We start from the raw sequence: 115,343 nt of genomic DNA, 5'->3' as shown, positions 1-115,343 counted from the left end.
TGATATTTTTGGCATGCCTATGTCAACTTTTTCGCCAGGCGGAGCCCATCAAGGCCTGATACAAGTGGGTAAATGGAAAGCAGCCCCCTTTATTTGTTATGAGATCGTCTATACAGATCAAGTACGTGATCTAGCCGCCAAAAGTGACTTTTTGATTAACATCAGTAATGATGGCTGGTTTGGCGCGTCTATCGGCCCATGGCAACATTTGCAGATAGCCCAGTTTAGAGCAAAAGAAACAGGACGCTATTTAGTTCGTGCGACGAACACAGGGCTCACCGTGGTGGTAAATGAAAACGGAAAAATCACCGACGAAGCGCCGCAATTTAAGCGTACCACCATGACGACAACAGTAAAAACTTTTAGCGGATCAACACCCTATGTCAAATGGGGGGAATGGCCCGTTGTACTATTAATGATCCTCTGCTTGGTATTATCCTACGCTATAAATCGAAGCTCTAAGCCGTCGGATAAGCAATAAATAGCCATACGAAAAGAGCCACGTTATTTAACATCGCGTGGCTTTTTCATTATGCCTGCCCCCTGCTCTAGTCGTCTTTTTCTTGGTGAGTCGACATCAAACCGTAATGGCACACTTCACAGGGTTCCAGAGTGCCGTCTTCTGCTTTAATGTTATCGTGCCCACATGCCATACAGTGATAAACACCCGCTTTAGCTTCTTGGCCAGCCACATGACACTTTTCTAAAGGGACGGGATTATTATTGGCATGGTTAATCAGCCATAATAATGCAGCATCTTCTTTTGCATCTAACTCTTTGGTCAGTTCTTCCCCTTCTTCTAGAACCAAATGCCAATTGGCGTCAATCCAAGCTTCGGTGTATCCCATTTTATCGTGCCAGTAGGCTTTCATTAAAGATACGTCGTCTAGAAACCAATCCTTCGCCCCTTTCAAAATTTGGCGCGCCTCTTCGACAAGATCGGTGTTGTTTTGCTCATTTATCGGATCTTTTTTCATTGATTTCATAACTCCTCTTCTATGTGCCTTCTCATTAGAGCCTCATCTCTATAAAATAGCGAATATTCTTAGTTTCTGTTGGGCTCTACACAAGTTTCCTGTCGATTCAGCTATGTTTCCTCACTTGTGATGCTTTTGTGTAGTTCAATCCAACCTAACGCCTATTATGGGATCATTAAACATCATGCAAGAACAATACAATCCTCAGCAGATTGAACAAGCAGCTCAGTTATTTTGGGATGAAAACAAAGTATTTAAAGCCGTAGCAGACGCCAGCAAAGAAAAATTCTACTGCCTCTCTATGTTCCCTTACCCAAGTGGCCGTTTACACATGGGGCATGTGCGTAACTATACCATTGGTGATGTGATTTCTCGTTACCAGCGTATGCAAGGCAAAAACGTGATGCAACCCATGGGTTGGGATGCCTTTGGCTTACCAGCAGAGAATGCCGCCATCAAAAATAAAACGGCCCCCGCAAAATGGACCCAAGAAAACATTGCCTACATGAAAGGCCAACTAAAAGAATTGGGCTTTGCTTATGACTGGGATCGTGAAATAGCCACTTGCACACCCGAATACTACAAATGGGAACAGTGGTTCTTTACTCAATTAGTCGAAAAAGGCTTAGCCTACAAAAAAACCTCTGCGGTTAACTGGTGCCCTAATGACCAAACCGTGTTAGCGAACGAACAAGTAGAAGACGGCGGCTGCTGGCGCTGTGGCACGACCGTGGAGAAAAAAGAAATCCCTCAATGGTTCATCCGTATCACCGCTTACGCGGAAGAATTGCTTAACGACCTTGATAAACTTGATGGCTGGCCCGAAAAAGTGAAAGCCATGCAACGTAACTGGATTGGCCGCTCTGAAGGTTTAGAGTTCAACTTCTCGGTTGCAGGCAAAGACGAGCCTCTATCGGTCTATACCACGCGTCCAGACACGATTATGGGAGTCACTTATGTGGCGGTTGCCACACAACACCCTCTGTCTTTAGAGGCCGCTCAAAACAATGCCAAGCTTGCTGAGTTTATCGAAGAAAGCAAGAAGATGTCGACCACAGAGGCCGATATGGCCACGGTTGAGAAAAAAGGCATTGATACGGGCTTCAAAGCCATTCACCCCATTACAGGGGATGCTGTGCCTATTTACGCTGCCAACTTTGTGTTGATGGATTATGGCTCGGGCGCGGTTATGTCTGTTCCTGCTCACGATCAACGCGATTTTGAGTTCGCTAAAAAATACTCACTTCCCATCAAACAAGTGGTGAAACCTGCAGGTGATGAAAGCATCGACTTGGAAAAAGAGGCCTTTACCGAAAAGGGCATACTCTGCAACTCTGGTGCCTTTGATGGCTTATCCTTTAAAGAGGCCTTCGACACGATTTCTGCGTGGATGGTCGAACGCGGAGTCGGCGAAATAAAAGTCAATTACCGCCTGAGAGATTGGGGCGTCAGCCGTCAACGCTATTGGGGGGCTCCAATCCCAACGATCAATTTAAAAGATGGTTCTGTCGTACCCGTTCCAAAAGATCAACTGCCCGTTGAATTACCAACGGACGTTATTATGGATGGCGTCAACTCCCCCATCAAAAACAACCCTAGCTTCTCTGCGATTACTTATAATGGAGAAGCAGCGGAGCGTGAAACCGATACCTTCGATACTTTTATGGAATCTTCTTGGTACTTTGCCCGTTACTGCTGCCCAGATGCCACCGATGCCATGTTGACCGAAGAAGCAAACTACTGGCTGCCCGTTGACCAGTACGTGGGCGGAGTGGAGCACGCTATTCTTCATCTTTTGTACTCACGCTTTTTCCACAAACTATTGCGGGATGCAGGTCTTGTGAACTCCGACGAGCCATTCAAACGCCTATTAACGCAAGGAATGGTAAACAAAGACGGCACGAAAATGTCCAAATCCAAGGGCAACACAGTTGACCCTCAGGAAATGATTGAACGCTATGGCGCGGATACAGTTCGCTTATTCGTCATGTTTACTGCACCACCAGAGCAATCCCTTGAGTGGAATGATGCTGGTGTCGATGGCGCTTCTCGCTTTCTTCGTCGCCTTTGGTCTTTAGCATATCGTCATACAGAAGCGGGCACGCCTAGCAAGTTGCTGATAGATGAATTAAACGGTGAGCAAAAATCATTACGTCGTAAAACTCATGAAACCATTCAAAAAGTGACCGATGACATTGAGCGTCGCCAAACCTTCAATACCGCTATTGCGGCGGTAATGGAGTTGTGTAATGAAATCAGCAAATTTGAAGATCAATCTCCTCTTGGTTTGGCCGTTGAACATGAAGCATTAGAAGCGGCGATACTTCTTCTGTCGCCTATCGTGCCGCATATTGCCCATCAATTGTGGATTGAGCTTGGCCATACAGATAATGTTGTTAATACCCCTTGGCCCGTCCTTGATGAAGCGGCACTCGTGAAAGACGAATTAACCATCGTGGTTCAAGTGTTAGGCAAAAAACGTGCAGAAGTCATTGTTTCAGCCAATGCCGACAACAAGACTATCGAAGACGCGGCACTTGCTCATCCGAACGTGACGAAATTCCTTGAAGGAAAAACCGTCCGTAAAGTGATCGTCGTGCCAGGTCGTTTGGTCAATATCGTCGCGAACTAACGTGCCAAATTAGGGATGGTTTAGCGGCCTCCCTAATTTCCTTTTATCGCTTTAGAGATCATGGATATGATAATACCATTGAATAAAACAACCCGCTTTTTGTTACTCATTGTCTTGTCGTTTAGTGTCGTCGCTTGTGGTTTCCATTTGCGCGGACAAGTCGCCATTCCTGAAAGCTTAAAACGACTGGTATTAACTTCTGACTCTGGTTCTCCAGACTTTGATACCGCATTACGCATTGCGTTAACACGCGCGGGCGTCAAAGTTGTGGACGCAAAAAATGCGGGTGATGATGTACTTGAGTTAAAAGTGAACCATCTTAAAAAATCCGATACAGTACTTGCACGTAATAGTTCAAACGACGTGACTCAAATACAACGTGAACTAAGTGGTGTTTACTTTATTCGCCAAAAAGATGGTAAATCCATCTATGGTCCTCGCAACTTTAGTACGACCCAAATTCTGTCGAACCAAAATGCGGAAGAAAGCACAAAATCGGCGTATAACCAAACAGAAATGCAAACGATGGCAAATGATCTTGCCAATCAGCTGGTTTCTGACCTTGCTTATGCACCCGTTAAATAGCGGCCTTATAGCGCATTGATAATAAGATTGCTATGAAAGTTAGAGCAGATCAACTGCCACAACAGCTCAACAAAAACCTCGCCCCCATTTATATTATCTCTGGGGACGAGGTGTTATTGTGCCAAGAAGCCGCTGACAGTGTGCGCAAAGCGGTACTCAACAATGGCATTAACGAACGTTTACGCTATGTAGCAGATGCTCAATTTGATTGGCAAGATGTGATTAATGAAAACCAAAGTCTGTCGCTTTTCTCTAATCAGCGATTGTTTGATATTCAAATCGACAAAATGGGGGAAAAGCATACTAAGGCACTGGCACAATTATCCCAGTCATTAAGTGATGATAATGTTATCTTACTGACCTTACCTAAAATAGATGCTCGCTCACAAAAAGCGAAATGGTTTTCTCAGCTTGAGAGCAAAGGTGTCTTTGTTCAAATCTGGCCAATCGATGCTAATCGCTTACCGGCTTGGGTTCAACAACGGGCCCAAGCTCTTGACCTCTCACTAAGTCGAGATGCGGCCAGCATGATTTGTGAACGCGGCGAAGGTAACTTACTCGCTCTTTCACAAGAACTGGAAAAGCTGGCACTGCTACATGGCGCAGGCAGTAAAATTGATGCAGAAAAAGTCGCTGAATCGGTAGCAGACAGCAGTCGCTATTCCATTTACGATTTAAGTGATCGATTACTGATGGGCAAAACCAAAGAAGCCATGCATTGCTTAAACCAGTTAGTAGGAGAAGGGGTAGAATCCAGCATTATTCTCTGGCTGTTCAATCGTGAAATACAAACACTTAGTTCGCTTTTTAAAGCCATGCAATCGTCCGGTCTAAGACAAGCCTGTCAGTCCCAAAAAATTTGGGACAAGCGAATCCCCTTTTATGAAAGCGCTCTAAGCCGTCATAACCACATCACTCTTCCCTACTTGCAAAACTATCTGGCGTTGATGGACAAACGTATCAAAGGGTTAGAAGGACCCGACATAGACACTGGGTTTCGCAATCTCGTGATGATGTTTTGTGGCTTCAAACCCGTGGCCACAGAACTGGATCTGCCAGTCCACTAAAATAATGCCATAGCAAAAAGTCAGACCCACCCCACTCTCTTCTTATGCCTGCCCTCGCTGCTGACGACTGACACTAATGAAGATAGCCAATACAGCTGCGACAGCAGCAACCCAGAGACTTACCTGGATACCTTGGTCTTCTAATAAAGTATTACTTCCTGATTGTCCATAAAAGGATAAAACCACGCCAACCAGAGCGGCTCCCAAACACTGCCCAAACGTTCGCACAATCGCCAACACACCGGAGGCATAGCCACTTTTCTCTCGGGAAACGTTCGACAGCATTTCGCGATTATTAGGACTCTGAAAACAACCAAAACCAATACCACACAACAAACTGCGCAGACAAATATCCCATACAGAAGGCTGATCAGGCAGTAATGCGAGCAGTATGACTCCCAAAGCAAATAAACAGGAGCCTATAACAGAGATGACGGCAGCGGAATAACGATCTGACAGTTTGCCAGCATTTGATGCGGCTAAAATAATGCCTATAGGCCAAGGTGTAAAAAGCAGTGCCGAGTCAAACACACTGTATCCATAAACGGTTTGGAATAAAAATGGCAATGCAATAAACACGATCCCTTGACTAATAAAAGACGCTAAAGACGTTAAGGCCGCAAGCGAAAATCTCATAGACAAAAAGATTTCCAGAGGAAGCAACGGCTTGGGAGCAACACGCTGACGTTTAATAAATAGCCACCCAGCCACAATCGCTGCCACACCATAGGTTGTCGCGATAATCAGCGTTTCAGAATAAATAGCACCGTGACTGAGTTGAGAGAAGGTATTCGCCGTCATAATCAACGACCCTAACATCACAGCGGATAACAACCCACCAAGCACATCAAACGGTTCACGACGGATACTGTCAATACGGGGAACCGCCCGCAACGTAAACAGAACCGCCATGATACCCAATGGAATGTTGATGGCAAATAACCATTGCCATCCCAAAGTCGACAACAAGGTTCCACCAAAAATGGGGGCCACCGCCGTAATAGAGCCTATCAACAAAGCATTCAAGCCTAATATTCGCCCCAATAATCGATTAGGAAAAACGGAACGTAAAATCGCTGGTGAAATGCTCAACGTAGCGGCACCACCAATGCCTTGCAATAAACGCATTAAAATAAGCATTTCGAGCGACGATGACAAAGCACAACCTAAAGACGCCAAGGTAAAAACCACCAAGCCAATGGTGAACTGCAGACGAAAACCAATGCGTGTCGCCAGTGCTGAAAATATCGCCAACGTCATGGCAGCCGTTAACAAATAACCATTAGAAACCCATACTGCGTGACTCGCTGACACTCCCAGTGTTTGAGCGATTTTCGGCAACGCAATGTTCACCATGGAGCCATCAAAGACGGCCATGGTCGTTGCTGTCATCGTGGCCACCATTGCTAAACGACGTTCGGATCCTACCAATCCATCGTCACCTGGCTCATCGGAAAATAATATCATGTAATAAAGATACCTCTTATGTAATAAAGACTCTTTGACATAGAGAACTCGCAAAGTATAGGCTTGCTGTTAACATGGCGGAAGACGCATCAATGATACTTATAAACTGCACCTGACGCCTCATCTATTACCAATCAAATTATCAACTAGGTAATTACACTGTATGGCTGAACCAGACCTAAATCTATTAGTTGCACTTGATGCCCTACTGACGGAAGAGAGTGTTGCAGGTGCCGCAAGACGGCTTAAACTAAGCCCTTCAGCAATGAGCCGAACCCTGAACAGGCTTCGAGTTGCCACGAAAGACCCATTACTAGTAAGAGCCGGACGTCATATGGTATTAACCCCTTATGCGCAAGAGATACGAAATCGTACTCGCGATGCGGTCTTCGAAGCTCGTAATATACTCAATCCCCTTTCGTCCCCTCTCAATTTATCGACATTAAAGCGAACCTTTACCATTCGAGCGAATGATGGCTTTATTGAAGCGTTTGCCGCATCACTTATCTCGACAGTCGCCGTATCCGCACCACTCGTTCGCTTACGCTTTGCCTCCAAATCAGAGAAAAACGTCAAATATCTTAGAGAGGGGCAAGCGGATCTTGAAATAGGAGCACTAGACAACACAATGGGGCCAGAAATACGCTTACAAGCCCTGTTTAGAGACAGATTTAGTGGTGTGGTCAGAAAAAACCACCCACTCCACAAAACAGACAGCATAACACCTGAACAATATGTATCTTACAGCCATGTCATTGCTTCACGTCGTGGGCTAACAAAAGGCCCCGTGGACAACGCACTGACGGCATTAGGACTAGAACGACATATAGCAGCTATTGTTCCAAGCTTTCCCGCTGTCCTTACGGTCATACAGACTTCTGACCTAGTTGGACTAGTGCCCGACTCATTTTTAAACAATCACAAAAAGCTGAATGACCATGAAATAAGCCCTTTTCATACCTTTGAACTCCCTGTAAAAACGGACACCATCACCATATCGCAAATGTGGCACCCTCGGCTAGATAAAGATCTCGCTCATCGTTGGTTACGCACATTAGTACTGGATGTTTGTCAGCAGAAAATGCCAAATTAACCTTTCAAAATATCACGTCTGATAAAATGCCTATTGCCATCGCGTTCCTCTTTCATGCTTAGAAAGAAACCCATCAATGTTTTAACCTGAATCATGTTATTCGCATAAAGTGCCGTCAATATCACTCTACTAAACTACACTTTAATGATGAAAGAGATAAGTTAGGCTCATCCACAAGACAGACAACAATAGAGGTCACTTTATCTATGGCTTGGTTTAAAAAAAAACTCTCCACCGCTAATACGTTGCAAGAAAAGGAATCTGGCGTAAAAATTCTACAGTTACAGGCATCAAACCTATCCATTGAATCCTTGTCAGCTTTATCTTTTAGAAAGGAAAATACTCAACTTATTTTGGCCTTTGTATCGTCAAATTTGGACTTTGAAAAAATCGTCCAGTCCATTCAAACTTATACGCCTTTTTGTAGCAAGGTCGTCGCCGTCATGACCTCTGGCGAACTAAACAGTCAGAACAAGCATTTTTATCAAACTACTGAAGGTGCTTGGGATAGCATTGTTTTACAGAGTTTCAGTGAAAGCATTCTGGCATCAACCGAAATCAAAACTATTCCGTTGCATTGTGAAGACTTGAAACAAGGAAAAATCACACACTCTAAGCAAGAAAGGATCGACATGATCCAAAAAGAAATTAACCAAGTTTCTTTGAAAATACCGGTCAATTATCAAGATACCGTTGCCATTACCTTTTTTGATGGCTTATCCGCAAGCGAAAACTTCTTTATGCAAGCGCTCTACAACAGTGAACGTTTCCCTTGTCACTTTATTGGTGGGTCAGCGGGCGGTAAGTTAGACTTTAAACAGGCGTCGGTTTACGACGGCGCCAAAGTCGCTCACAACGCCAGCGTAGTCATTTTTGCTAAACTGGCCAAAAACATCCGCTATGGCATCCTGAAAACTCATAACTTTCATAAAACAAACAAAGCTTTTTATATCGCAGAGTCTGACCCACAACAACGTACCGTCACCAGTGTTATATCAAAAGAAGCGGGTAAAATCGTGAATGTGATCGATCACCTTTGTGAACATTTCAATTGTGCTCCAAAAGAGTTAGAGCAAAAACTGGTTAGCCACTCTTTTGCAGTCGAAATTGGCAACGAGCTATTCATCCGATCCATTGCCAGTATTGATACAGACAACAAGATTCTGCATTTTTTCTGTGATTTAGATTTCGGTGATGAACTCATTTTGGTAGAAGCAAAAAACTTTGCCAATAGCACAAAACAAGCCTTAGATGCGTTCCTACAGGGTAAACCAGCCCCCATTGCCATGCTTGCGAATGACTGTATTCTGCGCCGTTTGAACAACGCCAATCAGTTAAAAGAGCTAACGGCCTTTCAAACAATTAAGGCGGCTGGCTTTTCAACCTTTGGTGAGCTGTTAGGCGTACATATGAACCAAACCCTAACAGCTTTATTCTTTTTCCATGTTCCTGAAGGCGGTGCTTTCTCAGATCCGTTGGTAGATAACTTCCCAATATACTACAGCAACTATAAGCAGTTTTTTGTCTTATCTCGACTCAATAGCTTAATGCAAATTAATCGGTTACAAACCCATCTTATTGAGTGCTTGTCGGAATATCGCCCCTTACTAGATAATATTCTTTCAAGCTTTCACACCATTACAGATTATGCACAGCACACCGAAGTAATCATCAATGATGTTAGCGGCGCTTTCCAAAACCTGAAAGAAGACGTCGATACCCAAGAAGAAAAGTTAAGCGTATTAACACAGGATGTGCAACGATTAAAAGAAAGCTCAGACCAAGTGCTAGCCATCCTCAAAGTCATCTCGGGTATTGCAGAGCAAACTAACTTACTTGCGCTTAACGCTGCGATTGAAGCAGCACGAGCTGGCGAAGCTGGCCGGGGCTTTGCCGTAGTCGCAGACGAAGTGCGACAATTATCACAGAATACTCAAAAAAGCTTAGATCAAACAGGTGATACCATTGCCTCGGTAACAGAATCAACCACAACCATAGGCCAAACGGTAGAAGTTATGGAAGAGTTTATGGCTCGTATGAGCCAGAGTGCACAAACCCTAACGGAACAAATCGTCACACTAGGAAATGCGTCTAGCAATACTAGTAAAGACGTAACACAGAGCATTCAAGCCATTACCGAGATGACAAATCGAGTCTCTGAGATAGATAAAGAAGTCAGCGTGATTGAACGCCTTAAATTAGCCAATAATTTATAGTTCATCATCTAGCCCAGCCGCCTGACATCCATAGAAAAAAACACGACCTTTTGTTGATAAGCCTTTTTTTCTCTTGTCAGGCTGGTACTATCTCGGCGAACCTCTCTACCTTCCATTTTGCGCTAGGTTATATCTTGATGAATAACACCACCAGTATTGAAGAATTAAGCGTTTGGACAACACCTATATTTAGTGCCCAACTGCCTGACCATGAATATCTAAAGGACGCGCTTCTTGATATCGTCTATCAACAAAAAGCCGCCCAGTCCACAGCTATCGAAAGCCTGATCGCACCATCAGCAAAACATGCTATGCACGAAAGTACGTTAGACTTCTTAGACCTACAAGAAGCCACCATCATGGAGGTCAAACGCACCTTAGAAGAGCTAATATTAGAAGTGGCCAGTAGCTTAAACCAAGCTTATTGGCCCGAACACACTCAAGCAGAAGCCCATATTATTGAGTCTTGGTATCATGTAACACAAACGGGTGGTTATCATGACACACACTCCCATCCAAACTGCTCTTGGTGCGGAATTTATTATTTAGAGCCGGGGGATGCGGCCACAAAAGGCAAGGGAGGAGTCAACCGTTTTTATGATCCAAGAGTCAATGCCGAACACTATTCTGACCCAGGTACGGCCTACTTATCGAATCAAGGGGTATGGGATTTCTTACCAACAGAAGGCCAAGTAGTGGTTTTTCCGTCTTATTTAAAACACTCGGCCCTACCCTATTTTGGAGAGAAAGACCGAGTAGTCATCGCATTTAACAGTGCTATTGATCTGTATTAATTGCAATGGTTCTAGGTAGTCGCCTTCACCCTTGTGCTTCTATAATCACTCATCAGGAGCACAAGTGTAGGTTTGTACCAGACCATTTTTCCCCCAAGACTCCAAGCGCACATCAAACCCCCATAAACGCCTAAAGTGCTTAATCACCTCAACAGTATCATCATTGAGAGGTCGGTCACCATCCATGACATGACGCAACACTAAACTACGATCACCGTTAATGTTCACCTTCTGCACCTGAATATTGGGTTCACGATAACTAAGATTGTATTGCTGCGACAAGCGCTCCCTGAGTTTTTGAAAGCCTTCATCATTGTGGATCTCTTTAATTTCAACAAAAGGATCTAGCACATCGTTTTCCATGCCGAAAAACCGGAAATCACGCATCAACTTAGGCGATAAATATTGCAGAATAAAGCTTTCATCTTTGAAATTACGCATAGCGAAATCCAGCACTTCCAACCAAGGCTTACCAACAATATCCGGAAACCATTCTCTGTCTTCTTGGGTTGGGTTCTCACACATGCGTTTGATGTCAGAATACATAGCAAAACCCAAAGCATAGGGATTAATCCCCGAATAATAAGGCGAGTCAAAGCTTGGCTGATACACCACATTCGTGTGGGATTGCAAAAATTCTAAAATAAACCCATCGTTCACTTTGCCCTTATCGTACAAGGTGTTCATTAAAGTGTAGTGCCAAAATGATGCCCACCCTTCGTTCATCACTTGAGTTTGACGTTGTGGGTAAAAGTACTGTGCCATTTTACGCACAATACGAATCAGCTCTCGCTGCCAAGGACGCAATAATGGCGCATGTTTCTCTAAAAAATAGAGTAAATTCTCCTGCGGCTCCGAGGGAAAAACACGCTCTTTCTTGGCCGCTTCTTCATCCTTTTCGGTAACTGGAATGGTCCGCCATAAGTCATTTACCTGTTGCTGAAGAATTTGCTCGCGCTCATCTTGGCGAAATTGTTCTTCTTGAGCAGAAAGTGGCACAGGACGCTTATAACGATCCACCCCAAAGTTCATCAAAGCGTGACAGGAATCCAGTGTTAATTCGACTTCTTCCACGCCATATTTCTCTTCACACTCTTGTACGTATTTCTTCGCGAAGACCAAATAGTCAATAATCGCCGTCGCATCCGTCCACGTTTTGAATAAGTAATTGCCTTTAAAGAACGAGTTATGACCATAACAAGCATGGGCAATAACCAATGCCTGCATCATCATATTGTTCTCTTCCATCAAATAAGCAATACATGGTGAAGAGTTGATCACAATCTCATAAGCCAAGCCCATGCGGCCACGCTTGTAGTTTTGCTCTACTTCTAGAAATTGCTTTCCGTAGGACCAGTGATGATAACCTAACGGCATGCCAACAGAGGCATAGGCATCCATCATCTGTTCAGAGCTGATGATCTCAATTTGATTCGGGTAAGTATCTAGTCCATATTCTCTGGCAATTTTACCAATCTCTTCATCGTATTTTTGAATCAACTCGAACGACCATTCAGGCCCTTCGGACAAAAACTGACGCTTTTTTTTACTGGCCACTTGACTCATTTTGCCTCCTTTGGAACAAGTCCCGGAAAACAGGGTAAATATCGCCAACATCCGTGATATGCCGCATCGAAAAATACCTTGGATGGGCTGCTTGAACCTGCTCGTAGGAATACCACAAACTTTGGTGATCGCGAGGAGTGATCTCGATGTAGGTAAAGTATTGAACCTTATCGACAATGTCTTCTTCAAGAATCTTCCGACAAATCATTGAGTCATCATCCCAGTTATCGCCATCAGAAGCTTGTGCCGCGTAAATATTCCAAGAATCAGACGGGTAACGTTCCTCAATAATTTTATTCATTAATTTTAAGGCACTGGAAACAATGGTTCCTCCTGTCTCACGCGAATAAAAGAACTCTTCCTCTGACACTTCTTTAGCACTGGTATGGTGACGAATAAAAATGACGTCGATCTTTTCATAATTACGACGTAAAAATAAATACAGCAAAATAAAAAACCGCTTCGCGATATTTTTAGTCTCCTGTGTCATAGAACCCGATACATCCATCACGCAAAACATAACCGCCTGAGAACTGGGTTTGGGCTCTTTCACATGGTGGTTATAACGTAGATCGTATGTATCCAAAAAGGGTGTACTGCTAATCTTTTGCTCTAATAACGCCTTCTGTTCCTCCAATTCAGCAAGACGATGATCATCCCTAAGCACCGAATCTTGAGCTAATAAACGCGCGATTTCCGCTTCAACCTCCTTAAGCTGACGTCGCGGCCCACCACTCATCACCATGCGGCGCGCATAGGCATTACGCATAGAACGCACAATATTTAATTTAGAGGGCGTACCATCGCTTACCACACCAGCATGGCGTAAGCTAAACTCCTTAATTTCTTTCAGCTCTTTTTTGAGTAAATTAGGTAACGCAAGATCTTCAAAAACATAATCGAGAAACTCTTCTTGAGAAATTTGAAACACAAAATCGTCTTCCCCTTCTCCTGAGTCACTCGCATCCCCATTGCCAGAACCACCACCCGAACCACCTTTTGGTTTAGGTATGCGATCGCCGGTTATAAACTCCTTATTACCAGGGTGGACAATGGAACCTGTTCCACCCTGTCCATGGCCGAAACTGGGCTCATGGATATCTTTTTGAGGAATGGTAATTCGTTCACCACGATCTAAGTCTTTGATGCTCCTTTCATTGACCGCTTCTTCAACGGCTTTTCGAATATGTTCACGATAACGACGTAAAAATCGCTGGCGATTCACGCTGCTCTTATGTTTACCGTTTAGGCGGCGGTCAATTATGTATGACATACCCACCTCCTTTTACTGATCAGACAAAACAACCTAGTCTTACTCATAGACGCTTACTCCATACGCTACTGGGACTTACGTACTCGTAAATACCATTCAGACAGCAAGCGAACTTGTTTTTCGGTATAGCCACGCTCCACCATGCGTTTTACAAATTCATTATGCTTCTTCTTATCTTCACTGGACGATTTCGCACTGAAAGAGATAACAGGAAGCAGGTCTTCCGTGTTAGAGAACATTTTTCGCTCAATCACTACTCGAAGTTTTTCATAGCTTAACCAACTAGGATTTTTGCCATTATTATTGGCTTTCGCACGCAGAACGAAATTCACTACCTCATTACGGAAATCTTTAGGGTTACTGATCCCAGCTGGTTTTTCGATTTTTTCCAACTCATCATTGATAGAAGAGCGATCCAAAATATCACCGGTTTCAGGATCACGATATTCCTGATCTTGAATCCAAAAATCCGCATAGGTCACATAACGATCAAAGATATTCTGTCCATATTCAGAGTACGACTCTAAATATGCTGTCTGAATTTCTTTTCCGATAAATTCCACATAGCGAGGCGCTAAATACTCTTTTAAAATTCGTAGGTATCGATCATGACGATCCTGATCAAACTGTTCCTGCTCAATTTGTTGTTCAAGTACATACATAAGATGCACTGGGTTAGCTGCGACTTCTGTTGGATCAAAGTTAAACACGCGCGATAAGATCTTAAAAGCAAAACGCGTTGACAAACCGTCCATGCCCTCATTCACACCTGCGGCATCTTTATACTCTTGAAGCGACTTCGCTTTTGGATCTACATCTTTTAGCGATTCCCCATCATAAATACGCATTTTTGAGAACAAACTGGAGTTTTCTGGCTCTTTCAAGCGAGATAAGACAGAAAACTGGGCGAGCATTTTTAGTGTATCTGGCGCACAAGGCGCGTGATTCAATGAACTGTTCTCTAAAAGCTTCTGATAAATAGAAATTTCTTCTGTCACACGAGTACAATATGGCACTTTAACGGTATAAACACGGTCGATAAAGGCTTCATTGGTTTTGTTGTTTTTGAATGTTTGCCACTCGGACTCGTTTGAGTGGGCAAGAATCAGTCCATCAAATGGAATGCCGCCAAGCCCCTCTGTTCCATTGTAGTTACCTTCCTGAGTTGCGGTTAACAACGGATGTAATACTTTGATTGGGGCTTTGAACATTTCCACAAATTCCATGATGCCTCGGTTACCCCGACACAAACCGCCAGAATAACTGTAGGCATCGGCATCATTCTGTTCAAAGAATTCAAGCTTACGAATATCCACCTTACCAACTAGGGCAGAAATATCCTGGTTATTTTCATCGCCTGGTTCTGTTTTCGAAATCGCCACTTGATTGAGGGCTGACGGATAAACTTTCACCACACGGAATTCTTCAATATTCCCATTGAATTCCTTCAGACGTTTGGTGGCCCAAGGAGACATGGACGTTTTTAAATAACGTTTTGGAATGCCATATTCTTCTTCTAAGATGTCGCCATCTTCGGCAATATCAAACAAGGATAAAGGGGACTCAAATACAGGAGAGCCTTTAATCGCATAAAAAGGTACGGATTGCATCAGCTCTTTGAGTTTTTCCGCCAAGGACGATTTTCCCCCACCAACAGGACCTAGGAGATACAGAACTTGTTTCGACTCCTCCAAACCTTGGGAGGCATGGGTCAAAAAAGCTACAATTCTTTCAATCGCCTCTTCCATGCCATAAAAGTGCTCAAACGATGGATAACGTTTGATTAATTTATTCGAAAAAATACGACTCATCCGTGTGTCTTTAGAAGTATCTATAACCTCTGGATCACCAATGGCCATAAGTAAGCGCTCTGCTGGGGACGCATAAGCAGACTTATCTTGTTTACATAAAGTTAGATACTCATCGAGAGACATTTCTTCGTCTTTTTGAGCGTCATAGCGAGATTGGACATGATCAAAAATACTCATTACAGCATCCTCTCAAAATCAGTGTGGCTAGGCTTGTAGCAAAATGACCCTCAAATTTTTTAGCAAAATCACCAGAAAAATTTATCAGGTTCACTCTTTATATTTAGCATAGTCTGGCTGGTACTCAAGCCTATCAACGTAAAATTAAAAAGCTTAGAGCATATGCAATATGCTCAACAAAACAACAAATTAGAAGAATAAGTGACTGAAAAGTAAGCGCTTTAAGGAGTGCATCCACCCTCCTTATAAACAAGAAAAATTCACATTTAGATACAAAAATACTCTTTTTCTGTTCAAAAAACACTCACTCTTTATAGATATATTATTCTTTAAGAGGAAAAGTAAAGACTGGCCTCCCTTGCCTTGGGTTACCAATAATTACCACAAGATCTTCATAAGGCATTCACAATCTATTGATATATGTAGTAATTTAGGTGGTAAATTACTAACAAGGTACATAACTTAAGTACATTATCGAAGAAAGACACAGACAGCTTACTTGTCTCGACAATAGCGCCTGCATTGTTCTAGTTCTATGAGCCCATGCAGACTACGAGGCGTGGAAAACGTCTTCCACTCTTTCTTAAGCCTTTTCAACGTCATCAACAGGTAATCATATGATTTTTGATTTTCAGCAAACGAATCCATTAGACCGTTACCATCTCATGACACAGACCGTCACTCCCAGACCCATTGCGTGGATTCTGACCAAGAATGACAACACAACTTATAACTTGGCCCCCTTTTCTTTTTTCTCCGTTATTTCTCCTGATCCTGCTTTACTGGTTGTGTCCATCGGCAACAAATCCGATAGTGTACAGAAAGACACCAAGCGCAATCTCATCCGCGAACAGGAATGTGTCTTGCATATTCCAAGTCTGGAACAGATTCATGCAGTCAATGATAGCGCTGCCACTTTGGAATATGGTGTATCTGAACTGGAGAATGCAGCCTTGAGCCTAATGTCTTTCGCACCATCGTTACCACGTTTAAAAGAAGCCAAAGTAGCCATGTATTGTCGTTTATTCGAGTTGCATAACGTTGGAGACTCTCCCTTTAGTGCGTGCTACCTAGAGATACTCAAGTTGCACGTAGATGATGACATCATCAAGCAAGAAGGGGACCGAAACATTATTAATAACGCACAACTCAACCCAATTAGCCGACTGGGTGGAAGTGATTATGCCGTTCTTGGAAAAACACTGACGATCAAACGCCCCAATTAAGGGCATACAAAATCGAGGTAATAAAATGGATGTGATAAAACACGTAAATACCCTTCCATTTATGGAAGACGTGGACGACGAATTGCGTCAGTCATTAGTAGAATTAGTCAGCGTCAGAACACTCGATGCAGGTGAAATACTCGCGAAACAGTTTGAAATTGGTCAATATCTATACTTTTTACTGGACGGTGAAATCGCCATCTCTATTCCCCTACGGGAACAAGGAAAAGCCTATAATGTGGGGCTAATTAATAGTTTATTTGCCCCTATCGGTTGGTCAGCATTTCGTCAGCCTTCTCGTTATGCCACAACCTTTACTGCGACCAAGTCAACGAGCTTGCTTGCTTGGCCAATTGTTGAGTTGCAAAAACACCTAGACGCTAATACAGACTTTGCTAATCATTTTTTGCAGTTTGTTTATGAAGAGTCATTACCCGTTCTGACGACCATTCAAAACCAGACTCGCCCCTTCTTTTCCAACGAGTCTCTGGCATTTGAAACCACTCGGCCACTGTTGAACCCAGATACCCAAGTACAGTCATTAAAAGATTCCATCGAATTACTCAATTATGCTCAGTTCTGTCAAACCTTTACCCAAGCGGAAATACATGCCTTAGCAAAACACGCCTCCATCATTCTTGCCCATCAAGGTGATATTATCAGCCAACAGGATCAAGCCCCCGATGGGCTATATTTTCTGGTGAAAGGCAAAGCAATTATGAGCTACCAGACTGACAGTGGTGAACTCATTACTACACGCTCTCTTTCTCGCGCGGGTACTGTCTTATCTTGGTGCACACCAAATAGCCGATTACGTAATCGAGCCTCTATTATCTCATCACGGGATAGCAGTATTTTGTACATTCCAAAAGAGGCATTAGCAACCTTGTTTGAGGAATCACCAAAATTTGCCATCAAATATCGGTATCGGTTAATTTGGTTGGTTGGTACGCACTTGCTCTCTGCCCGTATGCGCTATTTATCACAAATATCGAATGATGAAGCGTTAGCGGTTAATAATGTCATAGAGCAAAATACAGCCACTCTTCCCGTCAGTTCACCTCTTTACAAAGTGGCCGAATTACTGAAAAGCGTGATCACCACAGACGAAGCGTTTGGTGTGCTGTATAAATGTCTTCACTTTGGCGCGCCCCTAGAACGCACTATTTCAGGCATGTGTTTAGACATACTAAAAGACTTACAACGGGAAAATGCCTTTTATCGTCATTTGCAAACAACCTACGACACCATTAATAGCCTCCCTAAAGAAACACCCGCACTTGATGCGAGACGATTCGGTACTGAGCAATTTAAGCAGGCTTTTAAACAAGTTCCCTACGTTATTAAAGGACTGGAGAACTTACCCAAAAAAGCAGGTAGCCTTTTTATCTACAATCACCTTTTAGGCTCGCAAACCAATCGTCTGCCTAATGGCTTTCGTTTCTCAGTCGATGCGCAATTCATCAGCGCCATGATCATCGATAAAGAGTATGGCATTTCCGGGCAACGAGTTGTTCGCCGCAGCGCTGAAAGTGAATATTGGCGTGATGACTACTACGAACGCTTTGGTAATATTTTTGTGAGTAGTTGGGAAAACCTAGGTAAGAACCCTGCTGAACACGATGCTTTTATCAAAGAGTCTCAAGAGACCCTGCGTCAAAATTTTCCACTGATGATTTCGCCAGAAGGTATGAGTTACTCGACGCAAGACTCGCCAGGTAAATTCCTGCCTTATGCATTCGAACTGGCCCGCTCGATGGAACAAGACGAACCCTGGATCGTTCCCATTGTCGCGGTCAACTTCGACCAAAGGGCGGATCATAATCTCTATACCGTTATCATCAAACCGGCCTTTAAACTGTCTGATCGAGTGGATTCAGACGACCCTAGCGCCTTGCAGACTTTCTTAGTCGACTATCAGGAAGAGTATCGTGGCTATGTGGCCGAAGCGGTTGAGCTGGCTCGTGAGATTCGACAGTACCCTATATTAAGTGGCCGAAATGGCTACCGCTCAAATGTCATGAGTTTAAATCAGCTGGACGTAGAGTTTGAATCCGATGTCCGTGAACTAGAATTCCGTCTCGCCAGCCGCCACAGCAAAGAACGTCCAGTTGCCTTTTATGGCTCTTCCACTATGCGTTTATGGGAAGACATTGATGACAAGTTAGCCCATAAAGATGCAATCAATCTTGGTTTTGGTGGCGCCACCCTCGAAGCTTGTGTGTATTACTTTGAGCGCATTGTACTACCCTATAATCCACGTTCTTTAGTCGTTTATGCTGGTGACAACGACATTGGCAATCATAAGGACAGCAATAAAGTCATTGAACTCTACATCGATCTTTTGCAGAAACTTGATCAGCACCTACCCGGTATTCCTGTGACCTTAATCAGCATAAAATGCAGTCCAGCACGATCAAGCATGCGAAAAACCATCGAAGCAGCTAATCTTCAAATTGAACGTTTAGCCCAAACCCGACCCAATACACAATATATCGATTTATTTTCCGGTCTAATAGATAAAAATGGCGCCATTAAGGACAACCTGTTTGAAGGAGACAAACTGCACTTAAACAAAAAAGGCTACGCTATTTGGTTAAAAAGCTTATTAGAGCTAGAAGAGTTTATCTTTCCTTAATGGCATTCGGATACCAACAATGATAGAGGCAGAATGCATTGTCATCTCTCTATCATTATTGGGTGGCACATTGGTAGACATTTCACACTCTGTGACTCGTCGTATGTATTGTATTTTGAATGGATGTAATGAAACATGACTGATAATAAATTTCGCCTAGTAACAAGAAGTGACTTCGATGGATTGGTCTGTGCTGTTTTACTGAAATATCTTGATATCATCGATGATATTTTGTTTGTGCATCCCAAAGATATGCAAGATGGCAAAATTGATATCGGCCCCAAAGACATCACAACCAACCTCCCATATGTCCCAGGCTGTCACATCGCCTTCGACCATCATTTGAGCGAAACCGTTCGCAATAAGGGCAACATCAAAAGCCATATTATCGACCCTGAGGCACCTTCTGCTGCCCGTGTTGTCTATGATTACTACGGTGGAAGCCGTAAATTTCTCAATATCTCCAATGAAATGATGGAAGCTGTCGATAAAAGTGACTCAGCTCAGTTTTCCAAGGAAGACATCCTCGATCCTAAACGTTGGGTTTTGTTAAACTTCATTATGGATGCCCGAACAGGCTTAGGACGTTTTCGGAACTTTCGCATTTCAAACTATCAACTGATGATGAAATTGATCGACTATTGTCGTAACCACTCGATCGATGAGATTCTTGCATTAGAAGATGTCCAAGAAAGAGTCACGATTTACCACGAACATAACGAACTGGCTAAAAAACAAATTCAGCGGTGCTCAACTGTCTACGAGAACCTTGTAGTGTTGGATCTGATAAATGAAGATTTAATATACGCCACTAATCGCTTTGTTATCTATGCCCTATTCCCTGAATGCAATATTTCAATCCATAAAATGTGGGGACTTAAAAAGCAAAATACGGTCTTTGCGGTCGGTAAATCGATTCTCGATCGATCTTCGCAAACCAATATTGGCGAATTATGTTTACGCTATGGTGGTGGCGGTCACTTAAACGCTGGTACTTGTCAGGTAACAAATGATCAAGCAGAACGAGTACTGGGCGAATTGATTGAATCCATTAATCAAGATGGTTAAGGAAAGAGGTGAATAACTCCTTATCATAAGGGCTCTTTCTAAAATGCTTAGCCTCTTACTCGCCCAAAAGCATGCTAAGGGGCTAGCGTAAAAAGACGCTTAACCCCAAGCCAATTAATAGACACCCCATCATACGGTCTACCCACACTCTATTGCGTTTTAGCCAACGCAATAGAGGGCCTCCTGCCAACAACAAGGCGACTAATAAATACCAAACCGTATCAATGGCGAACACCATCCCCCAAAGTTGCATTTTTAAAACCGCCCCCATATTGCTATTAATATATTGGCTGAACAAAGCGAGAAAAAATAACGCGGCTTTTGGATTCATCAAAGCAATGGCCAATCCATCACGCGCCGATTGCCAGTAGGATACACTTGATACATCATGCTGCTCTTGACTGCCTTGGCCGGCAAAGCGCAAAGCCTTAATGCCGAGCCAAGCAAGATATAAACCACCCAACATCGCCATCACATGAAAAGCAGAGGGGTAATGAATCATTAAAATGGCCAAACCTTGCATGGTGAATAACGCCCATAAACCTATGCCAAAACCATGGGCAAGTGCGGCAACCGCACCATGATAGGAGGATTGGGAAAGTGTCACTCTAAGAATAACCGCCAGACTTGGACCAGGAGAAATCGCTCCCATTACACAAATTGCCGCAAGGGAAAAAAAAGTAGCAGTATCCATATTGTTATTATTTATCCTTTATCAGATAACACAGTATATGAAGGAGAAAGGGGTCAACCCTATGATAGAACGTGAGATTCTTGCAATCGATGTTTCAAAATATGCGTCATGCAAGCGACCGTCAGTGGCCTGGAAAAATAAAACCCTTGTAAATACTGACAACCAAATTCACGCAATAAATCCCATTGTGCCTTGGTTTCAATGCCTTCCGCCACCACTTCCATTGACATGCTATTAGCCAAAGCGATGATGGCTTTGGCCACATCGCGATCATAGAAATCCGTGGTAATGCCATTGATAAAGCTGCGGTCTATTTTTAAGGTATTAGCATTCAATTTCTTTAAATAGCCAAGCGATGTGTAGCCAGAGCCAAAGTCATCTACCGAGGATTTTACCCCCATTTCCAATAAACTGTTTAAAGACAACGTTGCTTGATCTGGGTTCGCCATAATGGCGGTTTCGGTCAGTTCAATTTCAATATAATTCGCAAGGTATGGATACTTTGCTAATATGTCAGCAAACAGCGTAACCAATTCATGACGGCTCGCATGAGTGGCAGAGACATTAATCGAAACGGGTAACAATTCAAAACCTGCTGCTCGCCATTCGGCCTGTTGATGCGCGACTGCACGAATTACCCATCGATCCAACTCGATAATCAAATTGGTTTCTTCGGCAATGGAAATAAATTGATTAGGATAAAGCAGTCCCAATCTCGGATGCTGCCATCGTACCAGGGCCTCTAGTCCACAGTGCTGTCCTGTCTCCGCCTCTACTTTCGGCTGATAATGGAGCTCTAACTCTCCATTTTCAATTCCCTTGCGAAGCTCAGACTCCAAACGCATTCTTTCCGGTGTCACGTCCGTCAGATACTCACTTTGCCAGAAACGGTAGCACCCTTTACCGGCACTCTTCGCCTTATACAAAGAGATATCAGCATAACGCATGGCAGTCACCATATCAGAAGTATGCTTGGGCAACTCGACAACCCCCAAACTGGCACCGACATAGACAGGGTTATCGTCAATCATAAAAACGCTAGACAGAGCACTGACAATTGTTTCGCAACGTTGGGTAATTCCATTATGATTCAAATGACCCGACAGGATTAATACAAACTCATCGCCCCCCTGACGAGCAATCATCAACGCATCAGGAACACTTTCACGAAGCCGCTCACCAACCAAAGTTAATAAAGCATCTCCGGCGTGATGACCTAACGAATCATTCACATATTTGAAGCGATCTAAATCCAAGTAGATCAGCGCTAATGGCTCTTTCGTAAAAGCCATTGAACGCAATTTTTGGCTTAAAAAACGCTCAAACTGTAGTCGGTTAGGTAGCCTAGTTTGGGAATCAAAATACGCAATCTGATGAAGTTTTTCTTGCGTCTTTTTTGATTCTGTAATGTCGTTAACAATCGCGATAAAGTTAACAATTTTGCCATGGCTGTTTTTGTACGCTTCAAGCGACAACCATAATATTTTGTCTGATAGGTCTGAGCTTGAAAAATACACCTCTCCTGACCAACTACCGTGCTCTATAACATAACTCCACATGCCTGAAATAGACATACTGGCCGTCCAAGCACAGCTTAAGCGCGACATAATGCCTGAAGCAAACTCACTACGTTCTAAGTGGAAAATCTCACAGGCAACATCATTAAAATCAACGATATTACGCTGACGATCCAACAGAATATTGCCCTGCAAAGATGACTGAAAGAAGCGTGACGACAATTTTATCCGTTCAGAAGTATGGTAACTATCGGAGACATCCTGCAACACTCCCAATAAACAAGTGCAAGAGTCACTCTGCTTAAACCCCCCACGAATCAAAACATGGCGTTCTTCTTCATCCGTTAAATAAAAGGTTGTCTCGATTTTAAAAGACTGCTTATTGGATGCAGCATCACTAAAAAGCTGCATGATCTTAACTTTATCTTGAGGAGGTACTAAGCTGAAAAACGTATTAGCAGAGATTCGCGTCTTATCACATGATATGTCAAGCAAGGTCAATAATTCTGCAGACAATCGAAACTCTTGACGATCGATATCGTATGTCCACGCGCCCATTTTCGCTAACCGATGGGCTAATCTCAAATCGTGAGCAGAAGCTTCTAGCGCTTTTTTATCAAGCTTACGCTCGGTAATATCCGTCATCGTCCATAAACGGCCAATATGATTACCAAGCTGCTCGCTAATACGGCATTCATATTCTATATAACGGCCATCTTTTAGTTGGATTTCACCAACCGTGTCTTGGTCATGATGAATTATGGCATTAAAGATGTGTTGGAAAGTATCAAGATCATCAAACGCTGGCCGCATGAATTGTTGCAAGCTGGATGGTGTAATTTCATAACCGTAAGAAGCTGGCAAACGCCACATGCTGGCAAATAATTGATTATAGCGAATACAATTTTCATCGTTTTGCACAATAATAAGCATGGCGTCTTTTGCGGCGTGAAAGGTTGCATCAAACAGTTCTTGACTCATATGAAGGTAATCGCGACCTTGATACAACTCGTTGGAAGCAAGCTCTAAAGAACGTTCTAATAACTGTATATGCTGTTGTTGCTGCTGCATTGATTGAGAAATTTCTTCAATGAAAGAAGCTATATCAGAATCTAATTCGCGCCCTTTCAAATGTCGTTCCATCAGTGTTTGAAGCATATCCAGCATAGTTTTCTCACACAATTACCCACCGACCAGACACACTTTTTGAGTATTTGGCTCCATGGAAGTCGGAAGGTTTTTTATTTGGGAATAATAGTAACAAGGCCATACTATTTAATAGCTTGGACGAATATTAACCGATTGCCAATGGAATTACTAACAAGTTTAAGCGCTTTTTGACTATTGACCTTTATAAATAAAACAGTCAGCATAGAACGGCATTAATAGAGATAGATTCATAACATGATATTTTTGTTCTTAACTCCAGCAAAAAAACGCAACGGCGATAAACGTAAGGTGAAACCATCTTGTGTCGCTGGCGTGCGGATTTAAGAAAACTTTTCCCCGGCAGCTTCATCGCTGACGGGCCTATGCACTCCTCAGCGACAAGCCTCCGGTTACTTTAGTCAAAATACAAGTAACAATCATTGAGGTAATAGTATGTTTCACGGTGCCATCACCGCATTAATCACCCCTTTTCGTGACGGACAGCTTGATGAAGTCGCATTGCGAAATATTGTCCGCTGGCAAATAGACCAAGGTATCAATGGATTAGTTCCTGTCGGTACCACAGGAGAATCTCCCACCCTAAGCGAAGCAGAACATAAACGTGTCATAGAGATCACAGCCGAAGAAACCAATAAAGCGGTGCCCATCCTCGCGGGAGCAGGCTCTAATAATCCGGTGGAAGCGGTTATCTATTCAGACTATGCCTACCGAGCAGGCGCCGATGCCACGTTACATGTTGCAGGTTACTACAATCGTCCAAATCAAGCGGGCTTGTATCAACATTACAAACATGTCCATGACAACAGCCAACTCCCGATCATCATCTACAATATTCCACCTAGAAGCATTGTCGGCGTAGAGGTTAATACGCTTGCCCAGTTAGCAGAATTGCCTCGCATTATTGGTGTCAAAGACTCCACTGGCGACCTCACGCGCCCTATTCGTGAGCGCGCGCTCATCCATAAACCTTTTTGCTTCTTAAGTGGCGATGATGTTAACAGCGTCGCCTACAACGTTGGCGGAGGAAATGGCTGTATTTCGGTTTCGTCCAACGTTGCACCAAAACAAATTGTCGAGCTGCAGCAGCTCTGCGCGGAAGGTAAATTCACCGATGCGATGCATCTACAAGACAAGCTGTTTGCCCTTCACAGTGCATTATTTCTGGAACCCAATCCCGCAGGCGCTAAGTACGCTATGTCATTGCTTGGGTTATGTACCGAAGAGTGCCGTCTGCCGATTACCGCATTACAAGACAGCAGTAAATCGGCGATCCGCCAAGCTATGGAATCACTAGGTTTATTATAAGTTTTATTTATCTTTAAACCATCCGCCAAATAACTTGATGGAAAGACAAGCCAATCGTTTTAATAATTGGCTTGTCTTTTCAGATAAAAATAATTATTTGTCATGTTTTATTGCTACAGTAGAGGCTCTGAATCATCCTTTTTTCTTTTGTCTCTGCACTGGCACAAAAGAAAAAGACACAATCACTCAAAACACTTAAACCTCCAGTCATAGGGAGATATCAATGGCTAAAGTACATTTTGTTGGTGGTGAAAAAGGCGGTGTGGGTAAATCCATGACGGCTCGAGTATTAGCACAATTTTATATTGATAATGAGAAACCTTTTCTAGGTTTTGACTGTGATGCCTCTCATGCTACTTTTTCCCGTTTTTACAGTGATTTCGCTTCTCCCATTATTGTGGGTGAAGAGGACAGCCTAGATGGTATGCTCGCCTCTATCGAAGAATACCCAGAGCGTGATTTAATTGTCGACTTGGCGGCCCAAACAGCCGAGCCGCTAGGAAAGTGGATAGAAGAAACCGATGTTTTTGGTCTACTTGATGAAATGGGCTACCAAGTCTGTCTTTGGCATGTCATGGACGATGGCGTCGATACCATTACCTTACTTGATCAGCTCCTAGAGCGCTACCCACAAGAATCGGTAGACTTTGTCATCGTCCAAAACTATGGTCGAGGTAATGACTTCTCTCGTTTCCAAAAGTCTGACACCTATAAAAAGGCGGTAGAACGCGATGCCTTGATCATTGAGCTACCCAAGCTACAAACTAAGTTAACACAGAAGATCGACTTTAATAACAGCAGTTTCTGGGCTGTCGCCAATGACCGTAGCATCATGAATATTGCCGAACGCCAGCGCATGAAAGTCTGGTTGCGTAATACTTATGAACAACTAAATCAGCTCGGTTAAGCTTTTTATCGTTAAAGCAGAGTAAAGCAATATTCATCAAGCCAAGGCTAATTCCTCTTATGAGTCAGGGCTTTGGCTTTTTATGGGATTCATAAAAACGCCTCTCTAACACAGTATCTGTGTCAGAGAGGCGCTTGAACGCTAATAATAGCGAATACTTACACTATCATGTTAAGCCGTTTTTGCTTCGGCCTCTTCATGGTACTCAACCTGATGCTCATCATCTTCATCAGGAATAACGGGGGTTTCATAACTAGAGGCGATACCCCAGAAATAGGTGACCAGAGAAATTATCACGAGAATGATGATATCCACGGGCGAACTAATATAGTCTTTACCACCGAAACTACCGACATAGGATAAGATGAAAAGAGCAACATAATAAGCAAGCAACCAAACGGCACGCTTAACATCACCTTGACCTTGATCGTTCTTGGCAAATAAAGCATACCCCACCCACGCTATCATCAACACAGGCAATAGCAATTCATTGACTCCCCAGCTACTCCAGTAAATCAACAAAGTACTTGCGATGAAGGCCAGCGGACTGATAATTGCAAAGGCAGGTAACACAAACGGACGCTTCAAATTAGGAAGACGCTTACGGAAAACCGCCGCACTGACAGGACCAGGCATATAAGTTAATACGTTAGCCGATGTAACCGCTGCAATCAGACCGCCCCAGACTTGGAATTCAGAAGGTAGCGTCCAAGCAATGGCTAGAATCAAAGACAACCATAATGCGCCACGAGGCACACCAGACTTCTTATCCACCTTACCCAGTGACTTAAACAGACGACCATTTTTTGCCCAAGCAAACAAGATACGACTTGCACCCGCCAAATAAATATTCCCAGTGCCCGCAGGTGAAATAACCGCATCCACAAGAATTAAGTTAATCAACCAAGCAAGTCCTAGTGAGCGAGCCAAATCCGCGTAAGGCGAATTGAAGACATTAGCAAGACCATGCCAACCATGTGCTTTCAATAAATCTGATGGCACGGCTCCCATAAAAGAGAATTGCAACAGAATATAGATAACAAAACTGGCTCCTAACGCCAACATAATGGCAATCGGAATATTTCGCTGTGGGTTCTTCGCCTCACCAGCAAAGTCCACTGCTTGGCGAAAACCAAGGTAGGCGAAAACAATCCCAGCCCCTGTTAACGACGCAAACACACCGTGAATTCCACCTGGGTGGGTTGCAGGAACCTGCAAGTTCGCACTTTTGAAGTAACCAAAAAAGGTGACGATAGCCACTACAGGAACAATGAATTTAATCGCCGTAACAATCGTATTGATACGCCCGAAAACATTCACACTCCAATAGTTTAATGCGAAGAAAAATACCAATAAGAGGATTTGCATAATGAAGCCAAGATCCGTCGGACTGCCGTCAGACTGACCTAACGCAGGCCACCAATACATGGCATATTGACGAACCGCCTCCACTTCAACACCAGCTGTACTGGTATAAGCCAATAACGCACTGATACCAATAACAAAACCAACAAGATTACCATGCGTGAAATTTGGATAACGAACAAATCCACCAGCACGTGGCACACTTGCCCCTAATTCGGCAAACACCAAACCAATAAACAGTACCATAATGGCACCTAACGCCCAGGCGTAGCCAGACCATGCTCCAGCAAAACCGGAGCTTCTTAGTGCGGCATAAAGCCAACCGGAACCGATCATAGAACCGATCCCGAGTAGCGTTAAATCTAACAATCCTAATTTTTTCTTAAGCTTACCATCAGACATAGCTGTTCCCCTACGAAAGCAAAAGGTTGGAAAAGTGAACTATATTATTATTTTTACTTAAAGATGCTTCTTTCTTTAAATAATTAAGTACTGATTTATCACTATTTTCCTAAAATGTGTCAACTATTTGAAAAGGATAGCCTTATTGATTTAAGACAGTGAAACCATACTGAAGGCAAATTAGCAAAAAACCGCCAAGGTAAGCGATGACGAATAGAAAAATTGTTTAATGAAAACATAAGACATTGTTTTTATTGATTTTTTATTTAAAATAAAAATATCTTTATTAAATGGATAGGATTAAACGCACAATAAAATGCCAATTAACGACATTCAACCACCAACCAATCCGAAAAGAAAAAGCAAATACAGTGCAAAAACATAGAACACATTGAAATTTAAATGATTTTTTATGGGAAAGAAAATGATTTGTAAAAATAGTGAAATAAATACAACCGATAGAGAAATAACCAATCCTATACAGTATTGTTAGATATCATCTCTATTAACATTTCTTAACAGTAGCTAAAAATGAAAGCTAACGCTCAAGCAATGAACGCCAGCTTTGTATTGTTATGAAAAAGCGCATTTCATGATTCAGATTATTTAAACGCTGGAATGATATGCTGGCCGTAGTTGGCGATGATTTCTTCCTCATCCCCACTGTCTAAATAGATATTGAACTGAGTCGTACCCGCTTCTTCGAGCGCCTTCACCTTGGTGATGTGCTCCTCTACAGTTCCCAGCACACAAAAGCTTTTCACTATGTCTTCGGTAATAAAGTCTAAGTAGGGATTATCACTTTGACCGTGCTTTGAGTAATCATAACCACGGCGTTTTTCAATGTAGTCCGTCAAGCTTTTGGGCACCAAACCGGAGTCACTACCGTATTTTTCAACGATATCTGCCACATGGTTACCCACCATCGCTGGAAACCATTTGGTATGTTCAATACAGTAATCCATATCGCCAAAATAAGCGGGGGCTGCCGCTTGTATCTTAAAGTTAGACATATCACGCCCAGCTTCTTGACCCGCACTAATGGCTTGATCCTTAAACCAAGTCACCAAACTGGGATCACCAATTTGTAAAATCAAACCATCGCCTACTTGCCCTGCTGTAGCCAATGCCTTTGGTCCATACGCACCGATCCAAACAGGTAACTCATACCCCACTGACCACGGCAATTTAACTGGCTCTGGGCACTCCCCATATTCTACTTCTTCACCGCGCACCATGGCTTTCACTTTCGTGGTAAATTCAGCAAGGCGTGCCAAGGTGGCAGGTTTTTTACCCATCACTCGCATGGAGGAATCCCCACGGCCAAGGCCTATGTCAAAACGACCATTACTTTGCAATGCAAGGCTGGCGTATAAGCTTGCCGATAATGACCAATCACGGATATTAGGATTCGTCACACAAGGGCCAAAACGCATGGTTTTGGTATGCTCCATGCACATGGCCATGGCAACGAATGACTCGCGCCATAAAATGTGTGAGTCATAGAACCAGCAATAATCAAACCCAGCCTCTTCCGCTTGACGTACTAAACGACGTGCTCGATCTGGGCTCACAAAACCTTTAAACGTAATACCAAATTCCATAATATGTTCCTCTTGTGATTATGCTTTTTTAATATTTTTCAAAGTTTGAATCTGTTCTAAACAACTTTCCAAGATGTACTGAGCAAAACCAAGACGAGGCAAAAACAGACGAAAAAGCGGAGTCTATAAGTTATAAATGAGCATTTTGAGTCTGTTTTTAACAAAGTATTGGTGAGTTCAGTAATCGAAACCTAATGATCTGGTGGACAAATGCGAATCCCGGCATGACTAAAAGGCACGTCTTTTGAGATATTCAAACGGATCAAAATGGGCGTCAGCGCCTCAATACAGCGAGCACTTTCGGCTAATCCTGCGTTATAAGCCTTGGTCCCCATCCTTTCGATAAGCGACATCACGCTTTTTTTCGCAGCTAAATCATTACCACATACGAGAATATCGCAGTTGATGGAACGCGATAGATCATTCAACGTGACAGCTGACACATTATGCAACGCACCGACAACGGGAATACTTTCTCCCAGCAATGCCTGTGCAGATTCGGTAACCGAACCCGCTTCAGGCATGACAACGGCTTTAGGGTTACCCTGCGCAAGAGGCACTACAATGTCGATTAATATTTTGCCTTCCAATAAAGGCTTTAATGTCGCCAAGGTGGCATCGTGTCCGCTGTATGGCACGGACAATACCACCATTTGATCGGCAGCCTTGGTGGCTTCTTCCATGGACATGCCCGTAATATCAGCAACACCTTTCCATTCTGGTAAATCCCATTCAGACAAGGTCGTAATCAGCTGTTGGGCGGTTTCTTGTGCTTTGTCCGGATCACGAGACCCAAGCACAACGCTCACACCAGCCATGGCTAAACGCAACGCTAACCCTTTTCCTTGTGGCCCTGTGCCACCAATAATGGCGACTTTACTGATCTCTTCTTTCATCTCTGCGTTATTCATCGCTACTTTACTCATCGAAAAAGGTCCTCATTGTGGGAACGAATAAGATCTCGGCTGCTACTGTCGGTTTTCGGCCAATCAAGACCTCGAAAAACAATCACCGGGGCTTTGGCACTTTTTTCCATTAATAGACCAGACGCGGCCGCCAACTCATCGCCAAACGCTGGCGCGGTGACACTTAAAGGTCGACCAAAAGCGTCCACTTCCCCCGCCATATTCATAACGCCTGGCACATTGGCCAGGCCAATCGCCACATTGGTTTGCCCTAACCGCCAGGGTCGACCAAAGGTATCGCTAATAACTACCCCTAAGTTGCAGTTAAAATGAGACTCCAAAGTAAGACACAGTTGTCGAGCGCTTTTGTCTGGATCGTCCGGCAATAAAATAAGCTGCCCAGGGTGATCCGCATTGGATTCATCTACCGCCGCATTGGCACAGATGTAGCCGTTTTTATGCTCTGCAATCAGTACACCTTCTTGCTGCTCGGGACGCTTCACCGCGCGGACAATGCGTTTTGATTGAGAGAGAATCACTTCGACTTTTCGTGGATCCTTGTTGACTGTTTTGGCTAATGTAATGGCATCATCGCTGGGAGTGATTTGATCTAAAAAGGCACACGCCCCTTCGGTTTTCGATACCACTTTATGGGCAATCACTAAGATGTCGCCTTCAAGCAAGGTTTGTTGATTCAACGCGAGCGTATCGATAATGCTTTGCGCTAAATCATCTCCTTGCTGAAAGTCGGGTAAGCCACGTAAACGAAACATCGACATAGCATCCGAAGAGGCAAACACAGAAGAAGACGTCATAGGAAAAGAAGCAACAGCAAGTGAATCAGACATAAGACCGCTCCTTCGATTGCGGCGCTAATCGCCATGTTTTAAAACGATTTGGTTGTTGCTGTGTCGCCTGTTCTAAATCATCGCTTTGATCGATATCCAAGGACAAATGAGGTAACTGCAAGGAACAGCAACGTAACCCCCGTCGTGCCGCATGTTGGTGATGAGACAAGGCCGAATGAACCCCATAGAGAAATGCAATGGCACTCGGCGGCGTGGTTAATAACGCGTTGGTACCACCATCTTTCGCCTCCGCAATCACCACGTCTGATTCCCTTGCAGCCATTAATAGGGTGTGAATTTCTTGTTTATCCAACCAAGCAATATCACTGGGAATAATCAGCTGATGAGCGTAGCCCAAAGAAGTGACTTTTTGACAAGCACGATCTAGTGCGCTATTAAGCCCTAAGCCACCTTCATCAAATAGACACAAGGCACCATGCCGTTGTGCCAAGGCTAATATCTCCCTTGAATCACTCACCACCAACACATCCAGATTGGCAAATTCATATCGAAAAAACACCAAAGTGCTTTCAAACAAATTCAACGCCAGCTTTTCTCGAGATGCATCTGACAAACAACTCGCTAAACGCTGCTTAGCACGACGGGGCGATTTCATAGGAATCACCACACAGAGCTTTTTCAACAGAGGTTGTTCCATTATGCTGCCCTCAGATTACGTCGAGACTGAGCAAATTCAATCACCTTGGTCATGAGCCCTTGCTTGTCTTGAGTGCTTTTCATTAAAGTGTTCGTCACCAAGACATCCACCCCCTGATCATGCAACCAAGGCACATCGTTTCGGTCGGCATCATCTATTACCAAAGCGTGCAAAAAAGAGGAATAACACTGATAAATGCCTTTTGAATCGATGCTTTTCCCTGCACTTTCCAACATTTTGTCTGCTGGCCCTTTAATTGTTTTTCCGCTAATCAAAGGTGAAACAGCGATCACATAGGCCCCGCTTTTTGCAATGGCTTCTTGAATTCCGGACACCGCAAGAATGGCACCGATGCTGACAATAGGGTTACTCGGTGCAATTACGATTACATCGCTTTTGGTGAGCTGAGATAGGGCTTCCGGCGTTGCTTTGGCTATGTTGGCACCGCTGTATTCAATAGCAGACACTTCTGGCTGGCAGCGCTCACGTACAAAATATTCTTGAAACGACAACCAACCCTGTTTCGTTTGCACTCGTGTCTGCACTACATCGTCGGTAGGTAATAAAATCGGTAACGTAACCCCATGGCGCGTCGCTAAACGCTGAGCAATATAGGTTGGACGGACACCTTGTTTGCGTAATTCCGTCCGGTAAATATGGGTCGCAAGATCCAAATCCCCCAAGGTCATCCAAGTCTCTTTACCAAGGGTATTCAGCTCACTTAAAACTTGGTGTGTTTCATTTTTTCGCCCCCAACCTTGCTGGCGATCAATCTGATCACCAAGGGAATAAATCAAGGTATCAATATCGGGCGAGACCCAAAGTCCGTGAAACTCTTCGTCATCGGCCACATTACCAATGATTTGTGTCACGTTCGCATATTGGCTCGCGGCTAGGCCTTCGGCCGCTTTCGCACCGCCCACACCGCCTGCGAGTAAGGTAATGGTTAATTCTGACATTAGGCGACTCCTTGAATAGCAATGCGTTTTTCCATCGCGGGAGCGGATCCATAATCTTTTACCATGTCATAACTTGTATTGCGTTGAATTGCTTTAAGGCCCGCTGCATGAATATTGGCCACCATGTCTTCAGGCATGACCTCTTGCCCGTGAGTGCCACCCGCCGCCCGAGAAATGCTCTCGTTCATCAAGGTACCACCCAAATCATTCGCGCCAGAACGCAACATGGCCGCCGCCACATCAGGCCCCATTTTTACCCACGATGCTTGAATGTTATCAATGTGGCCTTGCAGCATTAAACGAGCAATAGCGTGCATTTTAAAGTGCTCATCACGGGTTGGCCCTGGACGAACCGTGTCAGGATTGTCTTTGTACAAGCGCGTTTCGTAATGAATAAAGCCCAGTGGCACAAACTCGGTAAAGCCACCCGTTTCTTTTTGAATATCACGCAACCGTTTTAAATGATTAGCCCAATGAACGGGCTGATCCACATGGCCATACATAATGGTCGAGGTGGTTTTTACACCAACGGAATGGGCGGCTTTGATAATGCGAATCCACTCTTCTGTGGTGAGCTTATTTTTAGTGAGTTTTTTGCGTACCTCGGTATCCAAGATTTCAGCGGCCGTACCTGGCATGGTGCCAAGCCCTAATGCCTTTAATTCGGCTAGAAAGACCTCTGGCGCTAATTTCGCTTTTTTGCAGCCATACCAAATTTCAAATGGTGAAAACGCATGGATATGGATATCTGGGACTCGCTTTTTCACAGCGATCACCAAATTTCGATAGTAATCCGCATTAATCTCAGGGTGTAACCCACCTTGAATACAAACTTCTGTGGCCCCTCGATGCCAAGCTTCTTCGGCACGGTCAGCCACTTGCTCCACAGTGAGAAACTCTGCCTCTTTATCACCTTTTTCTTTCGCAAAATTACAAAAGCGACACCCCATATAACAAACATTGGTAAAATTGATATTACGGGTGATCACAAAGCTGCCCGTATTGCCGACGCGCTTTTCGCGCACTTTATCGGCAGTGTCCAGTACCGCCTGGCTTTCGACTCCCTGCGTGTCGAATAACACACATGCTTCTTCGACACTGAGTTCGCCGCCTACCAAGGCTTTATTTAAAATATTACGTACCCTTGAGCCCACTTGATTTAGCTGTGGCGTAAATGAATCTGCAGCAGGTGCCAATAAATAGGATGATAATGAGTTCATGCGACCACCTCTTCTTTAAGAAAATAATTCGAATGAGTCGCTTGTCCCGATAAGTCAGCCACTCGATGGGTTAAGTTTGCGGTGAGATAACGGCTCTCTTGCTCTTGGAAGCGGGCGTAAATCGTCAAGCGCTCCTCTAGGGAATAACCCAGACCTTGACAGGCCTTCGCCACATTATCGATCTGTGGCCAAGCCCGCTCTGGATTAATAAAATCTTTCGTCAGCGGCGAGATTCCGCCCCAATCATTAATACCTGCGTGGATATAACTCCCGTATTCTTCTTGTAAATTCGGCGGAGCTTGTACACTGATTTCGGCGGGTAACAGCAAACGAGCTAGGGCGATGGTTCTCTTCATGTCATCAAGGCTAGGTTCCATACAAGCCGCCATAGCGGTTCCAGGTTTCGCGCGAAAATTTTGAATAATGACTTCTTGAATATGACCATAAGACAAATGACGGTCACGAATGGCAAGTAAACTATCAATACGATCTTGCCAACTTTCACCGATACCGATCAAAATCCCCGTCGTAAAGGCGATATCAAGGCGACCCGCTTGCTCTAAAGTATTAAGCCGACGCTTCGGCGTTTTATCTGGACACGCATGATGCGCTTGACCTTTTTTTAATAGCGTATTAGAGACCGTTTCTAACATCATCCCCATGCTCGCCGCGACGGGTTTAAGATGCTTTAATTCATCGTAAGATAGAGCGCCCGCATTAATATGCGGCAGCAAAGTGGTTTCAAGTAACACATTTTCACACTGGTCATGAAGGTAGTCTAAGGTATGGGTATAGCCAAGATGTCTCAGTAAATCCCGAGCTTTTTGATGGCGTTCTTCAGGACGCTCCCCCAAGCTAAACAAGGCTTCTTTGCAATCCAATACTTGCCCTTCTCGTGCCGTTTTCAACACTTGTTCAGGTGTCATGTAATTCGCATAAGGAGAATCAGGCCCTTGCACAAAGGTGCAATAGCCACAGGCATCACGACACATATTGGTCAGAGGAATAAATACTTTTTTCGAGTACGTTAGTCGCTTTCCCCAATGTTCATCACGTATTTTTGCTGCTTGTTGGCATAATGCGAACAGATCAGGGCCACTGGCAAATTCATAAGATTGAGCTTCTGAAATAGAAATCATATTCACTCCAACCAACAGGATTAAACTAATTTTTTACCATTTGGTATAAAAATTAATAACACGTTTTTTTTAACAGAGTAAATTGTTTTTTTTAGTGCAGAATGTGCACCATTTTAGAGATAGGGAATTTAACTAAAGATAAATAAATGGTTAACCAAAAGGTTAAGATTATGAAAAATTTGATTTTTTGGTTGACCTTATCTAACAAAAAATGAAGTCAACCAAGCAGAACCAATAAAGAAAATATTGTGAAAATAAAATTAATTATTTTTTTTAGCACCAAGAGCGCGCACAACAAACTCAGTGACGGCGTCTTCAGCTCGTTGAAAGTCTGCTTCTTCTAAAGTATTTTTGCCTAGCAACACTTCCATTTGTACCGAAAAATCGGCATAAGTTTGTGTCGCCGCCCAAATGGTGAAGAACAAATGCTCGGGGTCGACACAATCAATTAATCCCTTATTTATCCAAGACTTAACCAAAATAACATCACGATCAAATTGGGGTTTTAAGTGGCTAATAAGATACTCTTTAAGAACAGGGGCTCCGCTGATAATTTCGTGCGCAAACACTTTTGAACCATTGGGATACAATCGTGAAAGCGCCATTTTTTCACTGACATAGCGGCGAATGATGACCTCAGGAGTCTCCCCTTGAACTTCTAAAAAAGACAGCTTCTCAATCCAAATATCCAGCATCTCCTTTAATACTCTTCTATATAGTAAGTCTTTGTTTGGAAAGTAATAAATCAGATTTTGTTTGGAAATTTTTGCAATCTCAGCAATACGTTCCATAGAGGAACCACTAAACCCTTTTGACGCAAAAACAATCTCTGCGGCACGCAGGATACGCGATTCTAATACTTCCCTATTCACTGACTGCTTCGTCCGTTTTTCTTTTTTATCCAGCAAGTTTCACCTCAAACTATAACACACTGTTTTTACTTAATTTTTCGACATTATATTTTAAAAATAGCATAACAACTATAAGACTATGAGAAAACTATTTCTCATAATCGTTAAAAAGTTGGCCTATTTTTTGCTCCACAAAAGACAACATCGATTTATTTGAAAAAAGCAAACCATTCTTATCGCTAGGCATGAGCATCATGTTTGATAAGTTTTCTGCGCGATCATTTTTTACCTTTTGGTAAATTTTATTTTCATACTGGTTTATAGAGTCATAGGAGAACATCATGCAGGATCTTCGTATTAACAAACAACGCCTTTGGGACACACTAATGGAAATGGGAGACATTGGCGGAACAAAGAAAGGCGGTTGCAACCGTTTAGCAGGAACGGATCTAGACAAACAGGCTCGTGATCTTTTTGTCTCTTGGTGCAAAGACGCAGGCTGTGATATTTCCATCGACAAAATTGGCAACATCTTTGCTCGTAGGCCGGGTAAGAACAATGACCTCCCTGCCGTAGGAACAGGCAGCCATCTTGATACACAGCCAACTGGTGGTAAATTTGACGGCGTCTTCGGCGTTTTATCTGGGGTCGAGGTGCTGCGTACTCTCCACGAAAATAACATTGAAACCCCAACGGCAATGGAATTCTCCGTCTGGACTAACGAAGAAGGCTCCCGCTTCCAACCAGCAATGCAAGGCTCGGGAACCTATGTAGGTCGTTTTGATTTAGCAACCGAACTTAACAAAACCGATGTGAATGGCATTCGCCTTGGCGATGAGCTAGAGCGAATTGGTTACTTGGGGGATATGGAACTGGGCAGTCGACATATGGGGGCCTTCTTTGAAGTCCACATAGAACAAGGACCCATTCTCGAAGACGAAGAGAAAATGATTGGTATCGTTCGACTCGGTCAAGGGATTCGCTGGTATAACATTGAAGTCATTGGCCGCCCCTCTCACTCTGGCACCACCCCCATGCACTTGCGCAAAGATGCCATGCTTGCTGCCTCACTGATTGTGGCAGAAATGAAAGCCATTGCCGACCGCCATGAAAATGGTTTGGGGACCGTTGGTTTTATGCAAGTCTGGCCAAACTCTCGCAACACCATTCCTGGCAATGTGAAGTTCAGTGCCGATCTGCGTAATCCCAAACCCGATGTATTACTGGCAATGCACGAAGAACTGCTGGCCTTTTGCAAAAAAATCTCCATCGACCATGGTCTTGAAGTCAATGTGGACCCTTTCTGGTATTTCGCTCCCGTGGAATTTAATGCTTCCGATGATGTAAAAGCCGCCACAGAAAAGCTGGGGTACAGCCATATGGATATCTATGCCGGTGCGGGGCATGATGCCTGCTATATGGCCGACCTTGTGCCCACAGGAATGATTTTTACGCCTTGTCTGAATGGCATTAGTCATAACGAAGCCGAATACAGCTCCCCAGAAGAATGTGCAGCGGGTGCCAACGTACTACTACATACCATGCTAGAAGCCAGCGAACGCATTGCGAAGGAACATTAGTCCACTTAGGAAACGGACAAAATACCCCCAAACCACGCTTAAATAATCACATGACAGAGGTGAATCATGACCAGCAAATCGATAAAAAAGGGCGACTTCTACGAATTAGAAGTTGATAGCGACCTCCAATATAGCACGGCCTATAACGATGACCTTGCACCGACAAAATTGAGTGAACGCACCTGGAGCAAATGGAACATTGCTGCGTTATGGGTTGGGATGGCCATTTGTGTTCCCTCTTATACATTAGGGGGAGTGCTAACGGCTTATTTTGGTTTATCCGTCATGGAAGCCTTATTCACCATTTTGATCGCCAACTTAATCCTACTGATTCCTCTGACACTAAACGCTTACCCTGGTACCAAATTCGGCATTCCGTTCCCGGTGTTACTTCGTTCCTCTTTTGGCATGGTCGGCTCAAATATTCCCTGTTTAATCCGTGGTTTAGTTGCCTGTGGTTGGTTTGGTATTCAAACGATGTTTGGTGGTATGGCCGTCCATCTGTTCCTATCTGCGATTTCCAGCAGCTGGGCCAGCTTAGGAGGCACCGGTGAAGTGCTTGGCTTTTTCATATTCTGGGCATTGAACATGTATGTGGTGATTCGTGGCTCAGAATCCATTAAGTGGATGGAAACACTCGCGGCCCCCCTTTTACTCGCCGTTTCAATAGGCCTGCTTGTTTGGGCAAGTGGCAAAGTCTCTCTTGTTGAAGTGTTATCCACCCCTGCGACACGAGCCGCTGGGGCTAGTTTTTGGGGGTATTTCTTTGGTGGATTAACCGCCATGGTGGGATTCTGGGCAACGCTGTCGCTTAATATTCCCGACTTTAGCCGTTATGCAAAATCTCAAAAAGATCAAGTCATCGGACAAATTATTGGTTTGCCATTGACCATGTTCTTGTTTGCATCACTTGGGGTTATTCTAACCGCCGCGTCACCAACGCTTGTTGGGGCAACCATTTCCGATCCTATTTCGCTTATCGGAAAAATCCACAGCCCTTTCTGGGTGGCCATTGCTATGGTGCTGATCGTCATTGCGACTCTGTCCACTAACACAGCTGCCAATGTCGTGTCTCCCACCAACGATTTTCAAAATATCGCCCCTAAATACATTAATCAAACCCGTGGCGCTTTATTGACAGGTTTTATTGGTATTGCCCTAATGAGCTGGGAGCTATTGAAAAAACTCGGTTGGGTTCAATCCGATGTTAGTGTAGAAGGCATGTATTCGAACTGGCTTCTAGGCTACTCAAGCCTACTTGGCCCAATTGCAGGTATCATGATTGTCGATTATTTCTTAATCAAGCGCCAGCATTTAGACTTAGTTGCTCTGTACACCCCAAACAGCCTTTACCCTAACTTTAATAGTTCAGGCTTGATTGCTTTTGCGCTGCCAGTGCTCATTACGCTGATTGCCGTTAATACCCCAACCATTGGCTGGTTCTACCACTATGGCTGGTTTACCGGAGCGGCCACCGGTGCGATTGTGTATTTCTTCTTAGCCAATGCCAAACAAAGTCCCTCTCGCCAAGCTAAGGCGGTGCAATCTTAATCGCAGTTCAATCAGGGTCTTTTCGTTAACCACAAAGCAAACCATAAGCGCCAACATCCCCCTTGGTGTTTATGGTGACAATATACTTTTCACGGTACAACGTGCAGCGGTCCAACGTGACCTTATACGCAACATTCCGTGAGTGAACTTCTAATAATAGTGAACATCTAACAATAAGGACGTCATTATGAGTCTACTGATCAAAGGGGGGACGATTGTCACCCATGAAGAATCGTTTCAAGCTGACATTTTATGTAAAGACAATAAGATTATTGAAATTGGTGAGATCAACAGTATACCTGACTATACCAAGGTCATCGATGCCACAGGCAAGCTGATCATGCCTGGGGGCATTGACCCTCATACCCACATGCAATTGCCTTTTATGGGTACGGTCGCCAAAGACGACTTTGCCTCCGGTACCGTCGCTGCCCTTGCTGGCGGCACAACGAGTATTATCGATTTTGTCATTCCTAGCCCTCAACAATCGCTCTTAGAGGCTTATCAGCAGTGGCGTCAGTGGTCCCAAAAATCCTATGCGAATTACACCTTTCACGTGGCGATTACCTGGTGGGATGACAGCGTCGGAAAAGAGATGGCAACACTTGTCAACGAACACGGGGTAAACAGTTTCAAACACTTTATGGCTTATAAAAACGCCATCATGGCAACGGATGACATTCTTGTCTCCAGCTTCACGAAATGCCTTGAACTAGGTGCTATCCCCACCGTCCATGCTGAGAATGGTGAATTGGTGTATCACCTACAAAATAAGCTTATGGATCAAGGTTTAACCGGACCAGAAGCCCATCCATTATCACGGCCTTCTTCAGTGGAAGGCGAAGCGGCGAACCGTGCTATTAGTATTGCCAACACACTAGGTGCTCCCCTTTATTTGGTGCATGTGTCTACTGAAGAAGCTGTCGATGCCATTCGCTATGCCAAAGACCATGGTTATACGGTTTTCGGCGAAGTATTAGCTGGGCACTTAACCGTCGACGATAGCGTCTACCAAAACCCAGACTGGGCCACTGCTGCTGCCCACGTCATGAGCCCGCCATTTAGACCAAAACAGCATCAAGATGCCCTTTGGAAAGGGGTTCAGGGTGGAACCTTACAAACCACGGCCACCGATCACTGCGCTTTTTGTGCGGAACAAAAAGCCATGGGGAAAGACAACTTTACACAAATACCCAATGGCACCGCTGGAGTGGAAGAGCGCATGATGGTGTTATGGGAAAAAGGCGTCAATGCAGGCAAAATCACCGCCAATGAATTCGTCGCGCTCACCTCAACCAATACCGCGAAAATCTTTAATATCTACCCAAATAAAGGCTGCGTTCGTGTTGGCTCGGATGCTGATTTGGTGATTTGGAACCCTGCCACCACTCGAATACTGTCAGCGAAAACCCATCAATCCATGATTGAACACAGCATTTTCGAGGGTATGGAAATACACGGCGTACCTGAAACCACCATCTGCAATGGTAAAGTAGCATGGCATCAAGGTGAATTACTGTCTCGTTCAGGCGATGGCAAATACATTAAGCGTCCCGCCTATGCGCCTTATTACGAAGCACTTAAAAAGCGTCAAACATTAAATCAACCCAAAGCGGTTTCACGTTAATATTTTACGATCATAAAAGGCACACTTAGAAAATAAGGGCGCCAAGGCGTCCTTATTTTGGGATGATAAAAACGCATTTTAAACAGAAAATTCTTATTACATTAACGCGGTGCCAAAAACTGAATGGCTCGTTCAACACCTATTCTAGGGCTACTAATCACGGGGATTGAAAGCTCAACGCCATCAACTACTCCCGCCATAGAAGATTGAGCAAGCATAATTAAATCGTAGTCCTGTTCTTTTTCTCTCAAAACTTTGGCGATGTCTTCATAATAGCCTTTTTCATTGCCCGATAAAAAATGCTCCCAAGCATCATCAACATATTGAAGCGTCACTGTGGGTTTCACTCCAAAGTGATTCATGGAAGATTTCAACAGCTCACGAGTCGGCTTTAACGTACTTTGCAACGCAGTCAAGACCAATATATTATTCGCGCGCTCTACCGCAAAATCCGCCATCGCTCGATCAATGCTTTCAATATGACTACCATTCAGCATTCCAATATTTTCAGCCACCTGCCCAATATACGAACAAGTGACCACCACCACTTTTGATTTTTGGCTTAGCGCTTCGATGGCCGCCGTCACATCCCCTTCTAATACTCTGTCTATGCCATTGGCATGGGCTCGGCTCAAAAAGTGGGGCCTCACTTCATGTTTAACGGATAACTCCGGCGCAAGTTCCTTCATAATGGCATCAAAGTTTTTGACACATAAAGCAGAAGTATGCAAAAAAGCAATATCGTATTTTTTTGTAGTCACTCGACTATTAATGGGTGTATTTTCCGGTGTTATATTATCCGGCGCTATATTAAGTGCGAATGTTTCTGTCATCGCAGTCATAATCATCCCTCGAATACATAAAACGACTTATTTATATAAGCCATATATAAATATAATGAACTGATCGTTACTATCTTTAGTGGCTTTTTAAAAAAGCTTCTAAAATAATTTATAGTGGTTTTTGTTTTAATATTCTAGGATGCAATCGCTTCATCCTTATAGTTTTTTCATTCATAAAAAAACTGACATAGAACGTCTAATTGTATATAAAGAGACAATAAATTTTGTCCTTCTATTAAGTATAGTAAAGATATATAGAAAGCGTTATTTATCAGATGGGGCTTTGACGCTTGATTCTTTCAAATACTGACACTTCCCCGCAATAAAAGTCGACTGAACAGCCCTATCGTCCCCCAAAACCATCAAAGCAAAGAGCCTTTCTTCAATGCTCTGACACAAGGCTTGCCGACGCTTCATTAACGGTGTGCAAGCAAGGTTATAAATGACAAAGTCTGCCTCTTTGCCACTCTCGAAGTTGCCAACTCGGCTCTCTAAGCTCAAAACACCCGCATTGCCCAAGGTTGCCATATAAAAAGCACGTAAAGGCGAGAAACGGGTACCATTGATCTGACAAATTTTATAAGCCTCACTCAAAGTCGCTAACATCGAAAAACTGGTGCCCGCCCCAACATCCGTTGCAATTCCCGTTTGAACCATTTTGCTTGTTCTATCTAAATCAAATAAGCCGCTACCGAGAAACAGGTTGGATGTGGGGCAAAATGCAATGCGACTATCGCTTTCTTTAAGGCGCACCAATTCCGCTTCAGACAAGTGAATACCGTGACCAAACAGACTGCGAGGCCCCAATAATCCATGATGATCAAACACATCGACGTAATCACGACGCTCTGGAAACATTTCTTTTACTAGGGTCACTTCCGCGAGGTTTTCGGCTAAATGTGTTTGCATATAAAGATCTGGAAATTCTTCCATTAACGTGCTGATGTGTGCAAATTGCGCCGGTGTTGACGTCACCACAAAGCGCAATGTCGCAGCATACAATTGCCGTCCATTATGATGCCAACGCTCAATCAACTGGCGAGTCTGCTGATAGGAGGCTTCCGTGGTTTCACTTAGAGCATCTGGCGTATTTCGATCCATCATCGACTTACCCATGATCATACGTGTATTACGTTTTTCGCTCGCGCAAAAAAAGGCCTCCGCAGCGGAAGCATGGATGCTGCCAAATACTGCCGCCGTTGTCGTGCCATTTCTGAGTAATTCCTCTAAGAAAAACTCAGCCGTTTCTTGAGCATATTCAGAGTCCGAAAACCTAGCTTCCGTAGGGAAAGTATATTGATCAAGCCACGCCAGAAGTTGCTCTCCATGCGAGGCAATCACATCGACCTGTGGGTAGTGAACATGCGTGTCTATCAGGCCCGGCATAATCAGAGCATCTTGATAATAAAATACCGCAGCCTGCGGGTACTGCTTAAGTAATGCTTCACGATGTCCGACGTCGACAATGCGTCCTGAGCAGGTGTCTACCAACAAAAGGCCATCGGAAAAATACTCGTATTTATCTTGACCAAGAAAATGCAAAACAGAGCTACAATGGGCTTGCAACAACGTCGTTGGCATGGATTAGTTTTCCGTTTTTACGGCACTGTCATGCCAATTACGTAAGGCTAAATTCGATAACCAAACCATCAAAGCAAACAATAAAATCCCCGTTGCCGTAATCAAAAATAAGGCCGCAAACATTTTGGGAATTTGTAAGTTATAACTGGACTGCAAAATCATATACGCCAAACCTGCTTTTGCGCCGCCCGTGCCCGCCACAAACTCAGCGACCACAGCACCGATCAACGCCAACCCAGAACTGATGCGCAAGCCTCCAAAAAAATATGGCAGAGCCCCTGGAATACGCAACCGCACTAGCTCTTGCCATCGGCTAGCACGATACATGCGAAACATATTTAATAAATTAGGATCCACACTGCGCAGGCCCAAGGTGGTGTTAGAAATAACGGGGAATATCGCCATAATGACCGCACAAACAACCAAAGCCCACGTGGTGTCGTTAATCCAAATAATAATTAAAGGTGCGATCGCAACGATGGGGGTGACCTGCATCAAGATAGCGTAGGGAAAGAAACTGACTTCAATCCATTTACTCTGAATAAACAGAAGGGAACAAGCGACCCCCAATACCACGGATATCGCAAAAGCAAAAAACGTCACCGTTAAAGTGACCCAGAGTGCATGAAACAAAACACCCCAGTTATCCACTAGAGCCTCAAAGATAGCCACTGGATCCGGCAATATATAAGGTGCGATCCCTAAAGCGCGAACGATCAACTCCCACAAAAGCAGAAATATCACCCCTACGGCGATGGGTGCCGCAATTTGAACAAACCCTTGGTTTTTAATCAGTGGTGTTTTCATACCTTGCCCTCCTGACCCATGGCACTGGCTTTTTCTAAAGCGAAGGAAACCTGTTTGCAATATTGTGCAAAGCTCTGAGAGACCCGAAAATCAGAGTGACGAGGAAATGGCTCATCAATGATAATGTCTTCGACAATACGTCCAGGACGCGCCGCCATCACTACGACTCGACTGGACAAATACACGGCTTCATAGACACTGTGTGTGACGAAAACAATCGTCCAACCATTCTCCTGCCATAATCTCAGCACATCATCATTCAGCTTATTGCGTGTCATTTCATCCAAAGCACCAAAAGGCTCATCCATCAGCAATAGATTCGGCTGAGTCACCAGTGCCCGCGCAATGGACGCCCGCATCTGCATACCACCTGAAAGCTCTCTAGGGTAAGCATCAGCAAAACGGCTTAAACCAACCATATCAAGGGCTTGCTCGACTCTCTTGTCGACATCTCCCGCGACGTATTTTTCCAAATCCAAGGGCAAGCGCACATTGCCTCGCACTTTCGCCCAGGGCATTAATGTGGCGTTTTGAAAGACAAACGCTAACTTACGCCCTTTTTCTCCGACCACATCGTAATCTTGCTCCCACCACTTAATGGTGCCGCGTGATGCCTCACCAAGACCGGCCATAATCCGCAACAAGGTACTTTTGCCACAACCGGAAGGCCCCAGCAGACTAACAAACTCGCCTTGCTTAATGTCTATGGTGGCGTCTTTTAGAGCGGTGGTACCATTGCCGTAGACCTTATCGACATTACGCGCCTGAATAACCGGACGGCGGGAACGCTCATCCCCTGTTGGGGCCACCTTATTGCTAGCACCGACATCCTCCCTGTTCGAACCCCATTCCGTGGTGTCCATTGTCGTACCAGAAAACTCTCTTATCATTGTCATCATCATGCTCCAATGTACACGGGAGAAGTACCAATCGGTTACATCATTCCCCCGTGATGCGGTGTATTATTTGGACAGTAAAACAGGGGGATTAGGCAGATAATCAAGGGAGTAGACATCTTTAATATTGATGTCTTTAGTCAACAGTTTCTCTTTTTTCATTAAATCGTATAGCTGGGTCCAACGAGCATTAGTCATAACGCCAATGCCGCCTTTTTTGGCATCACCACCATCAAGCAAATGGTACTTTTTCATCATGGCAAAACTAAAGGCGAGCTGAGCATCCGTCATTTGAGGGTTGGCCTTTTTGATCAAGGCATTCCCCGGTGCTGGATCTTTCATATAACTTGCCCATCCTTCCATTGTCGCTTTGACAAATCGTCTTACCACATCAGGATGTTGCTTGAGCATTTTTTGAGTGGTTTCAATGGTTTCAGCATACGGAGGGTAGCCATAATCCGCCATCAAAAAGATGGATGGCTTCACGCCACCTTTCTCTATCGCAAAGGGCTCTGAGGTTATATAACCTTGTTGTGCAACCCCTTTGTTGGCTAAAAAGGGAGCAACACTGAACGTGTATGGCCGCGCCATGCTATCCGTAAACCCGTAATTAGCCTTTAACCAAGGGTAAAAACTGGTATAAGCCGATGTCGCGACATAAACAGGCAACTTTTTGTCGGCAATTTCTTTTAAAGACTTAATATTGGGATGAGCAATAATGGCTTGAGGGTCTTTTTGAAATACGGCTGCCACCGTGACAACAGGTAAGCCTTGAGACACAGCGTTCACACTGGACATGGGATAGCCCATTAACATATCAATACGTCCGGCCACCAAAAGTTGCATACCGTTAACTTGTGGACCACCCATTTTGATGTCGACATCTAGGCCGTATTTTTTATAAATCCCCATCGCTTTGGCTTGATAAAACCCACCATGCTCCGCTTCAGCAAACCAATTTGTCCCAAAGGTTACCTTGTATAACGCTTTCGCCATGGTTGCCGAACTAAAGACAGACATTCCAATGACAGCAATAAAATAAAGCAGTATTTGTTTCAATCTCATAATGGGCACTCCAAATCCGATATAAAAGTAATTGAACGCTTTGAACACGAGTTCTACTGGGTGTCATGACACCAAGCAGAAAGACACATCATTTATTGCGCTAAAGCCGCCGCCAGTTCCACAGAAGCAGGCTCTGCCTCAACTTGCCGCGCCAAACGAGCAACACGAGCTCCCAAGGTTGAGGCGATGGTTAACTCAATCTCATCCACACCCAGCGAACCATCAAAGCCCGTGACTGCAGAGGCACCATAAGGAGAGCCCCCTTTACGAGTTTGAATCAACGCAGGTTCGCTATGGGGCACCCCACAAAGAATCATGCCATGCTGCAAAAATGGCAGCATAAGCGACAGCAAAGTCATTTCATTACCTGAATGCATTCCGCCAGTAGAGGTAAATACGGCGCCAACTTTGCCGATGAGAGCCCCCTCTCTCCATAACGGCGCGATTTCATCGATAAAGGAACGTAGCGGTGTGCTCATAAGGCCATAGCGTGTTGGTGAGCCCCAGATAATGCCATCGGCCCAAACCAAGTCATCTGCACAAGCCTTTGGCAATTCTCGGTATTCCTGTTGTGCGGCAATAAAATCGGCTCGTTTTGTATCCACGCTAAACTCCGGTTCTTGGATCGCCACACGGCGTAAACGCACATGGGCACCTTCTGCTTGAGCCCCGTCAGCAATGGCTTTCGCTAACGCCAGCGTGGAGCCATAACGCGAATCCACAATGACCGTCACCTTAGCTGTTTTCATGACCTTTCTCCCAAAAACACTCAAATCAAATGGCGTACTTGCTTGACGTTTTGCGTTGTTCGCCGTCGCGAGTAAAAATCGCTACTTTTTACCTGTAAAGTTGGCGTTAATGCGCTGCAATAAGTAGTCTCGAGCGGTTATCGGGGCATATTTTCCCTCAGGGCCCTGGATCAGCTGATCTTTATTGGCTTGACAGAAAAACGCCATACTGTATCGAGAATGATTGGCCTCTGTGGCCGTTGGCATACGCACACGGTGTAACGTGGACAGAAGCTTGTCATCACTCCAGCGCATTAGCATGTCGCCAATATTGCAAGTGATGATCCCTTCCTCAGGTTCGACATTGCTCCACTCTTGGCGATTTGTCTCTTTGGCTTCTTTGCCAGGACACACCTGCAAACCGCCCTGCCCTGTTTTTTGAAAGACCATGGTTAAACAATCAAAATCCGTATGCGCGCCTGCTCGCCATAATCCAGATTGTTTTTCAACATTCTCTAAGGGCAAATAGTGCAGTAAGCGTAAGGTGCTTTGGTATTCTTGAGAGGTACGATCATGGGCCTGAGTAAAAAAGTCTTCGACAAAACCAAGCTTGTTGGCAAAGCAAGACAACACCTTCATCCCCAACCGCCACGCTTGATACTCAAAGGAGAGCATAATGCGCTGAAACTCTGGCACGGCTACTTGACTCGGCCATAAGTCAGTCATGTGAGGTAAGGTAATCTGATAGGATTCTTTTTGGTCTGGTGTTCCTGTCGAGGGACGCACTTGCGCTTTAAATTCCCAGCCGACATTCAGGCCGTCTTTTAATGCGTAGTGCGCTTTCTCCTCCTGAGACTGAGCGAAGAAGCGCTCAGAAGCCTCAAAGGCTGCTTGAATGTCCTCACGGGTAAGACCATGATTGACCAACTGAAAAAAGCCAACGTTCGTTGCGGCTTGCCAAAGCTGCTCGGTTATTTCTTCTCGGCGTTCGTCAAACGCCCTTAGATCGATTAATGGAATCTGGCGTTGATGATTTTCGACGCCCAGCCCCCCTATCGTCTTTTCAAAATTTAATTCATTCAAACCATAAGATGTGTTCATAGACTCTCCCAATAACCCATTACGTTATTGGAGCAATGCCCGACGGTATTAACCGTCCGCCGCTTCTACTCCCTTGCTTTTACTCACTGATATAAAGCAAGCTAAGGAGTGCGTGATTGAAAAGACGTCTAAGGTCAATCATCACGCGACCCGCTACCATACGCCTAAGACGAATGCTTGCCCGATCCCGCGAGCAATGACCCAGTTATGATCAACCTGTCAGCTTCTACTCATGGAAATACACCCAATTGATGTACAAATTCATCATCAGCAATGCTTATGCCAACTGAAAAAAAGAGTTAAAGATCAATCATTAAAAAAGATTCAATGCTATTTCGCACCATGCCATGCACTAGGAAGAGCCAATATCATTCTGAAAAAGCACCACAAGCGTACCTCTTAACAAGAATCTGATTTAGTAAGGCCATGATAGAAGCAGGCATTAGACGGCTTCTATTAGAAGGCTTGCCTACTTTGCTAGCATTCATCAAGTTGGAGAGTTTTTTGCTTGCTGCTTATAACCACATGGTTAGCAGGAAAGAGTAGAAGCAGGCAGATACATCATCGGGTCATTGCTCTTGCCACATCAGCAACCGTACAAAGCCATTCACACTACTTTGTGCAACTGACGATCAGGAGCTTGTCTATGTCTTACCTCATTCAAAATACACGCGCCATTTTCGATTCTCCCAACAACACGGATATTCGTATTCATGATGGCATCATTGCCGAGTTAGGCAACAACTTACAACCAGCGCCAGATGAGACGCTAATTAACGCCAAAGGCTGCGTTGCCTATCCTGGCATGGTCAATACCCATCACCATTTGGCGCAATCCGTGTTAAAGGGCATTCCTGAAGGGCTGAATCATTGCCTTGATGACTGGCTTGTCTCCGTCCCCTTTCGCTTTTGGCCAAGTATTTCCCCTGATTTAATGTACCACGCTGCCAAATTAGGCTTATATGAACTGCTTCGTTCTGGTGCAACCACCTGTGCAGATCATCATTATCTTTACCATGCTGGCTCAACAACGGAGATAGAAGACGCGGTATGGCAAGCAGCCGACGACTTAGGTATTCGTCTTGTTCTCTGTCGAGGCAGCACCACAAGTCGAGGTAGCCATCGTGGAATGCAATCTTCACCGATCCAGCCAGAAACGCTCGACCAAGTCATCGCACGCATGGACAAAACACGTGTTCGGTATCATCAAGACAGCCCTATGGCGATGCGCCGCTTGGTAGTGGCACCAACCAGTCTTATCCATTCTTCAGAGCCAACCGCCCTTCGTGCCTTAGCAGCCTACGCCAGACAACACCAACTTAAGCTGCATTCCCATTTATTAGAAGTGGAATACGACGAAATACAAGCACAGCAAAGATACGGTATGAGCGCCATTGATTACGCTGAACACTGTGATTTTCTTGGCAGTGATGTCTGGTTTGCCCACCTTGTCTGGTCTGATGAGTATGCCATTGCCAAACTCGCCCAAACCGGAACCGGTATTGCTCACTGCCCCACCTCCAACTGTCGTTTGGGCAGCGGCATTGCTCCAGCCATTGCCATGCAAAATGCAGGCATCAAGGTCACACTAGGCGTGGATGGGTCTGCTTCGGCAGAATCTGGCTCAATGATTCAAGAGGCTAACCTTGCTTGGTTACTCCACCGCGCGGCGAATAAAAACCCAGAAGTTACCACAGTCGACGAAACCCTCCGCTGGGCCAGCCGTAACGGCGCTAAGTTATTGGGATTAGATGGAGTGGGGGAAATAAAAGTGGGCATGGCCGCCGACATCGTTTTATACGATATCGATCAACCTCGCTTTGCTGGTGTGCATTCTACTCTATTCGCACCACTGCTCTGCGGTGAACCGGTTTCAGTCAAACACAGCTTTATCCAAGGCAAACCAGTCATCAGTAATTGCCAAGTGAAAAACCTCGATGAGAAAGAACTATTGGCCAAGGTAAAAGAAGGCGTGGCGGCATTGTTAAAAAAGGTAAGTTAAAAACAAGACAATTAAAAAGCAGAAAGCCTTAAAGCGCTTTCTGCTTCCTATTTTAGTCAATCAGCTTGTTATTCTCATCAAAAAAAGGAAACGGCCCGGCTGATTTTTCACCCGCTTCAATATAACTAATATGACTCACCACACTATCAGGCTCCAGCTTGAACAACTGGATAGCTGGTGGCTCGAGGGAGAATCTTGATGGCGCATTAGGGTTCAAATCCAGCGTCACCGCATGACTATGAGAGGGTCCAACCCACACAGGCAGACCGTTCCATGTAGCATATATAGCACGATGTAAGTGCCCTGCTATTAACCCCTTTACCTGTTTATGAGGCTCAAGTACTTGCCATAGCTCATCATCATTGAGGAGTTTTTGCACATCCATATGGTCAATCCCCACCTTCATTGGCGGATGATGAAGAAAAATCAAGGTTGACAAGTCACGCTTGTTAGCCAACTGAGTTGCCAACCACTCTAATGAATCGGGGGTTAAATGTCCGTATGGCTTACCCAATACAGAAGAGTCCAGTCCTATCAAATGGTAGCCATCCGCGACATGGGAAAAGTGGCAGTAATCTGCATGATCAAAACTTGAAAAACCCTCAAAGGCAGCACGAAGGTATGCTCTATGGTCGTGATTCCCTGGTATCACTTTAACGGGAGCATGCAGTTTTTGTAGCTCTGGTACCAACACATCGTATTCTTCTGGCGTTCCAAAATCCCCTAAGTCGCCTGTTACCACCACCCAATCTGGCTGGGGAGAGAGACCATTAATGTGCGTCACCGCCTGTTTGAGACACTGCAACGTATCCACTTTTTGATAGGCGATTTTGCCTTGTTTTTTAATATGAAGGTCCGTTAGTTGGGCAATTAACATGTCACTTACTCCGTACCACTAGTGGGTAACAACACAAGACGTGATGGCGGAATCATTAAGCCCACCCGATCCCCTCTTGTATAGCGCTTACGCTCAAAACAATCTGCATGCACTGGCTCTTGCAGCCCTTCGATATCAACTAAAACCCGTGTTCTGTCCCCTAAAAACACACTGTGAGACACAGCCCCTTTAACGGTGGCCTCGTCAAACGCCATTAAACGCACATCTTCAGGACGAGCCATACAGCGAAGACGCTTACCTTCGGAGCAGGATTGATAAAGCGTTGGAGACAGTGGTAAAAACTGCTTCCCAAAAGACAAAGCTTGGCCCTGTAACAAACCATCAAAATGGTTCATTTGACCAATAAAGTTAGCCACAAATTCATTGTTAGGTGACAAATAAATCTCTTCAGCGGTCCCTATTTGGGCAATCTCGCCATGATCCAAAATAGCAATGCGATCTCCCATCGCCATGGCTTCTTCTTGGTCGTGCGTCACGTACACGGCGGTAATGCCCAAACGTTTTAACAAAGCATTAATGTCGGTTCGTAAGCGTTTTTTCAACAAAGCATCCAAAGCGGATAATGGCTCGTCGAGTAAAAGCACTTCTGGCTCGGTAATGATGGCACGAGCCAAAGCCACTCGCTGACGCTGACCTCCAGATAGCTGATCGATCGCGCGTTGGGCATAGGGTTGTAAGTCAAACAGCTCTAGCATTTCGTTTACTTTTTCCCGTTGCGTGGTTTTGCTTTCTCCACGCACCCGTAAGCCGTAAGCAATATTTTCACTTACATCCATATTGGGAAACAGTGCATAGGATTGAAAGACCATACCAACACGACGCTGTTCGATGGCTATCTGAGTGACATCCCGCTCACCAAACAGAATTTGACCACCCTGATCACAAAACTCTAAGCCAGCAATAAGACGCAAAGTGGTGGTTTTGCCACAACCGGATGGCCCTAATAAAACTAAAATTTCACCCTGTTCAATATGAAGGTCTAAAGGCTTCAAGGCCAGTGTGCCATCAGAAAAGGTTTTCTGAACCTGCTTTAATGTAATCGCCACACTCGTTGATGCATTTTTCATTGTGTTACTCATCTTATTCATTCATAAAGGCTGTTTAATGCGAACTACGCGCTACGCTTGGGTCGACGGTTCAGAAATTGCGCGGCAATCAATAAAGGCAAAATCATGCCAAGGAAAATCAAGGTGTAAGCAGAACTGACTTCCAAGCGCATGGACGCATAAGAATCCGCCAAGCCAACGGGCAAGGTTTTCGTCAATGGCGTATGTAACATCCAGGTTAAATTAAACTCCCCTGCTGACAAGGTCAGGGTCATCAAGATGCCGCTCACGATACCCGTTTTGCAATTGGGCACGATGACATGAAAAAAACGCTGCCAAAAGCTCGCCCCTAAACTGGCAGCCCCTTCTTCCAATACGCGGAAATTAATGCTTTGCAAAACCGCTAAGACAGACTTCACCATAAAGGGCAAAGTAAAAATCACATGACCCACTAAAATAAACGACCAGCTCATGCGAAACTCAGTGATACCGCCATATACAGAAATCAGCCCCAGCGCAATTGCCATACCTGGGATGGCAATGGGTAAGGTTAAACACTCATCTAAAAAGGCCGATAATTTGCTTCGACTGCGCGCCAAATAGTAGGCACAAGGCACACCCACACAAAGATTCACCAGAGTCGTTACCAAGGCAATTTTCATGGTTAGCCAAATGGTATTGGAATACATTCCCCATACCTGCTCGACCCAGCGAAAGGTCAAGCCACTTTTAATACCAACAAAATAGTTATTGGTCAGCCCCGCCGTAATGGACATAAAAACGGGCACAATTAAGAAAGCACAAATCAATAGAGTGAAGGCCAATTGCAAATAAAAAAACACGCCCTTTTTCATATTAGCCTCCCATCCCTAACGACGAACCACCTTGACGCCGTGCAATGGTCAAACATACCCAGGTAATAAAACCAAGAATTAAACTCAACGCGGCCGCCATAGCAAAATTCGCATTTAAGGTAAATTCGGTATAGATCGTCATCGGCAAGACATTGAGATTGGTTGCCAAGGTAAAAGCGGTCCCAAACGCCCCCATGGAGGTAGCAAAACAAATAGAACCAGACGAAATTAAACCAGGAGTCAGTGCGGGTATTGTCACATCCCGGAGTAACTGCCAACGATTTGCCCCTAGGGAACGCCCCGCTTCGATCAAATTATTATCTAACTTCTCCGCCGCGCCCATTACCGTCAGCACTACGCGAGGAATAGAGAAATACAAATAACCAATAAAAAGACCTGAAATAGAATAAGCGAGCGTCCACCGTTCGCCTGTTAATGCAAGACCCAACTCAGCAAGCAAACCTTGTCGCCCTGCCAACATAATGACAAAAAAGCCAATGACGACACCAGGGAACACCAAAGGAAAGCTCAACATAGCAACCAATATCGATTTGCCTTTGAAGTCATGGCGAGTCAAAAATAAACCAACAATGGTGGCAATGATCAAACTGGCTAGGGTAACCACAGCAGACAGCCAAAAGGTCGACCATAAACTGCTTAAATACATTGGTTTAGTCAAAATGTACCAATAACTGATGCCATGCTGTTTCGCAAAAGACAGCCATACCAGCTTCGCCATTGGCAGCAAAAAAAACGCTAAGCTGACAATCAGCGCAGGAATCATCAATAAAATATATTGCCTATTTTTCTTCATAAAAACGCTTCGTTGCGAGATAGTTCAAGAAAATGAAATAAAAAGAGCGGGTAATACTAGATTTAACCACAAGAGACAAAACCCACTCTTTTCATGGTGGGCTTAATGCACTGCGTTTAAATACTGCTGAGCAAACCCAGTCTGAGCCGCAGCCATTTTCTCGAAGTTGACAGGTTTCGCACGTTTGTAATCTGACGCGGGTAAGAATTTTTTCTCGATTTCAGGTGTCATAGCTGAGGCAATGACAGGACGGAGATAGGCCTCAGCCCATAGACGCTGCCCTTTATTGGATAAAACAAAGTCTAAAATTTTATGGGCCAATTTAGGGTGTGGCGCATTCTTGACTTCACTCATCACATAAGGGACTTCAATAGTACCTTCCTTTGGAATCACAAATTGCACATTTGCCCCGTCTTTGTATTTCGCGCGGTAGGCATTGAAGTCATAATCCAGAAGAATCGGAATCTCACCAGAAATCACGCGAGCATAAGCTGTTTGTTTAGGAACAATCGGATCGTTCTTAGCCAATTTTTTAAAGTAATCAATGGCGGGGGCAAAATTACTCATATTGCCGCCAAACGCCTGATTGATCGCCACAGCGCTGGCATACCCCACAAACGCACTGGTCGGATCAAGATAACCAACCATACCTTTATATTCTGGCTTCAAAAGGTCTTTCCAAGATTGCGGAACAGGACGGCCATCTAAGGCATCTTTGTTAACAAAAAAGCCAATGGTTCCAGAGTGAATAGCAAACCAACGCCCTTTAGGGTCTTTCAATCCTTTGGGAATTTTATCCCAATTTTTTGGTTTATATGATGCAACAACCCCTTTTTCAGCGGCTTTAATACCAAACGACACACCGTAATAAACCACATCAGCAACTGGGCTGTTTTTTTCAGCCACCAATTGTGATAACGCCTGACCTGAGTTTTTATTATCCATTGGGATAGAAATCCCCAAATCTTTTTTGATCAACTGCAACTGACCACCCCAATTGGCCCATTCAGGGGGACAGTTATAACAAATCGCATCCGCTGCGTAAGACGCTCCTGCGGTCAACCCTAAGGATAGAACCGCCAGTTTAGTAAACTGCTTTAAGATACCCATCAACTTTCTCCTTCTCTTTAAAAGAACGTTTCTTATTGAACGCTTCGCATGTTGGATGACTGATGACGCTCAGCCACGGTTCCCACAAAGTGGGTTTGGTAATCTAACTGCCTTGCTAAAGGAAACGCCGTTTTGTGCTTGGCGTTAAACAGCAAATCCACTGCACACAATCCCATATCGTGGTGTGGCACTTGAATCGTTGCTAATGGAGGGTAAAGAATCTGCCCCAATGCCATGCCGTCAAACCCCACCACTGACACTGCTTCTGGTACAACCACGCCTTTTGACTTGAGATGATTGACGAGCTTTAGTGCCAACAAATCGTTACTGCAAAACCAGGCGGTTGGAGAACTTGGGGAGTCAAAAAAAGACGCTTGAGTTTGATCAAAAGGTGTCAGTGCATATTGATCCACTTCAATCAATTGCACGGAAATCGAGGTTGAGTGTTCTTGCAGAAAATCGGTAAACCCTAAATAACGCTGCTTAGCCCGATCAGAAGACAGAAAACGGCCAGCCACCATGCCAATCTTTGTATGCCCAAGACTTAGCAAGTGTTCAGCAACGTCCCGGCCTGCTTGGTAATTATCCACAAAGACGCAAGGCTCATTTGATGATTGATTATGAACAAGACAAAAAGGGAAGCGAAACTCCCTTAGTAAAGATAAGGCATCATTGTCATCCACCGATGTCGTCGTCAGAATCACGCCAGCGACGCGTTGGCGAATAAGATCGATAATGGCTTGTTTTTCAAGACGACGTTCATATTGCGTATCCACAACGATAACAGAATAGCCAAAATGTCGTGCTCGCTTTTGAATCCCCGCAGCAATTTCAGAAAACACAGGGTTTAGCAAACTAGGAATCATGACACCAATGGTCGGGTTTTGATTCCACTCAACCTGCTTCGATGTACGGCCCGTATCATACCCTGTCAATGCAACGACTTTTTCAATACGAGCGCGAGTTGTCTTACTCATCGGACCCGTATTGTTCAAACATCGCGATACACTTGCAGGAGACACCCCTGCTAACGCCGCCACATCTTTGATATTCATGGTAATGGACCTTCTTTCATCCTCCTAGATGCAGCGCAGTATAAAAACCCTCGATGACAAATTTGTGACAGAAAAACATCATTAATCCGAAGTTAAAAGATTTTGACTGCAAATTATTGAGTTTTTCGCGAACTTTATCGACAGAAACACATTTGTTTCATAGTAAAAACCAACACAAAACAGAACAAAAAATAATCAATCTATTTTTTAATACGCCATCCATTCACAGCAAAAACCGCTTTGTTCTAACATGCACGCAACGCTCAACCTCGCCTTTTCACAACAAACACGATGCAATCCTGACAATAACTTATTGCCTTTCTATGGCTGTTTTCCATTTTTGGTCTATGGTTAATGATAAAGTTGACTGACTGTATAAGGGATTATTAAGTTATGCGAACACAATCAATTCGAATCAAAATGATGCTCCCCATCGTTGTTCTATCTTTGATTCTCGCTGGTTTATTTGCGTTTAACGCAATCATAAGCAGTTATCAAAAAAGCGTATTAAAAAAACAAACCAGTCACTATTTTGAAGCCATGTCGGTGGTATTAAATGCTGATAGAGACATTTACCAAGCGCGCTTAGCGCAAGAACAGCTTTTTTTTAATGAGGGCAATCCCGAAAAAAATCGCAACACCTTTACAGAAAATGCCCAACAAGTATTTGATCGATTTCAAAAGTACCGTGAATACCTCGCTGATGAGCCCAAAGCAGTACTAGCACCCTTTGCGGATTTTGACCGCCTCTATAAAGAGTGGCTAGACGCCAGCCAACGACTGTTGAATACCCATCAATCTGCCACACCCTCCCCGACGATAGAGATAGACAAACAATTTATTAAGCTGCGTAATACGCTCGATAAAGCAGGCGAAAGTCTCCATGACTTCGCGAGTAAAGCAGAAAATGTGCAAAGCCTTAGCGCACTTAGCTTAGAACGTTACTTAGAAGCCATCACAGAAGTATTGAGTGCTGACCGAGATCTTTATCAGGCTCGCTTGGCCCAACAAAAAATCATCAACCGCATTGGCGATTTTCAAGAAAACAAAGTCGAGTTTCAAAACAATGCAAAGCAGGTGATTCAACGCTTTAACACCTATCGCACCTATCTTAAAAACGAGCCAAATCTCACAAAGCCTTTCGGTAATTTTGATGTGCAATTTAGTCAGTGGCTGGCTGACAGTACAGACTTAATCAATACTTACTCGGCAAGCAACAACACAGAGCCAAAGCAATTCAAACAAATGGAAGAAAAATTTTCTGCCATTCGTGATTTGTTAGACAAAGCAGGAGAATCCGTAAGAGAACGCTCTCACGACCTACAAGTCGATGTTGAGCAAAAAATTCAAGAATACCAAAGCATTGCGATGATCATTCTGTTGATTTCCTTCGCACTTGCTCTCGTTGTCGGTTATGTCATTCCATTAAGATTGACAAAAAGCGTTGAAAGCATCACCCAACGGATTAAAGAGATTGCTGAAGGCGATGGCGACCTGACCCAGCGCATTCACTCGTCCTCCAAAGATGAGCTGGGGGATCTTTCTAATGAGTTCGATAGTTTCCTAGAAAAATTGCGCACCATCATTAGTCACATTCAAAAAGAATCCTTTGCCTTGGGGGATACCACCAGCGAGCTGAATACCGTCTCCGATAAAACAGGGAGGATTACCGACGCATTAGTCGCAGCATCAGAGTCCATTGTTAGCGCAGGTCACGAAATGAATATGTCTAACCGATCGATGGAGGAGATTGCAAGTAACACAGCGGCAGAGGCGAAAACCTCAAACCAATTAACGAAAAATGGCCTCAAAGCGGTCAATGATTCTCAAAACGCCATGTCCAATTTAGTAAAAGACATTGCCGAAGACTTATCCCGCTCCAACGAGCTTGAAAAAAGCTCGGAAGCCATTGCCTCGGTTTTGGAAGTCATCCGCAGCATTGCAGAGCAAACCAACTTATTGGCCTTAAATGCTGCTATCGAAGCCGCTCGCGCAGGTGAGCAAGGCCGTGGATTTGCCGTCGTTGCCGACGAGGTTCGAACACTTGCGACACGCACACAAGACAGTACAAACGAAATCGAAACCATGATCGCTCAACTTCGAGAAAACGTACACAAATCCTCTCAATCTATTCAAAACAGTCAGTCTAATGCCAACCATACCGCTGATAATTTCAATGAGGTCACCAAGGTCTTCAATGCCTTGACGGAATCGTTCAACAAGGTTCAGGATATGGCTTCGCAAACGGCTCAAGCCACACAAGAGCAATCCGCCGTCGCCAACGAAATCAACCAAAACTTAGCCTCACTCCAAGAGCAGACCGACAGCATTCAAGAGATCTCTCAGCTCATTAGCAGCCAATCAACACGAATTTCGAGTCTCTACAATGGGTTGAAGGAACAAGTAGGCAGCTTTAAGGTTTAATTCTAAGAAGGAAGTTTGAGAAAAAGAAAACAGAAGAAGAGAAATGAATAAAAAGCGCTCATAAGCGCTTTTTATTCAGATTGTCTAAGAACATTGCCGATGACGTGTCTACAAAGATGACATACCAGCGATATTATTCTTGAACATCCATATACTTGCTTGCCCAGACTCGGTTTTCTTCTAGTGTCGAATAACGAGTAGACAATTCAGAGGCATTCAACTTACCTTCCGCTATACCACGCTGTTCACGCAAACAATCATATGTCGCCTTAATAGCAGCAAAATAAGCAGCGTGCCCATTTACCACAATACGAACACCCAGCTCTGCCAAACGCTCACGATCTTCTAACTCAGGGTTGCCATAGGCAATTAACATTAGTGGAATAGAAACATGCTGACTGATTTTCTCTAAATGATCGAAGTCACGAATCCCCACCATACAAATGCCATCAACCCCCTCGGCTTCATAAGCTTTCACACGCTCAATGGTTTGCTCATCAGTCAATTGACCCGCATTGGTGCGCGCGATAATGCACATTGCAGGATCAATACGGGCATCAAGTGCCGCACGAATCTTACCAACCGCTTCTTCCAAAGGGATTAAATCTGTCGATTTACGGCCATATTTGGCTGGTAGCAAAGTGTCTTCGATTGTCAAAGCAGCAACACCAGCACGCTCAAGTTCTGTAATGGTACGCATCACATTCAAAGCATTACCATAACCATGGTCCGCATCCGCAATAATCGGCAGGCGGGCAACACGGCCAATGCGTGTCGCTTGCTCAGTGAACTCACTTAAAGTAATCAAAGCAAAATCGGGAGCAGCAAGCACTTGAAGAGACGCAACGGAACCGCCCAATATCCCGACTTCAAAACCAAGGTCTGCCGCAATACGCGCTGACATAGGATCAAAGGTCGAAGCAGTGTAGTAACATTTTTTCGTTGCTAATAATGCGCGAAAGTCATTTCGCAAATCATGTTGGGAAGGTGTTGCCATCAATCTACTCCTAAAATCTATCGTCAGTTTACATGGTGCGATGGCAGGGAATTATACCTACCTAACATAGAGGCTTCATCAGAATTTAACTGATTGGTTAGTTTTGAAGCTAAAGAAAGCATAAGGATTATTATGACAAAAGGTCTCTTGTATACCGCCCCATCAAACCAAGTACCCTACCGAAAGAACCGGCTTGGCTCAGGGTTTGTTGTGTGGCAAGGGATTCTAACAAAAACCCCTAGATGAAATTCACAACATTTGTGTATGAATCATTAGCTCTGCTTATATCGACTATTCACAAAACAAGGGCATCGGTCAAAAGCCGAATACGATGTTAATGCTCAACCTTCACATCACCTTAATCAAAGCTGACTCAAACACCAATAAAAACGCCTTTTACTCTTATAAAAGTAAAAGGCGCTTAGGAAGCCGAATTAGGTGTTCATTACCTTACGAAGCAAGTTGCCTTAGAAAAATTACAATGGCTCACCATCAAACTTTTTGATGATGCAGTCTTTGCCTTTTTGTTTCAGCATATTACAGAAACCAACACTGTAGGCACGGTCCAAAAACGGGCCAACTTTTAACTGATACATAGTGCGGCCATTAACGACAGCTTTAGTAATATGAGGGGTAAGGTTTACAAAGACATCTGAGTTATTTTTACTCAACCTCTGCCATCCATTCACTGCTTCTTGACGACTTGTGTAAGCGGCAAGCTGCACACCGTATTGATCATTGCTACTTGATGCCTTAGTCGTTGTCATTGCTGCAGAAGAGTTATTATTGTAATTGGGCGTCACGGCTTTAGGCTCAGAAGACGCCATTGGCGCGGCTTGCACTGAAGACGACTGGGAGGAAGCGGTTTGTGCAGGGGGTTGTGTAGGAGAAGACTGAGCAGGTGCCATTTGCTGAGTTTGAGTATTCGCAACAGGGGTTACCTGTGGCGCGACACTGGGCGCCGCTTGTGTTTCACTCTCAGACAACCCTAAACCATCGTTATTGGATTGAGAGGTTGCATTATTAGATTGTGACGCAGTATTAGCAGCCATCGGTTTATTCGCACTATCAGCCTGTTTAAGTTGTGCAAGCTGATCTTGCACCGCTTTGATCTCGACATCGTGTTCTCTTACCTTTGTCTGCAAGTCCTGATAGGTCATAAAGGTATTCTTACCTTCAAACATTGAACAAGCACTTAACGATAACGCCGCTGCAACAACCAGCAGTTTTTGTGTGACACCCATTAAAATTCCTCCATGTACACCAAATAAGGCAAAACTAACCAAGAAAAAGCATAATCAAACATATCGCTGCTCTCTAACTGTTAAAGAGCCAGCTTTGCCCCCACAGTATGAACCCATATCTTGCCGCCTTCCCAACAAAAACGAAAGGTAAAAAATACCTTATTTGTGTATGAAATACACCTGCAATTAATGAAATCCCATCACCAATCACAGGAAGCCAAGTAAATAACAAACTCCAGTAGCCATATTTATTAAACACACGTTCAGCACGTTGACGTGATGTTGGGCTTACCGGGAACCATTTTTTTGTCTCGAAACGAGATATGAAACGCCCAAGATACCAGTTAGTCAACGCCCCTAAAGTATTACCTGTACTGGCTAAAAACCACAACAATACAATGGACGATATACCGTCTCTAGCATAGTAAAGCAAAAAGGCTTCAGAACCCAAGGGCAAAATAGTAGCGGACAAAAACGATGTACTAAAGACGATGAAATAGCTCAATTTTTATTCCTACTGGTCGTAATAAAGACTACGCCATGCATACATTATTTGTGAATATTATGATATACATCAAAGTGTAAGTTCGAGTTCTTACCATTACCACAGTAGAATGCGCCAGGGATTACATCGGGAGTAATGCATGCTAAAAAAAATTAATAATATAAAAATACGCTACAAACTGTGGGCAATTATTGGTTTGATGTCGTTAGGAACAACGGCATTAATCCTAGTGTCACTAACCACACTGTTTCACAGTGAAGTGAAAGACCGAGAAAACCAAACCCGAGATGTGCTAAGTATTGCTCACTCTATTATTGCCCCTCTTTACGAGAAACAAAAGCAAGGACAACTGACCGTTGACCAAGCCAAACAGCAAGCAATCCAAGCCCTTGCTCTCATTCATTACGGCAGTAATCAAAAAATCTGGTTATTGGATGGCAACCAACAGTTACTAAACGCTCCTAGTCTAAATACAGAAAACCAAACAGCACCTAACTCTCTCCTTACTGGACTCAATAACCATACTGAAAATCAAGCCTGGCGCTTTCAATATCAAGATAAAGAAGGTCAACAGCACAGTATGATTGCCAGTAGCACAACATTTTCTCCTTGGCAATTAACCTTAATAGCCACCTCTTCTATGGACAAAGTCATTGACCTGTTTTTAGACACATTAATTAACTATGCAATTCTCGTTGGGGTGTTAACCATCGTCATTGGTGGTTCAGCTTTGTTTATTATCCATTTAGTCACCACCCGTATCACCACCTTATGCAATACCATGACATCGGTGAAAAAGTCCGGCAATTTAACGCGCCGTGTCGAGTTTGATGGGGAAGATGAAATGGGTGAAATGGCCGATGCATTCAATAGTATGATGAGCGATTTTCAATCGATTGTGCGCAATGTCAGTCACTCTAGTGAAACCTTAGATAGTATTGTTGGTCATACGAACCAGTCTACCGAGAAAACGGTCAGTGGCGTGTCGATGCAGCTAAGGGACACAGAACAAGCCACACAACTTATGCAGGACATGATAGCATCAGTCGATGAAACACAGGCTATTGCCGAGCGCGCAAGCAGCACTGCCACAGAGTTAGGTCAGCATTCACAGCAGGGCTTAAGCGTCATGAACAAAGCCAACCAAGACATTCAGCGCCTTTCCCGAGAAGTGGGCGATGCAACGAAGAAAATCCACCAACTCCGAGAAGATGTAAGCAATATCAATGAGCGACTTGGTATTATTTCCGAAGTCGCCGATCAAACCAATCTGTTAGCCTTAAATGCGGCCATTGAAGCCGCCCGAGCAGGTGAACAAGGCCGAGGCTTTGCCGTGGTTGCGGATGAAGTTCGCCAGCTAGCTCAACGTTCACAAACAGCGGCCACAGATATTGGTGGTTTGATCAACGAACTGACGCAACAAACCCTTACCACGGTGGAAGTCATGGAAAATGCACAAACCACCGCTAACCAAGGCGCAGAGCAAACATCCGAAGCCGGAAAAACCTTTAAAGACATCGCCAGTGGTGTCTTGTCCATCTCCAAGCTTAATACACAAATTACAGAAGCGACCAATCGCCAACATGCGTCTTCGCAAACCGTCAGCGCGGCTTTGGACAATATTGCCAATGTGTGTGGCACTACCACAGTCAACTCCAATGAAATCCATGCATCGGTCGAGCAACTAACCCAGTGCGCCTCTCAATTACGTACTCTGGTGAACCAATTCAGCACCTAAAGAAAGTAGATCGTTTATCCTTCCTTTCAGCACTTACCCTACAGCCCGTTTCCATAAAAAGACGGGCTGTGCATCAATTCCTGTTTGTTTATCTGCTCCCTTCTATCCCCCTTCTCCTATCAACTTATTTTGACTTCTACTCTGCCAATAGAGTCATTAGGCATTCTTTTTGCTGATTATTTTTATATATACTCTAAGCAGTTAGGCACAACTCAAAAAAACGCCTATGATGGTAGATACACTAAATCGAATCGATAAGAAGTTCGCTTTACTGCTTTATCTTAGTAGCAACTCACCATATGCTTACGGTAGTACATTCATATAAGTGAACGAATCCATCATCCAGACAACTGATTTTATGTTTTACGTTCTGAGGGAAGGAATATGGCGTTTGATACCCAAGAAAAGCTAAACTCTCTATACAAACACATTCAGGCTGTGATCCTCTCTCGGCAACACCCTGTTACTGGACTTTTTCCGGCTAGTACTAGCATCAATAATCACGGCAACTACACCGATGCTTGGGTACGAGACAACGTTTATAGTATTCAAGCCGTTTGGGCACTCCATCTCGCCTACAAACGTGCCTCAAACCCAGATAAACGTTCCCACGAATTAGAGTATTCTTGCATTAAAATGATGCGAGGCTTGCTGTACGCCATGATGCGCCAATCCCATAAAGTCGAGGCATTTAAACACAGCCTTGATCCCAAAGACGCACTGCACGCAAAATACGACACAAAAACAGGGCTCGAAGCGGTTGCAGACGATGCTTGGGGACATTTGCAAATTGATGCCACCAGCTTCTACTTATTGACTCTGGCCCAAATGACCAAAGCGGGCAGCAAACTCATCTTTACTCACGACGAAGCCAATTTTATTCAGAACCTCGTCTATTATATTTCTCGTACCTATCGCACTCCTGATTACGGCATTTGGGAGCGAGGCAATAAAGTGAATAATGGCAAAGCCGAAATCAACGCCAGTTCAGTCGGCATGGCCAAAGCCGCGATGGAAGCTTTAGACGGCTTAAACTTGTTTGGTAATGATGGTCCCGAATGGGCTGTCATCCACTCCTTTGCTGACGCCGTGGCCAGAGCAGGCTCCGTATTACAATCTCTCCTGCCGAAAGAGTCTCGCTCAAAAGAGGTAGATAGCGCCCTATTAAGCATCATCAGCTTCCCCGCGTTTGCAGTAAATGACGAAAAGCTGACCCAAAGAACCCGTGATGAAATCCTCAGCAAACTCGGCGGTGAATATGGTTGTAAGCGTTTCTTATTAGATGGACATCAATCGGTTCTGGAAGATCAAAGTCGAATCTATTACGAATACAATGAGCTGATTAACTTTGAGCATATCGAGTCCGAATGGCCACTCTTTTTCACCTATTTATACATCGGTCGACTCTTTGCCCGCGACTGGGAAAGCGCTAACTTCTATCGCCATAAACTTGAAACACTGATGATAGAAAAAGACGGTGAGATGTTACTACCCGAACTGTACTATGTTCCTCAAGAAAGCATCTTGGCTGAAAAAGAAAACCCCGGTTCGCAAAAACGCCTTGCGAATGACAACTTGCCCCTTGTTTGGGCGCAAAGCTTGTATTTGGTGGGTAAAATGCTCGATGATGAACTGATTCGAACCGATGATCTCGACCCTCTGGGATTACATCGCATTCAGCATCGACCGAATGTGGTCACCACCTCCATGGTGATTCTCGCGCAAAACAACGCAGTGAAAGACAAACTGTTAAAAGCTGGCTGTCTCTGTCAAACCGTCGATGAAATTGCCCCGTTCAAAGTCATCAGTGCGGTGCAACTTGTGGAAACCTATCGCCACTTAGGGGCCTCACCCGCACTAGGGCTCAGTGGCCGTCCTAATAGAGCATTGAACAGCTTGGCCACCTCTCAGCCCTTTACTATTAACGATGAAAACTACTTGTGTTTGTCTTGGATTCAGAATGAAGACAAAGACTACCGCAAAGTCGACCCTAGACTGTTTCAAGCCCATATTTGTAATGAATTAACCATTATTGAAGGCCATTGGTATTACCCTGCCAATGCCGTTTTTGCTATTTTGATCGATGAAGCCTTAAGTGAAATGCCTGGCAGTGATGAATTATTTGAGTTTATACGTCAACTGCAAAAACGAGAAAGAGAGGAGTTTCGAGTCATTGCCCAATCCGCTAAAAACGCGTTTAAATCAGGCAATCGCCGTAGCATTACAATTGTCTCACCAGAAACGCAAATGCTGGGGGCAACATTACCATTACACGAAAAACCTTGGCCATTATCGTCGGGCGGAACACCTTACGACACCCAAAAAATTCATGAAATAGACACAGATACATTACTGGCACGTTTAAACCAAAAGCCCAGCCTATCTGAAGCCATTGACTCTTTGATTGAACTGGGTGCAAGACGCGCGCTGATGAACACCATCCCAGGGACAACACCCGCCGTCACCGCCTATAAAGTCTTAGACTCCGTCTACACTCAAGCGCTTCTAACAGAAAACTGGCAAGCATCGAGACAATTGTTTTCTTTAATGCTGAAGCCCACAACAGATCTGGCTACTTATATCGCCGACATTACTGTTCGTCAGCGTCTATTAGTCGTTGGGGATGCTCTGGAAAACGAAACCGACATCACCTTGCCCTTACACCAAGATGAGATTATGGAGCTGCTAAAATCAACCTCTTCATCCTCTCTATCCTTGGTCATTTGCCATGAGCTAATTGCCATTGCGGGTACGCTAATCAAAGTCTACCCTGAATTTTTTTCTGGGGTACGAACTATTCGTATTCATAGTCTTGCCCTACTCTGCGCAAGACACATTAACCCAGATGAAAACGCGCCAGTCTTTGAAACCTTATCGAAACTTTCACCTAGTTTGCTTTACGACACCTTCAAACAAGTGTTACAACAAAAGCATGAAGATTTTAACCATGTAGTAAATCATGTTCGTTATCATCATAAGGTCGACAGCGATAACAGCAAAATGAAAGACATGGATTGGTTTGACTGGCGAGTAGAACAAGGCATCATCACCAAACTACCTGAGAGCATGCTAAAACAGCTATGGGAAAGTCTAAGTCATGTAGATGCTATTGTGTTTGGTGATATGCAAAGTAATACCACATTAAACTGCAAACAAACATTAAGCTCCATGACGCCAGGGGAGGACACCTTTGCTATTTTAATTGAAAGCCTCACTTCAGACATTCATCCCGTTTGGTATAAGAGTCTGATTTTTGAAGGGTTATACGCTTTTATTCAATTTTGTCAGCAGCATAAAAACTGTCACTTTGATCAAGAGATTAATTTGCCTGTGTTGGTTTCCCGCGCAGCAATGGATCATGTTAAGCAACACCAAGTCGATCATCCTGAGAAAGATTTGGCTGAGGCGGCATTAGATGAATTTGCCCAGTTAACACCAAATAAAGTGAACCAATATCTGCGTTGGGCAGTCAGTAAACTACACAGTCGACAACGCCAACAAGTAACGGAAAAGAAACACTAAATTAATATTCTAAATACACTAACCCTTCTTTGGAGAAGTGAATGGATCCGCTTAAAAATGTTCTAATTGACGATATATTGAACGCACGTTGTGCCGACCCATTTGGCTGTTTAGGCTTACAAAAATCAAAGACTTCCAGTGGTTTCACCCTGACTGTATGGCGTCCTACCGCGACGGCTATCACAGTCATATCACTGACAGATGACACCGTTTTAGGCAAGATGAACTGCCTTCATAAAGATGGATTATTTGAGTTATCTTTTCCTAAAGCAAAATCGCCTTTTCATTATCGAATTAACGTCACCTATGGCGATAATACCTATACCATTGTTGATCCTTACCAGTTTTCAGAGGCCACTTTTCATGACCCTGAGCACCATCAAGCCAACCTCTATAAAAGCCAGGGGGCAATTCGTCGCGGGGCATACATTAACGAGCAATTAACCATTAATGGCACTCGGTTTGCGGTATATGCCCCAGCGGCTCGTTCGGTTTCAGTCGTTGGTGACTTTAATGCTTGGGATGGACGTCTTCACCCCATGTCAAGTAATGGCGATGGCATTTGGCGACTGTTCATTCCCGATGTGAATCATGGCGCTCGCTATAAGTTTGAAATTCGTGCGAACAATGGCGACATACTGCCGCACCGTAGCGACCCTTTTGCCCAGCGCATTGAACAATATCCGTCTTTTGCAAGCGTAACTTGCTTTGATGACAAACATCAATGGCAAGATACCCAATGGACTCAGCGCCCACTTGTGGATATTTACGAAACCCCAATGAGTATCTATGAACTTCACCTTGGTTCATGGCGTCGTAAAGACGATAACCAACCCCTCACCTACTTGGAACTAAAAGAAGAACTGGTCCCTTATCTACAAGAAATGGACTATACCCACGTAGAATTACTGCCCATTAGTGAATACCCATTTGATGGTTCTTGGGGCTATCAACCCGTTGGTTTATATGCGGTGACCTCCCGCTACGGCACACCAGAAGAGTTTAAAGTGTTAGTTGATGCACTCCATCAGGCAAACATTGGTGTCATTATGGATTGGGTGCCTGCTCACTTTCCCGCCGATAGCCATGGTTTAGCCAACTTTGATGGTAGCAAACAATACGAATACCCCGACCCGAAAAAGGGCTGGCATCCGGAATGGAACTCACTGATTTACGATTTTGGCAAAGATCATGTCGTTAATTATCTCATCAGCAATGCGGTTTTCTGGCTTGAAGAGTTCCATATAGACGGCTTACGAGTGGATGCTGTTGCCTCGATGCTTTACCTTGATTATTCACGGGAACAGGGTGAATGGGTTCCCAATCAGGACGGAGGTAATCACAATTACGAAGCCATTGCTTTTTTGCGTCGCCTAAACGAAACCGTCTATTTGAATCACCCTCGTTGTTTTACCGTAGCAGAAGAGTCTACCGCCTTCCCTGACGTCTCGAAACCCACCTATATGGATGGTCTGGGTTTTGGCTTTAAATGGAACATGGGCTGGATGAACGACTCACTGGAGTACATCAAAAAAGACCCGATACATCGCAAATATCATCAAGGTGAACTCACCTTTAGCATGGTCTATGCGTTCGACGAACAGTTTGTTTTGCCCATATCACATGATGAAGTTGTCCACGGCAAGGGATCCATGATCGAAAAAATGCCCGGCGACCCATGGCAAAAATTCGCGAACTTACGCGCTTTTTCCGCTTACATGTATTTTCACCCAGGTAAAAAGCTCAACTTTATGGGCAACGAGTTTGCACAAGGCCAAGAATGGAGCCACCAGCGCTCTCTTGATTGGCATTTGCTGGATATTGACTACCACCAAGGTCAACAGTACCTGACGCGAGATTTAAACCATTTGTATAAAAATGAACCAGCCTTACACCTAGACCACTCCGGCCATGGTTTTGAATGGATCAGCTATGATGATAGCGCTAACAGCATCTTGGTCTTTGTCCGCAAAGCCAAAGAGTATACTGCCCACGGCATTGCTATCACTAACTTTACGCCAGTACCTCAAGCAAACTACCGTATCGGCGTGCCAGAGCCCGGCCGTTATCAAGTGATCTTCAATTCCGATGAAGGACGCTACGCAGGAAGTGATTACCTATTAAGCCAAGGCTGTCAAAAAGATCACATTTATCAAACTGAGGCCATAGACAGCCATGGCAAAACCAATAGCATTGAAATAAAAGTCCCCCCTCTCAGTGGTGTCTTTTTAAAGTGGCTAGGCGAATAACAAGGAATCTTTCATGAGCGATACTTACACGATTAATTCTGGTCACCCCTTTCCGCTCGGAGCGCAAATTACCGAAAATGGTGTCAATTTCGCGGTCGCCTCAGAAGAAGCCAGTGCCATTTTCTTGTGCCTCTTTGACGACAAAGGAAACGAACTAGAGCGCTTGCCTTTTATTGCCAAGCGTCGTGGTATATGGCATATGGAAGTGTTTGGCTTAACAGAAGGTCAACACTATGGTTTTCGCGCGCAAGGTCCTTTTGACCCCAGTTCGCAACGACTATTTAATGAAAACAAACTCCTTATCGACCCTTATGCGAAAGCATTAACCGGTAAACTCGAATGGCACGAGGACCAAGCCGCCATCACAGAAGATGGAGGGCAACACCTTGTGGACTCCGCCTATTGCGTGCCAAAATCCATCGTTCGGCGTGTCAGCGCCTCATCGATTCGCCCTAAACGAGTCCATGTACCACATGTCCAACGCACCCTATACGAGCTGCATGTCAAAGGATTCAGCCAGCACTTACCCATTGATGACGCCCTTAAAGGCACCTATCTTGGGGTAATCTCCAAACCGGGCATTAAACACCTAAAGTCTCTTGGCATTACCACCATTCAGTTGATGCCGTGTTTCAGTTTTGCCACAGAACAACATTTACAACGCCTCAAACTCAACAACTACTGGGGCTATAACCCCATTAGCTTTTTTGTACCGGAACCCTCTTACGCTCAAAAAGACGCTATCAGCGAATTTCAAACCATGATAGACGGTCTCCGTGAAGCCGGTTTTGAGGTTATTCTCGACGTGGTATACAACCACACAGCTGAGAGCGAAATGAATCACTCTAGTGTCTGCTTTCGTGGTTTGGATAATGCCCACTATTATCGTCACAAAGAGGGCCAATACCTTAATTATACTGGCTGTGGCAACTGTCTGGACACCTATAACCCAAGCAGTATTCGTCTTATTTGCGATAGCATGCGCTATTGGGTAACGGTCATGGGTGTCGATGGATTCCGCTTTGACTTAGGTGTGGACTTGGGCAGAACCGACCATGATTTTTCGCCTAAAGCGCCGTTGTTACAAGCCATTTTACAGGACCCAGTGTTAAGTGAAGCCTGTTTAGTTATGGAACCTTGGGATATCGGTCCAAACGGTTACCAATTAGGGCAATTTCCCAGAGGCTTCTTAGAATGTAACGACCAGTATCGTGATACGGTACGGCGTTTCTGGCGTGGTGATGAAGGTTTCACTTCGCAATTGGCCACACGCCTGATGGGATCACGCGATATTTTCCATAAGGGGAAAAAAAGCGCTTTGCACTCTGTCAACTACATCACCTACCATGATGGCTACACACTGCATGATTTGGTCTCTTACCATCGCCGTCATAATATGGCAAACATGGAAAACAACCGAGATGGTCACGGTGATAACCTCAGCCAAAACTTTGGTGTCGAAGGTGAAACAGATAACGCCGAAATCTTGCAACGCCGCTTAAATCAACAACTGTGTTTTATTGCTACCTTACTCCTTAGCCAGGGCACTCCTCACATTCTTGGCGGTGATGAACTGTCCCACACACAGCAAGGAAACAACAACGCCTACTGCCAAGACAACGACATCACATGGCTTAAGTGGGAAGAAAGTGAAAGCCGAACTAAATTACAAGAAGCCATTGCGAGTTTGATGGCGATACGAAAAGCCTACCCCATTCTAGCGGAAATCTATTTAGAAGACGATTCACTGTATCAATATCAACCTTCGGACCACATTGAGTGGCTAAATGAACATAACCAACCAATGAGTAACGACGATTGGGCTCAGAAAGAGCGGGATTATTTGTCGGCCATTCTGACTCCGGCGGACTTATCGACACACCTTTGGCTTGTCTTTTACCGAGAAGACCACCCTCTAAGCGTGCCATTGCCAAAAGCCACCACACAATTAGACGTGCTTTATATAACCCCCGGAATAGAGCTGGACAAAAAACAAATCCACTGCCATTACCGAGGCGTCATGATCGCAAAACTCTAACAGAATCAGCCTGAGGCAACTCAGGCTGTCAGCGAGTAAAACCAAGATCTTCGGCTGACCACTTCAGCATGTCTTGCCACACAAGGTTAATATCCCAGCGTTCAAACATAATGGATTTAGACGCTTGTTCAGAGCGTTTTTCAACCTTGGTAAAATAATGATACATGAACGCCGAAACACGGTAATTCATAATGCAATGCACAAATATTTTCTGAGTGTTTAGCGAAGAGAGCAATTGACAGAAGAACGCTACTTGCGTTTTAGACGGCGCATCAAATTTTACCGGAATATGAATATAGTTCATTCCTAATTCACTGACCAATCGATCTTCCTCCAAAACCGCGTCTGGATGATCAGGCATACCAAGGTTAATAACATAGTCATAACCCTGTTCTGCAATTTTCGGAAACTGTTCTGCCTTTGGTTGTCCCCCTGTCGCAATAAGTGGCGTCAATTGAACAAAATTTTTAATCCTCTCCATCAATACTCTCCTTATATCGCGATCACGCTCATCAGTGTTCAAAAATATAACAAAAAGTTCATAAAAGACAAAAACACTCTATAAATCTATGATTTTTAATGCTTTATCTCCCCTAAATTCATATGTATGAAGTGTTAATATCAGCATTTTGCACATAGGCGCAAAAGCGTCACCTCCTTGTAACATAATCCCTCTATGGTGATTGCCGTGAATTAAGCAATAAGGGAAAACACCATGCCGTTGCCAGTTGAAACACATCATCATTTAAAGCCAGACTGGTGGCTAAGAGTTCGCCATGCCATCGCTGTTAGCAGGCATGAGCCCGCCAATGTCATCGCCTTTATATTAACGGTTTGCTTTGCCTATTTGATTCTGGCCCCTGTTATCTCCATATTACTTGATGCCATTTTTGTCCATACTGGCGATGCAGGGCGCACCCATCAAGATGAAGGTGCTTTCACCCTCTACTATCTGACACGCGCTTTTATGTCACGTATGTCAGAGATTATCCTTTGGACACCGCTTTACAACACCCTAACAATCGCCCTTGGTACCGTGGCATGCTCTTTAGCCTTAGGCGTAACACTGGCCTGGCTGATCAATCGGACCAATATGGCAGGCCGTAGGTGGTTTGCCAGTGCTTTGATTGTCCCTTTTATGCTCCCGTCATGGACATTTGCCATGGCATGGACAACCATCTTTAAAAACCGCACTATCGGGGGCCAACCTGGGTGGCTCGAAGCATTAGGTTTTCACACACCTAATTGGCTCGCCTATGGCTTTTTTCCAATTGTTGTTATTTTAATTTTACACTATACACCACTGGTCATTTTAATTGTTGGCAATGCGCTAACTCGTTTAGATGTACAAATGGAAGACTGTGCCCGCATTTTAGGTGCACCTCGTCGCACCATTGCCTTCTCCATCATTTTACCCCTAGTGCGTCCAGCACTTATGTCCGCCGGTTTGCTGATTTTTGCCGACTGCATCGGCGAATTTGCCGTGCCCTACATCCTCGGATTACCTGTCCATTACGACACCCTGTCAACGGGTCTGTATCGTTCCCTTGATTCTCGCCAAAATGGTGTTGCCGCTGTTCTTGCGGCCGTCATTATGATCATTGGTGTTATCACCTTGCTCATTGATATGCGCATGATGCGTGAGGCGCGCCGTTTTGTGACTGTGGGCGGTAAAGGCAATATGGATCGCCAAATTTCCCTTGGCAAATTCCGCGTAATTGCGGCCAGTATTCCTATGGCGTTTATGCTTATCGGTATGGTGATCCCACTGGTCACCTTATTTTTGTCAACCATCATGACCTTGCCTGGCCGCTTCACCCTAAGCAATTTCACCTTCGATTTTTGGATAGGACACAACCTAACAACCGTCGCCCTGCGAAATGGTATTTTGTTCACTCCAGAATTTTGGCAAGCCACATGGAATACCATCTTCATTGTGGGCATCGCCTCTCTATGCTCTGGCATCTTAGGTTTACTGGTGGGTTACGCTGTAACACGCTGTTCATTCCGTAGCGTCAGCGGTTTTTTACGTCACATTACCTTTATGCCCTATTTGGTTCCAGGGATTGCCTTTGCGGCGGCCTTTCTATCATTGTTTGCTGTGGCTCGTGGCCCTATTCCAGCTCTTTACGGCACCCCAATATTACTCATTATCGCGCTTATTGCGGAAAAAATGCCCTTTGCCAGTCGTTCAGGCATCGCGGCGATGACACAACTCGGCAAAGAACCTGAAGAAGCCGCTCGCATCGCTGGTGCGAGCTGGTTCACTCGTATGGGTAAAATCATTGTTCCCATTCAAGCTGGGCCATTGGCAACAGGCATTCTTTTACCTTTCATATCCGGTATTAAAGGTGTCAGTTTATTTATTATTTTAGCGGTTCCTTCAACCGATGTTCTTACCACCTATTCCCTTCGCCTACTCGACTACAACTATGACCAAGCGGCCAATGCCGTCGTCTTCATGATTGCCCTGATTGCTTGGTTTGGCACCCTATTGATCCAACGGATCTCTGGTACCCACTTGGCCCAAGGTCTGGAGAGTTAATATGCCAACTATCGAACTGAAAAATTTAACAAAAACCTATGGAAAGAATGCTGCACCAGCGGTCAACAACATCAATATCACAATCGCCGATGGCGAGTTTATGTGCTTACTTGGCCCTTCTGGTTGTGGCAAAACCACGATTTTACGCATGATCGCAGGCATTGAGCATGCCAGCTCTGGGGAAATCATACTAGGAGGTTCAGTCGTTGACTCCGTCAATAAGTCGCACTTTACACCCCCAGAACAACGTCAGATTGGCTTAGTGTTCCAAAACTATGCACTTTGGCCTCATATGACAGTGGAACGCAATGTGGACTTTGGCTTGCGTATACAAAAGCTACCAGCAGAAGAACGCCGCGCGCGCTGCCAAGATGTTATGGAAAAGCTACGCATCGCGGAATACGCAAACCGTTACCCATCACAACTTTCCGGTGGGCAACAGCAACGTGTTGCCTTAGCTCGCATGCTAGCGGTGAACCCAGGTATCTTGCTATTAGATGAGCCACTTTCCAACTTAGACGCCACACTGCGCCTAGAAATGCGAGCCGAATTACGCCGCATTCACGAAACATTCGGCACCACTATTGTATTCGTCAGCCACGACCAGTGGGAAGCCATGACGCTTGCCAATACCATCGCTGTAATGGACAAAGGCACGCTACAGCAAATCGGCACCCCCGATGAAATCTACGCAACACCGCAAAATCGCTTTGTTGCCGAATTTATCGGGAACCCCAAGATCAATATGATCGAACTTAGCAAAGCAACCGACTCCCTCGACAAAGTGGCGGATCATATCCTCGCACGACTACCTGAATGCGCGCATGCAGACACCTGCTGTATCCGCCCAGAAGAAATTGTCTTAAGTGACAGGCCACATAGTCATACCATTCCGATGACCATAGAAAACATCATGCCAACAGGTGGCAGCTGGGTCATTGAGTTAAGTTATGGTAGCAGCCGTCTGTTCCACTCAACACAACAGCGCCCATCCTGGCGTGTGCAGGAACAAGTTAATGCCTTTTTACCAGCACAAGCTTTGCACTTTTTCGCTCAAAACCACCGTCGACTAACGATCGATACGCTCCAAGATGAACCCCTAAGACGACTAAATCGATCCAATCAACTCAAATCCAAGCGTACCGTTGAGCCCCATCACCCACTTAATCAGCCAGTGAATCACAGGGTATAGACCTTCAACTTTAGACCTAGGAGATGACCATGAAATTATCAACAAAAAACGGACTGACCGCCTTGATCGCCTGCACGCTGTCAGTCTCTTCTGTTTGCGCGTTTGCAGCGGATTCATTTGACTTGCAAGCCTTGGTCAAAGCAGCCAAACAAGAGCCCCCTCTTATCGTATATGCCTCAACAGGGAAGATTGTTAAACAAGCCAAAGCGTTTGACAAAAAGTATGGTCTTCATGCCACTGGGGTCAAAGCGAAGGCGCCACAAATATTGGAAATCGTCTCTCGCGAAGCCAGAGCTCATAACGTCAAAACTGGCGTCATATTATTAGAGGATGCTCCAGCGGGCATCGAACAGCTGCTCTCTAAAGGCTATGTAGAAAGCTGGGTACCACCCGACTTGGCGAAACACATTCCTGCTAACTATCAACACCCTCTGACAGTGGTTCTTGCCCCCAATGTCTGGGCGTACAATACCAAACTGTATAAAACCTGCCCAATCACCAATATATGGCAATTAACCGAACCTAAGTGGCGCGGTAAAGTCGCCATGCAAGACCCATTAGGCAAACCCGCTTATACCGACTGGTTTAACCAAATGGCTACCCATCATGACAAGGCCGTAGCCGCTGCCTATCAGGCAGAATTTGGTAAACCATTAAAAACCGATGAGAGCAGTGCGACGGCCGCCTTTGTTAAAGCACTTGCAGAAAATGGTCCCCTATTAACCAGCTCAGATACTGCTGCCGCTGCGGCCATTGGTGCACCAGATGTCACCAACAGTTTTGTCGGTTTAATCAGTACCGCTAAGTTTCGGAAAAACAAAGATGGAATGAAACTGGGCTTATGTAAAAATATGGTCCCCTTTAGTGGCTGGAGTTACCCAACCCTAGGACTGATTGTCAAAGGGTCTCAAAGTCCAAATGCCGCCAAGCTCTTTATCCATTACGTAATGACAGCGCAAGGCATCGCACCGCAAAGCATCGATGGCAAAATGTCGACCAACCAAACTGTTAGCCTGCCCAAAAACGAACCATCCGGCGTTGGCAAGGTACGTAATCAAATCATGGGATATGAGGCTTCCAGTGCCGATTCAGATTGGCAAAGTCGCCAAGACTGGCAAGATCTTTGGAGCTTGAGCTACCACAAATAATTATTTACTGAGAATGGGACTCCCTCATTCCCTTTTTTCTAGGCATCATTAAGGACATGAACCAAATGATAGACGATATAACAACACGGGAAATAGCGCTAAAAAACATCATCCAAAAAGCGGGTAATTTGGCTCTACAACATTTCAAAAGCCGCCGCCAAGGAGATTTCACCCTAAAAGGCCAACAAGACTTTCTAACGGAAGCAGATGCCTTAGTAGAAGAATACATTCGTGATGCCCTGTTCAACCAATTTCCACACGATGGACTATTTGGAGAAGAAACGGGGGGGTCTGTTGAAACGCCCTCTCTCTGGGTCGTTGACCCCATTGACGGCACCGCCAATTTTGCTCGAGGTATTGAGCATTTTTGTGTGTCTATTGCGTTCGTTCATCGAGGCATCACCCATCTCGGAGCCATCTATAACCCCGCCAGCAATGAACTCTACCGTGTTCGTCGTGGTCGCTATGTCACCAAAAATGATCAACCTATACGTGTCTCAAACATGCAAAGTATGGCAAGTGCCACCATCGAATTAGGCTGGTCCAATCGTCTCTCAACACAAACGTTTCTCGATATAACCAACTCACTGCTTCAAACGGGGGTCAATATTCGTCGGGGCGCCTCTGGCGCCCTCGGCCTTGCTTGGGTTGCCGAAGGTCGCACAGACGGATACGTAGAACAACATATGCAAGCTTGGGACTGCTTGGCCGGACTTCTAATGGTAGAAGAAGCGGGTGGCAGAATTGGTAAATTCCCTAAAAACCATGACGAGATTGTCAATGGTGGCCCCATTATTGCGACAACCAACGCATTGGCCGACGCTATCTCCAAAGCAAGCAGTATTGAATTAAGAGCCTATTAACCCCCAGTTTCCTCCCCTTAATAAAGGGGAGGAAACTGGAAATGCTTCAAGAGACAACACATGACAGCACCAGACAACACGCAAAAAACTAAGAAGAAAGCACCTCATTACCCACGCCCGCCAATAAGCTTAATTGAAAGCAATATCCCGGGCTGGGGTATCGATGTCTATATTGGTGGCTCAACGGGAGTAGCCGACCCCTTATTACTCGAAAAACACAATATTAAAGTCGTGCTTAACTGCGCCGTGAATCTAGACATTAACATGGTGCACTATACAGAAGACAACATTCCAGAGCATTTGCATCAATATGGATCAAGCCAAGTGCGCTACTATAAAGTCGGCTTAATTGATGGACCAGGTAATCCAGACACCTTGATGTTAGCAGCGTATTACTTAATGCGTTCGTCTTTGCAACAAGTCTTACCAGTTAAACCCTCCTACAAGGTCCGAGAAAAAGGCAATATTTTGGTTAACTGCCGTGGCGGCCGGAGTCGCTCCGTAACAGTCGTCGCCTTATTTTTGCATTTAGAAATGCCAGAACGCTACCCGACCTTGGAGGCCGCTATCAACCATATTCGTGAGAAGCGTGAACTTCACCCTGATGAATGGTATGAAACCCCTAAACCGGAACTCATTCGCTTGGCGGAACGGGCCGCAAAAATGGAAAAGCGACTCCGAGAGGTCGATTTTGATGCCAATGACGAATAACCTAAGCAGTATAATCAAACGTAATAACGGTTCACTTGTATGTCGGTAAAGAATATTGCCAATGCGACACAAGTCGCAAAGTTGGCGGGCGTGTCCCGCTCTGCTGTCTCTCGCACGTTCACCCCAGGGGCCAGTGTGTCGGCGGCGACTCGGGAACGAGTGTTGAAAGCGGCAAAAGAGTTGAACTATCATGTCAACCACTTAGCCCGAGGACTATCCAATGAGCGCAGCCGTCCCGTTTGTATTTTAGGAGCAGATTTAAAAGCGCCTTATCAAGCTAGCTTATTGAATGCCATCACAAAACGCCTGCAAGAAGCCGGTCGGGCGGTTATGGTGATTAACAGTTCTGGTGACCAAGATAGCTCCACCGATGCGATTCGGCAAACCCTCAATTACCGAGCCTCCGCAACCATTGTTCTGTCTGGCACCCCACCCGCTTCATTAATTGAAACCTGCCTGCAGGCAGGGCAGCATGTCATATTAGTCAATCGTGAGGGGCAATTCGAAGGCCCCGATCACATTACCGTCAATGTTCAAGCAGCTATCGTTGAAGCATATCAGTTAATGGCTGAGGCAGGTTGTCAACACTTTGCCGTCGTCTCCTCGACGATACAATCTCCAAGTTTGATTAAGCGAGAGAATGTTTTTATCCAGGCGGCAAAAGACTCGGGCCGAGCTTGCGAATTACGACGTGATGGCCCCACCAGCTACGAAACTGGCGCTCTATCAGCGAGGCAATTACTGTCTAGAGATACTCCAATAGACGGTGTATTCTGTGTGACGGATTTAATTGCCTGCGGGGTTATGGACGTTGCTCGCCACGAATTTGGACTGAGAATCCCTGAAGATTTGTGCGTATTAGGCTTCGATAACATCGAGCAAGCTGGCTGGTACGGTTATCAATTAACCACCTTTTCTCAACCACTTAGTGAAATTGCCGACGCCATCAGCGAATTATTAGAAAGTGCGCTCGACAATCATCGAAAAGCAGAAACCCGAACCTTTAACGCTCCGTTAACATGGCGTAATAGTATTCGTCATCGAAAAAGCACTCAGCGCTAGCCAGTACACATAGTTAACCAGTATTAAAAGTGCTTTTACGACGATACCCTACTGAACGAACACTATGTTTAAAAACATTAAAACTGCACCCATAAGTTAATGGATTCAGGTTATCTAATTTTTCCCGCTTTTACAAAAAAAGGTAAGGTGATGCGTTTCTTTTGGGTTGGGTTTTTCCAGACAGTAGATAGAATTTGGTTAGCCTGTACCAAAAAATCATCACCTTTGTCTTGAATACGCAACTGAGAGGCCGTCCAAGTGCGCATAAAATCCATGGTTTGAGGCATGGTCCAATTACACTGCAAATCGAACGAAGGGGTTTCAATGGGCTCATAAGGGAAATGAATATCTTTATACTGCTCCCAAAGCAAACGGCTTTCTTGTGGCCAATAAGAAGAAAGATGAGGCAGCACATGCTGAGCAATCACCGCATCCTCTTGCTCTCCAACTTGGAGCCAGTTATACCCCCAACAAACAAATAACCCACCCGGTTTTATTACTCTCTGCACTTCTTGCCAGAACGCCTCAAGATGAAACCAATGCAGGGCATGACCGACGCAAATCGCGTCAAAATAGTTATCTGGATAGTGCGTTTTTTCAGACGGGAACACCTGATAATTAACCTTTCGATGGGGGGTCGCTTCGGCAATTTGTGACTCACTGATATCCGAGGCCTCCACTCGATCAAAATACGCCGCAAGGTCAATGGCTGCCTGCCCAGTGCCACAGGCAGAATCCCAAACCACATCCGTATTTCTAACCTGCTGGGATAACCAATAGTACAACTCCGCTGGGTACGTCGGTCGAGAGCGAGAATAAATACCAGAAGATCGTCCGTCAAAAGTTCGCATAAAAACACCCTATTAAAGTTATTATTTTACCCCACACCAGACTTACTCTAGAAACAGGGAAGAGATACGCTTCGGTTGTTAATAGCATAATGTTTATTGCCCCAATAATACATTATAGGAACTCAACACCGATTTCGCCTCTTCAACACCTCGAGCTAAATGAGCTTGTATACCTAAGGCTTTTGCTGCATCAACGTTTACCTGATTATCATCCACAAATAATATGCTCTCAGGCAAGACCTGTAATGCATTTAAGATATGCCGATAAAGACTAGGCTCAGGCTTCACTTCCCCAATCAAATGGGACGCAAAGTAACTATGAAAATGCCCCGCTAGCCCCATCTCATTCATCAATCGAGGCCAATGGGCAGCATTCGTATTCGATAAAATCGCCCTGTGATAATGGGGCTTGACCGAATCAACCAAAGCAAGGGCACCATCGAATAATTGCTTAGGCCATGCTTTAAAACGCGCCTTAAAAGTCTCCTTATCCATATCCGTACCGACCTCTTTAGGAAGCCTTTCGGCAAATTCATCGAAAGAAATACGACCAGAATCAAACGCTGCAACCGCAGGAGATCTCAACCACTTTAGCCATACCTCGGTGATATCCCCTTGAGTATTCAGCATGGTATGCATCTGCTCGATACTACCAAGATCCACGAGAACATTCCCTAAATCAAACATCACAACATTTATATCTTGATTTTTAACCAACAAACGTCATACCCTCTTTAAAGAAATCGAAAACAATACGCAAAAACAAATAAAAAATACAATTACTAATCTGGCTATTGCTCACAAAATTAGTAATAGACTAATCGATTCAACGCTTTAATTGGAGAATAATAAGATGAAATTAGCCTTCGCATCAAAAGCCCTATTAACAGCGTCCGCTCTCGCTACGCTTACCTTCGGCGCCATGAACGCCTCTGCGGCCAATAAAGACTACATACTTGCTACAGCCTCTACGGGAGGAACCTATTACCCTGTTGGCGTGGCGATTGCCACGTTGAGTAAAGTAAAACTTGAGCCTAAATATCACTTTTCATTGTCTGCCATCAGTTCCGCAGGTTCTGGTGAAAACATCAAGCTGATGGGCGAGAACCAAGCACAGTTTGGTATTTTGCAAGGTCTATACGGTGCCTGGGCCTGGAATGGTGAAGGTCCATACGAAAAAATTGGCAAACAAAAAGAACTGCGCTCAGTCACAATGCTCTGGCAGAATGTTGAGCACTTTGTCTTGAGAAGCAACCTAACCAAAACGGGCACCGTTAGCGATTTAAAAAGCCTCGAAAATACCGACCATAAATTTTCAATTGGTAGCAAAAACTCTGGTACCGAAGGCTCTGGCCGACAGATTTTAAAAGGACTTGGTATCGATCCTAATAAATTTAGCCTAGCTTATATGGGCTATGGCTCCAGTGCAGATGCCATCCAAAATGGCAACATTGATGGCATGAACACCCCGGCGGGTGTACCAGTGAGCGCAGTAACCCGTCTATTTGCCGCTATGGGTGATAAAGTGACCGTGCTTGATTTCACGGATAAACAGATGAAAGAAGCCAATGGCCGCTATAACTTATGGACACGCTACATCATCCCAGCAAACACCTACCCAAGCCAAAGTAAACCGATTAATACCATTGCTCAACCTAACTTTTTGGCAACACGAGCAGACGTATCGGAAGACGATATCTATCATCTAACCAAATACTTGTATGAAAATTTAGGTTATCTCAGCGCCATTCATAAAGCGACCAAGGTCATGGCGATAGAAAAAGCCATTGCGGGCTTACCAGTTCCATTACACCCTGGAGCTGCTCGCTACTATCGTGAGCAAGGAATTAAGATCCCTGCTGAACTCATTGCTAATTAATAAGCGTCATTACGCTAAAATCAGATCAAAATGACCAACACACACTGCCTAACTTGCGAACCAACCGTTAGACAGTGTGTTTTTTTACCAGAGAGCCCTACTGTCTTTTATAAGCACGAATAAAAGTGCTGAACAAAGACCTGATCCTGTTTGCAACAAAGGTAACTGTTTTATGTCTGTTTCCTCTAACGCTAGCTCACCAACTCCTTCATCACCTGACAATGAGATCAATTTAGACGATTTTGAAACCCAACACCGTTCAGGCCATTGGCTCAACCGTGTTGTCTTTGCGTTAAGTATTTTTCTTGCCGTAGCACATGTTTACATTAACACCATCGGCACCCTACCCGAATTATGGGTATCTTCCTTTCATTTTGCTGGTTTTGGTGCATTATGTGCTTTACTAGTGCCTGCTCGCCCTAAATGGCGAGACAGCAAGCTGGCGCTTTTTTTCGACACCTTGATTGTACTGGCCCTGATTGTCATGGTGCTCTATATCGTGTTTTTTGAAGATGCCCTTTACGCCAGAGGGGTTACCTTCGATACAGGCGACTGGATCGTTTCTAGTGTTTCAATATTACTGGCATTAGAACTCATTCGACGAACCAGTGGTTGGTTTATTCCTTTGTTAATTCTCGTCGCTCTCACCTATGTTGTTTGGTGGGGGAAATGGCTGGCAGGCCCATTTTCATTTCCAGGGCTCAGCGTTGAAACACTATTATATCGCAGCTTCTTTAGTACCGATGGCATGTTCGGCCCGATCTCGCGGATATCATGGAGCTTCGTCTTTATGTTTATTTTGTTCGGGGCCTTTCTTGTCAAATCCGGGGCAGGCGACTTCATCATCGACCTTTCTCGCTCTTTGGCAAGCAAAATGATTGGCGGCCCTGGCTTTGTCGCGGTATTAGGCTCTGGACTAATGGGCTCGGTATCAGGCTCCTCAGTCGCCAATACTGTCTCCACAGGCGTCATTACCATTCCTTTGATGAGAAAAGCGGGCTTCCCTGCACGCTTCGCGGCGGGCATCGAAGCGGCGGCCTCAACGGGTGGACAGCTTATGCCGCCAGTAATGGGGGCTGGTGCGTTTATCATGGCCTCGTATACTCAAGTGCCCTACGTCACCATCATTGGAGTCGCCGCCATTCCTGCCCTACTCTACTTTTTATCCGTGGGATTTTTTGTACGGGTTGAAGCCAAACGCAGTCAGGTAACCAGTACCGCAGTCGTTGGTGTACCGGTATCTCAGGTGCTAAAAGAAGGTTGGCATCATATCGTTCCCCTAGGTGTATTAGTTGCCCTCTTAATCAAAGGCTATACACCGACCTACGCCGCAGGCGTGGGGATTCTCGCGGTCATTGCCGCGTCTTGGTTGTCCAAAACACACCGCATGGGACCAATACGTATTCTTGATGCCATGGCACAAGGTGCCAAAAATATGTCTACAACGGCCGTATTACTAATAGGCATTGGCTTAGTAGTCAATGTCATTAGTACCACAGGTGTGGGCAATACCTTCTCTCTCCTCATCTCAGACTGGTCTGGTGGCAGCTTGTTATTGACCATCATATTAGTTGCCATCGCGTCTTTGGTGCTCGGAATGGGCTTACCCGTCACCGCCTCTTATATTGTATTAGGCACACTGTCTGCGCCCGCTATTTTTAACTTGATCGCCCAAAGTCAGCTATTAGAAATGATGAGCAATGGCACCTTGCCACAAGCCGCCCATGCGGTCTTTATGCTGGTGGATCCGACGTCAATCAGCAAACTGGCTGAGGGCATGCCGATGGATCAAGCCTCTGCGTTATTAGCGCAAGTCCCTGCTGACTTTAAGGGCATGCTGATGGATCAAGCACTCGGCGCCAATACCGTCGCTATGACATTGTTAACGGCGCATATGATCATTTTCTGGTTATCACAAGACAGTAATGTCACCCCACCTGTCTGTTTGACTGCCTTTGCCGCCGCAGCCATTGCCAAAACACCGCCTATGCGGACAGGGTTAACCGCTTGGAAACTGGCTAAAGGTTTGTATATCGTGCCGCTCTTGATGGCCTATACTCCATTAATTGGCGGCGATACAGAAACACTGATCAGGCTAACGATCTTTGCTATCTTCGGCATGTACGCTCTCGTTGCTGCCATGGAAGGCTATTTGGAAGACAAGCTGCCTATCCCCACTAGAGTGTTAGCACTAATTGCCGCCATTTTAATGCTGTGGCCGCATTTTTCGCTTTGGCTACAACTCATTGGTCTGGTTATTTTTCTAGCCCTGTTTGTTATAGGGAATAAGACCTACGCCAAGAACAATGTGCCTGCCTAACCTGATTTAAACGCCTCTCTTTATGCTCAATCCTCTTTTGATGATTTATCAAAGGAGGATTGTCTTTGAGAATAATGACATTACTGTTTGCTAACGTCATCTAGTCTTCATCATAATAGTGTTTACTCCTAATGACCTATTTCCGTGTAGGCATATAGGGCTTAGACGACTTATTTGCATTTTCCCAAGATTTGGTCCTATCTATTCAGTACAAGGAATCGACATGTTTAAAAACAAACAGATTATAAAACGAACATTGGGGCAAATCGCTCTGATCGGGGCAATCGGCTTATCCACCAGCGCTTTCGCAGACAGCATCAGTATGGATGTCTTTGCGATTCCCTCTAAACCCATTACTGAACTGGTCAAGCACACCAGTGACGCCTTGAAAAAAGAAGGCATCACCACCTTTTACGAAAAAGGCATGCCAGTACATGCCACACTCTACCTGACCAATTTTCCAGAAAACGCGAAATCCGCTATCGAAAAAGCCGTTAAGCAGATAGCCACACAGTATCGCCCTTTTCCGATTAAAGCGAATGGACTGACTGTCACGAAAGGCAACTGGGCCTTTATCAATCTAGATGACTCAAGCAAACTTCAACGTCTTGCAGACGAAGTGACCCTCGCTATTGAACCATTGCGAGATAAGCATGCGCCTCTACCAGGTTGGGTAAAAAACTACCCTAACAAGCTTGCCGCCTTCCAACGCTATGGCAGCCCGAACGTTTTCCAAAACTTCCAGCCCCATTTGACTCTGCTAGCAAACGAAAAAAGCCCAAAACTGGCCAGTTTCAATATGAAAATGAAGAAACATCCGCCAGAAGCCCAAGGTGAAATTGTGGGTATTGGTATCGGTATTGCCGATGAGTGGGGTCAACAAAAAGAAATCATCGCCCGCTACTATTTTAAAAAATAGTAATCATGTAAGTTCAAAAAATAAGAGCCAAGAACAGAAATACTATTTAACTCTGTTCTTGGTCTGATGATCGAGCTATTGAAAGCACTCGATCAATTGTACGATGAAGATGGTCAACAGATGGTGGTTCTTGCAAAAAAGTAATACGGTAAATAAGCCCACCGATTATACCATCTAAGATATCGTCGACAGTCGGGATCGAACGATCACCACGTTCTTTAGCTCGTTGTAAAATATGCTGGACCTGCTGCAAAGTGAAACCACAACAACGTGCTGCTTGATCCTTTTGCTGAGATGCCAACACATCCTTAAGAACCTGTCGACCAGGGCCAGACGACATTTCATCTAAAAACTCTTCAAACCAATGATACAAATCTGCCTTAAGGCTTCCTTTGTCAGCCGGTGGGGTTTCTGGCTGCCACGACTGCAACGACACATCCGCTAACAAGGTTGAAAGGTCACCCCAGCGCCGATAAATAGTCGTTGGGGTGACGCCTGCATGACTAGCAATCATTGGCACAGTTATAGCGTCACTCCCTATCTGAGCAATCAGCTCATTGACAGCTTTATGAATAGCTATCTGTACTCTGGCACTTCGGCCTCCAGGCCTTAATCCTTCACGCATATGCGACATAATCTCTTCTCATCCACAAGTTAAACACAATATTTATTTTCACTAAAGCTAATTATTTGCTTTAGTGAAAAACAAATGATATCTTATTAAAAGCTAATTATTTGCTTTAATGACATATCTGATTATTAAAGCTAAAAATCAATGTTAACGTGAAGGCCCTACTATGTCGAATCATGTATCACCCAGTCTACCAAAGGAAAACCGAGCAACACCTATTTTACACGGTACTATCCTAGCGACTTTTATGGGTGCTTCCAGCGTACCTACCCCGCTTTATCACCTTTACCAAGAGACTTGGAAATTTTCTTCTACAACTTTGACCATGATTTTCGCGATATACGCTTTTGGCTTATTAGCCGCTTTGCTTATTGGCGGAAAAATATCTGACCATATAGGCCGACGACCAACCATTTGCACAGCATTAATGGGTGAATTGGCTGCCATTATTATTTTTCACCAAGCAAGTAATACTGACTGGCTAATAGCAGCACGGTTAGTGCAAGGCCTGGCCACTGGGATTGCCACATCCTCTATAGGCGCAGCCTTATTGGATGTTAACAAGCAGCGTGGAGCTTTAATTAATAGCGTCACACCGTTAGGCGGCATGGCTATTGGTACAATTCTTTGCAGCTTGTTGGTTGTGTTTGCACCTTATCCAATGCACTTAATCTATGAATTATTATTCATCATAGTAATGATTGAAGCCCTACTCATTTGGATAACACCAGAAACGGCGGACGTTCATCCCGGTGCGTTAAAAAGCCTAAAGCCCAGTATTTTGGTGCCACCTCAAGCCAGAGCGATGCTTATGGCCATTAGCCCGTTAAATATTTCTACGTGGGGGCTAGGTGGTTTCTATCTTTCTTTAATGCCCTCTATTGTGATTAAAGCAACAGGCTCAAGTTCGGTTTTACTAGGGGGCTTAACCGTCTCCTTGCTAACTGTATCGGGCGCAATATCTATTGCTTATTTCCGCAACCATGCCACCCATCATATTCTTTACCGTGGTGCACTTTTGGTTTGTTCAGGGGTAACACTCATCATCTCAGGTACTAACCTACATATCACTTGGCTTATGCTAGTCGGCTCTACCTTTGCGGGATTGGGATTTGGAAGCTGTTTTCTGGGTATATTGAGAAGTTTGATGCCTCTCGCAGAGCCGCGCCAACGTGCGGGTCTTATGGCTGCTTATTATATAGAAAGTTACCTTGCTTTTAGTTTACCCGCTATTGGTGCAGGCATATTGGCACAACATATTGGTTTAATACCAACCGTGACTATTTATGGATCCGCGATTATTACTCTGATCATTATAGCCATCATCACGCTCCGAATCACGACACGTCGTCATATCACACAAGATCCAGCTTGATTAAGGTATACCTTTACCTATCAATATTTGACTCTAAAAAAGCAAGGCGCTTCTCGTCTAGCAGAAACGCTTTTCCTAACTATCTTTTTACTGCTTAAAGGTATGAAACAGGCAAACCATTATCTGTCAGCATCAAGCAAATCAATAATATTGACCTGAGAAACCTCATGAGAGCTAATTTCGCACAATACAAAACAAGCTTCTTTACTATTAGATGAAACAGCCAGCTGACCAGACGAATCCCAAGCGGCATTGTGACCAAACGCCTGCCAGCCACCCGTTTGAGAAATATGATTTGAGAGCATAACAGGCATCTGATACTGAGCCGCAATGTGAGACAAAATCTTAGCATCCGCCTCATAGCCAGATTCTGAAATCAATGCACTGGCGACATACAGATCCGCCAATTTTTCAGCCGCCCTCGCAGGGTGACGAGCATCCGAAAAATCCGCACAAATCCCTAAGGCCACTCGGTAATTCCCAACTAAGAACACATAATCCTTAGTGCCAATAGAACAATATTGATCTTCTCCATCGTGCAAATACTGCTTAGCGTAATGCTCAATCCGGCCATCAGGAAAACAAATCACAGCACCGATGGTTGGCTTACCCTTTTCCACCGCGCAAGGGCAGCCTGCGATCACAATAATATTGTTCTCAATAGACGCTTTAGATAGCACAGCAAACTCCGGTGCATGAGCATGAAAAGCAAGACCAGCAGCCAACTCTAGCTCGTATCCTGTCAGTGATAACTCAGGAAACACCACCAAATCTGCACCGATCGCCGCAGACCTAGCGATAGCAAAAAGGTGTGTTGTAAGGTTTTCTTCAACCGCTCCTTTAACAACAGGAATTTGCGCCAAACTGACGGTTATAGACTGGGAACTCATCGCTTTCCTCTATTTTACAAGTCGATCAGTTGCCAGCCATTGTGCAACCTGTTTGGCGTAGTAGCTAACAATAAACTCCGCCCCGGCTCGCTTAAAGCCCACTAGAGTTTCAAATACCGTTTGCTGTTCATCCAGCGCACCCGCTAACGCAGCAAACTTAATACCCGCGTATTCGCCACCCACTTGATAAGCGGCCAATGGAAGATGTGTTTCTCGACGTAAATTGGCTAAAACATCCAAATAAGGGGTTCCCGGTTTCACCATCAAAATGTCTGCGCCTTCTTGCTCATCCAGTAAGGCTTCTTGCAACGCCTGACGACCATTAGCGCAATCCAATTGATATGACTTTCTGTCACCATTCAATTCACTTTCGACCGCTTCACGAAACGGTCCGTAAAAAGACGATGCAAATTTCGCGGAATGGGCCAAGATGCCCACTTGCTTAAAGCCAGCGTCATCCAAACCTTGACGAATAGCCAGCACTTGACCGTCCATCATAGCCGAAGGCGCTAACATATCGGCTCCTGCCCGCGCTGCCGTAATGCATTGCTTCACTAAGTTTTTGACGCTTTCATCGTTGTCCACATCACCATGATGCACGACACCACAATGACCGTGATCTGTGTATTCGCAAAAGCAAATATCTGGAATCACAATCATCTCAGGACACGCTTCTTTTATGGTCAAAATCATCCGCGCCAGTAAGCCGCCATCATCCCAAGTATCACTGCCTATCGCATCTTTTTTATGACTAATACCAAACGGCATCACATAGCGGATTCCTAAAGCAAATAAGTCTTTTGTTTCTTGGGCCAAAGCCGTTTCTGGCAAACGCTCTATGCCTGGTAACTTAGTGAGTGGGATGGCTTTATCAATGCTCTCTTCGATAAAAAGAGGATAAATCAGATCATTGAGAGAAAAATCATGCTCTTTAACCAAGTCACGCATGGCTTGTGTCCCCCGAAGGCGACGCAAGCGATGTAAAGGACCGACAGATGTTGAAGATGACATAATCTATTTCCTTCTAATAAAACGTTAAAATACAAAGAGGAATACGCAGAAGATTACACCCAAGCCATTACCCTCAGCTATAAAGAGACGGGGCTTCCTCGGAATAAACACATTTCATTTGCCACCTAGACTGCCACCACCGTCCACAGCAAGAACTTGCCCAGTTATAAAACTTGCCTCTTCTGATAAAAGAAAGCAAACGGCAGAAGCCACTTCTTTAGGTTGACCAAGCCGACGCATTGGAATACTTGAAATCGCTGCCATTTCAGATGAACTACCGACAGAATGTGCTTTACGAAATAACTCAGTCTCAGTCGGACCAGGTGCGACAGCATTCACTGTAATACCATATTCTGCAAACTCTAGTGCCCATGTTTGTGTGCAACCAACCAAGGCACTTTTCGCTGCTGAATACGCAGTTCTATTTCGAGAACCATAGATAGCTCGGCTGCAAACATTCACAATACGACCAAATTTTTCCTGTTTCATTTGCTCTATAAAAAATTGAGTAACCTGAACAGCGCTTCTAACATTCAAATCAAAGACCTTTTCTAACGCTGATAGGTCCACTGACTCCAAAGGTTGTGGCATGGCAATACCCACATTATTCACAATGCCGATAACCTGAAACTCCTGATCTACTGTTTGCAAAACATCTTCTACCTGCGTAACGTCTGTTAAATCACAAGCCAATAGCGTTCCCGGAAAATCGATGTCTTTAGTATGCCGAGCCAAACCAATAACATGATGGCCGTCATCAGCTAATCTCTTAGCTATAGCAAAGCCAATTCCTTTTGATGCTCCCGTTACCAGAAAAGCCAACTGTTTCATTGAAAGTACCTCTCGTTATAAAGCCGTTAGGGCGCATTCCGTTGTGAGGGATCAGTCAAAAAGCTCTTAATCATCTTGTGTGGATCCACTTTTGCTCGATGATCTGTCGTTGCTTGTGCCCACCATACTAGCTGTTGAAACGTACGAGCAAAATAACCAAACCACTCTGACCGATCGGCAACATCTTTGGTCTCACCATCTTCGTCAAAAACCTCCTGTGCTTTTGGTACATGGATCATTGAGGAAACCGGCAAACAGCCCAGTTCAGAAAGAAAGGTTCGCATACCAATGGCCGCACGCATTCCCCCCCACTGACCTGCCGAATAAGTCACAATTGCACTGGGCTTATAAGAGAACAAAGAACTACCAAAATGATTAAGCAAGTTGGCAAGTGCCGGGCTCATTGAATGGTTATATTCAGGGCTCACCATGACATAACCATCCGCCCACTCTATCTTTTGGGCTAATTCTTCTAACGGCATCGGGACTTTGCTCTGCGAATAAGAAAAATGCGGTTTAAAAACAGCCCCTAATGAATAATCCAACGCATCAACTAACGCTATCTCATGCTCAGGAAAATGTGTGTTAAAACAGGCAATACAGGACTTCGCAACACGTTCACCTAAGCGAGCAGGTCGTGGAGGTGTACTGTCTCTTACCGAGCCGAGAAAAATTAAAAACTTCATGTTGACCTCGTTTTGATTAAAGAATATTTTAGAATAAACTAATACCAATTAGCTATATAATTAACTAACTACATGTAAAAGCAGTAATACAGTTAACGATATCACTGTAATTACAGTGTTTATGTTGATTTCAATCATTTAAAACTATTGAAAAAAAAATATTAATACATTTTATATTTTAAGATAATACCTTCTGATAAATGGAGTAGTGTGATGCAAGTTAATCAAGGAAAAAATGATAGTAATATGTTGCTATCTCCCACTTTTTGGCAAATAGCGGGCGTCATGGCGCTTGCTATTCGACTCGTCTCCGGTTGGATATATTGGGGAGGAGCCAGCCGACGATTAATTTACGCTCCAGCAAAATTAGACCCAACATCTCATGCTTATTTAGCCAATAAACTGGTTCATGCCGCTCCTGGTGCAGCCTTTGATCTAACAGGAGTGATGCACTGGTTGCTAGCCCATGGCACTCTACTCCACACCGCAATCATCTTTTTCACCTTGGTCGAACTAGTCGTTGGTGTCGGATTAATTATTGGTTTTGCAACACGGCTATTGTCTTTTATTAGCCTTGGCTTAGCCTGTACTTTAATGATCATTTTCGGCTGGATGGGGACCACATGTCTAGATGAATGGACAATGGCTGCACTGGGATTTTCTACTGCCTCCGTTACCCTCATTACTGGTGGCGGTATATACGCCGTTGACCAGCTATTTCAAAAGCAACTCGAGAATAGACCCTGGGCTCGCTGGTTAACCAGTGGTCCTTTGCCATTGTCTATCGATCAATTGAAAAAGTTCTCAGTTGTAATGGGAAGCTTATCTATTCTGTTTGCTGTCGGCTTCTACGGTTATAACTATGGTGCTATCGTCACTCCATTGAGTAAGCGTATCGACAGTGCTAACCATTCAGTCGCTTTATCTCAAGCGCTCATCACAAACGATAAACTGGATGTAAACACCTATATTGACACAGGTCCAGATACTGAAGGCGCTTATATAACGCAAGTGAATTTAGTACAAAATGGCACGGTACTGACCTCTTATCAAGCAACGCAATTAAAAGAATCCCAACATCGTGACCATTAAAAATCAATTTGCTCCTTGGTCTAGCTGTAAAGCCATGGCTTTCGCAATACGCTGCCAACTAGGTTCAAAAGCCACTTGGTCATTTAACTTACCAAAAGAGACTAAGATCAATACATCACAACCGGTCTCTTTACAATTTGTCAGCGTGGAAGGAAAAGTGTTTAAAACCACTGTTCAGCAATAATCCTAACCTCCCTATAGAAAAAGTGAGAAACTAATCCTTTCTCACTTTTTTAAAATAGCGCTTGTACTGAGCGTTTTCGAGATATCCCAATTTTTCGTATAACGATTGAGCGACACGATTATCAAGCGATGTTTCTAGCTCAACGCCTTTGGAATGTGTCTGCACCGCATAGTCGTCCACCTTAGCCATCAACAAAGTACCTACCCCTAAACCACGGGCATCGCTTGTCACATACAAATCATTCAAGATCCAATATTTTTGCAAAGACACCGAGCTAAATCCTTTATACAAGGTCGCAAAGCCGAATAGCCGACCCTCCTTTATTGCCAATAAAAACGTCCCATCATCATTGACCAAACAATCCGTTATCCACCGCTTGGACTCCTCAAGACTCGCCGTACTATCCAAACTGACAGAAAGTTGTCTGTAGTCGTGAAAGAGTGGTGATAAGAGATCGACATCGGATAACTTAGCTTTTCTTAACTCCATATTTCTTTTACTCACCATTAGGGTTTATTAACGAAGTAAACACATGATCTTCCCAGTTGCCAGCAATTTTCAAGTATTTACGAGCGTAACATTCTCGTTCAAAACCCAGCTTCTCAAGCACTCGACCACTGGCTTTATTGGCAGGCATATAACTCGCCATCACTCGGTTTAAACCCACCGTTTCAAACATATAAGCAATAGACGCCTGCAAAATTTCTGTCATCAGTCCTTTGCCTTGATGTTGCTGCCCAATGGAGTAACCAAGAAAACAGGCCTGAAAAGAACCACGAACCACCAGTGAATCATCGATTTTTTGGCTGAACTATTTGGTGTTTTTTCATACGCCGATATATCGTGGGTCGTGACACCCCTAATTGTTTCGCAACGGCGGATATATTCCAACACTGCTGCCGTAATAAATCCAATAAATAACGCTGCTCTGAATCGTCTATCGGTGATTTTTGCGGATTCACATAAGTCGGTGCAACAGGCTGGATCGGTATGAATGGCTCTGCTACGTCATATTGCTGAACAAAAAACTCTTCAGGTAGATGTTGTATAGAGATTTCATCGGTTTCGCAGATGGCTTCTGCAAAGGTCAGCGTGTTAACGAGTTGGCGAATATTACCCGGCCACTCGTAAGCCAATAATGCACTCATCGCATCTGCTCGCAACCTCACAACTGGATTGATTTTTTTTAATAGCATTTGAATAAGATACGATTTATCGGCACGGGCTTTGAGTGTAGGCAGATTTAATGTCGCGCCATTCAGTCGATAAAAAAGATCCTCTCTGAAATGCCCTTCTTTAATAAGCTGAGTGAGATTGCAATGGGTGGCCGCCAACACGCGAATATCAACATCGATGGCTTGTTGCGCCCCCAATGGCATGACTTGTCTTTCCGCCAGTACACGAAGTAAACGGGTCTGCAAATGCAGAGGCATATCGCCAATTTCATCGAGAAAAAGAGTGCCAGAACTCGCCTGCTGAATTAATCCTTTTGCCCCTTTTGCGCGCCCTCCCGTAAAAGTTCCAGGCACATAACCAAAAAGTTCACTCTCAATTAATGACTCAGGAATCGCGGCACAATTCACGGCAATAAAAGGTGACGTTGCACGATGACTACTATCATGAATCGCTCGCGCTAATACTTCTTTCCCCGTCCCTGTCTCACCTAAAATCAGTACATTAATATCCCGATGACGTAGCCGTTTTGCCAAACTAATTGTTTTACGCATGGCGGGGTCATCCGCACTCAAGTCATCAAGCTGAGGGACAACTTCTTCTTGAGTCGTCAATATTTTTGAAACATGAGATTGATAAGACACATTAATAATAGGTTCAATCAGCATGCCAAACAGCGTTTGTTGTGTGCCTGATAAACGAAAGGCTCGAATACCATCTTTGCTTTCATAATTGATGGCGACAATATCTCGCCACTGGCATTCCAGTAGCGTGGGTAATGAGACTGTCGGCAAATTAATAAGTTGGCATTGTGATAATAAACGACGACCAGCGGTGTTTGCTGCCAGTACCTCACCTTCTTCACTTAAAGCGAATAAGAACTGCCCATTTACTTGAACCAATTCACGAGACTGATCGCACTTAAAAATTAGGCTACGCCGATGACGCCTCAAAAAATACGCATCCTCTATTAGTCGAGCGTAGAGCTGAGTTAAATGCAAAGCAAAATTTTGACTATCCGGTGTCTGTGACGAATCCAGTGCCGAAATATCCAACACTGCTAATAATTGCCCTGATGGGTCTTTAATGGGGGCCGCGGTGCAAGTCAGACCAATATGGGAGCTATCAAAATGATCCACACGATGACAAGTCAGTGCTTGCTGTTCATGAATACAAGTCCCGACAGCACAAGTACCCGCATATTGTTCACTCCAATCGGCACCTAAATACAGACCAGCTCGATGCAAACGCTCATCGTCATTTTTACTTCCTAAAAATTGAACCGTAATACCACGATAATCACTCAGTAATAAGACGTAACCCAAGCCCGCTATTTGCGTATAAAGCTGCTCTACCCCCGCTCTTGCGACGTTCAAAAACTCATCCACTGAATCTTGATGCTCACGAAGAATTTGATGCGTCACAATGCGAGCAGGTCTTGGTTGGCTTGGATCCAAACCATATTCACTAAGACATCGCTGCCAAGAACGTCCGATTAATTCATGGGGGAAGTAATGCTTATCCAGAGCTTGGCGGCCACCGTAGCGGAGTATTGTATCGATATGGCGGCGCTGCTGGCTTGTATTCGTCATACAGACTCCTCTCTTGTCTATTATTGTTATTTTAAGATGCCTTCGAGTTTACTCTGGAAAAAGCAGGCTTTCTATATTCCTTACAACGATTATTTTTTGACCGTCTCATCTAGAAATACTATCTGTAACACTCGCTCTATTCTTGTCACAGTGAACGTTACACCTGTATCAGAAACCATCACAAGTGTAACCATGATTAAGCGCATGAATATCTTAAAAATGATCTCAAATTAGTGACTATCTCTTGAAAAAATCGAGAAAAATCAAATGAGTAAAATTAAAAGAACAATAAAAGCACTCTATTGGCATGCATGCTGCTATTTCCTTACAACCAATAACATTCGGATAAGATCCTCGAATCTGAGCTTGGTATGAGCGCAGTAATAAAAATAATAATCTGCATGGGAGATAGATATGACCAACCAATCCGCATTGAATACAACGCATCAACCCAATATAGCCGTCATGAATTGGCTAGAAAAATTATCGAATACGCTTCGTTCAAATACCCCCACCGATGCTGCTTTACTGTTTGAAGAAAATGGTTACTGGAGAGACTTAGTCGCTTTCACATGGAACATTAAAACCCTTGAAGGTCAATCCGCCATCAGCGACATGATTGCCGAAACCATGAGTCGAGTTCGTCCAACAAACTGGCAATTAGAAGAAGATGCCACTGAAGCGGACGGTGTAATTGATGCTTGGATTACCTTCGAAACATCGGTTGCCAAAGGACGTGCCTACCTACGATTACGCAATGATCTTGCTTGGACTTTCCTGACAACCATGACGGAGCTTAAAGACTACCCAGAAAAACGTAACAAACTGCGTCCCAAAGGGGCTGAACATGGTGCCAATAAAAACCGCCAAACATGGCTTGAAAAACGCCAACATGAAGAAGCAACACTAGGTTACACAGAACAACCCTATTGCCTAATTATCGGTGGAGGACAAGGCGGCATAGGTCTAGCGGCTCGTCTACGCCAACTTGACGTTCCAACAATTGTTATTGATAGACTACCAAAACCTGGAGACACATGGCGCAACCGTTATAAATCACTCTCATTACACGATCCCATATGGTATGACCATATGCCTTATCTTCCTTTCCCTGAAAACTGGCCCGTCTTTACTCCGAAAGACAAAATTGGCGATTGGTTAGAAATGTACACCAAAGTGATGGAGATAAACTATTGGGGTTCTACACACTGTACACATGCAGAATTCGATGAAGAAAAACAAGAATGGCGGGTAAACGTCGATAGGAATGGCGAAAAGCTCACACTTTATCCTAAGCAGCTCATTCTAGCTACTGGCATGTCTGGCATCCCTAACATGCCCAACATTCCTGGAATGGACACCTTTGAAGGGGAACAGCACCACTCAAGCCAACATCCTGGAGGAGAAGCTTATAAAGGTAAAAAATGCGTCGTACTTGGTGGTAACAATTCAGCCCATGATATCTGTTGTGCCCTGTGGGAAAACGATGCGGATGTCACTATGATCCAACGTTCATCCACTCATATCATCAAGTCTGACTCATTAATGGAACTTGTTCTTGGCGGTTTATATTCAGAAGAAGCCGTCGAAAATGGCATGACTACCTATAAGGCGGATTTAACCTTCGCATCCATCCCCTTTAAAGTGATGCCACAATTTCATATTCCAGCTTATCAAGCGGTTGCAGAAAAAGATAAAGACTTCTACCAACGCTTAACGGATGCGGGATTCCTGCTCGATTTTGGCGAAGATGGCTCTGGGCTATTCATGAAATACCTTCGTCGTGGCTCGGGTTATTATATAGATGTGGGCGCTTCAGAACTTGTTGCCAACGGTGATATCAAGCTTAAATCAGGTGTCTCTATTGAGCACATTAAACCCAAGTCAGTAGTACTCACGGATGGTACGGAACTAGAGGCAGATTTAATCGTATACGCTACAGGGTTTGGATCTATGAACGGCTGGGCGGCTAAAATTATCTCTCAAGAAGTCGCCGACAAAGTCGGCAAATGTTGGGGGATGGGATCGAACACAGCAAAAGATCCAGGCCCATGGGAAGGAGAACTTCGCAACATGTGGAAACCGACGCATCAAGAAGCCCTCTGGTTCCATGGTGGTAATTTACATCAATCGAGACACTACTCTCAGTATCTATCATTGCAATTAAAAGCACGCATGGAAGGAATAGACACACCCGTATACGGAATGGAGCCAGTCCATCACCTTAGCTAACGCTTTTGTGCCAGACCGTTCATTGAAAATGGATAAGGCTGCAATCCTATCAGCCTTATCCAATCCATTTAACCATACTTACAATTGCTAAAGGCAATGCTATAGAAGTTCATAAGTTAGACGACAAAAAGTCGCGTAACTTGTTGTTTAATAATATTTTATCTAGCTAACACATACACAAAAGCCAGCGAAAAACAAACCGCTGGCTTTGCATCTAGCTTTAGAAGTGCAATAAAGATTAAGCTTGGGTTGCTCTTAGCATCCACGCCGTTTTTTCGTGCACTCGCATACGATCGGATACCAATGATGCAGAGGATTCATCATCCGCCTCTTGCGCTACTTTTAAGACTTTACGGGCAGTTTTCACCACCTGCTCATGACCCTTAGTTAACAATTTCACCATATCCGCTGAGCTCGGTATGCCATCAACTTCTTTCACAGAGCTTAACTCGGCGAAGGCTTTATAAGTGCCGGGAGCGGGAACATCAAGGGTACGAATACGTTCGGCAATGTCATCCACCGCTAACGCGAGCTCTTGATATTGCTCTTCAAACATTAGATGCAATTCACGGAATTGAGGGCCCGTAACATTCCAGTGAAAATTATGGGTTTGAAGGTACAAAGTATAAGAATCCGCTAATAGGCACTTTAGCCCTTCTGAAATTTCGGATCTATTTTCTTTATTAATACCAATATCGATATCTGTCATGTTGTTACCTCCTGTTTAGAGTCGTGATCAACCAGCTGATCAATCAGTCATAAGCCCTGCAAACATATAATGAATCCATACAAGATTCACTGACCGCTATCAGCTTCATTCCAAGTATTCCCCTATATTGTGACAGAAAAAAAGAGCCGTCCGAAACCATCTAAAACTTATAAAATAAGGAGATAATAAGAGAACATCACAACAAAAAACCAATCAGGTTTCATTCTCTACTGGCTACTGATAAGTACGGCCATTGTGTTTAAGCCAACCATCCACATGACGATGATGAGGGTCGCGATGGGTCCAATGCAGAACGCCACCTTTGCGATTCCATTCATATTCACCATAGAACTCAACTGTATCGCCCTTTTTCAAATCCATAATTTTGGGGGCTAAATCAATGTTATGTGCCACTAAAAGAGTCTGGCCACTGGGAAGTTTCAGAATGAAGCGTTGATGTTTTATCCCTTTGGTGTCGTCTTTCAGTATACGAACCACACGCCCTGTCCCCTCCACTTGTAGGTCGCTTTGATGTAATTCAAAGGCCTGCTGTATACGACTATCATCCGCCAGCGAAAGTGTTGGCAGCCAACTAACAAAACATACCAGTAAAATGAAAATAAACTTCACATGGTCTCCCTGCTCATTTTATAAAAAAACCATATCAAACAGATATTAAAAACCAGATAAAATGCCAATTTTAATTCGCCCTTCTCCCTATCGAATGCTTGTTTAACGCATTCTAGACAAGCCAAACACCACGCAGATGGCGCCACCAACCATACCCACCCACGCCTTCATCGGTGTGTCACCGCTTAACGCACGAGCCACTTGCGAGGTGGCGGCATCATATATGTTGTACCCCCATACGGCTAAAGCGGCACCAGCAACAATCAAAATCAGTCCAATCAGTTTATTATTCATGTATATACTCCAATAAATTTAAAGTGTCAGTGTGAGACCTAGCCATCATGACACAAACAATGTGAAGACTTAAAAACATTCGCTTCGAGCACTTAAATAATCACCCGTTTACCGCTAGAATGAGCAAAATTTACCCTTCCATATTGATTAGACAAAATGCGAGTCACCCCCATGAAAATAGTTATCAACTTAATCCGTAATCTATTGGGCTACATCATTATTGCCCTTGACCTTGTTACCCGCGGCGCAAAGAAAAAACGCGCCCCTGAACAGCAACAAGAAGTGAACAATGAGCTGAAACATTTCGCGCTCTATCAGTTCGCAGCCTGCCCATTTTGCACCAAAACGCGCAGAGCGATATATAAGTTGAATCTCCCTATTGAAAAACGCAATGCCCCAGAAGGATCAAAGCACCGTCAAGAATTACTTGAAGGGGGTGGCCAAGTAAAAGTACCGTGTTTACGCATAGAAAAAGAGGGAACGGTAGAATGGATGTACGAATCCTCTGAGATTATTCGCTATTTAGAAAAGCGCTTTGCCTAACTCTAATCATCAACAAAACCGATGCTTCTAATGTTTAAAGGTGAAGTACCGTCATAGGCTAGTCTCTCGCTAGCCTTATTTTTTACAATCGTCGATAAGCTGTTTTACCTTAGCCAAGCTGGCTTCAGATTGAGGCGTATAAACGATCAAACTTAACTCTGGCCTACTGGAAATGTTAAAGGAGGAATACCCAAGGGAAATTTCCCCTACTTCTGGTTTATTTAGGCACTTCACGCCTTCATTGAAATGACTAATTTGCTGTGATGTCCAAAGTGTTTTAAACACGTCACTGCGTTCCAACAATTCAACCAACAATTGCTCCGTATGCTCCGTATGCTCCGTTTCTCCTAATCGAGCGATATCGGTACGAAAAGCACTGACAATTAAATTAGCGGTATCAACCCAATCACGACTGTGTGCTTTCACTTCATTTTTTAAAAAGAACAATCGCATAATATTTCGGTCTTCTGGGGCCAATAATGGGTAATCCGTTAACACCGCTGTAGCAGCGTCGTTCCAAGCAAGCACATCCCACGATAAGTTACGAATAATCGCTGGGTTAGGGCTTAAAGCATCAAGAATGGATTGTAATTGCGGCGTAATCGCCTCAGATAATTGATACTCAGTCTTAGGTAAGTGCCCTAACGTCGTGAGATACAGATATTCTTTTTCTGCATCGGTCAGCAATAACGCTTTTGCAATACGAGATAGCACTTCTTCTGACGGAGCACCACCGCGACCTTGCTCTAGCCATGTATACCAAGTCACACTAATATGAGCACGCTGAGCAACTTCTTCACGTCGTAATCCTGGTGTACGCCGCCGCGCAGTATCGTAGCCCAACGACATCGGCTCAATGCTTTGGCGTTTTTTCTTTAAAAATACGGCAAGGTGCTGCTCTGGTGTATATTCCATTATTATCCTATTAGTGACTATACCATGATAAGAACACTACTTTAATAAAGCTCTGTGCCTCATACAATGACTTTATTCACCACCACACAGTAGAGGCAGAACATGAAACGTATCTTTATTACTGGCGCGACAGGCTTTCTTGGGCAAGCTATCGTAAAAAATCTCCTAGAAAATAATTACGATATTGTGGGACTAGCACGTAATGAAACCAGTGCTGCTATTTTAGAAAATCTTGGCGCAACCGCACACATAGGGTCATTACAAGATGTCGATTCGATTTTGGCTGGTATAAAAGAGGCCGATGCAGTGATCCATACCGCCTTCAATCATGACTTCACTACCTTCAAACAAAACTGCGAAGACGATCGACACCTTATCCAAACCATGGGAAAAGCGCTTAATCATACATCGCGCCCGCTCATAGTGACATCAGGTGCTTGGACTATGCGGGAACTTAATTCCGAGCAGATCCCCCGCGCCGCGTCAGACGAAGCCGCTTTAGCCTGTTATGAAAAGGGGACAAATTGCATGGTTGTTGGCCTACCACAAGTTCATAATACTCATAAATTTGGCTTAATTAGTCCAATGCTTGAGATTGCGCAAAGTAAGCAAGTCTCCGCCTATATTGAAAATACCAATAACCAATGGGCCGCTGTTCACCTATCAGATGCCGCTGATTTATATCGTCTCGTGTTAGAAAAAGGAGAGAGTGGCCATAAATACCTAGCGGTTGGCGAGGAGAACATCCCATTTAAAACGATTATGCAAACCATTGGTGATCGACTTAATATTCCCACTCGCGCCATAGCCAAAGAGCAAGCCCAAGACTACTTTGGGCATTTCGCGCATTTTGCAGAGCTATCACTGAATGCATCCGGCGAAGAAAGTAAAAAGGCATTAGGCTGGGAACCTAAAGGCGCCTCTCTACTGGACGATATCTCCAATGCGGTTTTGTCTTAAAGCTTGATGGTTATTAAAGGTGTAGAACCCAAAAAATCAGGGTTTTACACCTTTACATATTACTCGTCAGAAGCACTCACGTACTGACGCCAATTATGCTGTTCTTTAAACCCCAGCACATCGCGAATTTTACGATTCGAAAACAAGGCTTCATGCTCTCCCATTTCTCGAGTGAATGGCACGCCAGGAAAAAAGCGTTCGGCTAATTCTTTTGTTGGGATAATCGCCCCATTATGATCATTACCCGCATTAAACACCTGAAAACCTAAGCCGTCTTTTTGCAAACACAAATCCACAATTTGCCCGAGGTCGCGAGCATCTATATAACAAAACGCATTTCGGCGGCGCACTTCAGGGTGTTTAAAATAATGCGGAAACAGTTCCGCGTATTCATGGGGCTCAATCACATTACCAATGCGCAGCGCGTAAATATCAAAACCTGAACGGCGCTGGAAGCTACGAGCCGTTTTCTCATTCACTACCTTAGACAACCCGTAACTGTCCATAGGATCAACATCATAATCCTCCTCTAACGGCAAAGAATGTGGGTCGGTTTGACCATCCGAAAAGCAGAGACCATAGGTTGTCTCTGATGAAGCAATCACCACTTTTTTAATACCCAGCTTCACGGCGGCTTCGATGACGTTATAAGTCCCCATGGTATTGACTCGAAAAGTTTCGTTATCAGGGTGAATTAAAATGCGCGGGACAGCAGCAAAATGCACGACGGCATCAAATTTTGGCACACCGAGACCGGGTTCCAGCTCATCAAATCCCGCATAAGCGCTTAAAGCATTGAACATTTGTCCTGAGTCCGTAATATCGGCAATCAAATTATCCACTCCAGGGTGATCCAAAGGGACTAAATCAACATTCAATACCCTATAGCCTTGCTCAAGAAGGTAAGGAATAACATGCTTTCCTGCTTTTCCCGATCCACCAGTAAATAATATGCGCTTTGTAGTCATAAGCTAACCTCCATGAATTCTAATTATTGTTGAAAGACTCTACTTCATTCTTAGATAAATAACGCCATTGCCCAACATCTAGGTCAAGGCAAACTTCGCCGATTTGTTCACGATGCAAGCCAACCACACGATTCCCTACGGCAGCGAACATACGTTTTACCTGATGAAACTTGCCTTCGGTGATGGTTAACAGTACTTCTTTTGGAGTAATAATGTCTAATTTGGAAGGACGAGTTAACCCCAGCTCACCTTGCAGTTGTAAGCCTTGTTTAAACTGAGTGACAAGGTCGCTACTCCGTTCTGCAGGAATGGCTTGGGACAATTGAACTCGATAGACTTTGCGGCAATCATTGCTCGGTAGAGTAATATGAAAAGACCAACGCCCATCATCCGTGATCAGAACCAGGCCCGTCGTATCCGCATCCAAGCGCCCTGCTATATGAAGTTCTGAGACCTTATCAACCTCTAAATAATTGAACAGAGACGGGTAAACTTCATCGATATTGGAACACACCGTACCCGCTGGTTTATGCATCAAGATATAACGAAAGTCCCGTGCTTTCAGCCTAGCGCCATGCAACAGTACGGTATTGTTTTCATGGACCTGAACCGCTTCATTCATCGTGACTTCGCCGTTAACACTCAACTCACCAGAGTGAATACATTGAATCGCTTCCTGTCGGGTTAGCTCGGTACTTTTACAAACAAATTTATCAAGGCGCATAGCAGGCAACGTTAACGGATGAAAGAGCCAGACATTATCCTTTCTAACTGACTGTTATCAACCTAACCAAAATCTTAATGCGTTAACTTTTTTTAAAAAAACGTATTCGTGTAACTTCATCTTCCTAATCTATTGTAATGACTTGATTGCGTAAAGCCTCAGCATAATGATTTTTCTGCGTTTAACGTGATGTTGGCATTTCTAACGCTGCCATAAGCCGCGCGAGCTCGCGAGCGTCGGACGACCGAAGGGAGCGAACTTAATGGCTTGGTTATGCATGTGATTCAAGCCTAGCATGTAGATCCTTCGCCACCGCAATTACTCTCCGCCATTTTTCATCCCTCAATAGATCGTTCACACAGACAGCACTAGACTTATTTGCTTCTAACAGGACTCCGTACAAATGCGCCAAGCCTTTTAGCTCGTCCTCTGTAAACTGGGATACCCACTCTGAACTTTTTGGGTGAAACAGATCATCGCAAAACCCGCAAAATAGCTCTGCAACTACATTTGCGTGAGGTACCGCTTTCTCGTACGCCAACTGCTCCGACGCTAACGAAAGCAACTTCACTTCATCTATCACTGCTTGACGCATAGCTATCTCATTTTGCATAACTACTAAGCGGTTATACAGTGGCGAAGCCATGGCTATAACCGTCTGTTGAACGGCCGCGTTATCTATAGGGGATTTGCTTTTTCAGAATTGGCGACGTCCCTGTTAATATCGCAGTGCTTTTTCTCCCTTACTAAGGGATATTCCCAAAATTTAGGCGGGGTTTACGTTTATTTTTTATCACAGTATGACTCTTTTTACTCGAATCCTAAGCATTAGGCAATACTCGATCCTCAGGCTCCATGACTTGATCCGCTTTCAAGGCAATGTATTTATGCCTGAGTCTGTTAATTACTATTCAAGCCCAACTGAGGGTAATATTTTATCTCCTCAAGATAAACCACATTAGGTTCACCACACGCTGGGCATCGACACCCCATTGGCGCAGTGTCCATCTCCACTTTTACAGACTTCTTGTTTCGTTCAACGCCCGCCATCACCAATGACAAAGCCGCAGCGAAGCGGAGGTTTTGGCATCCGGTGCATGGCCTAGTTATGTTTCGTTTTCTGGCAATTCGAGCTGTCTCTCACTCCGCCAGACTCGTATGAGCACAAGCTCTTTAGTCTGCCTGAGGTAGACACCCCAAAATGGCGCGTGAACCAATTTGCGAATATGATCTAGGTTGAACTCCGGAACAACTCGACCAGCATCAGGGTGGATTTGAAGCATTCCACAACGCTCCAAGATAGCAGCCACGAAATCATCACCGATATGTGGCACATCCTGCTCTCTGTAATACTCCTGAATTGCCTGTAAGTCCTCAAGAGCGGACTGTGCGATGCGTAATTCCATTTACTTAATGCCCAACGTTTTCTTGGCGTCCTCCAGCGATACCGTATTGCCCTCGCGAACATCCATAAGTCCCTGTGTCACCGCCTTTACAAACCGCAATTCCTCTGCGGTTCTCTCATAATTCTCAAGCCCCAGAACAACAGCTACACCGCGACCACGACTGGTAGGCAGGATTGGGCTATGCATATCCTGAGCTCGACCAACCACCTTTCCGGGATTAATCTTCAGGTCTGAGAGAGGAATGACATCCTCGGAAAATTTCACTTGCATAGTAATCACCTAGCCAACGATTTGGTGCCATCAATAGCACCAAGTTAACGGTGCTATCAAGAAACATAACGCTTCAAGCAGGGGCGCAGCTTGTCTGCGTCCCTTGGCTTGACTTGTTAGGTGCGTTTAATTTTTCTTTCGGATTTGAATTGCTTCTTCAACTGCATTTTCAAGATGCTCTGCAATCCACGCATACCTACCCTTACTATTTGTGCCTTGAGGATTGTAACATTTCACTATACTAGATAGCTTTTTGCCAGAATCACCGTAGTTAATATAATCGAAAGGATTTTTCCCTTTGTTTGCTATATTACCACTCATGTTTTTCAACCCATGAATGTAAATGCCAACAACACCCATCCCTTTGTTCCATGAATCGACGATTTCATGATTGATCCACTTCCTATTTGCTGTATCTTCGCCAACTAATACAACAGTGCAAGTACGTCCCTTCATTTGATCAGCAATCCATTTTTTAATTGCCGTGTCTTTTCCACTTTTTACGGTTTCCCAATCATTATCTGAAGCAGGTTTATTCGACTCCAAAGCACCAATATTCCTTACTTGAGAAACTCTCGTTACATCTGGAACATAGTGAAAACTATAAAATACTTTCCTAGCCATCTTCTTACTCCTTTGACATTAAATCAATTACATTAACTATTTTTGAAATTAATTGCTCAGGCTTCTCAACGTCAACGTCAACGCCTAATTCACTAATTGCTTTTATCAAGTCGGTATTAGATTCGTCATAATATTGCGATACGTTTTCCATTACCTCACTCCAGAGCTCTTTAGCCATATACCCACTACAACCTACTGGAATCAATGCTAATCCTAGTTCACGGGCTATCTCAAATTCTTTCCTAACACCATCGGCCATGACAACATTGGAATCTTCAATCTTATTTCCCATAAAAAATATAGCTATACCCGCAGAACCAATAACTTCATATCGATACTTCTTCCAAGTGTCACTTCTCAGCTGTCTATCTTCAATATATTGTGGGAATGGCCTCATTGTTAAATATTCATTAACGTATCCGTTATGATGCTCATAAACACTTTGAATCGCACCAGTTATAAAAGCGTTACCAATACCTAAACCAATCCCCGAAGATATTCTACAGTTTCGCTCGATTAGGACCTTACCCAAACGACAAAGAAAAGATTCGACATCCTTTTGATTAAATGGAGAGAAATCATGCGCGCTACCAGATAAAAAAATGGTCCTACGTCTGTAAGCTCGCTCTACCCTTCTTAGCATCTCAGTAATTTCTGAATATTTTTCAACAAGTATTGTTTTTATTTGGAATCTGGAAAGATCTTTTATTAGAAGCGCTTGCTTGATTTTGGCATTCTCATAGAGTTGAGCATTTTCAAAGTCGCTTTCATTACATTGTTTAAAAATGCAGTAGTGCTGTCTTTGATGTTCTTCAAAGTATGCTTTTACTCGACTCATTATGTAATCTAGGTTGGGGTCGGTGAAGCTAAAACCAATAAAAAGGAATGTTTTAGAAACCAAATCACCTGATAAAGCCGTTATGTAAGGCTTCATCCGCAAAGGGTATTTTTCATAGTCATCCTTTGTTAAAACTGCAGTATCAGGATGATCTATGTCACCATGCATTTTATATACAATAGAGTCTCTTTTTCTTTTTGTGGTTGCCAAATGATTGTTTGTATATTTTATGTCCACAATCTTCCCGGCATTTTCTAATGCCTTTTCAATCAGTTTGTCGTAGTTAGTTGTCCAATATGTTTTTATTGGTAATCGCGATAGTATTTCATGATTTTCGGTAGGTTGCTTTGCAGTTGCAATTTCATCCATTAACTGCTGACTGATTCTATTTCGCCCATTTTCATTCAAATAGAATTGAGCAACACCAACCAAATCTTGCTCTTCATCAATGTCTAAATTCAATTCATCTGCAAGAGGGCGTAATAGTTCTTTCCAATTCACGTAACCGGCCGAGGATGACAATCCGGCTCCTGCGAATATTGCTACATTATCCTCCTCAAGCTCGCTCAAAAAGCGCTGGACAAACAATTCTTGTTCTCTGGTCATCAAATTATCCTTTTCTCTCGACATTGCAGGGGAACCTAGGCACCTAACGCCCGCGTAATAGGCGCGAGCTTGCGAGCGTCCTAATTGACGCGTTTGTTAGAGCTTTCTTCATCTGGAATCCCATTTTCGGCTCTAATTCGTTTATGCCTAAGCTTTAAAGCTACCTGCATTGCAGTCATAACCAACATCACAGAAGTCATTATAAGAATCATTGGAAAAATAGATTCGGTTACCTTTCCGAATATACTAGATGACTCAAAACTACTGCGAATGAAGGTGAGCATCGTAGCCAAGGCTGCAATAGTCCCTAACGTAAGGGAAAGCAAAGAAGTCATCTTCTCTTTGTACTCGACGCGGGTAACAAAGACTTCGCGATCCTCTGAGAGATTTTCCATCTCTGTGGTTTTTTCTGGTATTAGAGTCTTAAGAGATTCACAGTATTCCTTTTTGGCTGAAGATGAAATAAAGCTTGAATCCATTATTTCCTTAATAAGCTCTTCAACTATTTCCGTGATGCCGTGTAATCGATGAGGTTCAATTTTGTACTTCCGAGCAGTAGCGTTTTTTAATGCTTCTATTACTTCAACCGTTGGTAGGCTGCTTTCCGAGATTTCAGGGCGAATGGCGTACAGAATTTCTCTGTTTGCAGAGGAGATGTTTATTGCCAGTTCTCGAAGATCCTTTTTGGAAAAAAGTGTCCTAGTGAGCCACGCCACAATGAGGCCACTTAAAACACCACCTCCGATGCCTACAACCCATCCATTATTTAGAAGTTCTTCCATACTCTCCTCGTTGAGCTCTAACGTTCCTGCTCACGGGCTCGCCTACGAGCCCCGTGCAACGGTTTGTTAAGTACCAGCATTGAACTCGTAGAAGTTCCTAGACATATCATCAAGATATCGAACTAACTTGAAACCAACTCGTTCTAAAATTTTGTTTGATGCTACGTTTTCAGGGTGTGCAAAAGCAACGATTTTGCTGAGCCCAATTACATTCGAAGCATAGCTTGTAGCAAAATTCGCTAACTCACTGGCATAACCTAATCCACTTTTCTCTGGGGCGATATAGTAAATCAGCTCAGGGCCCCAATGTGGGTCATCTTCATCGATGACAATACCGCCCCACCCAATTACCTGGCCAGTTTTCTTTTCAGTAATCGTCCAACAACTATAACCTAACGTTTTCCATTGCTCTGCAAATCTCTTTATATATAAAGCGCACTTATCATATGAATCAAGGTTCACGCTATACTTCATATGTTCAGAATTGTTCATAATCCCGATTAGATGAGGAAGTGCCTCAACTGAAATTTGCCGATACGATAAAAATTGACTTTCCATAAAAGTACTTAACGCCCGCAGCACGCGCGGCTTTGTAGTGAAGGCGCAGCCGCAACGGAAAAGCCGTCGCCGTGCCTGCGATTGTTAAGGGCTACTTACCGGATTTTTCTGGTATATCCCTTTTTGACTACTCTACCGATATAGCTATTTAAGCCTTGCCCGGCTCTTGCTAGCCTATGCATTTCGTTGATGCTGGCGGCACCGGCACTTTGATTCGTGTATAGATAGACTGAACCATCGCCGAACTGAACGGTGATTTCGCCTGCTCCAATTTCGTATGCAAAGACATTCGAGTTACCACCCAAGTTTTTATAACGTTCCATCATCACTTCCTCTTTAGTTGATACTACTTCGATTTGGAGCTGAGGCCCCTAACCGCCTCATTCAGCTGCGCCGTAGGCGACCGCTAGAATGACTTGTTAGGGCTTGCTTACGGATTTTCTCTATTAACCCAGAGAAGTCGTTAATTGCTGTTTCGGCCATTTCTGCTGATGACTCAGAAGCAGAATGAGCAATTTTGTGCCGTAAGTTATCTCTATGTGCTTTTACTGAAGACCATAGAGCATTATCTAACTCTGGTACTGTGAAACCACAATATTCTTTCATTAACTTTTTGCATCTTTGTTCAAAACGCTGATTATCGAACAATAACTGCTGCATTTCCTCTGAGGTTTTTCCAGATTCAACACCACCATTTTTTATTTGGATCGATATTTCGGCTTCTAGCGCAGAAGATGACTCGATGATGGCAGATCTGTATGCGCCTCTCTCAAACATATTCCATGCTCTTACTGTGAGCATTTTTATTTCATCAACACCTACGGAAGAGGACAGCTTACTTTTGAATCGTTCAATTTTTTCACTGTCATGGGTAAACCAACTTCTTTTAAAAATAGGTGGTATTTTACCAACTAATGTTGAGTTTTCTAATAGATTACCCTCGACATATGTGATTTGCAGAACGCCACCGCATGTTGTTTCACATACATCATGTAAGGATATTTCCTGTGCAAACCTGTCTTCAAATGCAACACAATAATGTTTGATAAAGTGATTACATAATCTTATGAAATCATAACCAAATTCTTTGTTGAATCTGGCTCTTGCATATATTTTCAGGATTTCAGCATCCAATTGAGATTTTTCATTTGAAGAAATTAGCCTTAGTAGATCGTTTGCTACTTGTTCAATATTCTCTTTCTCAGTATCACCTTGCCTTGAAAGTTCGGATTGTATTTTGCCACAAAATTCAGTGCTATTGAGGTCACTTCTATCTTTTGGGAAATCAACAAGATTTAGTGTTAAAACTGACCGTAGCTTTATAACAGATGTATCAGTTTGCCCCTTAGAAAACTTAAATGCTTCCTCTCGTGAGGCTAAAAGCATTACAGAAGGTGTCGTTGCCCCCTCAGTTACAACTGCATACAAATCGTTGTTTAGCTCAAGATGGTATTCATCACCTTCAAATCGAACTAAGTACCTCCCATTTGAGATATTTAGCATAAAGGGTAATTCTAAAATTTGAGAAAATAAGAATTTCATAGATGCCTAAGGTAATGTATAGAGCCCTAACTACTAAGCGATTATACAGTGGCGAAGCCATGGCTATAACCGTCTGTTGAACGGCCGCGTTATCTATAGGGGATTCGCTTTTTCAGAATTGGCGACGTCCCTGTTAATATCGCAGTGCTTTTTCTCCCTTGCTAAGGGAGATTCCCAACATTTAGGTGGGGTTTACGTTTATTTTTTATCACAGTATGACTCTTTTTACTCGAATCCTAAGCATTAGGCAATACTCGATCCTCAGCCTCCATGACCTGATCCGCTTTCAAGGCAATGTATTTATGCCTGAGTCTGTTAACGACTATTCAAGTGATGGACTAAAAGTCATGCTCTTGGGCGAAGCTGGCAGAGTGATCCAATAACATCAGTTATAAGCACTTCTTTTCTATAACCTGACAGACATTAATTTACCGCGCTTACTCTAAGTGTCTGGCCTAACCGATATTATTGAAATTTTCGCTTAGAAAGCCGAACAAAGGCAGTTATTATGTTATCTCTCACAATACTATATTTTGATGTTGGCCAATAAATAAGACGATGAAAGACAATATTACGATATCCATTTCTTCAATTCATGGAACCAAGCATTTCAGCTTCGGGAAAAGAAGCCGTCACACCTTCAAGCTCATGAGCTACTTGATTTTTATTGGCATTCTCTTCACGGCTGGCGTCATCTACTATTTAATTAACGATGCTGAATTTTCTAAACTTAAGCTGCGCGAATTAGAGGATAAGTCCTCCTATCTCAATAAAGAAGTCACCTCGCTAACAACATTAAAAACAAACTTAGAACAGGAATTATCGGAACGAGAAGAAAAAATGCAGTTGGTTACAGACCGGTTAGATGATCTAGAAAAAACGCTGGGCATGGATAGTGACAGCAAAGCTGGACTAGAATCTCGTTTGGATACCGCTGCCATCACCTCATCAATACGAGTGGCGATGCTGACGCAAATACCCAGCGGGCCTCCCGTAAAAAATGCTAGAATTTCTTCAGGCTACGGAAAACGCGTCCATCCGATCACAGGGAAAATAACCTTTCATCGTGGACAAGATTTTGCTGTGAATACAGGCACGCCGATTTATGCCCCTGCGGATGGAACCGTCGAAGTAATACGACCAGGAAATAAAGGGTCTGGTAATTTTCTTCGTTTGCAGCACTCTTACGGTTTTTCAAGCTCTTATTCTCACTTAAGTAAATTCGCGGTGAAAAGAGGGGATTTCGTGAGCAAAGGCGATTTAATTGGTTATTCAGGAAGCAGTGGCCTTTCTTCTGGGCCACACCTTCATTATGAAATACGATTTGTCGGACGATCATTAAATCCCAAACCATTTTTGGCTTGGAACGTCGATAATTTTGATAGCATTTTTAACAGTACAAGAGGTGTGGGATGGGAATCTTTGGTGGGCAAAATAGAGTTAAGAGTCAGTCAGCAGCTACAACTCTCATCGCAGAAGGTTGCACAATCAACGGCAACATTCAAGTAGCCAACCGACTACAGATTGATGGGCATGTTGAAGGCCAAATAGAGGTCATTAATCAAATTAAAATCAGTGCATCTGGCAAGGTATCAGGAGAAATCACCACAGAACGACTGATTATCAATGGTCATTTTGAAGGCACCTGCTACGCGAATTACGTAGAAATTTTAAGCAGTGGTGATGTCGTGGGCACCATTTACAGTGACAACTTAAGCATCGAAGCTGGCGGTAAGTTTGTTGGCAACACAAAACCGGCTAAAAAAGCGGCATCAAAGCAAGAAATTGAGGGGCTAGCTCAAACCAAGTATTCAAAACAAGAAACTAAGGATATAGATAAAAAGGTTTCCCTAATCAGCAATAGCCCTAGCTCTTAATAGCATTACTCAGGATGAGGCTAGTAATCTAGAAATGATAACACCGCTAGGATTCATGGAAGTCAGAATGCATCCAAGAGTTCGGCGTTAGTTGGGTACTTTTCCAATAAGGCCACTAACTTCTGAGCGCCTTCTAATGGCGTAAGATGAGTCAGTGCACGTCGCAAGGTTCGCACCTTTTCAATATCTTTAGCATCAATCAACAGCTCTTCACGACGGGTACTACTTTTAGCAATATCGATTGCAGGAAAAATCCGTTGATTCGCCACTTCACGGGATAATACGATCTCCATATTCCCCGTACCTTTAAACTCTTCGAAAATCACCTGATCCATGCGACTTCCCGTTTCCACCAGCACGGTAGCTAAAATGGTCAACGACCCACCATTTTCAATCTTTCTTGCCGCGCCAAACAGTTTACGCGGTATTTCCAACGCTCGACTATCTAGCCCGCCCGACATGGTTCGGCCATTACCTCGCTGCTCTGCGTTGTGTATGCGAGAGAGCCTTGTCAGCGAGTCGATAACTATCATCACATCCTTGCCTTCACCAGCTTGCTTGCGAGCCGTTTCAAGCAGCTTATCCGCCACTCGAACATGCTGGGTGTAGTTTTCGTCCGAAGACGACGCATGCACTTCTGCCGACACACTGCGTTTAAAATCCGTTACTTCTTCAGGACGCTCATCAATCAGCAAGGCATACAGCTTGATCTCAGGGTAAGCTGCTGCCACCGCCTGACAGATGTGTTTTAACATCGTCGTTTTGCCGGATCCCGGCGGCGCGACAATCAACCCGCGCTGCCCCATACCAATTGGCGTAATCAAATCCATCGCTCGCACAGTGCGCTGCTTAGAACCAGACGCTAAATGAAGACAAGGAGAAGGATGAACAACAACACCATTGAAAAAACGCTTCTCTGGGTCATTAGGAAATTGATCCTCGACCACATCGTCAATCGGACCTGCGTCTGCCTGTCTTTTGCCTTTCAAACTTAATATTTTTCTCGCCATAATATCGATGGATCGCCTTAGGTAATAAAGTGAATGGATCTGTTTATCGTCGTATGACGAGGTGCTTTGAGATAGAACTTACACTTGAAAGCGAATAAAATGCATCGTCAAATCCACATCGATATCTTCGCAGAGGCGATAGTCACTGCCCACAATACGAGACACCGCAGACTTCCAAAAATGAAGCGCGCCAGTATTTTCTTTTAAAACACGGATTTGCCACTTCCCTGGATAGGATTTGAGAATCAGTTCAAGAACTTGCTTACCAACGCCCTGCCCTGTAAATTTGCGTAACACAAAGAACTGCTCAATATCGTAGACAGACCTATTAGCAGGATATTTGCGTACCAGAGCAAAACCCGCTAATTCCCCCTCTACATAGATAAAATATGGAAAATGATCTTCTCTTTGCCAGTAAACATCAAACTGAGACAACCGGAATGAAAACTGCCCCTGATCATTTGGCGCCCATCCCATGAATTCAGACATATCATACACATAGTAATGGAATAAGTTCTCCAGTACACGTCGTGATGTCGACTCAATGTTGATCAATGAGACCTTCATGACTTGTCTAGCGGTTTGGATAGCGATCAAGATACTTTTATTCCCCTGTCCCTAAGTGTCTTTTATTCATATAGCTTGCTAACGCAAGAGAATCACCATGCGTACTTTCACTAAGGGCACGATAGACACCAATTTGATCATCCTGTTTTCGGTGTTGACCTAATTTGTCCTTCGCTTGAATATCATCAATAACGATCCTAAAACCAACAATCGCTTGAGATAACGTTTGCTTAAACGCCAATGGCATGAGTTCATTGTTATTATGAAGTTCTGGCTCATATTTAGAGATTAGTTCATCCATGAATATGCCAGTATCACGATCACTTAATAGTTCCACGCTTCCATAGCAGTGAACTGATGCATAATTCCATGTGGGAACCGCAGGCTGAGTCGCATACCACGTGGGCGAAATATACGAGTGTGGGCCACTGAAAACAGCTAAAACACGCTGCTGCTCTAATGCTTCCCATTGAGCATTCGCTTTTGCAAAATGACCATATAGACATCCCTTTGAATGTTGAGAGGCTTTATAAATAAGAGGAAGATGAGTGGCATCTAATGTGGGAGAAACAAGCAAAGCAAAACCAAACTCACTGATAAAATCAAAAATCGATTTTTCGTCAACCATTTCCATATTTTTCGGAATATACATACGCTCTTTACTCCTAGGACTGAGGCGTTTTCAGTTAGAGATAAAATACCAACGTTGGGAGAAAAGAAAGTATCATAATTGAGCCATTAATTCGCCTTACCACACCTTATCTAAATCCTTTGCATACAACATTATGGCTTGTTGATAGGTTTTGATTGACTCATGATTCGTCGTCGATATCAACAACTCAAGCAATAATGCAGTGGCTTCTTTATGACGACCTAGGTTATACAAACACATAGCATAAAAAGGTTTGACTTCAACCTCATTGGGATACTCAGCAAGCGTTAACTCAAAGTAGTGAAGAGCCTCCTTATAAGAGCCAATACCTCTAAGAGTACTCGCTAACCCAAACAGTGCATCGAAACGCTCTTGCTTTGAGAGCAAGCCAGACAATGCCGATTCATAGTGGACAATGGCCTCATGCTCCCTACCTTCATTGTCATAAGACCAAGCAATCTGTAGATGCGCCTTTGCCTTCCAATCTTCATCGTATAACAAGGTATTAAGCCGCCTTCTGGAGTCGTCATATTGACCAGACTGACGCAGTGCTATCGCTTCTTCTAAAACCGACTCCATCAATTCTTTAACCTCATTCAGCCAAACCTCTTATTCCGTTATTTTATGAAGAGTATCTCGTACGGCATCCACAACCACTTGGACATAATAACCATGTTCTATGCGTTCAATATACCAAAGGTGACGTTAGACACGACTGCTAAAATGAACCGCTGTAGATCAAAAATTCGCGCAGGAGACTAAACAAGATCGGCTTAAGTTTGCCCTATCCGCCGATATTAGGAAAGGTAAGAAACTATGTAGCCATTTACCTTGGCTACATAGTGGCGACTTATGACGAGATTGAAGGTTCTCGTGATATCGAGACGACCCACCACGAGAACGAAATAAAGCAAGGTTATTTTGAGACCTTTGCACGATGTCACGAGCAACGCCAAGCAAAGGTCTTTTCTCCCCCCATCGGCAAGAATAACGTTAAATAACCCCGACATGCCTTAAAGCACGAACGGTCATGGCTTTTCTTAGGCTTAAATGTTTTGCATCCTTAACCGCTAAATTGGTAGCGAAAAACCAAACACCAGAACGGCTCTCAACATAGCCAACATACCAACCGACAGGGTTTTCTACTCGTCGTGCCCAGCCACTAAGACCAAGCTATCTCTTCTAACAGAATGCTTATTATGTTCGCTCGCTAAATACTAGCTTGAGGGCAAGTGCCGCAAAGCTTGTGGCAAAAATGCGTTGAATCATAATACTGGCCTTCTCAGATTTTATGATATAGGCACTAAACAAACCGGATAAAAAGCCATATATAACAAACACAACAAAGGTCATGAGCATAAACACAGCCCCAAGTAAAAGCATACTGTTCAAAGGGTTTTCTACACTACTAGGAATAAACTGCGGAAGAAAAGCTAAAAAGAAAATGGACAGTTTAGGGTTTAAGATATTTAACAGGAAACCTTTGATGACAAGGCTCGAATACTGTTTGTTTGACTGTTGCTTAGAGAGGCTTAAAGGAGAAGAAGAACGCCACATTTGCCATGCTAAATAAAGTAGATAGGCTGCCCCAGCATACTTAACAACTTGAAAAGCAACGACACTCGTGTGAAAAAGAGCCGCAAGTCCGAAACTACTCGCTAACAAAGCCGGAATAATGCCTAAAGTACAGCCAAATGCCGCAAAGAAGCTCGCACGCTTCCCAGAAAATAGACCGGTAGCAACAGTGTATAAAACACCTGTCCCAGGGATCAACACGACAACTAGCGAAGTCAGTAAAAAACCAAAAGATATCATCGAATGTTTCCTTCTTGTAAGGTAGCAAGAACACTACCACCAAACCTAGACAGCATCACTATATGCATATCTTTAGCTTAGCGGACATTTAGGTTAAGCAGTAACCCCTGCTCAATGGCATAACGTGTTAACTCCGCTGAGTTGGTTAAACCCAGTTTTTTACGAATATTCGCCCTATGATTATCCACCGTACGCTTACTTAGTTTTAATCGTGAAGCGATGGCTTCACTGCCGTGTCCTTCGGCGACCAAGGTAAGCACTTCGATTTCACGCGTGCTAAGCGGGCTTTCATCTAGATTATTTTGACCATCCTGCCAGGCCATTTCTTGAGCAATCGCGGGGCTGACAAAACGCTTTCCACTCATAGCCCCCATGATGGCCTTTACCAGATCTTCAGAGGCATCCAGCTTAAGCACATAACCGTCAATCTTAGCGATAGACGAGGCGCGCTTAAAAATACTCAGCTCAGTATGCATGGTTAGCATAACGATGGCACCTTGATAACCACGAGAACGTAGGCGCTCGGCAAGCTCCAAACCATTCCCCTGTGTTAAGGAAATATCCAACACACAAACATCAGGTTTTTTCCCCATGATGATTCGCTCAGCATCAATGACATTGGTAGCCGTATCGACCACACTAATTTGCTGAGACTCTTCCAACAAGGCTTTAACGCCCTGCTGAAACATCACATGATCATCCACCACAACCGCATTAATCATGAATTGGCACCTCTAACAATATAGTGGTTCCATTGGAACCTTGGCTGTCAACACTTAAACTTGCCCCAAGAATCATACTTCGCTCGTTCATCGAGTTCATACCATAACTGTCTTCCGCTGTCTCCTCTTCCATACCTTTACCATCATCCGTTATCTGCACTCGATAGATATTGCCTGTTACGCGAAACGATAAGGTAATTTCTTGTGCACTACTGTGTTTAATCGCATTATTCAAGGCTTCTTGTCCAATACGATACACCTGATAAGCGCCCTCTTGACTCAAAGTAACTTCATCTTTCGAAAATATTTTGAGAGTTATGCCTGCCAAACTGCAGTTATGCTGTGCCAAACTGATAATGGCTTGTGTCGGTGAGCCTGACATAACCTCTATAGGTTTTAGATTACGAATGACGGATTTCAATGTATTCGAGGTATTGGCGACTTCAGACTTAAGCATCTCCCCCAAATTGGACTCCAACTTAGACGCATTGAGGTTGATTAACAGCTTAAGTGTAGACAGCCCTTGGCCAACCCCATCATGAATGTCCCGTGTTAGCCTTTCGCGCTCAATCTCACGGATCGACACCAAACGGTTAGATAAGGTTAATAAGGAACTCGCCATCGCTCTAAAGCGCTGCGCTACATTAAGTAATAATATAATAGCAGCAATAAATAATGTGATATTCAAAGGCTGAGCTGGACTGTAGTTAAAGGCCCAGAAGAACTGGGCTAGCCA

The 115,343-nt window shown here is 44.2% G+C and carries 103 protein-coding genes (2 of these 103 running past the window's edge); 38 read left to right on the top strand and 65 right to left on the bottom strand.

The window, feature by feature from the left end:
* A protein-coding gene (gene lnt, locus AC0VYI_RS08875) for an apolipoprotein N-acyltransferase (protein WP_475448783.1) crosses the window boundary here: on the top strand, positions 1-481 show its 3' portion. Its footprint begins 1,088 nt before the window's first position; only the last 481 of its 1,569 coding nucleotides appear in the window; its start codon lies beyond the left edge, outside the window; the stop codon is at positions 479-481.
* 67 nt (positions 482-548) lie between these two features.
* On the opposite strand, the gene AC0VYI_RS08870 is transcribed toward lnt, so the two are convergent.
* Positions 549-986, bottom strand: coding sequence for a hypothetical protein (locus AC0VYI_RS08870; RefSeq protein ID WP_199475940.1), 438 nt, complete (start codon positions 984-986; stop codon positions 549-551).
* Positions 987-1,161: 175 nt separating this feature from the next.
* Between AC0VYI_RS08870 and leuS the strand changes: the two genes are divergently transcribed.
* From leuS to holA, 3 genes are all read left to right on the top strand, one after another.
* Positions 1,162-3,609: a leucine--tRNA ligase gene (leuS, locus tag AC0VYI_RS08865; RefSeq protein WP_475448781.1), complete on the top strand. Its 2,448-nt coding sequence runs from the start codon at positions 1,162-1,164 to the stop codon at positions 3,607-3,609.
* Positions 3,610-3,675: 66 nt separating this feature from the next.
* Positions 3,676-4,194: an LPS-assembly lipoprotein LptE gene (locus AC0VYI_RS08860; protein ID WP_199475938.1), complete on the top strand. Its 519-nt coding sequence runs from the start codon at positions 3,676-3,678 to the stop codon at positions 4,192-4,194.
* A gap of 32 nt (positions 4,195-4,226) precedes the next feature.
* On the top strand, positions 4,227-5,261 hold the full coding sequence (gene holA / locus AC0VYI_RS08855) for a DNA polymerase III subunit delta (protein WP_475448779.1): 1,035 nt from the start codon (positions 4,227-4,229) through the stop codon (positions 5,259-5,261).
* Positions 5,262-5,303: 42 nt separating this feature from the next.
* On the opposite strand, the gene AC0VYI_RS08850 is transcribed toward holA, so the two are convergent.
* A complete protein-coding gene (locus AC0VYI_RS08850) occupies positions 5,304-6,728 on the bottom strand; it encodes an MFS transporter (RefSeq protein WP_475448777.1) in 1,425 nt (474 codons plus the stop codon).
* Between the two features lie 163 nt (positions 6,729-6,891).
* On the opposite strand from AC0VYI_RS08850, the gene AC0VYI_RS08845 reads away from it, so the two are divergent.
* The 3 genes from AC0VYI_RS08845 (at position 6,892) to AC0VYI_RS08835 (ending at position 10,831) form a co-directional block, all read left to right on the top strand.
* Positions 6,892-7,821 (top strand): LysR family transcriptional regulator, encoded by a 930-nt coding sequence (locus tag AC0VYI_RS08845; RefSeq protein ID WP_475448775.1) that lies wholly within the window; start codon positions 6,892-6,894, stop codon positions 7,819-7,821.
* A gap of 206 nt (positions 7,822-8,027) precedes the next feature.
* Positions 8,028-10,037, top strand: a complete 2,010-nt coding sequence (locus AC0VYI_RS08840; protein WP_475448773.1) for a methyl-accepting chemotaxis protein — start codon at positions 8,028-8,030, stop codon at positions 10,035-10,037.
* A gap of 137 nt (positions 10,038-10,174) precedes the next feature.
* Entirely contained in the window at positions 10,175-10,831 is a 657-nt protein-coding gene (locus tag AC0VYI_RS08835) for a TIGR02466 family protein (protein ID WP_475448771.1), read from the top strand.
* Between the two features lie 45 nt (positions 10,832-10,876).
* Here AC0VYI_RS08835 and AC0VYI_RS08830 read toward each other — a convergent pair whose 3' ends face one another.
* From AC0VYI_RS08830 to AC0VYI_RS08820, 3 genes are all read right to left on the bottom strand, one after another.
* Entirely contained in the window at positions 10,877-12,397 is a 1,521-nt protein-coding gene (locus AC0VYI_RS08830) for a SpoVR family protein (protein ID WP_475448770.1), read from the bottom strand.
* Positions 12,378-13,670, bottom strand: a complete 1,293-nt coding sequence (locus AC0VYI_RS08825) for a YeaH/YhbH family protein (protein WP_475448768.1) — start codon at positions 13,668-13,670, stop codon at positions 12,378-12,380. Before AC0VYI_RS08825 ends, AC0VYI_RS08830 begins: the two co-directional genes overlap by 20 nt.
* A gap of 65 nt (positions 13,671-13,735) precedes the next feature.
* On the bottom strand, positions 13,736-15,658 hold the full coding sequence (locus AC0VYI_RS08820) for a PrkA family serine protein kinase (RefSeq protein WP_199475930.1): 1,923 nt from the start codon (positions 15,656-15,658) through the stop codon (positions 13,736-13,738).
* A gap of 617 nt (positions 15,659-16,275) precedes the next feature.
* Here AC0VYI_RS08820 and AC0VYI_RS08815 point away from each other — a divergent pair.
* The 3 genes from AC0VYI_RS08815 to AC0VYI_RS08805 all read left to right on the top strand — a co-directional run bounded on the left by AC0VYI_RS08815 (position 16,276) and on the right by AC0VYI_RS08805 (position 20,590).
* A complete protein-coding gene (locus AC0VYI_RS08815; protein ID WP_475448766.1) occupies positions 16,276-16,884 on the top strand; it encodes a flavin reductase family protein in 609 nt (202 codons plus the stop codon).
* Between the two features lie 25 nt (positions 16,885-16,909).
* Complete coding sequence (locus AC0VYI_RS08810) at positions 16,910-19,522, top strand: GDSL-type esterase/lipase family protein (protein WP_475448764.1); 2,613 nt, start codon at positions 16,910-16,912, stop codon at positions 19,520-19,522.
* A 135-nt stretch (positions 19,523-19,657) separates the two neighbouring features.
* On the top strand, positions 19,658-20,590 hold the full coding sequence (locus AC0VYI_RS08805; protein ID WP_199475927.1) for a DHH family phosphoesterase: 933 nt from the start codon (positions 19,658-19,660) through the stop codon (positions 20,588-20,590).
* Positions 20,591-20,672: 82 nt separating this feature from the next.
* On the opposite strand, the gene AC0VYI_RS08800 is transcribed toward AC0VYI_RS08805, so the two are convergent.
* Together AC0VYI_RS08800 and AC0VYI_RS08795 are read right to left on the bottom strand one after the other, a co-directional pair.
* Positions 20,673-21,284 (bottom strand): LysE family translocator, encoded by a 612-nt coding sequence (locus tag AC0VYI_RS08800; RefSeq protein ID WP_475448762.1) that lies wholly within the window; start codon positions 21,282-21,284, stop codon positions 20,673-20,675.
* A 59-nt stretch (positions 21,285-21,343) separates the two neighbouring features.
* A complete protein-coding gene (locus tag AC0VYI_RS08795) occupies positions 21,344-23,968 on the bottom strand; it encodes an EAL domain-containing protein (RefSeq protein WP_475448760.1) in 2,625 nt (874 codons plus the stop codon).
* Between the two features lie 435 nt (positions 23,969-24,403).
* Between AC0VYI_RS08795 and dapA the strand changes: the two genes are divergently transcribed.
* Positions 24,404-25,276 carry a 4-hydroxy-tetrahydrodipicolinate synthase gene (gene dapA, locus AC0VYI_RS08790; protein ID WP_199475924.1) on the top strand — a complete coding sequence of 291 codons (873 nt, stop codon included), beginning with the start codon at positions 24,404-24,406 and terminating at the stop codon, positions 25,274-25,276.
* A 223-nt stretch (positions 25,277-25,499) separates the two neighbouring features.
* Positions 25,500-26,183 (top strand): P-loop NTPase family protein, encoded by a 684-nt coding sequence (locus AC0VYI_RS08785; protein ID WP_199475923.1) that lies wholly within the window; start codon positions 25,500-25,502, stop codon positions 26,181-26,183.
* A gap of 171 nt (positions 26,184-26,354) precedes the next feature.
* On the opposite strand, the gene AC0VYI_RS08780 is transcribed toward AC0VYI_RS08785, so the two are convergent.
* From AC0VYI_RS08780 to AC0VYI_RS08740, 9 genes are all read right to left on the bottom strand, one after another.
* Positions 26,355-27,950: an APC family permease gene (locus tag AC0VYI_RS08780; RefSeq protein ID WP_199475922.1), complete on the bottom strand. Its 1,596-nt coding sequence runs from the start codon at positions 27,948-27,950 to the stop codon at positions 26,355-26,357.
* Positions 27,951-28,552: 602 nt separating this feature from the next.
* Complete coding sequence (locus AC0VYI_RS08775) at positions 28,553-29,554, bottom strand: TIGR03842 family LLM class F420-dependent oxidoreductase (protein WP_199477271.1); 1,002 nt, start codon at positions 29,552-29,554, stop codon at positions 28,553-28,555.
* Between the two features lie 191 nt (positions 29,555-29,745).
* Entirely contained in the window at positions 29,746-30,480 is a 735-nt protein-coding gene (gene npdG / locus AC0VYI_RS08770; RefSeq protein WP_475448757.1) for an NADPH-dependent F420 reductase, read from the bottom strand.
* Positions 30,477-31,307 carry a coenzyme F420-0:L-glutamate ligase gene (gene cofE, locus AC0VYI_RS08765; protein WP_475448755.1) on the bottom strand — a complete coding sequence of 277 codons (831 nt, stop codon included), beginning with the start codon at positions 31,305-31,307 and terminating at the stop codon, positions 30,477-30,479. The genes npdG and cofE overlap by 4 nt, the downstream gene beginning before the upstream one ends.
* Positions 31,300-31,965: a 2-phospho-L-lactate guanylyltransferase gene (cofC, locus tag AC0VYI_RS08760; protein WP_475448753.1), complete on the bottom strand. Its 666-nt coding sequence runs from the start codon at positions 31,963-31,965 to the stop codon at positions 31,300-31,302. Before cofC ends, cofE begins: the two co-directional genes overlap by 8 nt.
* Positions 31,965-32,924, bottom strand: coding sequence for a 2-phospho-L-lactate transferase (gene cofD / locus AC0VYI_RS08755; protein ID WP_475448752.1), 960 nt, complete (start codon positions 32,922-32,924; stop codon positions 31,965-31,967). The genes cofC and cofD overlap by 1 nt, the downstream gene beginning before the upstream one ends.
* Positions 32,924-34,144 (bottom strand): 5-amino-6-(D-ribitylamino)uracil--L-tyrosine 4-hydroxyphenyl transferase CofH, encoded by a 1,221-nt coding sequence (gene cofH / locus AC0VYI_RS08750; RefSeq protein WP_475448750.1) that lies wholly within the window; start codon positions 34,142-34,144, stop codon positions 32,924-32,926. The genes cofD and cofH overlap by 1 nt, the downstream gene beginning before the upstream one ends.
* Positions 34,141-35,283, bottom strand: a complete 1,143-nt coding sequence (gene cofG / locus AC0VYI_RS08745; protein WP_475448748.1) for a 7,8-didemethyl-8-hydroxy-5-deazariboflavin synthase CofG — start codon at positions 35,281-35,283, stop codon at positions 34,141-34,143. Before cofG ends, cofH begins: the two co-directional genes overlap by 4 nt.
* Positions 35,284-35,543: 260 nt before the next feature.
* Complete coding sequence (locus tag AC0VYI_RS08740) at positions 35,544-36,191, bottom strand: TetR family transcriptional regulator C-terminal domain-containing protein (protein ID WP_475448746.1); 648 nt, start codon at positions 36,189-36,191, stop codon at positions 35,544-35,546.
* A gap of 284 nt (positions 36,192-36,475) precedes the next feature.
* Between AC0VYI_RS08740 and AC0VYI_RS08735 the strand changes: the two genes are divergently transcribed.
* From AC0VYI_RS08735 to hydA, 3 genes are all read left to right on the top strand, one after another.
* Positions 36,476-37,714 carry an allantoate amidohydrolase gene (locus AC0VYI_RS08735; protein ID WP_475448744.1) on the top strand — a complete coding sequence of 413 codons (1,239 nt, stop codon included), beginning with the start codon at positions 36,476-36,478 and terminating at the stop codon, positions 37,712-37,714.
* A gap of 66 nt (positions 37,715-37,780) precedes the next feature.
* Positions 37,781-39,265: an NCS1 family nucleobase:cation symporter-1 gene (locus AC0VYI_RS08730; protein WP_475448742.1), complete on the top strand. Its 1,485-nt coding sequence runs from the start codon at positions 37,781-37,783 to the stop codon at positions 39,263-39,265.
* A gap of 187 nt (positions 39,266-39,452) precedes the next feature.
* Entirely contained in the window at positions 39,453-40,892 is a 1,440-nt protein-coding gene (gene hydA, locus AC0VYI_RS08725; protein WP_475448740.1) for a dihydropyrimidinase, read from the top strand.
* Between the two features lie 101 nt (positions 40,893-40,993).
* On the opposite strand, the gene AC0VYI_RS08720 is transcribed toward hydA, so the two are convergent.
* The 7 genes from AC0VYI_RS08720 to AC0VYI_RS08690 all read right to left on the bottom strand — a co-directional run bounded on the left by AC0VYI_RS08720 (position 40,994) and on the right by AC0VYI_RS08690 (position 47,912).
* Positions 40,994-41,734, bottom strand: a complete 741-nt coding sequence (locus AC0VYI_RS08720; RefSeq protein ID WP_475448738.1) for an aspartate/glutamate racemase family protein — start codon at positions 41,732-41,734, stop codon at positions 40,994-40,996.
* A gap of 264 nt (positions 41,735-41,998) precedes the next feature.
* A complete protein-coding gene (gene guaD / locus AC0VYI_RS08715) occupies positions 41,999-43,315 on the bottom strand; it encodes a guanine deaminase (RefSeq protein WP_475448736.1) in 1,317 nt (438 codons plus the stop codon).
* Between the two features lie 3 nt (positions 43,316-43,318).
* On the bottom strand, positions 43,319-44,122 hold the full coding sequence (locus AC0VYI_RS08710) for an ABC transporter permease (RefSeq protein WP_199477260.1): 804 nt from the start codon (positions 44,120-44,122) through the stop codon (positions 43,319-43,321).
* On the bottom strand, positions 44,119-45,012 hold the full coding sequence (locus AC0VYI_RS08705) for an ABC transporter ATP-binding protein (RefSeq protein ID WP_475448733.1): 894 nt from the start codon (positions 45,010-45,012) through the stop codon (positions 44,119-44,121). The genes AC0VYI_RS08710 and AC0VYI_RS08705 overlap by 4 nt, the downstream gene beginning before the upstream one ends.
* A 72-nt stretch (positions 45,013-45,084) precedes the next feature.
* Positions 45,085-46,083 (bottom strand): ABC transporter substrate-binding protein, encoded by a 999-nt coding sequence (locus AC0VYI_RS08700; protein ID WP_475448731.1) that lies wholly within the window; start codon positions 46,081-46,083, stop codon positions 45,085-45,087.
* A 92-nt stretch (positions 46,084-46,175) separates the two neighbouring features.
* A complete protein-coding gene (gene wrbA / locus AC0VYI_RS08695) occupies positions 46,176-46,832 on the bottom strand; it encodes an NAD(P)H:quinone oxidoreductase (RefSeq protein ID WP_475448729.1) in 657 nt (218 codons plus the stop codon).
* 81 nt (positions 46,833-46,913) lie between these two features.
* A complete protein-coding gene (locus AC0VYI_RS08690; protein WP_475448727.1) occupies positions 46,914-47,912 on the bottom strand; it encodes an isopenicillin N synthase family dioxygenase in 999 nt (332 codons plus the stop codon).
* A 646-nt stretch (positions 47,913-48,558) separates the two neighbouring features.
* Between AC0VYI_RS08690 and AC0VYI_RS08685 the strand changes: the two genes are divergently transcribed.
* Positions 48,559-49,914 carry an amidohydrolase family protein gene (locus AC0VYI_RS08685; RefSeq protein WP_475448725.1) on the top strand — a complete coding sequence of 452 codons (1,356 nt, stop codon included), beginning with the start codon at positions 48,559-48,561 and terminating at the stop codon, positions 49,912-49,914.
* Between the two features lie 52 nt (positions 49,915-49,966).
* Here the strand turns inward: AC0VYI_RS08685 and AC0VYI_RS08680 are convergent, their stop codons facing one another.
* The 6 genes from AC0VYI_RS08680 to AC0VYI_RS08655 form a co-directional block, all read right to left on the bottom strand.
* A complete protein-coding gene (locus AC0VYI_RS08680; RefSeq protein ID WP_475448723.1) occupies positions 49,967-50,791 on the bottom strand; it encodes a phosphodiesterase in 825 nt (274 codons plus the stop codon).
* Positions 50,792-50,796: 5 nt separating this feature from the next.
* Positions 50,797-51,879, bottom strand: a complete 1,083-nt coding sequence (locus AC0VYI_RS08675; protein ID WP_475448721.1) for an ABC transporter ATP-binding protein — start codon at positions 51,877-51,879, stop codon at positions 50,797-50,799.
* Positions 51,880-51,923: 44 nt separating this feature from the next.
* Entirely contained in the window at positions 51,924-52,712 is a 789-nt protein-coding gene (locus AC0VYI_RS08670) for an ABC transporter permease (RefSeq protein ID WP_199477253.1), read from the bottom strand.
* Between the two features lies 1 nt (position 52,713).
* Positions 52,714-53,526, bottom strand: a complete 813-nt coding sequence (locus AC0VYI_RS08665; RefSeq protein ID WP_199477252.1) for an ABC transporter permease — start codon at positions 53,524-53,526, stop codon at positions 52,714-52,716.
* 102 nt (positions 53,527-53,628) lie between these two features.
* Positions 53,629-54,636: an ABC transporter substrate-binding protein gene (locus AC0VYI_RS08660; RefSeq protein ID WP_475448718.1), complete on the bottom strand. Its 1,008-nt coding sequence runs from the start codon at positions 54,634-54,636 to the stop codon at positions 53,629-53,631.
* A 32-nt stretch (positions 54,637-54,668) separates the two neighbouring features.
* The gene (locus tag AC0VYI_RS08655) at positions 54,669-55,691 is read right to left on the bottom strand and encodes a substrate-binding domain-containing protein (RefSeq protein ID WP_475448716.1); all 1,023 of its coding nucleotides are present in this window, start codon (positions 55,689-55,691) and stop codon (positions 54,669-54,671) included.
* A 393-nt stretch (positions 55,692-56,084) separates the two neighbouring features.
* Here AC0VYI_RS08655 and AC0VYI_RS08650 point away from each other — a divergent pair, with 393 nt between their 5' ends.
* Positions 56,085-58,115, top strand: coding sequence for a methyl-accepting chemotaxis protein (locus AC0VYI_RS08650; RefSeq protein WP_475448714.1), 2,031 nt, complete (start codon positions 56,085-56,087; stop codon positions 58,113-58,115).
* Between the two features lie 133 nt (positions 58,116-58,248).
* On the opposite strand, the gene AC0VYI_RS08645 is transcribed toward AC0VYI_RS08650, so the two are convergent.
* The 3 genes from AC0VYI_RS08645 to AC0VYI_RS08635 form a co-directional block, all read right to left on the bottom strand.
* Entirely contained in the window at positions 58,249-59,112 is an 864-nt protein-coding gene (locus AC0VYI_RS08645; protein ID WP_199477248.1) for an isocitrate lyase/PEP mutase family protein, read from the bottom strand.
* Between the two features lie 476 nt (positions 59,113-59,588).
* Positions 59,589-60,356 carry an SPOR domain-containing protein gene (locus AC0VYI_RS08640; protein WP_475448712.1) on the bottom strand — a complete coding sequence of 256 codons (768 nt, stop codon included), beginning with the start codon at positions 60,354-60,356 and terminating at the stop codon, positions 59,589-59,591.
* A gap of 73 nt (positions 60,357-60,429) precedes the next feature.
* Entirely contained in the window at positions 60,430-60,861 is a 432-nt protein-coding gene (locus AC0VYI_RS08635) for a YqaA family protein (protein WP_199477246.1), read from the bottom strand.
* A 139-nt stretch (positions 60,862-61,000) separates the two neighbouring features.
* Between AC0VYI_RS08635 and AC0VYI_RS08630 the strand changes: the two genes are divergently transcribed.
* The 4 genes from AC0VYI_RS08630 (at position 61,001) to glgX (ending at position 70,408) form a co-directional block, all read left to right on the top strand.
* Complete coding sequence (locus tag AC0VYI_RS08630; RefSeq protein ID WP_475448710.1) at positions 61,001-62,599, top strand: methyl-accepting chemotaxis protein; 1,599 nt, start codon at positions 61,001-61,003, stop codon at positions 62,597-62,599.
* 384 nt (positions 62,600-62,983) lie between these two features.
* A complete protein-coding gene (locus tag AC0VYI_RS08625) occupies positions 62,984-66,121 on the top strand; it encodes a phosphorylase b kinase regulatory subunit alpha/beta (RefSeq protein WP_199477244.1) in 3,138 nt (1,045 codons plus the stop codon).
* Positions 66,122-66,162: 41 nt separating this feature from the next.
* Positions 66,163-68,370, top strand: coding sequence for a 1,4-alpha-glucan branching protein GlgB (gene glgB, locus AC0VYI_RS08620; protein ID WP_475448707.1), 2,208 nt, complete (start codon positions 66,163-66,165; stop codon positions 68,368-68,370).
* 13 nt (positions 68,371-68,383) lie between these two features.
* On the top strand, positions 68,384-70,408 hold the full coding sequence (glgX, locus tag AC0VYI_RS08615; RefSeq protein WP_475448705.1) for a glycogen debranching protein GlgX: 2,025 nt from the start codon (positions 68,384-68,386) through the stop codon (positions 70,406-70,408).
* A gap of 28 nt (positions 70,409-70,436) precedes the next feature.
* Here the strand turns inward: glgX and AC0VYI_RS08610 are convergent, their stop codons facing one another.
* A complete protein-coding gene (locus AC0VYI_RS08610) occupies positions 70,437-70,889 on the bottom strand; it encodes a protein tyrosine phosphatase family protein (RefSeq protein WP_475448704.1) in 453 nt (150 codons plus the stop codon).
* A gap of 234 nt (positions 70,890-71,123) precedes the next feature.
* Here AC0VYI_RS08610 and AC0VYI_RS08605 point away from each other — a divergent pair, with 234 nt between their 5' ends.
* From AC0VYI_RS08605 to AC0VYI_RS08580, 6 genes are all read left to right on the top strand, one after another.
* A complete protein-coding gene (locus tag AC0VYI_RS08605) occupies positions 71,124-72,953 on the top strand; it encodes an ABC transporter permease (RefSeq protein WP_475448702.1) in 1,830 nt (609 codons plus the stop codon).
* A gap of 1 nt (position 72,954) precedes the next feature.
* Positions 72,955-74,145 carry an ABC transporter ATP-binding protein gene (locus AC0VYI_RS08600; protein WP_475448701.1) on the top strand — a complete coding sequence of 397 codons (1,191 nt, stop codon included), beginning with the start codon at positions 72,955-72,957 and terminating at the stop codon, positions 74,143-74,145.
* A gap of 29 nt (positions 74,146-74,174) precedes the next feature.
* Positions 74,175-75,293, top strand: coding sequence for an ABC transporter substrate-binding protein (locus tag AC0VYI_RS08595; RefSeq protein ID WP_475448699.1), 1,119 nt, complete (start codon positions 74,175-74,177; stop codon positions 75,291-75,293).
* 65 nt (positions 75,294-75,358) lie between these two features.
* On the top strand, positions 75,359-76,156 hold the full coding sequence (locus AC0VYI_RS08590; RefSeq protein ID WP_475448697.1) for an inositol monophosphatase family protein: 798 nt from the start codon (positions 75,359-75,361) through the stop codon (positions 76,154-76,156).
* A 60-nt stretch (positions 76,157-76,216) separates the two neighbouring features.
* Positions 76,217-76,867: a dual specificity protein phosphatase family protein gene (locus AC0VYI_RS08585; RefSeq protein WP_475448695.1), complete on the top strand. Its 651-nt coding sequence runs from the start codon at positions 76,217-76,219 to the stop codon at positions 76,865-76,867.
* A 39-nt stretch (positions 76,868-76,906) separates the two neighbouring features.
* Positions 76,907-77,929 carry a LacI family DNA-binding transcriptional regulator gene (locus AC0VYI_RS08580; RefSeq protein ID WP_475448693.1) on the top strand — a complete coding sequence of 341 codons (1,023 nt, stop codon included), beginning with the start codon at positions 76,907-76,909 and terminating at the stop codon, positions 77,927-77,929.
* A 110-nt stretch (positions 77,930-78,039) separates the two neighbouring features.
* On the opposite strand, the gene AC0VYI_RS08575 is transcribed toward AC0VYI_RS08580, so the two are convergent.
* Together AC0VYI_RS08575 and AC0VYI_RS08570 are read right to left on the bottom strand one after the other, a co-directional pair.
* Positions 78,040-78,780 (bottom strand): class I SAM-dependent methyltransferase, encoded by a 741-nt coding sequence (locus AC0VYI_RS08575; protein ID WP_475448692.1) that lies wholly within the window; start codon positions 78,778-78,780, stop codon positions 78,040-78,042.
* A 93-nt stretch (positions 78,781-78,873) separates the two neighbouring features.
* Positions 78,874-79,500: an HAD family hydrolase gene (locus AC0VYI_RS08570; protein ID WP_475448690.1), complete on the bottom strand. Its 627-nt coding sequence runs from the start codon at positions 79,498-79,500 to the stop codon at positions 78,874-78,876.
* A 133-nt stretch (positions 79,501-79,633) separates the two neighbouring features.
* Between AC0VYI_RS08570 and AC0VYI_RS08565 the strand changes: the two genes are divergently transcribed.
* From AC0VYI_RS08565 to AC0VYI_RS08555, 3 genes are all read left to right on the top strand, one after another.
* Positions 79,634-80,659, top strand: coding sequence for a TAXI family TRAP transporter solute-binding subunit (locus AC0VYI_RS08565; protein WP_475448688.1), 1,026 nt, complete (start codon positions 79,634-79,636; stop codon positions 80,657-80,659).
* Positions 80,660-80,831: 172 nt separating this feature from the next.
* Positions 80,832-82,979, top strand: a complete 2,148-nt coding sequence (locus AC0VYI_RS08560) for a TRAP transporter permease (protein ID WP_475448686.1) — start codon at positions 80,832-80,834, stop codon at positions 82,977-82,979.
* 223 nt (positions 82,980-83,202) lie between these two features.
* Positions 83,203-83,898 carry a 2'-5' RNA ligase family protein gene (locus AC0VYI_RS08555; protein WP_475448684.1) on the top strand — a complete coding sequence of 232 codons (696 nt, stop codon included), beginning with the start codon at positions 83,203-83,205 and terminating at the stop codon, positions 83,896-83,898.
* Positions 83,899-83,944: 46 nt separating this feature from the next.
* On the opposite strand, the gene AC0VYI_RS08550 is transcribed toward AC0VYI_RS08555, so the two are convergent.
* The gene (locus tag AC0VYI_RS08550) at positions 83,945-84,532 is read right to left on the bottom strand and encodes a TetR/AcrR family transcriptional regulator (protein ID WP_475448682.1); all 588 of its coding nucleotides are present in this window, start codon (positions 84,530-84,532) and stop codon (positions 83,945-83,947) included.
* Between the two features lie 163 nt (positions 84,533-84,695).
* Here AC0VYI_RS08550 and AC0VYI_RS08545 point away from each other — a divergent pair, with 163 nt between their 5' ends.
* Entirely contained in the window at positions 84,696-85,904 is a 1,209-nt protein-coding gene (locus AC0VYI_RS08545) for an MFS transporter (protein WP_475448680.1), read from the top strand.
* Between the two features lie 119 nt (positions 85,905-86,023).
* Here AC0VYI_RS08545 and AC0VYI_RS08540 read toward each other — a convergent pair whose 3' ends face one another.
* The 4 genes from AC0VYI_RS08540 to AC0VYI_RS08525 all read right to left on the bottom strand — a co-directional run bounded on the left by AC0VYI_RS08540 (position 86,024) and on the right by AC0VYI_RS08525 (position 89,322).
* Positions 86,024-86,794, bottom strand: coding sequence for a carbon-nitrogen hydrolase family protein (locus AC0VYI_RS08540; protein ID WP_475448678.1), 771 nt, complete (start codon positions 86,792-86,794; stop codon positions 86,024-86,026).
* Between the two features lie 9 nt (positions 86,795-86,803).
* A complete protein-coding gene (hemB, locus tag AC0VYI_RS08535; protein ID WP_475448676.1) occupies positions 86,804-87,805 on the bottom strand; it encodes a porphobilinogen synthase in 1,002 nt (333 codons plus the stop codon).
* A 114-nt stretch (positions 87,806-87,919) separates the two neighbouring features.
* Complete coding sequence (locus AC0VYI_RS08530; protein WP_475448674.1) at positions 87,920-88,636, bottom strand: SDR family oxidoreductase; 717 nt, start codon at positions 88,634-88,636, stop codon at positions 87,920-87,922.
* Positions 88,637-88,662: 26 nt separating this feature from the next.
* Entirely contained in the window at positions 88,663-89,322 is a 660-nt protein-coding gene (locus AC0VYI_RS08525; RefSeq protein WP_475448672.1) for an NADPH-dependent FMN reductase, read from the bottom strand.
* A 213-nt stretch (positions 89,323-89,535) separates the two neighbouring features.
* On the opposite strand from AC0VYI_RS08525, the gene AC0VYI_RS08520 reads away from it, so the two are divergent.
* Both AC0VYI_RS08520 and AC0VYI_RS08515 read left to right on the top strand, forming a co-directional pair.
* Complete coding sequence (locus tag AC0VYI_RS08520; protein WP_475448670.1) at positions 89,536-90,414, top strand: TQO small subunit DoxD; 879 nt, start codon at positions 89,536-89,538, stop codon at positions 90,412-90,414.
* On the top strand, positions 90,404-90,598 hold the full coding sequence (locus AC0VYI_RS08515; protein WP_475448668.1) for a hypothetical protein: 195 nt from the start codon (positions 90,404-90,406) through the stop codon (positions 90,596-90,598). The genes AC0VYI_RS08520 and AC0VYI_RS08515 overlap by 11 nt, the downstream gene beginning before the upstream one ends.
* A 30-nt stretch (positions 90,599-90,628) precedes the next feature.
* Here the strand turns inward: AC0VYI_RS08515 and AC0VYI_RS08510 are convergent, their stop codons facing one another.
* From AC0VYI_RS08510 to AC0VYI_RS08500, 3 genes are read right to left on the bottom strand one after another with little or no spacing between them, the layout of a single operon-like run.
* Positions 90,629-91,087: an N-acetyltransferase family protein gene (locus tag AC0VYI_RS08510; RefSeq protein WP_475448666.1), complete on the bottom strand. Its 459-nt coding sequence runs from the start codon at positions 91,085-91,087 to the stop codon at positions 90,629-90,631.
* Positions 91,088-91,094: 7 nt separating this feature from the next.
* Positions 91,095-91,382, bottom strand: coding sequence for a GNAT family N-acetyltransferase (locus tag AC0VYI_RS08505; RefSeq protein ID WP_475448664.1), 288 nt, complete (start codon positions 91,380-91,382; stop codon positions 91,095-91,097).
* 7 nt (positions 91,383-91,389) lie between these two features.
* Positions 91,390-93,363, bottom strand: coding sequence for a sigma-54-dependent Fis family transcriptional regulator (locus tag AC0VYI_RS08500; RefSeq protein ID WP_475448662.1), 1,974 nt, complete (start codon positions 93,361-93,363; stop codon positions 91,390-91,392).
* 414 nt (positions 93,364-93,777) lie between these two features.
* On the opposite strand from AC0VYI_RS08500, the gene AC0VYI_RS08495 reads away from it, so the two are divergent.
* The gene (locus AC0VYI_RS08495) at positions 93,778-95,595 is read left to right on the top strand and encodes a flavin-containing monooxygenase (protein WP_475448660.1); all 1,818 of its coding nucleotides are present in this window, start codon (positions 93,778-93,780) and stop codon (positions 95,593-95,595) included.
* A gap of 238 nt (positions 95,596-95,833) precedes the next feature.
* Here AC0VYI_RS08495 and AC0VYI_RS08490 read toward each other — a convergent pair whose 3' ends face one another.
* The 3 genes from AC0VYI_RS08490 to AC0VYI_RS08480 form a co-directional block, all read right to left on the bottom strand.
* Positions 95,834-96,304 (bottom strand): Dps family protein, encoded by a 471-nt coding sequence (locus AC0VYI_RS08490; RefSeq protein ID WP_199477222.1) that lies wholly within the window; start codon positions 96,302-96,304, stop codon positions 95,834-95,836.
* 234 nt (positions 96,305-96,538) lie between these two features.
* A complete protein-coding gene (locus tag AC0VYI_RS08485) occupies positions 96,539-96,934 on the bottom strand; it encodes a DUF3465 domain-containing protein (protein WP_475448658.1) in 396 nt (131 codons plus the stop codon).
* 102 nt (positions 96,935-97,036) lie between these two features.
* Complete coding sequence (locus AC0VYI_RS08480; protein WP_199477220.1) at positions 97,037-97,228, bottom strand: DUF3185 family protein; 192 nt, start codon at positions 97,226-97,228, stop codon at positions 97,037-97,039.
* 171 nt (positions 97,229-97,399) lie between these two features.
* Here AC0VYI_RS08480 and AC0VYI_RS08475 point away from each other — a divergent pair, with 171 nt between their 5' ends.
* Entirely contained in the window at positions 97,400-97,771 is a 372-nt protein-coding gene (locus tag AC0VYI_RS08475; RefSeq protein WP_475448656.1) for a glutathione S-transferase N-terminal domain-containing protein, read from the top strand.
* 75 nt (positions 97,772-97,846) lie between these two features.
* Here the strand turns inward: AC0VYI_RS08475 and AC0VYI_RS08470 are convergent, their stop codons facing one another.
* Positions 97,847-98,686 (bottom strand): helix-turn-helix transcriptional regulator, encoded by an 840-nt coding sequence (locus AC0VYI_RS08470; protein ID WP_475448654.1) that lies wholly within the window; start codon positions 98,684-98,686, stop codon positions 97,847-97,849.
* Between the two features lie 102 nt (positions 98,687-98,788).
* On the opposite strand from AC0VYI_RS08470, the gene AC0VYI_RS08465 reads away from it, so the two are divergent.
* Positions 98,789-99,646: an SDR family oxidoreductase gene (locus AC0VYI_RS08465; RefSeq protein ID WP_475448652.1), complete on the top strand. Its 858-nt coding sequence runs from the start codon at positions 98,789-98,791 to the stop codon at positions 99,644-99,646.
* Positions 99,647-99,705: 59 nt separating this feature from the next.
* Here the strand turns inward: AC0VYI_RS08465 and AC0VYI_RS08460 are convergent, their stop codons facing one another.
* The 11 genes from AC0VYI_RS08460 to AC0VYI_RS08410 all read right to left on the bottom strand — a co-directional run bounded on the left by AC0VYI_RS08460 (position 99,706) and on the right by AC0VYI_RS08410 (position 107,964).
* Entirely contained in the window at positions 99,706-100,614 is a 909-nt protein-coding gene (locus AC0VYI_RS08460; protein WP_475448650.1) for an NAD-dependent epimerase/dehydratase family protein, read from the bottom strand.
* A gap of 19 nt (positions 100,615-100,633) precedes the next feature.
* On the bottom strand, positions 100,634-101,338 hold the full coding sequence (locus AC0VYI_RS08455; RefSeq protein WP_475448647.1) for a pseudouridine synthase: 705 nt from the start codon (positions 101,336-101,338) through the stop codon (positions 100,634-100,636).
* Positions 101,339-101,609: 271 nt separating this feature from the next.
* Positions 101,610-101,933 (bottom strand): hypothetical protein, encoded by a 324-nt coding sequence (locus AC0VYI_RS08450; RefSeq protein WP_475448645.1) that lies wholly within the window; start codon positions 101,931-101,933, stop codon positions 101,610-101,612.
* A 511-nt stretch (positions 101,934-102,444) separates the two neighbouring features.
* On the bottom strand, positions 102,445-102,744 hold the full coding sequence (locus AC0VYI_RS08445) for a type II toxin-antitoxin system RelE/ParE family toxin (RefSeq protein WP_475448643.1): 300 nt from the start codon (positions 102,742-102,744) through the stop codon (positions 102,445-102,447).
* Positions 102,745-103,014, bottom strand: coding sequence for a type II toxin-antitoxin system Phd/YefM family antitoxin (locus tag AC0VYI_RS08440; RefSeq protein ID WP_475448642.1), 270 nt, complete (start codon positions 103,012-103,014; stop codon positions 102,745-102,747).
* Between the two features lie 126 nt (positions 103,015-103,140).
* Entirely contained in the window at positions 103,141-103,638 is a 498-nt protein-coding gene (locus tag AC0VYI_RS08435) for a TIR domain-containing protein (protein WP_475448640.1), read from the bottom strand.
* Between the two features lie 4 nt (positions 103,639-103,642).
* Positions 103,643-105,082: an SIR2 family protein gene (locus AC0VYI_RS08430; protein WP_475448638.1), complete on the bottom strand. Its 1,440-nt coding sequence runs from the start codon at positions 105,080-105,082 to the stop codon at positions 103,643-103,645.
* A gap of 80 nt (positions 105,083-105,162) precedes the next feature.
* A complete protein-coding gene (locus tag AC0VYI_RS08425; RefSeq protein WP_475448636.1) occupies positions 105,163-105,864 on the bottom strand; it encodes a hypothetical protein in 702 nt (233 codons plus the stop codon).
* A 66-nt stretch (positions 105,865-105,930) separates the two neighbouring features.
* Positions 105,931-106,422 (bottom strand): GNAT family N-acetyltransferase, encoded by a 492-nt coding sequence (locus AC0VYI_RS08420; protein WP_475448634.1) that lies wholly within the window; start codon positions 106,420-106,422, stop codon positions 105,931-105,933.
* A 95-nt stretch (positions 106,423-106,517) separates the two neighbouring features.
* Positions 106,518-106,748, bottom strand: coding sequence for a hypothetical protein (locus AC0VYI_RS08415; protein ID WP_475448632.1), 231 nt, complete (start codon positions 106,746-106,748; stop codon positions 106,518-106,520).
* 58 nt (positions 106,749-106,806) lie between these two features.
* Positions 106,807-107,964, bottom strand: coding sequence for a hypothetical protein (locus tag AC0VYI_RS08410; protein WP_475448630.1), 1,158 nt, complete (start codon positions 107,962-107,964; stop codon positions 106,807-106,809).
* 558 nt (positions 107,965-108,522) lie between these two features.
* On the opposite strand from AC0VYI_RS08410, the gene AC0VYI_RS08405 reads away from it, so the two are divergent.
* Together AC0VYI_RS08405 and AC0VYI_RS08400 are read left to right on the top strand one after the other, a co-directional pair.
* Entirely contained in the window at positions 108,523-109,473 is a 951-nt protein-coding gene (locus tag AC0VYI_RS08405) for a M23 family metallopeptidase (RefSeq protein ID WP_199477204.1), read from the top strand.
* Positions 109,377-109,841: a bactofilin family protein gene (locus AC0VYI_RS08400; RefSeq protein WP_475448628.1), complete on the top strand. Its 465-nt coding sequence runs from the start codon at positions 109,377-109,379 to the stop codon at positions 109,839-109,841. Before AC0VYI_RS08405 ends, AC0VYI_RS08400 begins: the two co-directional genes overlap by 97 nt.
* A 62-nt stretch (positions 109,842-109,903) precedes the next feature.
* Here the strand turns inward: AC0VYI_RS08400 and rho are convergent, their stop codons facing one another.
* From rho to AC0VYI_RS08365, 7 genes are all read right to left on the bottom strand, one after another.
* The gene (gene rho, locus AC0VYI_RS08395; RefSeq protein WP_475448627.1) at positions 109,904-110,851 is read right to left on the bottom strand and encodes a transcription termination factor Rho; all 948 of its coding nucleotides are present in this window, start codon (positions 110,849-110,851) and stop codon (positions 109,904-109,906) included.
* A 78-nt stretch (positions 110,852-110,929) separates the two neighbouring features.
* Positions 110,930-111,448 (bottom strand): GNAT family N-acetyltransferase, encoded by a 519-nt coding sequence (locus tag AC0VYI_RS08390; protein ID WP_475448625.1) that lies wholly within the window; start codon positions 111,446-111,448, stop codon positions 110,930-110,932.
* 7 nt (positions 111,449-111,455) lie between these two features.
* On the bottom strand, positions 111,456-112,070 hold the full coding sequence (locus AC0VYI_RS08385; protein WP_475448623.1) for an FMN-binding negative transcriptional regulator: 615 nt from the start codon (positions 112,068-112,070) through the stop codon (positions 111,456-111,458).
* Between the two features lie 96 nt (positions 112,071-112,166).
* Positions 112,167-112,649 carry a tetratricopeptide repeat protein gene (locus AC0VYI_RS08380; RefSeq protein WP_199477273.1) on the bottom strand — a complete coding sequence of 161 codons (483 nt, stop codon included), beginning with the start codon at positions 112,647-112,649 and terminating at the stop codon, positions 112,167-112,169.
* A 618-nt stretch (positions 112,650-113,267) separates the two neighbouring features.
* Entirely contained in the window at positions 113,268-113,885 is a 618-nt protein-coding gene (locus AC0VYI_RS08375) for a LysE family translocator (protein ID WP_475448620.1), read from the bottom strand.
* Between the two features lie 77 nt (positions 113,886-113,962).
* On the bottom strand, positions 113,963-114,607 hold the full coding sequence (locus tag AC0VYI_RS08370) for a response regulator transcription factor (RefSeq protein ID WP_067020831.1): 645 nt from the start codon (positions 114,605-114,607) through the stop codon (positions 113,963-113,965).
* On the bottom strand, positions 114,600-115,343 hold the 3' end of the coding sequence (locus AC0VYI_RS08365) for a sensor histidine kinase (protein WP_475448618.1). Its footprint extends 1,050 nt past the window's final position; 744 of the gene's 1,794 nt are visible here — the last part of the coding sequence; its start codon lies beyond the right edge, outside the window; its stop codon occupies positions 114,600-114,602. Before AC0VYI_RS08365 ends, AC0VYI_RS08370 begins: the two co-directional genes overlap by 8 nt.

Source organism: Marinomonas sp. 63XJN7_9_ISO-PGPR-S23-217, assembly GCF_056173515.1.
Note: the sequence above shows the minus strand (reverse complement) of the source record. Positions and strands in the feature narration are given on the sequence as shown.

Coding starts and splice junctions, on each gene's coding strand:
- AC0VYI_RS08870 (WP_199475940.1), bottom strand. CDS start 986: ATGAAATCAATGAAAAAAGATCCGATAAATGAGCAAAACAACACCGAT.
- leuS (WP_475448781.1), top strand. CDS start 1,162: ATGCAAGAACAATACAATCCTCAGCAGATTGAACAAGCAGCTCAGTTA.
- AC0VYI_RS08860 (WP_199475938.1), top strand. CDS start 3,676: ATGATAATACCATTGAATAAAACAACCCGCTTTTTGTTACTCATTGTC.
- holA (WP_475448779.1), top strand. CDS start 4,227: ATGAAAGTTAGAGCAGATCAACTGCCACAACAGCTCAACAAAAACCTC.
- AC0VYI_RS08850 (WP_475448777.1), bottom strand. CDS start 6,728: ATGATATTATTTTCCGATGAGCCAGGTGACGATGGATTGGTAGGATCC.
- AC0VYI_RS08845 (WP_475448775.1), top strand. CDS start 6,892: ATGGCTGAACCAGACCTAAATCTATTAGTTGCACTTGATGCCCTACTG.
- AC0VYI_RS08840 (WP_475448773.1), top strand. CDS start 8,028: ATGGCTTGGTTTAAAAAAAAACTCTCCACCGCTAATACGTTGCAAGAA.
- AC0VYI_RS08835 (WP_475448771.1), top strand. CDS start 10,175: ATGAATAACACCACCAGTATTGAAGAATTAAGCGTTTGGACAACACCT.
- AC0VYI_RS08830 (WP_475448770.1), bottom strand. CDS start 12,397: ATGAGTCAAGTGGCCAGTAAAAAAAAGCGTCAGTTTTTGTCCGAAGGG.
- AC0VYI_RS08825 (WP_475448768.1), bottom strand. CDS start 13,670: ATGTCATACATAATTGACCGCCGCCTAAACGGTAAACATAAGAGCAGC.
- AC0VYI_RS08820 (WP_199475930.1), bottom strand. CDS start 15,658: ATGAGTATTTTTGATCATGTCCAATCTCGCTATGACGCTCAAAAAGAC.
- AC0VYI_RS08815 (WP_475448766.1), top strand. CDS start 16,276: ATGATTTTTGATTTTCAGCAAACGAATCCATTAGACCGTTACCATCTC.
- AC0VYI_RS08810 (WP_475448764.1), top strand. CDS start 16,910: ATGGATGTGATAAAACACGTAAATACCCTTCCATTTATGGAAGACGTG.
- AC0VYI_RS08805 (WP_199475927.1), top strand. CDS start 19,658: ATGACTGATAATAAATTTCGCCTAGTAACAAGAAGTGACTTCGATGGA.
- AC0VYI_RS08800 (WP_475448762.1), bottom strand. CDS start 21,284: ATGGATACTGCTACTTTTTTTTCCCTTGCGGCAATTTGTGTAATGGGA.
- AC0VYI_RS08795 (WP_475448760.1), bottom strand. CDS start 23,968: ATGCTGGATATGCTTCAAACACTGATGGAACGACATTTGAAAGGGCGC.
- dapA (WP_199475924.1), top strand. CDS start 24,404: ATGTTTCACGGTGCCATCACCGCATTAATCACCCCTTTTCGTGACGGA.
- AC0VYI_RS08785 (WP_199475923.1), top strand. CDS start 25,500: ATGGCTAAAGTACATTTTGTTGGTGGTGAAAAAGGCGGTGTGGGTAAA.
- AC0VYI_RS08780 (WP_199475922.1), bottom strand. CDS start 27,950: ATGTCTGATGGTAAGCTTAAGAAAAAATTAGGATTGTTAGATTTAACG.
- AC0VYI_RS08775 (WP_199477271.1), bottom strand. CDS start 29,554: ATGGAATTTGGTATTACGTTTAAAGGTTTTGTGAGCCCAGATCGAGCA.
- npdG (WP_475448757.1), bottom strand. CDS start 30,480: ATGAGTAAAGTAGCGATGAATAACGCAGAGATGAAAGAAGAGATCAGT.
- cofE (WP_475448755.1), bottom strand. CDS start 31,307: ATGTCTGATTCACTTGCTGTTGCTTCTTTTCCTATGACGTCTTCTTCT.
- cofC (WP_475448753.1), bottom strand. CDS start 31,965: ATGGAACAACCTCTGTTGAAAAAGCTCTGTGTGGTGATTCCTATGAAA.
- cofD (WP_475448752.1), bottom strand. CDS start 32,924: ATGTCAGAATTAACCATTACCTTACTCGCAGGCGGTGTGGGCGGTGCG.
- cofH (WP_475448750.1), bottom strand. CDS start 34,144: ATGAACTCATTATCATCCTATTTATTGGCACCTGCTGCAGATTCATTT.
- cofG (WP_475448748.1), bottom strand. CDS start 35,283: ATGATTTCTATTTCAGAAGCTCAATCTTATGAATTTGCCAGTGGCCCT.
- AC0VYI_RS08735 (WP_475448744.1), top strand. CDS start 36,476: ATGCAGGATCTTCGTATTAACAAACAACGCCTTTGGGACACACTAATG.
- AC0VYI_RS08730 (WP_475448742.1), top strand. CDS start 37,781: ATGACCAGCAAATCGATAAAAAAGGGCGACTTCTACGAATTAGAAGTT.
- hydA (WP_475448740.1), top strand. CDS start 39,453: ATGAGTCTACTGATCAAAGGGGGGACGATTGTCACCCATGAAGAATCG.
- AC0VYI_RS08720 (WP_475448738.1), bottom strand. CDS start 41,734: ATGACTGCGATGACAGAAACATTCGCACTTAATATAGCGCCGGATAAT.
- guaD (WP_475448736.1), bottom strand. CDS start 43,315: ATGCCAACGACGTTGTTGCAAGCCCATTGTAGCTCTGTTTTGCATTTT.
- AC0VYI_RS08710 (WP_199477260.1), bottom strand. CDS start 44,122: ATGAAAACACCACTGATTAAAAACCAAGGGTTTGTTCAAATTGCGGCA.
- AC0VYI_RS08705 (WP_475448733.1), bottom strand. CDS start 45,012: ATGATAAGAGAGTTTTCTGGTACGACAATGGACACCACGGAATGGGGT.
- AC0VYI_RS08700 (WP_475448731.1), bottom strand. CDS start 46,083: ATGAGATTGAAACAAATACTGCTTTATTTTATTGCTGTCATTGGAATG.
- wrbA (WP_475448729.1), bottom strand. CDS start 46,832: ATGAAAACAGCTAAGGTGACGGTCATTGTGGATTCGCGTTATGGCTCC.
- AC0VYI_RS08690 (WP_475448727.1), bottom strand. CDS start 47,912: ATGAACACATCTTATGGTTTGAATGAATTAAATTTTGAAAAGACGATA.
- AC0VYI_RS08685 (WP_475448725.1), top strand. CDS start 48,559: ATGTCTTACCTCATTCAAAATACACGCGCCATTTTCGATTCTCCCAAC.
- AC0VYI_RS08680 (WP_475448723.1), bottom strand. CDS start 50,791: ATGTTAATTGCCCAACTAACGGACCTTCATATTAAAAAACAAGGCAAA.
- AC0VYI_RS08675 (WP_475448721.1), bottom strand. CDS start 51,879: ATGAAAAATGCATCAACGAGTGTGGCGATTACATTAAAGCAGGTTCAG.
- AC0VYI_RS08670 (WP_199477253.1), bottom strand. CDS start 52,712: ATGAAAAAGGGCGTGTTTTTTTATTTGCAATTGGCCTTCACTCTATTG.
- AC0VYI_RS08665 (WP_199477252.1), bottom strand. CDS start 53,526: ATGAAGAAAAATAGGCAATATATTTTATTGATGATTCCTGCGCTGATT.
- AC0VYI_RS08660 (WP_475448718.1), bottom strand. CDS start 54,636: ATGGGTATCTTAAAGCAGTTTACTAAACTGGCGGTTCTATCCTTAGGG.
- AC0VYI_RS08655 (WP_475448716.1), bottom strand. CDS start 55,691: ATGAATATCAAAGATGTGGCGGCGTTAGCAGGGGTGTCTCCTGCAAGT.
- AC0VYI_RS08650 (WP_475448714.1), top strand. CDS start 56,085: ATGCGAACACAATCAATTCGAATCAAAATGATGCTCCCCATCGTTGTT.
- AC0VYI_RS08645 (WP_199477248.1), bottom strand. CDS start 59,112: ATGGCAACACCTTCCCAACATGATTTGCGAAATGACTTTCGCGCATTA.
- AC0VYI_RS08640 (WP_475448712.1), bottom strand. CDS start 60,356: ATGGGTGTCACACAAAAACTGCTGGTTGTTGCAGCGGCGTTATCGTTA.
- AC0VYI_RS08630 (WP_475448710.1), top strand. CDS start 61,001: ATGCTAAAAAAAATTAATAATATAAAAATACGCTACAAACTGTGGGCA.
- AC0VYI_RS08625 (WP_199477244.1), top strand. CDS start 62,984: ATGGCGTTTGATACCCAAGAAAAGCTAAACTCTCTATACAAACACATT.
- glgB (WP_475448707.1), top strand. CDS start 66,163: ATGGATCCGCTTAAAAATGTTCTAATTGACGATATATTGAACGCACGT.
- glgX (WP_475448705.1), top strand. CDS start 68,384: ATGAGCGATACTTACACGATTAATTCTGGTCACCCCTTTCCGCTCGGA.
- AC0VYI_RS08610 (WP_475448704.1), bottom strand. CDS start 70,889: ATGGAGAGGATTAAAAATTTTGTTCAATTGACGCCACTTATTGCGACA.
- AC0VYI_RS08605 (WP_475448702.1), top strand. CDS start 71,124: ATGCCGTTGCCAGTTGAAACACATCATCATTTAAAGCCAGACTGGTGG.
- AC0VYI_RS08600 (WP_475448701.1), top strand. CDS start 72,955: ATGCCAACTATCGAACTGAAAAATTTAACAAAAACCTATGGAAAGAAT.
- AC0VYI_RS08595 (WP_475448699.1), top strand. CDS start 74,175: ATGAAATTATCAACAAAAAACGGACTGACCGCCTTGATCGCCTGCACG.
- AC0VYI_RS08590 (WP_475448697.1), top strand. CDS start 75,359: ATGATAGACGATATAACAACACGGGAAATAGCGCTAAAAAACATCATC.
- AC0VYI_RS08585 (WP_475448695.1), top strand. CDS start 76,217: ATGACAGCACCAGACAACACGCAAAAAACTAAGAAGAAAGCACCTCAT.
- AC0VYI_RS08580 (WP_475448693.1), top strand. CDS start 76,907: ATGTCGGTAAAGAATATTGCCAATGCGACACAAGTCGCAAAGTTGGCG.
- AC0VYI_RS08575 (WP_475448692.1), bottom strand. CDS start 78,780: ATGCGAACTTTTGACGGACGATCTTCTGGTATTTATTCTCGCTCTCGA.
- AC0VYI_RS08565 (WP_475448688.1), top strand. CDS start 79,634: ATGAAATTAGCCTTCGCATCAAAAGCCCTATTAACAGCGTCCGCTCTC.
- AC0VYI_RS08560 (WP_475448686.1), top strand. CDS start 80,832: ATGTCTGTTTCCTCTAACGCTAGCTCACCAACTCCTTCATCACCTGAC.
- AC0VYI_RS08555 (WP_475448684.1), top strand. CDS start 83,203: ATGTTTAAAAACAAACAGATTATAAAACGAACATTGGGGCAAATCGCT.
- AC0VYI_RS08550 (WP_475448682.1), bottom strand. CDS start 84,532: ATGTCGCATATGCGTGAAGGATTAAGGCCTGGAGGCCGAAGTGCCAGA.
- AC0VYI_RS08545 (WP_475448680.1), top strand. CDS start 84,696: ATGTCGAATCATGTATCACCCAGTCTACCAAAGGAAAACCGAGCAACA.
- AC0VYI_RS08540 (WP_475448678.1), bottom strand. CDS start 86,794: ATGAGTTCCCAGTCTATAACCGTCAGTTTGGCGCAAATTCCTGTTGTT.
- hemB (WP_475448676.1), bottom strand. CDS start 87,805: ATGTCATCTTCAACATCTGTCGGTCCTTTACATCGCTTGCGTCGCCTT.
- AC0VYI_RS08530 (WP_475448674.1), bottom strand. CDS start 88,636: ATGAAACAGTTGGCTTTTCTGGTAACGGGAGCATCAAAAGGAATTGGC.
- AC0VYI_RS08525 (WP_475448672.1), bottom strand. CDS start 89,322: ATGAAGTTTTTAATTTTTCTCGGCTCGGTAAGAGACAGTACACCTCCA.
- AC0VYI_RS08520 (WP_475448670.1), top strand. CDS start 89,536: ATGCAAGTTAATCAAGGAAAAAATGATAGTAATATGTTGCTATCTCCC.
- AC0VYI_RS08510 (WP_475448666.1), bottom strand. CDS start 91,087: ATGGAGTTAAGAAAAGCTAAGTTATCCGATGTCGATCTCTTATCACCA.
- AC0VYI_RS08500 (WP_475448662.1), bottom strand. CDS start 93,363: ATGACGAATACAAGCCAGCAGCGCCGCCATATCGATACAATACTCCGC.
- AC0VYI_RS08495 (WP_475448660.1), top strand. CDS start 93,778: ATGACCAACCAATCCGCATTGAATACAACGCATCAACCCAATATAGCC.
- AC0VYI_RS08490 (WP_199477222.1), bottom strand. CDS start 96,304: ATGACAGATATCGATATTGGTATTAATAAAGAAAATAGATCCGAAATT.
- AC0VYI_RS08480 (WP_199477220.1), bottom strand. CDS start 97,228: ATGAATAATAAACTGATTGGACTGATTTTGATTGTTGCTGGTGCCGCT.
- AC0VYI_RS08475 (WP_475448656.1), top strand. CDS start 97,400: ATGAAAATAGTTATCAACTTAATCCGTAATCTATTGGGCTACATCATT.
- AC0VYI_RS08470 (WP_475448654.1), bottom strand. CDS start 98,686: ATGGAATATACACCAGAGCAGCACCTTGCCGTATTTTTAAAGAAAAAA.
- AC0VYI_RS08465 (WP_475448652.1), top strand. CDS start 98,789: ATGAAACGTATCTTTATTACTGGCGCGACAGGCTTTCTTGGGCAAGCT.
- AC0VYI_RS08460 (WP_475448650.1), bottom strand. CDS start 100,614: ATGACTACAAAGCGCATATTATTTACTGGTGGATCGGGAAAAGCAGGA.
- AC0VYI_RS08455 (WP_475448647.1), bottom strand. CDS start 101,338: ATGCGCCTTGATAAATTTGTTTGTAAAAGTACCGAGCTAACCCGACAG.
- AC0VYI_RS08450 (WP_475448645.1), bottom strand. CDS start 101,933: ATGCGTCAAGCAGTGATAGATGAAGTGAAGTTGCTTTCGTTAGCGTCG.
- AC0VYI_RS08445 (WP_475448643.1), bottom strand. CDS start 102,744: ATGGAATTACGCATCGCACAGTCCGCTCTTGAGGACTTACAGGCAATT.
- AC0VYI_RS08440 (WP_475448642.1), bottom strand. CDS start 103,014: ATGCAAGTGAAATTTTCCGAGGATGTCATTCCTCTCTCAGACCTGAAG.
- AC0VYI_RS08435 (WP_475448640.1), bottom strand. CDS start 103,638: ATGGCTAGGAAAGTATTTTATAGTTTTCACTATGTTCCAGATGTAACG.
- AC0VYI_RS08430 (WP_475448638.1), bottom strand. CDS start 105,082: ATGACCAGAGAACAAGAATTGTTTGTCCAGCGCTTTTTGAGCGAGCTT.
- AC0VYI_RS08425 (WP_475448636.1), bottom strand. CDS start 105,864: ATGGAAGAACTTCTAAATAATGGATGGGTTGTAGGCATCGGAGGTGGT.
- AC0VYI_RS08420 (WP_475448634.1), bottom strand. CDS start 106,422: ATGGAAAGTCAATTTTTATCGTATCGGCAAATTTCAGTTGAGGCACTT.
- AC0VYI_RS08415 (WP_475448632.1), bottom strand. CDS start 106,748: ATGATGGAACGTTATAAAAACTTGGGTGGTAACTCGAATGTCTTTGCA.
- AC0VYI_RS08410 (WP_475448630.1), bottom strand. CDS start 107,964: ATGAAATTCTTATTTTCTCAAATTTTAGAATTACCCTTTATGCTAAAT.
- AC0VYI_RS08405 (WP_199477204.1), top strand. CDS start 108,523: ATGAAAGACAATATTACGATATCCATTTCTTCAATTCATGGAACCAAG.
- AC0VYI_RS08400 (WP_475448628.1), top strand. CDS start 109,377: ATGGGAATCTTTGGTGGGCAAAATAGAGTTAAGAGTCAGTCAGCAGCT.
- rho (WP_475448627.1), bottom strand. CDS start 110,851: ATGGCGAGAAAAATATTAAGTTTGAAAGGCAAAAGACAGGCAGACGCA.
- AC0VYI_RS08385 (WP_475448623.1), bottom strand. CDS start 112,070: ATGTATATTCCGAAAAATATGGAAATGGTTGACGAAAAATCGATTTTT.
- AC0VYI_RS08380 (WP_199477273.1), bottom strand. CDS start 112,649: ATGGAGTCGGTTTTAGAAGAAGCGATAGCACTGCGTCAGTCTGGTCAA.
- AC0VYI_RS08375 (WP_475448620.1), bottom strand. CDS start 113,885: ATGATATCTTTTGGTTTTTTACTGACTTCGCTAGTTGTCGTGTTGATC.
- AC0VYI_RS08370 (WP_067020831.1), bottom strand. CDS start 114,607: ATGATTAATGCGGTTGTGGTGGATGATCATGTGATGTTTCAGCAGGGC.